Annotated in this window: 94 protein-coding genes and 4 pseudogenes (1 of these 98 running past the window's edge); 38 read left to right on the forward strand and 60 right to left on the reverse strand. The window is 71.2% G+C overall.

The genetic code is table 11. The annotated features are described in order from the left end of the window. Positions 1 to 121: formate dehydrogenase accessory sulfurtransferase FdhD (locus ACFYZ8_RS29080; protein ID WP_388538400.1), on the forward strand; the 121-nt coding region annotated here is incomplete at its 5' end. A gap of 92 nt (positions 122 to 213) precedes the next feature. Here the strand turns inward: ACFYZ8_RS29080 and ACFYZ8_RS29085 are convergent. Together ACFYZ8_RS29085 and ACFYZ8_RS29090 are read right to left on the reverse strand one after the other, a co-directional pair. Beyond that, a complete protein-coding gene (locus ACFYZ8_RS29085; RefSeq protein WP_388538387.1) occupies positions 214 to 741 on the reverse strand; it encodes an isochorismatase family protein in 528 nt (175 codons plus the stop codon). Between the two features lie 19 nt (positions 742 to 760). Then, positions 761 to 1,198: a MarR family winged helix-turn-helix transcriptional regulator gene (locus ACFYZ8_RS29090; RefSeq protein ID WP_388538385.1), complete on the reverse strand. Its 438-nt coding sequence runs from the start codon at positions 1,196 to 1,198 to the stop codon at positions 761 to 763. An 89-nt stretch (positions 1,199 to 1,287) separates the two neighbouring features. Here ACFYZ8_RS29090 and ACFYZ8_RS29095 point away from each other — a divergent pair, with 89 nt between their 5' ends. The 3 genes from ACFYZ8_RS29095 (at position 1,288) to ACFYZ8_RS29105 (ending at position 5,442) form a co-directional block, all read left to right on the forward strand. Beyond that, entirely contained in the window at positions 1,288 to 2,205 is a 918-nt protein-coding gene (locus ACFYZ8_RS29095) for a zinc-binding alcohol dehydrogenase family protein (RefSeq protein ID WP_388538383.1), read from the forward strand. A gap of 106 nt (positions 2,206 to 2,311) precedes the next feature. Then, on the forward strand, positions 2,312 to 4,204 hold the full coding sequence (locus tag ACFYZ8_RS29100; RefSeq protein ID WP_388538382.1) for an exo-alpha-sialidase: 1,893 nt from the start codon (positions 2,312 to 2,314) through the stop codon (positions 4,202 to 4,204). 11 nt (positions 4,205 to 4,215) lie between these two features. Then, the gene (locus tag ACFYZ8_RS29105) at positions 4,216 to 5,442 is read left to right on the forward strand and encodes a DUF4185 domain-containing protein (RefSeq protein ID WP_388538380.1); all 1,227 of its coding nucleotides are present in this window, start codon (positions 4,216 to 4,218) and stop codon (positions 5,440 to 5,442) included. Here the strand turns inward: ACFYZ8_RS29105 and ACFYZ8_RS29110 are convergent. After that, positions 5,378 to 6,412 (reverse strand): bile acid:sodium symporter family protein, encoded by a 1,035-nt coding sequence (locus tag ACFYZ8_RS29110; protein ID WP_388538398.1) that lies wholly within the window; start codon positions 6,410 to 6,412, stop codon positions 5,378 to 5,380. The genes ACFYZ8_RS29105 and ACFYZ8_RS29110 overlap by 65 nt on opposite strands. A gap of 183 nt (positions 6,413 to 6,595) precedes the next feature. Here ACFYZ8_RS29110 and ACFYZ8_RS29115 point away from each other — a divergent pair, with 183 nt between their 5' ends. Next, a complete protein-coding gene (locus ACFYZ8_RS29115; RefSeq protein WP_388538378.1) occupies positions 6,596 to 7,459 on the forward strand; it encodes a LysR substrate-binding domain-containing protein in 864 nt (287 codons plus the stop codon). A gap of 28 nt (positions 7,460 to 7,487) precedes the next feature. On the opposite strand, the gene ACFYZ8_RS29120 is transcribed toward ACFYZ8_RS29115, so the two are convergent. Next, entirely contained in the window at positions 7,488 to 8,471 is a 984-nt protein-coding gene (locus ACFYZ8_RS29120) for an Lrp/AsnC family transcriptional regulator (RefSeq protein WP_388538376.1), read from the reverse strand. A 110-nt stretch (positions 8,472 to 8,581) separates the two neighbouring features. Between ACFYZ8_RS29120 and ACFYZ8_RS29125 the strand changes: the two genes are divergently transcribed. Together ACFYZ8_RS29125 and ACFYZ8_RS29130 are read left to right on the forward strand one after the other, a co-directional pair. Next, the gene (locus ACFYZ8_RS29125; RefSeq protein ID WP_388538374.1) at positions 8,582 to 10,081 is read left to right on the forward strand and encodes an MFS transporter; all 1,500 of its coding nucleotides are present in this window, start codon (positions 8,582 to 8,584) and stop codon (positions 10,079 to 10,081) included. A 248-nt stretch (positions 10,082 to 10,329) separates the two neighbouring features. After that, positions 10,330 to 12,156: an AMP-binding protein gene (locus ACFYZ8_RS29130; RefSeq protein ID WP_359035993.1), complete on the forward strand. Its 1,827-nt coding sequence runs from the start codon at positions 10,330 to 10,332 to the stop codon at positions 12,154 to 12,156. Positions 12,157 to 12,192: 36 nt separating this feature from the next. Here the strand turns inward: ACFYZ8_RS29130 and ACFYZ8_RS29135 are convergent, their stop codons facing one another. The 5 genes from ACFYZ8_RS29135 to ACFYZ8_RS29155 are packed head-to-tail and all read right to left on the reverse strand — an operon-like array spanning position 12,193 to position 21,722. Next, a complete protein-coding gene (locus ACFYZ8_RS29135; RefSeq protein WP_388538372.1) occupies positions 12,193 to 14,223 on the reverse strand; it encodes a PQQ-dependent sugar dehydrogenase in 2,031 nt (676 codons plus the stop codon). 11 nt (positions 14,224 to 14,234) lie between these two features. After that, positions 14,235 to 16,484 carry an alpha-galactosidase gene (locus ACFYZ8_RS29140; protein ID WP_388538370.1) on the reverse strand — a complete coding sequence of 750 codons (2,250 nt, stop codon included), beginning with the start codon at positions 16,482 to 16,484 and terminating at the stop codon, positions 14,235 to 14,237. After that, on the reverse strand, positions 16,481 to 19,729 hold the full coding sequence (locus ACFYZ8_RS29145; RefSeq protein WP_388538368.1) for a glycosyl hydrolase family 28 protein: 3,249 nt from the start codon (positions 19,727 to 19,729) through the stop codon (positions 16,481 to 16,483). The genes ACFYZ8_RS29140 and ACFYZ8_RS29145 overlap by 4 nt, the downstream gene beginning before the upstream one ends. A gap of 12 nt (positions 19,730 to 19,741) precedes the next feature. Beyond that, complete coding sequence (locus ACFYZ8_RS29150) at positions 19,742 to 20,533, reverse strand: Tat pathway signal sequence domain protein (protein WP_388538366.1); 792 nt, start codon at positions 20,531 to 20,533, stop codon at positions 19,742 to 19,744. A gap of 4 nt (positions 20,534 to 20,537) precedes the next feature. Further along, positions 20,538 to 21,722, reverse strand: a complete 1,185-nt coding sequence (locus tag ACFYZ8_RS29155) for a glycoside hydrolase family 105 protein (RefSeq protein ID WP_388538364.1) — start codon at positions 21,720 to 21,722, stop codon at positions 20,538 to 20,540. A 298-nt stretch (positions 21,723 to 22,020) separates the two neighbouring features. Here ACFYZ8_RS29155 and ACFYZ8_RS29160 point away from each other — a divergent pair, with 298 nt between their 5' ends. Further along, positions 22,021 to 22,857: an aldo/keto reductase gene (locus tag ACFYZ8_RS29160; RefSeq protein WP_359036005.1), complete on the forward strand. Its 837-nt coding sequence runs from the start codon at positions 22,021 to 22,023 to the stop codon at positions 22,855 to 22,857. 71 nt (positions 22,858 to 22,928) lie between these two features. Here the strand turns inward: ACFYZ8_RS29160 and ACFYZ8_RS29165 are convergent, their stop codons facing one another. From ACFYZ8_RS29165 to ACFYZ8_RS29175, 3 genes and pseudogenes are all read right to left on the reverse strand, one after another. Further along, a complete protein-coding gene (locus tag ACFYZ8_RS29165; protein ID WP_359036007.1) occupies positions 22,929 to 23,630 on the reverse strand; it encodes an SDR family oxidoreductase in 702 nt (233 codons plus the stop codon). A 456-nt stretch (positions 23,631 to 24,086) separates the two neighbouring features. Continuing rightward, positions 24,087 to 24,986: pseudogene (locus ACFYZ8_RS29170) on the reverse strand (hypothetical protein); the annotation flags it as partial. Between the two features lie 386 nt (positions 24,987 to 25,372). Then, positions 25,373 to 26,278, reverse strand: coding sequence for a class I SAM-dependent methyltransferase (locus tag ACFYZ8_RS29175; RefSeq protein ID WP_388538362.1), 906 nt, complete (start codon positions 26,276 to 26,278; stop codon positions 25,373 to 25,375). Between the two features lie 112 nt (positions 26,279 to 26,390). Here ACFYZ8_RS29175 and ACFYZ8_RS29180 point away from each other — a divergent pair, with 112 nt between their 5' ends. Beyond that, positions 26,391 to 27,203 carry a phytanoyl-CoA dioxygenase family protein gene (locus tag ACFYZ8_RS29180; protein WP_388538360.1) on the forward strand — a complete coding sequence of 271 codons (813 nt, stop codon included), beginning with the start codon at positions 26,391 to 26,393 and terminating at the stop codon, positions 27,201 to 27,203. A gap of 120 nt (positions 27,204 to 27,323) precedes the next feature. Here the strand turns inward: ACFYZ8_RS29180 and ACFYZ8_RS29185 are convergent, their stop codons facing one another. Together ACFYZ8_RS29185 and ACFYZ8_RS29190 are read right to left on the reverse strand one after the other, a co-directional pair. Continuing rightward, the gene (locus ACFYZ8_RS29185; RefSeq protein WP_359036017.1) at positions 27,324 to 29,036 is read right to left on the reverse strand and encodes a glycoside hydrolase family 6 protein; all 1,713 of its coding nucleotides are present in this window, start codon (positions 29,034 to 29,036) and stop codon (positions 27,324 to 27,326) included. A gap of 84 nt (positions 29,037 to 29,120) precedes the next feature. Continuing rightward, on the reverse strand, positions 29,121 to 30,536 hold the full coding sequence (locus ACFYZ8_RS29190; RefSeq protein ID WP_388538358.1) for a cellulose binding domain-containing protein: 1,416 nt from the start codon (positions 30,534 to 30,536) through the stop codon (positions 29,121 to 29,123). A 405-nt stretch (positions 30,537 to 30,941) separates the two neighbouring features. Between ACFYZ8_RS29190 and ACFYZ8_RS29195 the strand changes: the two genes are divergently transcribed. The 3 genes from ACFYZ8_RS29195 to ACFYZ8_RS29205 all read left to right on the forward strand — a co-directional run bounded on the left by ACFYZ8_RS29195 (position 30,942) and on the right by ACFYZ8_RS29205 (position 37,804). After that, positions 30,942 to 33,857 (forward strand): glycoside hydrolase family 48 protein, encoded by a 2,916-nt coding sequence (locus tag ACFYZ8_RS29195; protein WP_388538356.1) that lies wholly within the window; start codon positions 30,942 to 30,944, stop codon positions 33,855 to 33,857. Between the two features lie 499 nt (positions 33,858 to 34,356). Further along, positions 34,357 to 37,023 carry a cellulose binding domain-containing protein gene (locus ACFYZ8_RS29200; RefSeq protein ID WP_388538354.1) on the forward strand — a complete coding sequence of 889 codons (2,667 nt, stop codon included), beginning with the start codon at positions 34,357 to 34,359 and terminating at the stop codon, positions 37,021 to 37,023. A 157-nt stretch (positions 37,024 to 37,180) separates the two neighbouring features. Beyond that, positions 37,181 to 37,804 carry a hypothetical protein gene (locus ACFYZ8_RS29205; RefSeq protein ID WP_388538352.1) on the forward strand — a complete coding sequence of 208 codons (624 nt, stop codon included), beginning with the start codon at positions 37,181 to 37,183 and terminating at the stop codon, positions 37,802 to 37,804. Positions 37,805 to 37,852: 48 nt separating this feature from the next. Here ACFYZ8_RS29205 and ACFYZ8_RS29210 read toward each other — a convergent pair whose 3' ends face one another. Then, a complete protein-coding gene (locus ACFYZ8_RS29210) occupies positions 37,853 to 39,736 on the reverse strand; it encodes a rhamnogalacturonan lyase (RefSeq protein WP_388538350.1) in 1,884 nt (627 codons plus the stop codon). A 325-nt stretch (positions 39,737 to 40,061) separates the two neighbouring features. Between ACFYZ8_RS29210 and ACFYZ8_RS29215 the strand changes: the two are divergent. Then, positions 40,062 to 41,693: pseudogene (locus ACFYZ8_RS29215) on the forward strand (IS200/IS605 family accessory protein TnpB-related protein). On the opposite strand, the gene ACFYZ8_RS29220 reads toward ACFYZ8_RS29215, so the two are convergent. The 3 genes from ACFYZ8_RS29220 to ACFYZ8_RS29230 are packed head-to-tail and all read right to left on the reverse strand — an operon-like array spanning position 41,673 to position 42,878. Next, positions 41,673 to 41,819 (reverse strand): hypothetical protein, encoded by a 147-nt coding sequence (locus tag ACFYZ8_RS29220; RefSeq protein WP_359036029.1) that lies wholly within the window; start codon positions 41,817 to 41,819, stop codon positions 41,673 to 41,675. The pseudogene ACFYZ8_RS29215 and the gene ACFYZ8_RS29220 overlap by 21 nt on opposite strands. A gap of 5 nt (positions 41,820 to 41,824) precedes the next feature. After that, positions 41,825 to 42,568 carry a class I SAM-dependent methyltransferase gene (locus tag ACFYZ8_RS29225; protein ID WP_359036031.1) on the reverse strand — a complete coding sequence of 248 codons (744 nt, stop codon included), beginning with the start codon at positions 42,566 to 42,568 and terminating at the stop codon, positions 41,825 to 41,827. Positions 42,569 to 42,572: 4 nt separating this feature from the next. Further along, positions 42,573 to 42,878: a 4a-hydroxytetrahydrobiopterin dehydratase gene (locus tag ACFYZ8_RS29230; RefSeq protein WP_359036033.1), complete on the reverse strand. Its 306-nt coding sequence runs from the start codon at positions 42,876 to 42,878 to the stop codon at positions 42,573 to 42,575. 291 nt (positions 42,879 to 43,169) lie between these two features. Between ACFYZ8_RS29230 and ACFYZ8_RS29235 the strand changes: the two genes are divergently transcribed. From ACFYZ8_RS29235 to narJ, 4 genes are all read left to right on the forward strand, one after another. Beyond that, entirely contained in the window at positions 43,170 to 44,003 is an 834-nt protein-coding gene (locus tag ACFYZ8_RS29235) for a helix-turn-helix domain-containing protein (RefSeq protein WP_388538348.1), read from the forward strand. A gap of 89 nt (positions 44,004 to 44,092) precedes the next feature. Continuing rightward, positions 44,093 to 44,956 (forward strand): helix-turn-helix transcriptional regulator, encoded by an 864-nt coding sequence (locus ACFYZ8_RS29240; protein ID WP_359036037.1) that lies wholly within the window; start codon positions 44,093 to 44,095, stop codon positions 44,954 to 44,956. Between the two features lie 42 nt (positions 44,957 to 44,998). Further along, the gene (locus ACFYZ8_RS29245) at positions 44,999 to 45,799 is read left to right on the forward strand and encodes an SAM-dependent methyltransferase (protein ID WP_388538346.1); all 801 of its coding nucleotides are present in this window, start codon (positions 44,999 to 45,001) and stop codon (positions 45,797 to 45,799) included. A 174-nt stretch (positions 45,800 to 45,973) separates the two neighbouring features. After that, complete coding sequence (gene narJ / locus ACFYZ8_RS29250) at positions 45,974 to 46,441, forward strand: nitrate reductase molybdenum cofactor assembly chaperone (protein ID WP_388538344.1); 468 nt, start codon at positions 45,974 to 45,976, stop codon at positions 46,439 to 46,441. Positions 46,442 to 46,465: 24 nt separating this feature from the next. Here the strand turns inward: narJ and dnaK are convergent, their stop codons facing one another. From dnaK to ACFYZ8_RS29285, 7 genes and pseudogenes are all read right to left on the reverse strand, one after another. Next, positions 46,466 to 48,322 carry a molecular chaperone DnaK gene (dnaK, locus tag ACFYZ8_RS29255; protein ID WP_388538342.1) on the reverse strand — a complete coding sequence of 619 codons (1,857 nt, stop codon included), beginning with the start codon at positions 48,320 to 48,322 and terminating at the stop codon, positions 46,466 to 46,468. Positions 48,323 to 48,382: 60 nt separating this feature from the next. Next, positions 48,383 to 49,141: a glycerophosphodiester phosphodiesterase family protein gene (locus ACFYZ8_RS29260; RefSeq protein WP_388538340.1), complete on the reverse strand. Its 759-nt coding sequence runs from the start codon at positions 49,139 to 49,141 to the stop codon at positions 48,383 to 48,385. A 7-nt stretch (positions 49,142 to 49,148) separates the two neighbouring features. Then, complete coding sequence (locus tag ACFYZ8_RS29265; protein ID WP_388538338.1) at positions 49,149 to 50,492, reverse strand: hypothetical protein; 1,344 nt, start codon at positions 50,490 to 50,492, stop codon at positions 49,149 to 49,151. A 93-nt stretch (positions 50,493 to 50,585) separates the two neighbouring features. Further along, positions 50,586 to 51,014, reverse strand: coding sequence for an OsmC family peroxiredoxin (locus tag ACFYZ8_RS29270; protein ID WP_359036048.1), 429 nt, complete (start codon positions 51,012 to 51,014; stop codon positions 50,586 to 50,588). Positions 51,015 to 51,076: 62 nt separating this feature from the next. After that, a pseudogene (locus tag ACFYZ8_RS29275) lies at positions 51,077 to 52,241 on the reverse strand (hypothetical protein); the annotation flags it as partial. Positions 52,242 to 52,353: 112 nt separating this feature from the next. Beyond that, positions 52,354 to 54,405, reverse strand: coding sequence for a phage holin family protein (locus ACFYZ8_RS29280; RefSeq protein WP_388538396.1), 2,052 nt, complete (start codon positions 54,403 to 54,405; stop codon positions 52,354 to 52,356). 97 nt (positions 54,406 to 54,502) lie between these two features. After that, positions 54,503 to 54,904 (reverse strand): hypothetical protein, encoded by a 402-nt coding sequence (locus tag ACFYZ8_RS29285; RefSeq protein ID WP_359036052.1) that lies wholly within the window; start codon positions 54,902 to 54,904, stop codon positions 54,503 to 54,505. A gap of 83 nt (positions 54,905 to 54,987) precedes the next feature. Here ACFYZ8_RS29285 and ACFYZ8_RS29290 point away from each other — a divergent pair, with 83 nt between their 5' ends. Further along, entirely contained in the window at positions 54,988 to 55,761 is a 774-nt protein-coding gene (locus ACFYZ8_RS29290; RefSeq protein WP_388538336.1) for an MBL fold metallo-hydrolase, read from the forward strand. Beyond that, the gene (locus ACFYZ8_RS29295) at positions 55,758 to 56,372 is read left to right on the forward strand and encodes a VTT domain-containing protein (protein WP_359036056.1); all 615 of its coding nucleotides are present in this window, start codon (positions 55,758 to 55,760) and stop codon (positions 56,370 to 56,372) included. The genes ACFYZ8_RS29290 and ACFYZ8_RS29295 overlap by 4 nt, the downstream gene beginning before the upstream one ends. Before the next feature lie 64 nt (positions 56,373 to 56,436). Here ACFYZ8_RS29295 and ACFYZ8_RS29300 read toward each other — a convergent pair whose 3' ends face one another. The 4 genes from ACFYZ8_RS29300 to ACFYZ8_RS29315 all read right to left on the reverse strand — a co-directional run bounded on the left by ACFYZ8_RS29300 (position 56,437) and on the right by ACFYZ8_RS29315 (position 60,582). After that, complete coding sequence (locus ACFYZ8_RS29300) at positions 56,437 to 57,492, reverse strand: MBL fold metallo-hydrolase (RefSeq protein ID WP_388538334.1); 1,056 nt, start codon at positions 57,490 to 57,492, stop codon at positions 56,437 to 56,439. Continuing rightward, on the reverse strand, positions 57,489 to 58,733 hold the full coding sequence (locus tag ACFYZ8_RS29305; RefSeq protein ID WP_388538332.1) for an aminotransferase class I/II-fold pyridoxal phosphate-dependent enzyme: 1,245 nt from the start codon (positions 58,731 to 58,733) through the stop codon (positions 57,489 to 57,491). Before ACFYZ8_RS29305 ends, ACFYZ8_RS29300 begins: the two co-directional genes overlap by 4 nt. 159 nt (positions 58,734 to 58,892) lie before the next feature. Next, positions 58,893 to 59,579, reverse strand: coding sequence for a hypothetical protein (locus ACFYZ8_RS29310; protein ID WP_359036062.1), 687 nt, complete (start codon positions 59,577 to 59,579; stop codon positions 58,893 to 58,895). Positions 59,580 to 59,787: 208 nt separating this feature from the next. After that, positions 59,788 to 60,582, reverse strand: coding sequence for an RNA polymerase sigma factor SigF (locus ACFYZ8_RS29315; protein ID WP_388538330.1), 795 nt, complete (start codon positions 60,580 to 60,582; stop codon positions 59,788 to 59,790). A 245-nt stretch (positions 60,583 to 60,827) separates the two neighbouring features. Between ACFYZ8_RS29315 and ACFYZ8_RS29320 the strand changes: the two genes are divergently transcribed. The 5 genes from ACFYZ8_RS29320 (at position 60,828) to ACFYZ8_RS29340 (ending at position 66,593) form a co-directional block, all read left to right on the forward strand. Next, complete coding sequence (locus ACFYZ8_RS29320) at positions 60,828 to 62,624, forward strand: thiamine pyrophosphate-requiring protein (RefSeq protein WP_388538328.1); 1,797 nt, start codon at positions 60,828 to 60,830, stop codon at positions 62,622 to 62,624. A gap of 256 nt (positions 62,625 to 62,880) precedes the next feature. Continuing rightward, positions 62,881 to 63,267 (forward strand): DUF2795 domain-containing protein, encoded by a 387-nt coding sequence (locus ACFYZ8_RS29325; protein WP_359036068.1) that lies wholly within the window; start codon positions 62,881 to 62,883, stop codon positions 63,265 to 63,267. Beyond that, positions 63,264 to 63,716 (forward strand): CBS domain-containing protein, encoded by a 453-nt coding sequence (locus tag ACFYZ8_RS29330; RefSeq protein WP_359036070.1) that lies wholly within the window; start codon positions 63,264 to 63,266, stop codon positions 63,714 to 63,716. Before ACFYZ8_RS29325 ends, ACFYZ8_RS29330 begins: the two co-directional genes overlap by 4 nt. A gap of 235 nt (positions 63,717 to 63,951) precedes the next feature. Then, positions 63,952 to 64,494, forward strand: a complete 543-nt coding sequence (locus ACFYZ8_RS29335) for a type 1 glutamine amidotransferase domain-containing protein (protein ID WP_388538325.1) — start codon at positions 63,952 to 63,954, stop codon at positions 64,492 to 64,494. Beyond that, entirely contained in the window at positions 64,494 to 66,593 is a 2,100-nt protein-coding gene (locus tag ACFYZ8_RS29340; protein WP_388538323.1) for a catalase, read from the forward strand. Before ACFYZ8_RS29335 ends, ACFYZ8_RS29340 begins: the two co-directional genes overlap by 1 nt. Before the next feature lie 122 nt (positions 66,594 to 66,715). Here the strand turns inward: ACFYZ8_RS29340 and ACFYZ8_RS29345 are convergent, their stop codons facing one another. Next, positions 66,716 to 66,997, reverse strand: a complete 282-nt coding sequence (locus tag ACFYZ8_RS29345; protein ID WP_359036076.1) for a DUF6158 family protein — start codon at positions 66,995 to 66,997, stop codon at positions 66,716 to 66,718. 66 nt (positions 66,998 to 67,063) lie between these two features. Between ACFYZ8_RS29345 and ACFYZ8_RS29350 the strand changes: the two genes are divergently transcribed. Next, complete coding sequence (locus ACFYZ8_RS29350) at positions 67,064 to 68,167, forward strand: Vms1/Ankzf1 family peptidyl-tRNA hydrolase (protein ID WP_388538321.1); 1,104 nt, start codon at positions 67,064 to 67,066, stop codon at positions 68,165 to 68,167. Positions 68,168 to 68,197: 30 nt separating this feature from the next. On the opposite strand, the gene ACFYZ8_RS29355 is transcribed toward ACFYZ8_RS29350, so the two are convergent. Continuing rightward, a complete protein-coding gene (locus ACFYZ8_RS29355; RefSeq protein ID WP_359036080.1) occupies positions 68,198 to 69,820 on the reverse strand; it encodes an ATP-binding cassette domain-containing protein in 1,623 nt (540 codons plus the stop codon). A gap of 176 nt (positions 69,821 to 69,996) precedes the next feature. Between ACFYZ8_RS29355 and ACFYZ8_RS29360 the strand changes: the two genes are divergently transcribed. Next, on the forward strand, positions 69,997 to 70,830 hold the full coding sequence (locus ACFYZ8_RS29360) for a class I SAM-dependent methyltransferase (RefSeq protein WP_388538318.1): 834 nt from the start codon (positions 69,997 to 69,999) through the stop codon (positions 70,828 to 70,830). 42 nt (positions 70,831 to 70,872) lie between these two features. Beyond that, on the forward strand, positions 70,873 to 71,043 hold the full coding sequence (locus tag ACFYZ8_RS29365; RefSeq protein ID WP_359036084.1) for a hydrophobic protein: 171 nt from the start codon (positions 70,873 to 70,875) through the stop codon (positions 71,041 to 71,043). Between the two features lie 23 nt (positions 71,044 to 71,066). Here the strand turns inward: ACFYZ8_RS29365 and ACFYZ8_RS29370 are convergent, their stop codons facing one another. The 13 genes from ACFYZ8_RS29370 to ACFYZ8_RS29430 are packed head-to-tail and all read right to left on the reverse strand — an operon-like array spanning position 71,067 to position 81,279. Further along, positions 71,067 to 71,351, reverse strand: a complete 285-nt coding sequence (locus ACFYZ8_RS29370; protein WP_359036086.1) for a gas vesicle protein K — start codon at positions 71,349 to 71,351, stop codon at positions 71,067 to 71,069. After that, on the reverse strand, positions 71,348 to 71,536 hold the full coding sequence (locus ACFYZ8_RS29375) for a gas vesicle protein (RefSeq protein WP_037706474.1): 189 nt from the start codon (positions 71,534 to 71,536) through the stop codon (positions 71,348 to 71,350). Before ACFYZ8_RS29375 ends, ACFYZ8_RS29370 begins: the two co-directional genes overlap by 4 nt. Next, positions 71,533 to 72,303 (reverse strand): GvpL/GvpF family gas vesicle protein, encoded by a 771-nt coding sequence (locus ACFYZ8_RS29380; RefSeq protein WP_388538316.1) that lies wholly within the window; start codon positions 72,301 to 72,303, stop codon positions 71,533 to 71,535. Before ACFYZ8_RS29380 ends, ACFYZ8_RS29375 begins: the two co-directional genes overlap by 4 nt. Then, positions 72,300 to 72,641 (reverse strand): gas vesicle protein, encoded by a 342-nt coding sequence (locus ACFYZ8_RS29385; protein ID WP_359036091.1) that lies wholly within the window; start codon positions 72,639 to 72,641, stop codon positions 72,300 to 72,302. Before ACFYZ8_RS29385 ends, ACFYZ8_RS29380 begins: the two co-directional genes overlap by 4 nt. Then, positions 72,638 to 73,735, reverse strand: a complete 1,098-nt coding sequence (locus ACFYZ8_RS29390; protein WP_388538314.1) for an SRPBCC family protein — start codon at positions 73,733 to 73,735, stop codon at positions 72,638 to 72,640. Before ACFYZ8_RS29390 ends, ACFYZ8_RS29385 begins: the two co-directional genes overlap by 4 nt. Further along, positions 73,735 to 74,493: a DNA primase gene (locus tag ACFYZ8_RS29395; protein ID WP_388538312.1), complete on the reverse strand. Its 759-nt coding sequence runs from the start codon at positions 74,491 to 74,493 to the stop codon at positions 73,735 to 73,737. The genes ACFYZ8_RS29390 and ACFYZ8_RS29395 overlap by 1 nt, the downstream gene beginning before the upstream one ends. Further along, a complete protein-coding gene (locus ACFYZ8_RS29400; protein WP_359036097.1) occupies positions 74,490 to 74,753 on the reverse strand; it encodes a gas vesicle protein GvpG in 264 nt (87 codons plus the stop codon). Before ACFYZ8_RS29400 ends, ACFYZ8_RS29395 begins: the two co-directional genes overlap by 4 nt. A 7-nt stretch (positions 74,754 to 74,760) precedes the next feature. Then, complete coding sequence (locus tag ACFYZ8_RS29405; protein ID WP_359036099.1) at positions 74,761 to 75,531, reverse strand: GvpL/GvpF family gas vesicle protein; 771 nt, start codon at positions 75,529 to 75,531, stop codon at positions 74,761 to 74,763. Further along, a complete protein-coding gene (locus ACFYZ8_RS29410; protein ID WP_359036101.1) occupies positions 75,528 to 75,956 on the reverse strand; it encodes a gas vesicle structural protein GvpA in 429 nt (142 codons plus the stop codon). The genes ACFYZ8_RS29405 and ACFYZ8_RS29410 overlap by 4 nt, the downstream gene beginning before the upstream one ends. 58 nt (positions 75,957 to 76,014) lie before the next feature. Continuing rightward, the gene (locus tag ACFYZ8_RS29415) at positions 76,015 to 76,383 is read right to left on the reverse strand and encodes a gas vesicle protein (RefSeq protein ID WP_359036103.1); all 369 of its coding nucleotides are present in this window, start codon (positions 76,381 to 76,383) and stop codon (positions 76,015 to 76,017) included. A 44-nt stretch (positions 76,384 to 76,427) separates the two neighbouring features. Continuing rightward, a complete protein-coding gene (ligD, locus tag ACFYZ8_RS29420) occupies positions 76,428 to 77,360 on the reverse strand; it encodes a non-homologous end-joining DNA ligase (RefSeq protein ID WP_388538310.1) in 933 nt (310 codons plus the stop codon). Further along, complete coding sequence (locus ACFYZ8_RS29425) at positions 77,357 to 79,204, reverse strand: transketolase (RefSeq protein WP_388538308.1); 1,848 nt, start codon at positions 79,202 to 79,204, stop codon at positions 77,357 to 77,359. The genes ligD and ACFYZ8_RS29425 overlap by 4 nt, the downstream gene beginning before the upstream one ends. Then, positions 79,201 to 81,279: an FAD-dependent oxidoreductase gene (locus tag ACFYZ8_RS29430; RefSeq protein ID WP_388538307.1), complete on the reverse strand. Its 2,079-nt coding sequence runs from the start codon at positions 81,277 to 81,279 to the stop codon at positions 79,201 to 79,203. The genes ACFYZ8_RS29425 and ACFYZ8_RS29430 overlap by 4 nt, the downstream gene beginning before the upstream one ends. Before the next feature lie 140 nt (positions 81,280 to 81,419). On the opposite strand from ACFYZ8_RS29430, the gene ACFYZ8_RS29435 reads away from it, so the two are divergent. Both ACFYZ8_RS29435 and ACFYZ8_RS29440 read left to right on the forward strand, forming a co-directional pair. After that, entirely contained in the window at positions 81,420 to 82,379 is a 960-nt protein-coding gene (locus tag ACFYZ8_RS29435) for an LLM class F420-dependent oxidoreductase (protein WP_359036112.1), read from the forward strand. A 3-nt stretch (positions 82,380 to 82,382) separates the two neighbouring features. Beyond that, positions 82,383 to 83,474 carry an enolase C-terminal domain-like protein gene (locus ACFYZ8_RS29440; protein WP_359036114.1) on the forward strand — a complete coding sequence of 364 codons (1,092 nt, stop codon included), beginning with the start codon at positions 82,383 to 82,385 and terminating at the stop codon, positions 83,472 to 83,474. Positions 83,475 to 83,503: 29 nt separating this feature from the next. Here the strand turns inward: ACFYZ8_RS29440 and ACFYZ8_RS29445 are convergent, their stop codons facing one another. Beyond that, positions 83,504 to 84,520, reverse strand: a complete 1,017-nt coding sequence (locus ACFYZ8_RS29445; protein WP_388538305.1) for an SDR family oxidoreductase — start codon at positions 84,518 to 84,520, stop codon at positions 83,504 to 83,506. A 33-nt stretch (positions 84,521 to 84,553) separates the two neighbouring features. Beyond that, positions 84,554 to 85,060: a phage holin family protein gene (locus ACFYZ8_RS29450; RefSeq protein ID WP_388538304.1), complete on the reverse strand. Its 507-nt coding sequence runs from the start codon at positions 85,058 to 85,060 to the stop codon at positions 84,554 to 84,556. A 125-nt stretch (positions 85,061 to 85,185) separates the two neighbouring features. On the opposite strand from ACFYZ8_RS29450, the gene ACFYZ8_RS29455 reads away from it, so the two are divergent. After that, positions 85,186 to 85,536, forward strand: coding sequence for a VOC family protein (locus tag ACFYZ8_RS29455; protein ID WP_359036120.1), 351 nt, complete (start codon positions 85,186 to 85,188; stop codon positions 85,534 to 85,536). A gap of 7 nt (positions 85,537 to 85,543) precedes the next feature. On the opposite strand, the gene ACFYZ8_RS29460 is transcribed toward ACFYZ8_RS29455, so the two are convergent. Both ACFYZ8_RS29460 and ACFYZ8_RS29465 read right to left on the reverse strand, forming a co-directional pair. Beyond that, positions 85,544 to 87,463 (reverse strand): DUF5107 domain-containing protein, encoded by a 1,920-nt coding sequence (locus tag ACFYZ8_RS29460; RefSeq protein WP_388538301.1) that lies wholly within the window; start codon positions 87,461 to 87,463, stop codon positions 85,544 to 85,546. A gap of 40 nt (positions 87,464 to 87,503) precedes the next feature. Further along, positions 87,504 to 88,403 (reverse strand): arginase family protein, encoded by a 900-nt coding sequence (locus tag ACFYZ8_RS29465; RefSeq protein ID WP_388538299.1) that lies wholly within the window; start codon positions 88,401 to 88,403, stop codon positions 87,504 to 87,506. Between the two features lie 59 nt (positions 88,404 to 88,462). Between ACFYZ8_RS29465 and ACFYZ8_RS29470 the strand changes: the two genes are divergently transcribed. Further along, positions 88,463 to 88,810, forward strand: a complete 348-nt coding sequence (locus ACFYZ8_RS29470) for a DUF6204 family protein (protein ID WP_359035060.1) — start codon at positions 88,463 to 88,465, stop codon at positions 88,808 to 88,810. On the opposite strand, the gene ACFYZ8_RS29475 is transcribed toward ACFYZ8_RS29470, so the two are convergent. The 7 genes and pseudogenes from ACFYZ8_RS29475 to ACFYZ8_RS29505 all read right to left on the reverse strand — a co-directional run bounded on the left by ACFYZ8_RS29475 (position 88,782) and on the right by ACFYZ8_RS29505 (position 95,600). Then, positions 88,782 to 89,369, reverse strand: coding sequence for a GNAT family N-acetyltransferase (locus tag ACFYZ8_RS29475; protein WP_388538297.1), 588 nt, complete (start codon positions 89,367 to 89,369; stop codon positions 88,782 to 88,784). The two genes, ACFYZ8_RS29470 and ACFYZ8_RS29475, sit on opposite strands and share 29 nt — an antisense overlap. A 50-nt stretch (positions 89,370 to 89,419) precedes the next feature. Further along, a pseudogene (locus ACFYZ8_RS29480) lies at positions 89,420 to 89,990 on the reverse strand (aminoglycoside phosphotransferase family protein). Positions 89,991 to 90,053: 63 nt separating this feature from the next. Further along, complete coding sequence (locus tag ACFYZ8_RS29485) at positions 90,054 to 90,464, reverse strand: DUF4345 domain-containing protein (protein WP_388538295.1); 411 nt, start codon at positions 90,462 to 90,464, stop codon at positions 90,054 to 90,056. 119 nt (positions 90,465 to 90,583) lie between these two features. Next, complete coding sequence (locus ACFYZ8_RS29490; RefSeq protein ID WP_359035064.1) at positions 90,584 to 91,507, reverse strand: LD-carboxypeptidase; 924 nt, start codon at positions 91,505 to 91,507, stop codon at positions 90,584 to 90,586. Then, positions 91,504 to 93,453 carry an LpqB family beta-propeller domain-containing protein gene (locus ACFYZ8_RS29495; RefSeq protein WP_388538293.1) on the reverse strand — a complete coding sequence of 650 codons (1,950 nt, stop codon included), beginning with the start codon at positions 93,451 to 93,453 and terminating at the stop codon, positions 91,504 to 91,506. Before ACFYZ8_RS29495 ends, ACFYZ8_RS29490 begins: the two co-directional genes overlap by 4 nt. A 16-nt stretch (positions 93,454 to 93,469) precedes the next feature. Continuing rightward, on the reverse strand, positions 93,470 to 94,774 hold the full coding sequence (locus tag ACFYZ8_RS29500; RefSeq protein WP_388538291.1) for a M20/M25/M40 family metallo-hydrolase: 1,305 nt from the start codon (positions 94,772 to 94,774) through the stop codon (positions 93,470 to 93,472). Beyond that, positions 94,767 to 95,600, reverse strand: a complete 834-nt coding sequence (locus tag ACFYZ8_RS29505; protein WP_388538290.1) for a M55 family metallopeptidase — start codon at positions 95,598 to 95,600, stop codon at positions 94,767 to 94,769. The genes ACFYZ8_RS29500 and ACFYZ8_RS29505 overlap by 8 nt, the downstream gene beginning before the upstream one ends. 146 nt (positions 95,601 to 95,746) lie before the next feature. On the opposite strand from ACFYZ8_RS29505, the gene ACFYZ8_RS29510 reads away from it, so the two are divergent. Then, on the forward strand, positions 95,747 to 96,868 hold the full coding sequence (locus tag ACFYZ8_RS29510) for an acyltransferase family protein (protein ID WP_388538288.1): 1,122 nt from the start codon (positions 95,747 to 95,749) through the stop codon (positions 96,866 to 96,868). A 34-nt stretch (positions 96,869 to 96,902) separates the two neighbouring features. Here ACFYZ8_RS29510 and ACFYZ8_RS29515 read toward each other — a convergent pair whose 3' ends face one another. From ACFYZ8_RS29515 to ACFYZ8_RS29530, 4 genes are all read right to left on the reverse strand, one after another. Continuing rightward, a complete protein-coding gene (locus ACFYZ8_RS29515; protein WP_388538286.1) occupies positions 96,903 to 97,628 on the reverse strand; it encodes a class I SAM-dependent methyltransferase in 726 nt (241 codons plus the stop codon). A gap of 137 nt (positions 97,629 to 97,765) precedes the next feature. After that, a complete protein-coding gene (locus tag ACFYZ8_RS29520) occupies positions 97,766 to 100,234 on the reverse strand; it encodes a SpoIIE family protein phosphatase (protein ID WP_388538284.1) in 2,469 nt (822 codons plus the stop codon). Between the two features lie 132 nt (positions 100,235 to 100,366). Continuing rightward, complete coding sequence (locus ACFYZ8_RS29525) at positions 100,367 to 102,721, reverse strand: MFS transporter (protein WP_388538283.1); 2,355 nt, start codon at positions 102,719 to 102,721, stop codon at positions 100,367 to 100,369. Positions 102,722 to 102,893: 172 nt separating this feature from the next. Beyond that, on the reverse strand, positions 102,894 to 103,337 hold the full coding sequence (locus ACFYZ8_RS29530; RefSeq protein WP_388538281.1) for an SRPBCC family protein: 444 nt from the start codon (positions 103,335 to 103,337) through the stop codon (positions 102,894 to 102,896). Positions 103,338 to 103,471: 134 nt separating this feature from the next. On the opposite strand from ACFYZ8_RS29530, the gene ACFYZ8_RS29535 reads away from it, so the two are divergent. Together ACFYZ8_RS29535 and ACFYZ8_RS29540 are read left to right on the forward strand one after the other, a co-directional pair. Beyond that, complete coding sequence (locus tag ACFYZ8_RS29535) at positions 103,472 to 104,509, forward strand: Rv2578c family radical SAM protein (RefSeq protein WP_388538280.1); 1,038 nt, start codon at positions 103,472 to 103,474, stop codon at positions 104,507 to 104,509. Positions 104,510 to 104,644: 135 nt separating this feature from the next. Next, on the forward strand, positions 104,645 to 106,222 hold the full coding sequence (locus ACFYZ8_RS29540) for an alpha/beta hydrolase (protein WP_388538278.1): 1,578 nt from the start codon (positions 104,645 to 104,647) through the stop codon (positions 106,220 to 106,222). 81 nt (positions 106,223 to 106,303) lie between these two features. On the opposite strand, the gene ACFYZ8_RS29545 is transcribed toward ACFYZ8_RS29540, so the two are convergent. Beyond that, a complete protein-coding gene (locus ACFYZ8_RS29545) occupies positions 106,304 to 106,879 on the reverse strand; it encodes an adenylosuccinate lyase (RefSeq protein ID WP_388538276.1) in 576 nt (191 codons plus the stop codon). A gap of 408 nt (positions 106,880 to 107,287) precedes the next feature. On the opposite strand from ACFYZ8_RS29545, the gene ACFYZ8_RS29550 reads away from it, so the two are divergent. From ACFYZ8_RS29550 to ACFYZ8_RS29565, 4 genes are all read left to right on the forward strand, one after another. Further along, positions 107,288 to 109,093 carry a 3-hydroxyacyl-CoA dehydrogenase family protein gene (locus ACFYZ8_RS29550; RefSeq protein WP_388538275.1) on the forward strand — a complete coding sequence of 602 codons (1,806 nt, stop codon included), beginning with the start codon at positions 107,288 to 107,290 and terminating at the stop codon, positions 109,091 to 109,093. A gap of 160 nt (positions 109,094 to 109,253) precedes the next feature. Further along, positions 109,254 to 110,066, forward strand: coding sequence for a TetR family transcriptional regulator (locus tag ACFYZ8_RS29555; RefSeq protein ID WP_359035087.1), 813 nt, complete (start codon positions 109,254 to 109,256; stop codon positions 110,064 to 110,066). Positions 110,067 to 110,462: 396 nt separating this feature from the next. Continuing rightward, on the forward strand, positions 110,463 to 111,800 hold the full coding sequence (ccrA, locus tag ACFYZ8_RS29560) for a crotonyl-CoA carboxylase/reductase (RefSeq protein WP_359035264.1): 1,338 nt from the start codon (positions 110,463 to 110,465) through the stop codon (positions 111,798 to 111,800). 17 nt (positions 111,801 to 111,817) lie between these two features. Continuing rightward, on the forward strand, positions 111,818 to 113,489 hold the 5' portion of the coding sequence (locus tag ACFYZ8_RS29565) for a protein meaA (protein ID WP_359035088.1). 377 nt of this gene lie beyond the right edge of the window; 1,672 of the gene's 2,049 nt are visible here — the first part of the coding sequence; it begins with the start codon at positions 111,818 to 111,820; its stop codon lies off the right edge, out of view.

Genomic DNA, 113,489 nt, shown 5'->3' on the forward strand with positions numbered 1-113,489 from the left:
CGCCGTCGACCTCGCCGCCGAAACCGGCCTCACCCTCGTCGGCTTCCTGCGCGGCCACTCCATGAACGTGTACGCGGGAGAACACCGGCTCACCCTGGAGGCGACGACCGCCCAGAGCTGACCGACTCCAGGGCCGGCACCCCCTATGGAGTCGCCGACGCATACCCCTGTCTGATGCGTCTGAGAGGTCGGCCCACCACGACCCGCAACGGTTCAGCCCGCCACGAACCGCACCTGATCCCCCGTCACCACCGTTCCCAGACGCGGGAAGTCGAGCCGTGCGGAGGCCTCGTGCTCGGCGGCGGTGAAGGCGGCCATGGCGTCCTCCACGAAGACGAGGTCGTAGCCGAGGTCGAGGGCGGCACGGGCGGTGGACTCGACGCCGAGGTTGGTGGCGATGCCGCCGAACACGAGCGTGGTGACGCCGTGTTCGCGGAGGCGGGCGTCCAGGTCCGTGCCCTGGAAGGCGCCGATGGTCCGCTTCACGATCTCGATGTCGCCGGGGTGGGCGAGGCCGGTCACGAATCCGCTGCCGGGCGGCTGGTCGGCCACGCCGGGCCGCTCGACGCGCACGAGGACGACAGGCGCGCCGGCATCGCGAAAGGCGGTCGCCAACTCCTCGGCGGCGGCGAGCACTTCGGTGCCTTTGCGGGGTTCCAGGGGCAGCGCGACGATCCGGTCCATCAGATCGACGAGTACGAGGGCGCTGCGTGCGGGATCGAGCACGAGGGGTCCGGTCATGACGGAACGTTATCCGTCATCAGCCCTGCGTACCGGAGATCCGGATCAACAGGTCCATGAACCGGTCGCGTTCGGCCGCCGAGAGCGGGGCGAGCAGTTCGTCGTTGGCGGCCCGGGCCAGCTTCTCGCAGCGATTGAGCAGCCGTGCTCCCTCGTCCGTGAGGGAGACAGCGTTCTTTCGGCGGTCCGCGGGGTCCGGTTCGCGCCGGACGAGGCCGGCGGACTGGAGGTCGTTCAGGACGCCGACGAGGTCCTTGGGGTCGAGTCGCACCCCGCGGCCGAGGTCGGCCTGGGCCACGGGGGCGAGGTCACGGACGGCGGAGAGCGCCACGTGGTGCCACATCTTCATGCCTTCGGTGGCCAGCGCCTCGGCCACCAGGGCCCGACCGCGGGCGGCGGCGCGGCCGAGGAGCCAGCTGGGGAGGGAGCGGATCGCGGGCAGGGGTGCTTCGGCCATGCGTCCAGCCTAGTCACTATTCATTGGACTTCCCCACGACCATCCACCTATCGTTGGGATCCCCAATGAATCCACGGGAGGCCGGATCGATGCGTCGCGTCCGTTACGAGTCCACGGGCGGCCCGCTGTTCCTGGAGGAGGCACCCCTCCCCGAGCCGGGCCCGGGCGAGCTCCTGGTGCGCTGCGAGGCGATCGGCGTCACCCTCCCGGTCGTCCGCAAGGTGACCGAGGCCGCGGAGCCGATTCCCCTCGGCGGCGAGGTCGCCGGTGAGGTGGTGTCCGTCGGCGCCGGCGTCACCCGCTTCCACCCCGGCGAACGCGTCACGGGACTGTGCTTCGGCCACGGGTACGCCGACTTCGCGCTGCTGCACGAGGCCATGGCCTCCCCCGTCCCCGACGACGCCTCGGCAATCGACGCCGTAGCCCTGGTCCGCAGCGGACTGGTGGCGCTCGGCGCACTGGAGACGGCGCGCCCGGAGCCGGGCGAGACGGCGCTGATCACGGCGGCGGCCGGCGGGGTCGGCCACCTCGCGGTGCAGCTCGCTCGGTCCCGGGGAGCGTCCCGGGTCGTGGGCGCGGTCTCCGATCCGGCGAAGGCGGACTTCGTGCGCTCGCTCGGTGCCGACGCCACCGTCCTGTACAGGGACGGCAGTTGGGGAGATCCCGTCGACTACGTCCTCGACGCGGTCGGCGGCGAGCTGCTCACCCCGGCGCTCGCCGCGCTGGCCCCGGGCGGGCGGCTGGTGGCGTACAGCTCGGGCGGCGGGACGATCGAGGCGTACGACCTCCTGGCGGGCGCCAAGTCCGTGACGGGCTTTCAGATGGCACGGATCGCTCGTGAGCGGCCGCAGTTGTACGAGCGGTGGCGACAGGAGCTGTGGCGGATGTTCATGGACGGAGCCCTTCGACCCGTCGTGCACGGGGAGTTCGCCCTGGAGGACGCGGCGAAGGCGCACGAGGTGATCGGGTCACGGAGCAACCTCGGAAAAGTCGTACTCCATCCGTGACAGGACACGCCCACGGTTCTTGAGGGGCACCGGGCGCGGAACTACCGTCCGTGCCCAAAAGGTCACATTTCCGGATGTACGGACAATTGAAAGGGCAGGTTCGCCCGTGCCGTCGAGTCGCGCACGTCTGAGATCCTTCCTGACCGCCGCGCCCACCACCGCTGCCGTGCCCACGACCGCCGCCCTGCTCGCCTTCACCGTCGCCCTGGCCCTGCCGAACCCGGCTCACGCACAACTCCGTCCTGCCACACCGGAGTTCGAGCAGCAGATTCTCTTCAAGGCCGACCGGGACCCCGGTTACGCCTGTTTCCGTATCCCGGCGATCGTCCGGACCACCGGCGGCACCCTGCTCGCCTTCGCCGAGGGCCGGGTCCTCGACTGCGGGGACGCCGGCGACATCGACATCGTCCTCAAGCGGTCCACCGACGGCGGCCGTACCTGGGGCCCGCTCCAGGTGGTCAACGAGGGCGCGGGCGACACCCACGGCAACCCGGCCCCGGTCGTGGACCGCGTGACGGGCCGTGTCCTGCTGGCCGAGACGTACAACACGGGCCGTACGGACAGCGGGAACTGCACGGTGCCCTGCGACCGCACCCCGCACCTCCAGTACAGCGACGACGACGGTCTCACCTGGTCCGCCCCGCGCGACCTGAGCGGCGAGATCCGGCCCCCGCGGTGGAACTCCTGGTACGCCACCGGCCCCGTGCACGGCATCCAGCTCAGCCGCGGCCCGCACGCCGGGCGGCTGGTCCTCGGTGTCAACGCGGAGACCGGCAGTCGGGTCACCGCCAACCACGCGGCGCTCGTCGTGAGCGACGACGGCGGAGAGCACTGGCGGGTCGGCGCCACCGACTCCTGGCCGGTCGCCGCCGACGGCACCTTCCGGCAGAAGCCCTCCGAGATCACCCTCGCCGAGCGCACCGACGGTTCGGTACTCGTCAGCGGACGCGAGCAGGACGGCACCGACCTCGGCCACCGCAGCCAGGCGGTCAGCCTCGACGGCGGCGACAGCTTCGCCTCCCCGTTCCAGGCCCTCCCGGACCTGTACGCGCCGCAGGTGCAGTGCGCCGTCCTCGATCTCGGCGAGCGCCTGCTGCTGTCCTGCCCGGCGGACCCGGACCGCCGGCGCACCATGACGATCCGCTCCTCCTACGACGGCGGCCGCAGCTGGGACACCCCCGACCGCGGCACGGTCGTCACCCGGGACTGGTCCGGCTACTCCGACATGGCACCGGTCGACCAGGACACGGTGGGCCTGCTCTACGAGGGCGGCACCGCGGACGCGCGCGACGAGATCCGCTTCGCCCGCTTCACCGAGGACTGGCTCACACCGCGCCGCGACCCCGACCCGACCACCCCCGACCTCGCTCCCCTCGCCCCGGGTGCGACCGTGCTCGGCGGCGCCCGCGAGACGACCGGGGTCATCGGCCGCGCCCTGGAGTTCGACGGCGCCGACGATGCCGTACGCCTGCCGTACCGGCCGGAACTCCCGCTCGGCAGCGGGGACTTCACGGCGTCCCTGTGGTTCCGGTACACGGCCACGGACGGGCAGCAGCCCCTGCTGTGGATGGGTGGCGTCGGCGGCACCCAGCCGCAGGTGTGGCTGCGCGGGGAGCCGGCGAGCGGCCGGGTGCGCGGGCTGATCACCGTGCGGGAGGGCGCCACGAGCGTGCGGTCGGCATGGGTGAGCACCGACGGCGCGTACAACGACGGGGCATGGCACCGGCTGGCCCTGCGCCGGGGCGGCGGACGGCTCACGCTCTTCGTCGACGGTACGGCGACCGGCGCACCGGACGTGCCGGGCTCCGTCAGCCGCGCCTCGCCCTTCGGTGTGCACGTCGGGCAGCGCGTGGACGGCCGGGCCTTCTTCACCGGCGCGATCGACGAGGTCCGGGTCTGGGACCGGGCCCTCACCGACGCGGAGATCACCGGCGCGAGCACCCCGTCGGCGGACACCGTCCTGTGGCTGCCCATGGACCAGGTGAACGACAGCCGCTAACGTCGCCAACCGTGCCCGAGGACCTACGAGCACGACAGCGAACGGGCACCGGCGTCGGTCTGCTGCTGGCGCTGGTGCTCGGAGCCGTGCTGATCACCGCCCTTCCCGACGGCGACGGGCGGGACTCCGGCGGCTGCACACCGCGTACCGTCGGCTCCTGGTCGGCGGACGACCGGCTCACCGGCGAGTTCGCCCGCTACGGCGACGACTCCGGCCGCAGCGACGACTGGACCGGCGGCGACGGCACCCACTCGGTGCGGCTGCCCGACGGGCGGCTGCTGTGGCTGTTCTCCGACACCTACCTCGGCCAGGTGTACGGCCCGCCCAACCCGTTCGGCGAGTCGCACGCCTGGCGCGACACCACCGCCCCCCTGGTGCGCAACTCCGCGGTGCTGATGCGCGACGGCCGCCTGGAGGCCACCCTCCCGGCGCCCCTGTTCCCGGACCCCGGCCCAGGCCAGTGGCGCTGGCCGGTCGCGGCCCGCGTCGAGCCCCGCTCCCCCGGCTCCGACGAGCAGGTCGTCCGGGTCCTGCTGTGGGTGCGTACGGCCGGCCAGTACCCGTGGATCTACGGCGTCCCGACCGCCACCGAGGTCGCCACGCTCTCGCTGCCCGGCCTGCGCGTCGAGTCGGTCACGAAGGTCCTCGACGAGCAGCGGGTCAAGGACCCGTCCCGACGGGTGCTGTTCGGCACCACGCTGGTCGAGGACGGCGAGTGGACGTACGTCTTCGGCGGCGACGACGGCCGGGCCGCGTCCCGCTCCGCCTCCTCGGCGTACGTGGCCCGGGTGCCCGAGGGCGCGCTCGCGGAGCCGGGTGCCTGGGAGTACTGGGACGGCTCGGCCTGGACGACCGGTGCCCGCCCGCGCCCGGTGCTCGGGGACGGGCGGCGCACCGGGGTGGGCAGCGCCTTCTCCGTCGTACGCCACGACGGGACGTACGTGCTGTTCACCATGGCCGCGGGGACGAAGGGGCTCGCGGCGGTGACCTCGTACTGGGCCTGTTCGCCCACCGGACCCTGGCACGGTCCGGAGAAGGACTTCACCCCGCCCCTGCCCTCCGGCCAGGTCGCCGCCTACAACCCGCAGGCGCACCCCGAACTCAGCGGCGCGGGGCGGCTGGTGCTCAGCTACGACGTCAACTGGCTGGAGACGGCGGCCGCTTCGGCGCAGCTCAACCGGAACGTGGGGCTGTACCGACCGCGGTTCGTGACGCTGCGGCTGACTCCGGCGAGCTGACCTGCCCGGTCTCCCCGGCCTCCGCCGGGACGGGGTCGTGCGAGCGGCGCTTGGCGATCACCGCGCAGACCATCAGCTGCATCTGGTGGAAGAGCATCAGGGGCAGCACGGCGAGCGAGGCGTGCGCGCCGAACAGAACGCTGGCCATGGGGAGTCCGGAGGCGAGGGACTTCTTGGAGCCCGCGAACTGGATGGCGATGCGGTCCCCCCGGTCGAAGCGGAGCGCCTTGGAGCCGTACCAGGTCAGGGCGAGCATCAGGGCGAGGAGCACGCCCTCGACGATCATCAGGCCGCCGAGCCTGAGCGGGCTCACCTGGTGCCAGATGCCCTGGACCATGCCCTCGCTGAACGCGGTGTAGACGACCAGCAGGATCGACCCGCGGTCGACGAGGCCGAGGACCTTCTTGTGGCGGGTGATGAAGCCGCCGATCCAGCGGCGCGTCAACTGGCCCGCCAGGAACGGCACGAGCAGCTGGAGCACGATCTCCAGGAGCGAGTCCGCGGAGAACCCTCCGCCGCTGCTGCCGAGCAGGGCGGCCGCGAGGAGCGGGGTGATGACGATGCCGACCAGGGAGGAGAAGGAGCCGGCGCAGATCGCGGCGGGCACGTTGCCCCGGGCGATCGAGGTGAAGGCGATGGAGGACTGGATGGTGGAGGGGACCAGGGTGAGGAAGAGCAGGCCCTGGTAGAGGGGGTCCGTCAGGAACACCGGGACGAGTCCGCGGGCGGCCAGGCCGAGCAGCGGGAAGATCACGAACGTGCAGGCGAGGACCGTGACGTGCAGGCGCCAGTGCTTGAGGCCGTCCAGGGCCTCACGGGTGGACAGACGGGCGCCGTACAGGAAGAAGAGGAAGGCGATCGCCGCCGTGGAGGCTCCCGAGGCCACGTCCGCGGAGGTCCCGCGCGCCGGGACGAGGGCCGCGAGACCCACCGTGCCGAGCAGCAACAGGATGTACGGGTCGACCGGCATCCAGGCCGGCCACTTCAGGCGCTTCACGGTGCTCCACTTGCTCGTGTTCGACGGTGGTACGGGGTCATGACGGGCACCTCCCCTCAGGACGGGGGGTCCCCCTCCATCGTCCTCCTTCACCCCTTGATCGGGAATCCCGCATACCACTCTGACTGTCATCACGTTCCGCGATAAGCTCGCGGGATGTACGACCCGTCGCAGTTGCGTACGTTCCTGGCGGTGGCGCAGACCCTGAGCTTCACGCAGGCCGCCCGGCGGCTGGGGCTGCGTCAGTCGACGGTGAGCCAGCACGTACGGCGCCTGGAGGACGCCACTGGACGGCAGCTCTTCACCCGGGACACCCACTCCGTGGAGCTGACGGAGGACGGCGAGGCGATGCTGGGGTTCGCACGGCGGATCCTGGAGGTGCACGACCGGGCGACGGCGTTCTTCACCGGCACGCGCCTGCGGGGGCGGCTGCGGTTCGGGGCGTCGGAGGACTTCGTACTGACCCGGCTGCCGGAGATCCTGGAGGGCTTCCGCTCCGACCATCCCGAGGTCGATCTGGAGCTGACGGTCGAGCTGTCGGGCACGTTGCACGAGCGACTGGCCGCCGGAAAGCTGGACCTCGTGCTCGCCAAGCGGCGGCCGGAGGACCCGCGGGGCGAACTGGTCTGGCACGACCGGCTGGTGTGGATCGGGGCGGAGCGGCTGCGGCTGGACGCGGACCGCCCGGTGCCGCTGATCGTGTATCCGCCGCCGGGGATCACCCGGGCGCTCGCGCTGGAGGCCCTGGAGCGGGAAGGGCGGGAGTGGCGGATCGTCTGCACCAGCGGAAGCCTCAACGGCCTGATCGCGGCCGCACGGGCCGGGCTGGGGGTGATGGCGCACTCCCGCGGTCTGGTGCCGCCGGGGCTGGTGCGGGTGCCTGACCGTTTCGGGCTCCCGGAGCTGGGGCGGGTGGACTTCGTGCTGGTCCACGGCCGCCGACGTACGGCCGCTCAGGAGGCGGCCGACGCACTCGCCGGCGCGATCCTGGCGGGCGGCGACCGGCTGCACCGACGGTGAGGCCCTTCCTCCGCGGCTCCGGCCCCGGTCACCTCGCCGCACGCTGATAGGTGAGCTGCTTCACCCGCCGCAGGAACGGTGTCGCCTCCACATGGCGGACGCCCTCCAGGCGGCCCAGCGGACCGCTCAGGTAGGCGTAGAGGGCCGCCGTGTCCCTCACCACGCCCGTCACCACGATGTTGGACACGCCGGCCGTGGCGCTCGCGAAGGCGATCTCGTCGTGCCCCGCCAGGGCCTGCCCGACGGACTCCAGCGCACCCGGTTCCGTGGTGATCCACAGGGCGGCCCCGCGTCGGTAGCCCAGGATCTCGGAGTGGTACTCGATGTCGACGTACACCGCCCCCGAGGCGAGCAGCGCCGCCAGCCGGCGCTTGACGGCGGACTCGGAGCGGCCGGTGGCGCGCTGGAGTTCGGGGTAGCCGGCCCGGCCGTCGCGCTCCAGGACGGCCAGCAGGGGTTCGTCCTCCGGGTCGATCCGGGCGGGGCCGCTCACCGGGCCGGGGTCGGGGCGCAGGGCGGCGACCTGTTCGTCCGTGAGGGCGCGGAACTTCTGGAGCCAGCCGTTCGGGCCGCCGTAGAAGCGGTGCAGCAGTTGGTGGGCGCGGATCTCCACGACGTTGGGGGTGCGCGGGAGTCTGCCGAGGAGCAGTTCGTCGTGTTCGGCGGGGTTGCGGGGGCGGGTCATGCAGACGATCTCGGTGCCGCCGGAGGCGAGTCCGATCCAGCCCGTGTCCGGGCGTTTGGCCAGGGCGTCGGAGATGGCCGTGGCGCTGTCGGGGGCGCAGCGCACCCGCAGCATCCACTGGTCCTGGCCGAGCCGCTCGGCGTCCCGGAGCAGGACGACCCGCAGCCCGCCCTCGGCGCACAGCCGGCGGTAGCGGCGGGCGACGGTCTGGTCGGAGACCCCGAGCACCGCGCCGATCCGGCTGAAGGAGGCCCGCCCGTTGATCTCCAGCGCGTAGAGCAACCGCAGGTCGAGCTCGTCGAAGGTGTCGGATTCCATCGTCAGCATGTCCGCTCCCGTCGGATTACGGCGATCCGGGCGCGGAGTCCGGTGCGATCGGCCGCCCGCTGGCCATCGTACGGAGACAACACGCATCCGACACAAGGGGAGTTGAGGACATGCGTACGTGGGGACCGCTGACGGCGGTGTGCCTGGGCACGTTCATGCTGTTGCTGGACGTCACGATCGTGGTGGTCGCGCTGCCGGACATGGCGGGATCGCTGCACGCCTCACTGGGCGATCTGCAGTGGGTGGTGGACGGATACGCGCTGGCGCTGGCCGCGCTGCTGCTGGGGGCCGGGGCCGCCGCGGACCTTCTCGGGCGGCGGCGGGTGCATGTGGCGGGCGTGGTGGTGTTCGCGGTGGCGTCGCTGCTGTGCGGGCTGGCGCCGGGGCCGGGGACGCTCGTTGCGGCGCGGGCGGTGCAGGGGGCCGGTGCGGCCGCGATGCTCGCGACGACGCTGCCGCTGCTCGGGTCCGTGTACCAGGGGCGGCAGCGGTCGGTGGCGCTCGGGGTGTGGGGCGCGGTCAGCGGTGGGGCCGCGGCGGTCGGGCCGGTGCTCGGCGGACTGCTCGCACAGGGGCCGGGCTGGCGGTGGATCTTCTTCGTGAACCTGCCGGTGAGCGTGGCCGCGGTGTGGCTGACCCTGCGGGCCGTGCCCGAGTCGAAGGGCCCGCGTGGAATGCGGGTGGACTGGCTCGGCACGCTCGCCTTCGCGGGGTTCGCGGGAGGGACGACGTACGGCGTGGTGCGTGCGGGTGAGGACGGCTGGGCCGCGACGGCCCCGCTGGTCTCCTTCGGTCTCGCGGCGCTCGCGCTGCTGTTCTTCGTCGTCGTCGAGCACCGGGTCACGCATCCGCTGCTCGATCCGTCGCTGATGCGCCGGCCCGCGTTCGTGGGGGTGATGGCGGGGGCGCTCGCCTTCAACGGCGTGGCGTTCGGGGTGCTGGCGTACACCTCGATCTGGATGCAGACGCTGCTCGGGATGACTCCGGTGCACGGCGGCCTCGCCCTGCTTCCGCTCACGGGGGCCGCGGTCGTGGTCGCGGTCCTCGGTGGAAAGCTGCTGCACGGTGTGCTGGCCCGGCTGACCATCGGGGGCGGGCTGCTGCTGGTCGGCGCCGGCTCGTTCGGTCAGGCCGTGCTCGGCGCGGGTTCGACCTGGACGGCGCTGGTTCCGGGGCTCGTGCTGGTGGGGGTGGGCACCGGGCTGGTGTCCCCGGCGCTCGCGGGGGCCGCGCTCGCGGCGGTGCCGGCCGAGCGCGCGGGCATGGCCGGCGGCGCGGTGAACACCTTCCGGCAGCTCGGGTACGCGCTCGGGGTCGCGGTCTGCGGCACCGTACTGACGTCCCGGCTCGGGGAGACGCTTCCGCACGAGGCGGCGCACACCCTGGCGGGCGGCGGGGCGGCGGCCCTGCGGGACACGTTCGGGGAGCAGGCGCTGCGCTCCGCGTTCGCCTCGGGGCTGAACACGGCGTACGCCGTGCTGGGCGCGACGGGGGTCGCGGCGGCGGTGCTGGTGTTCGTCCTGGTCCGGCCGGATCGCGCGGCCCGCACCGCGGTGACGAAATCCTCACCGGTGACGCTGATGGAAGAGGAGACGGCATCCCGGGGATGACCGTTTCTGCAAGGTTCCGGGCCGTAACCGGGTCGTACAGATTCGGTGGAGATTACGGTCCGGAAGCTTACTCAACCGTCGGTTTTGTGTCCGACCCTTCCCCATGTGAGCGCATTTTCCGGTACTGACCTGGCCATACGTGAGCACCGCTCGGCTTCGGCCCCTCTCCCGCCGGATGCCCGGGTGGGGTAGCTTTCACGGCGCTGTGCGGAGCGTCACTGAGCGCCAGGGAGAGCGGGGAGCGGGGTTTGCGCGAGTTCACCAACCCTCCGTTGGCGTTGGCACCCCCCGTGGGCGGACTGGCCGACGTCGTCTTCGAGCATGCCCAGAACGACCCCGCGCACATCGCCCTCGGCCGCAAGGACGAGCACGGACGGTGGCGGGACGTGACGTCCGCGGAGTTCCGTGACGAGGTCATGGCCCTCGCCAAGGGACTGCTCGCCCAGGGCATCCGCTTCGGTGACCGGGTCGCGATCATGTCCCGCACCCGCTACGAGTGGACCCTGTTCGACTTCGCGCTGTGGACCATCGGCGCGCAGGTGGTGCCGGTCTACCCGACCTCCTCCGCCGAGCAGTGCTTCTGGGCGCTGTACGACGCCGAGTGCACGGCCGCGATCGTGGAGCACGAGGACCACGCGATGACGATCGCCACCGTCATCGACCGGCTGCCGCAGCTGCACCGGCTGTGGCAGCTGGACTCCGGCGCGGTGCAGGAGCTGTACGACGCGGGCACCGCCATCGAGGACGAGGTGGTGCACCGCCACCGGCAGGCGGTGACCCCGGACTCGGTCGCGACGATCATCTACACCTCCGGCACCACCGGCCGCCCCAAGGGCTGTGTGATCACCCACGGCAACTTCATGTACGAGGCGGACACCGTCATCGAGCGCTGGGAGCCGGTGTTCCACTCCAAGAAGGGCGACGAGGCGGCGACCCTGCTGTTCCTGCCGCTGGCGCACGTCTTCGGGCGAATGGTGCAGGTCGCGGCGATTCGCGGCGGCGTCCGCTTCGGCCACCAGCCGCAGATGAACGCGGCCGCTCTGCTGCCGGACCTCGCCGCGTTCAAGCCGACGTTCTTCCTCGGGGTGCCGTACATCTTCGAGAAGGTCTTCAACGCCTCCCGCCGCAAGGCCGAGAAGGAGGGCAAGGCCGGGCCGTTCGAGAAGGCCGTCGACGTGGCGGTGAAGTACGCGGACGCCATGGAGGCCAAGGCCTGGGGTCTGGGTCCCGGGCCGTCGGCGGGACTGCGGATGCAGCACCAGCTCTTCGACAAGCTCGTCTACGGCAAGCTGCGGGCGGCGATGGGCGGCCGGATCCGGCACGCGATGACCGGCGGCTCGGCCATGGACCGCAAGCTGGGGCTGTTCTTCGCCGGCGCGGGCGTGCACATCTACGAGGGGTACGGCCTCACCGAGACCACGGCGGCGGCCACCGCCAACCCTCCCGAGCGCACCCGCTACGGCACCGTCGGCCAGCCCATCCCCGGCATGACCGTGCACATCGCGGACGACGGCGAGATCTGGCTGCACGGAGCCAACGTCTTCCAGGGCTATCTCAACAACGAGAAGGCCACCGACGAGACACTGCACGACGGCTGGCTCGCCACCGGTGACCTCGGTTCCCTCGACGAGGACGGCTACCTCACCATCACCGGCCGCAAGAAGGAGATCCTCGTCACCTCCGGCGGCAAGAGCGTCTCGCCCGGTGTGCTGGAGGAGCGGGTCCGCGACCATCCGCTGGTCTCGCAGTGCATCGTCGTGGGCAACGACCGCCCCTACATCGCCGCCCTGGTCACCCTCGACCAGGAGGCCGTCGAGCACTGGCTGGGGATGCACGACAAGCCGCGGATGTCCGCGGCGCAGCTGGTGCGGGACCCGGACCTGGAGACCGAGGTGCGGCGGGCGGTGGTGGCCGCCAACACCCTGGTCTCGCAGGCCGAGTCGATCCGCACCTTCCGCATCCTGGCGCAGCCCTTCACCGAGGAGCACGGGCTGCTGACCCCGTCGCTGAAGCTCAAGCGCAAGGCGATCGAGACGGTGTATGCGGACGAGGTCGAGGCGCTGTACCGGGCCTGACGGTCCGTCAGTCCCCGGCTTGGCTCTGACGGCCTGTCAGCTTATTGTCACGCGAAAGATCTTGTCCGATCCGTCCGCCGCTCCTCCGTTGTTGTCGCAGTTGGTGGTGGACAGCCACAGCTGGTCGGCGCCCGGCACCTTGGTGACCGTGCGCAGCCGGCCGTAGGTGCCCACGTAGTACGCGGACGGCGTGCCGACGCTCTCGCTGTCGCCGTTGATCGGGATCCGCCACAGCCGCTCGCCGCGCAGGGAGGCCATGTAGACGACGTTGCGCACGATGGCGATGCCGCTCGGCGAGGCCTCCGCGACGTTCCAGGTGGCCTTCGGGTTGGTCATCCCCGCGGTGGAGCAGGTGCCCTCGCAGACCGGCCAGCCGTAGTTGGCGCCGGGTTTGATCAGGTTCAGTTCGTCCTTGGAGCTGTTGCCGAACTCCGCTTCCCACAGGCGGCCGCCCCGGTCGAAGGCGAGGCCCTGCGGGTTGCGGTGGCCGAGGCTGTAGACGTAGGTGCCGAACGGGTTGCCCGGGGCCGGTTTCCCGTCCGTGGTCATGCGCAGGATCTTGCCGTTGAGGGAGTTCTTGTCCTGCGCCAGGTCGGGCGTCTGGGCCTCGCCGGTGGAGACGTAGAGGTAGCCGTCGGGGCCGAAGGCGAGGCGGCCGCCGTTGTGGTAGCGGTTCTTCTTGATGCCCTGGAGGAGGACCTTGTAGTCGCTCAGAGCGGTCCCGTCGTACGTCATGCGGACCACGCGGTTGCCCTCGGACGCGGTGTGCATGAAGTAGACGCGGTGGTTCGTCTCCCACTTCGGGTCGACGGCGACGCCGAGCAGTCCGCCCTCGCCGTTGGTGGTGACGGCGTTCGGGACGGTGCCGACCTGCGTCCTCGTGCCGTCCTTGGTGACCTTCCAGACCCGGAAGTCGTCCCGCTCGGTGACCAGTGCCGTCTTTCCGTCGGGCATCCAGAAGATGCCCCAGGGGATGGTCCAGCCGGAGGAGAGGGTGGAGACGGAGGACGGGACGCCGCCGTCGGTGGCGCAGGCCTTGGTGGTGAAGGTGACCGTGTTGCTCGGCTGGGAGACATTGCCGGCCGCGTCACGGGCGACCACGTTCAGGCTGTACGGGCTGTCGCAGGCCAGTCCGGTCAGCGTGGTCGAGGTGCCGGAGGTGACGGACTTGTAGACGGTGGTGTCGCTGCGCACGTCGTAGCCGGCGACCGCCCGGTCGTCGGTGGCGGCACCCCAGCTCAGTGCGGCGCTGTTCGCCGTGACGTCCGCCGCGGACAGGGTGCCGGGCCTGGTCGGCGGGGTAGTGTCGGAGCTGGGTTTGGTGGTGCAGTCGACGACGGGGCTCGCCGGGGACGTGTTGCCGGCCGCGTCGCGGGCGATGACGGTGAGGTTGTAGGTGGTGCCGGGGGTCAGGCCGGTGAGCGCTTTGCTGGTCGAACCGCCGGGCGCCTCACCGATCTTGTTGCCGTGCTCGTAGAGGTCGTACGCCGTCACGCCCACGTTGTCGGTGGCGGCGCCCCAGGCCAGCGTGAGGCCGTCCTCGCCGATGTCGGAGCAACTGGGCTGCCCGGGACGGCTGGGGGCCTGGGAGTCGGTGGCCGCTGCGACGCCGATGCGGTCGAGGTTGGGACCGCCGCCGGCGGTGGTGGCGGTCGCGCGGATCTTGACGGAGCCCGCCGTGAGCGGGACGTCGACGGTCCTGGTGGCCCAGGTGTTCCAGTCGGCGGTGGCCGGGAAGGAGACGGCCGGCGACACGACCGTGCCGTTCACGGAGATGTCCATCGGACGGTCGGTCGCGGTCCCGTTGGCGTAGCGGAAGGTGACGGACGTGGTGCCCGCGGAGGGGGCGCTCACCGTGAACTCCACGTACGAGCCTTGGACGTTGGTGTAGTCGACGAAGCCGGTGCCCGTGTAACCGGTGTGGTTGGTGGCCACCGTGCCCTGCACGACGGTCGCGTCCTCGGCCTGGTAGTCGGTGGCCGCGAGCGCGCTCCCCTGGCTCAGGCCGGCGAGCGGCAGGGCGAGGGCGGCGGCGAGGCCGTAGGGCAGAAGCCTGCTGATTTTCACGGTTGTTCCCTTCAGCCCGTGTACTGGGTGAAGACCTTGAGGTAGTCGTACGGCTGCTGCGTCACACCGCTGCAGGAGTCGCCGTCGGTGCCCGAGCCGCAGGGGCGGTCACGGTTGACGGACCAGTAGGTGAGGCGCCCGATGTGGTGCTGCTGGGCGTAGGCGAGCATGGTCTTGAAGTCGGCGACGCGGACACGCTCACCGGAGTCGTCGGTCTTTCCGTTCATCGACGACAGGCCGATGTGGGCGTAGGCGGCGGTGTCGCCGTAGCCGTAGGCCGACTTGACGCGGGCCTTGAGGCCCTCCATGGCCTGGGTGGTCAGGGTGCCCATGTTCGTGGTGCCGCCGCCGAAGTCGAACGGCATGACGCACCAGACGTCGTTCGCCAGGCCCGAGTTGGCGGCGCGCTTGATCATGTCGACGCCGGTGGAGTCGGGGCCGCTCGTGGTGGTGCCGAAGGTGATGACGGTCTTCAGGCCCGGGTTGTTCGCCTTGACCGTCTTCAGCGCGTCGACGACCCGCTGCCGTACGGTCGCGTTGGACCACTCGGTGTTCTCGATGTCGACGTCGAGGGCCTTCAGCTGGTAGGCGTTGATCACCTTCTGATAGGCGCCGGCGAGCGCCGAGGCGCTGGAGCACTTCTCGCCGAGCTTGTTCCCGCTCCAGCCGCCGACGGAGACCATCACGTCCCCGCCGGCTCCTCTGATCGCGTTGATCTTCGCCTGGTCGTCGCCGCCGGTGAGCGGGCGGGAACCGTCCCACTTCGGATTGCAGGTGCCGTCGGAGAGAATGAAGGCGAGCGTGAACCACTTGACGCCGGTCGCCGACATCACAGCAGTGGGGTTCTGGGGGCTGCCCCAGCCGAGGTACTCGTAGGGGGCGACGGCCATGCCCGGTGAAGCCACCGCCGCCTTGAGAGAGTTGACGGGCTTCACGCGGATCAGCCGGGTCTCGCCCGGGCGCAGGGTCGCGCTGTAGGAGTCCGCGATCACGCCCTTGTGCGCGCCGGACCACAGGTCGGTGACGTCACCGGAACCGGTGAAGCCGGCCTGCGACCAGTTCACGCTCACGGTCGCGTTGCCCGAGCTGCCGGTGTTGAACAGGGCCACGACGTACTGGCCGTCGCTCTCCTTCTTGCTCCAGACCTGCCGCACACCACTGTTGACGATCCGCTTCGCCGCGACGCCGTCCTGGTCGACGCCGATCAGCCGGTCGTTGGTCAGCATCGCCTTGTCGACGGTGTCGAGGTGGGTGAGGTCGGTGCCGAGCAGCAGCGGGGAGGCCGCCATCGCCCACAGGGTGAAGTGGGAGCGCCGCTGGTCGGCGGTCAGGCCCACCTGGTCGCCGTTGCCGATCTCCAGCGAGTCCAGGTCGTTCCAGCCGCCCGGTCCGGCGTACGGCTGCCAGGAGGCGGCCGTGTCGAAGCGCTTGGAGACGTGGGACCAGTCGGTGAGCGGATAGCCGCTGCCGTTGGCGCCGGGTCCGCAGTAGCACTCGACGTCACCCTGGGTGCGCCAACTGTTCGCCAGTTTGCGCCAGGTGGCGGCGTCGGCGATCGGGAGGTTGTTGGAGAGCGCGTAGTTGATGGGCCGTCCGCTCGCCCTGAGTGCCTTGTCCCAGGCCTGGACGTCGGGGATGTCGGCATTGCCCACCCCGTCGATCTTCAGGTAGTCGACACCCCAGGACGCGAACTGCTTGGCCCAGGAGTTGACGAACTCCTGGGCGCCCGGCTTGGAGTAGTCGATGTAGTACATGTTCTTGCAGTTGTAGTTCTTCTCGGTCTTCGAGGTGTCCGCGATGTCCTTGGCGTGGTACGGGGTGCCCTCGATCGGCGTGTTCTTCGTGACGGCGTTCTTCGCGATGCCGGGCGTGACGTAGAAGCCGAACTTCAGGCCCTTGGAGTGGATGTAGTCGGCCAGGGCCTTGATCCCGCCGGGGAACTTGGCCGTGTCGACGGCCCAGCGGCCGTGGTCGTCGACGACGAAGCCGTTGGAGTCGCACTTCTGCCAGAAGTCGTCAAGGTTGACGTGGACGAAGCCGTGGTCCTTGAGGCCACTGGCGACCAGCGCGTCGGCCTGCGCCTTGATCTTCGCCTCGGTCGGCGTGCGGCGCACGAAGCTCCAGCTGGACCACCCCATGGCGGGCCGGACGGACTGGCCGTTGTCGGAGGCGGCCGCCGGACGGGCGGTGCCCACGAGCGGCACCAGCGCGGCGAGGAGCAGGCCCGCCACCGTGGCCGTGAGCGATCTGATACGGATCATGACTGTCCCCCGTTCGCGGGTGTGGCGTACGACGTGCCGATCCACGCCTCGTCGATGCGCAGTCGCTTGTAGCGGGTGGTGTCGGTGGAGGCGGCCCAGGTGGAGTCGACCTCCAGGCGGACGTAGCGGGCATCGGCGGCGGCGGTGAGGTCAATGCCCTGGATTCCGCGGCGACTTGGCAGCTGACCGGTCTTGACCGCGCTCCCCCAGGTCGAGCCGTCGGCGCTCAGGTACACCTTGTAGTCCTTGATCCGTGCGGACTGCTCGGTGTCCGAGCGGGCGTAGGCGACGGAGTCCTCGCGCTGGTTGAGGCCGAGGTACTGCACCTTCTTCGCCGAGCCGAGGTCGAAGGTGAGGTTCACCGGCAGCGTCTTGTTGCTGTCCCAGTAGGTGAGGTAGTCGCCGTCGCCGGCCGCCGACGCGGCGTGTCCGCTCGCCGAGGCGCTCGCGCTCACCTTGACGCCGGTGAGGATGCCCTGACGGCCGGCGGTGGTGACCTTGAAGACGGTGTCGTACGGGTCCCAGTCGCCCAGGCCGGTCAGGGTGAGCACGCCTCCGGACTGGGACCAGGAAAGCGCCTTTCCCGTACGGAGGTTGGTGACCGAGGCGATGCGGTATCCGTTGTCCCGGACGCGCAGGGTGCTGGTGCTCGGCGGGGTCAGGACGTGCACGTACTGCCGGTTGGCGTCGGCCTTCGCGATGGTCGTGACGCCGTAGGCACCGTCGTTCCAGGCGCCCGGTTTGAGGCCGCCGTACATGTAGCCGCCGCCCTCGGTGCCGTGCAGGGACTCCCAGATGGGGTCGAGGTAGGAGTCGGCGAAGGTGTTGAAGGCGGCCTGGTTGGCCGGGAACGTGCCGTTGACCTGGGCGGTCTCCGCCATCAGCGCCTTGACCGACGAGCCCGCGTTGGTGATCAGACGGCCGAGGGTGAGCGCGCGGTCGACGGAGGGGTTCGAGCCGTCGTACCACCAGGCGCCGGACGAGGGCAGTTTGAAGTCGGCCTCGGTCAGGCGGGGTTGGGCGGTGTAGACGGCCTGCGGGTAGTCGTAGGCCGGGGTCATGCCCGTCTTCTGCTCATTGCTGATCATGTCCATGATCGGCGTGTCCTCGTTGTTGTTGCTGAGCGTGTAGTTCGGGCGCTTGTCGTAGATCTGCCGGTAGAGGTCGTGGCTCTCCCAGTAGGCGTTGTCGTTGTCGATCCAGAAGCCGCCGAGGTCGGGGTAGCGGTCCATGACCTCGAAGAAGTTGTCGTAACTGAACTGCCCGAAGCCGTCGTTGGTGGTCAGGTCGACGTTCTTGCCCTTGTAGGAGGAGTACGCGGCGGAGTCGAGCCACTCGTGGCCGCCCTCGTCGTGCCACTGGGGGTCGTTGGTCATGTAGAGGATGACCTTCATGCCCTTGGCCTTGGCGGCCGTGATCAGCTCGCCGAGGAAGTCCCGCTTGGTGGAGCAGGAGCCGGGGATCTTGGAAGGCCAGGGGCGGGCGTAGCCGAGGCGGCTGTGGAAGGTGGCGAGGACGAGGTACTGGGTGTGGAGCTTCTGGGCCTCCTTGACCCAGTAGTCGGGCTTCCAGCTCCCGTTCGTGACGTCGTTCTCCCAGGCGGTGCAGCTGGTGTGGGCGGGTGCGGTGCGCAGGCCCCAGTGCAGGAACAGCCCGCCGACGGAGTTGCGCAGGAAGTCCTGGCGGGGGTTCTCCAGGTCGAGCGGCTTCACCGCCGTACTGCCGCAGTCCTGGGTTCCCGAGACCCGCAGGGCGCCCCCGGAGGTGTTGTGACTGTCCGTCAGGCAGACGCCGGAGGCCTCCTGGAGGCCCACGTCGTACGGGGAGCCAGAGCCCTTCTGCGCGGTGAAGCGGGTGAGCCGGATGCCGTCGGCCGCGTTGGCGATGAACGCGGGCCGTCCGTCGTCCGCGGCGAACTTCACCGAGCTGTCGGTGAAACGGATGTCGTCGGCGTTGTGGAGGTACCAGCCGTAGGCCGGCCGGGTGCCGATGGCCTTGGGGTTGTAGTCGTTCGGGTCGTTTGCCGGCACGCCCGTGGACATGGTGCCGTTGCCGCCCGGGACCGTGATGTCGACGTGGTTGAAGCTCACGCCCTTGATACGGTGGCCGGTCTCGCCCCACAGGGTCGGGCTGAAGGACGGGCTGCTGCCGGTGGCGGTGATGTCGTCGTAGGTGATGTCGCTGATCGATCCGACTCCGGGACTGTTGCCGCACCGTTTTCGCGTGCCGATCTTCTGCATGATCGGCGAGTGGACGTTCGTCATCGTGATGTCGCGGTAGTGGACGTCGGAGATCTTCGCGCCGTCCATCGACACCATGCCGAGGCCGGACTTGTCGGCGCCGTCGATGCGGATGTTCTCGAACCGGTAGTCCGAGAAGTCGCCGCAGGTCTCCGAGCCGAACATGAGGGCGTTGCAGCAACGGGCGGACAGGAAGCTGTCGTTGACGCGGACGTGGCCGTTGGGGAGCTTGGCGCCGAGGGCGTAGTCGCTCTTGAAGACCAGGGCGTCGTCGTTGGCCCGGATGGTCGCGTTGGTCACCGTGACGTCCGTCGTGGAGATGATGTTCCAGCCGTCGCGGTCGCTTGCGGTGTCGATGGTCAGGTGGTGCGAGGTCACGTTCTTGCAGCCGTTGACGAGCGCCGCGAAGTGGCCGCCGCGGCGGAGTGTGAGGCCGTCGCCGATCGTGAGTCCGTCGCACCGGGTCAGCGAGATGATCTTGTCGGCCTCGCCGGACTTCGGGTTGCCGGTGATCAGGTTGCCCATGCCGTCGATGACGCCCTCGCCGACGAAGCCGATGTCGGTCAGCCGGTCGCCGTGGATCATCGCGTCGTGGAAGTGGCTGTGCCCGTAGTCCTGGTAGCCGTCGTACGGATTGGACTCGGCCTTGTCGTAGGTGTCGGCGCTGGAGCCCTGGAGGGTGGCGCCCTTGTCGAGGCTGAGCGTCACATGGCTCTTCATGTGGATGGTGTTCTTCGACTTGTAGTCACCGGGCGGGAAGCGGACGGCTCCGCCGCCCGCCGCCGAACTCGCCGCGGTGATCGCCTTGTTGACGGCGGGGGTGTCGTTGGCGGAGCCGTCGCCCTTGGCGCCGTAGTCGCGTACGTCGAAGACGGCGGCGGCCCGGGACGGGGCCTGCCGGGCGGCCGGGACCGCCGGGTGGCCCAGTCCGAGGACGAGGGCGACGACGAAGAGGACGGTCGCCGCCGCTCGGGAGCGGGAGCGTGGACCTGTGGGGGGTTTCAAGGTGACGGCTCCTCAGACGAGTTGGTAGCCGCGCAGGTTGGTCAGCAGCAGATAGGTGTTCTGGAGGGAGCCGGAGGTGTCGCCGAGGGAGCGGTAGATGCCCCACTTCGGGCGGACACGGTCGGCCAGGAAGGTGTCGACGCCGGTCTTGGACGCGTCGATGACGGTCGAGCCGCCGGACTTCAGGATCCAGCGGACCGAACCGGCCGCGCCGTCGCCGACCTTGATCTGGAAGTCGACGTCGGTCCATTTGTCGTGCAGCGGGTCCAGGTCGGTGCGGCCGACGAGGATGTCGTCGATGGCGAGCTTCAGCTCGATGGTCTGTTTGCCGTTCACCCGGCGCAGGGACTGCACGACGATCGGCGAGGTGCCGCTGCCGGGCTGCTTCATCTGCATGATGTGGGTGAAGGTGGTGGTCGCCTTCAGGGAGCTCGGGATGTACATCGAGTACGTGAGCCGCCAGGTCTGGCCCTTCGTCCACTTCAGGTAGTTGCCGCCGCTGCCGTTGCGCAGCCCGGTGACCTCCTGGCGCTGGCGGTCGGTGGAGGTGTCGCGGTCGACGGTGTGCATGTCGAAGCGCCAGTTGTTGCCGGTGGTGTAGATGTGCGGCGATCCGGCGGGGTGCGAGTCGGCGCGGTCGTCCTCGATCGTCTCGAAGGCGCCCAGGCCGTCTCCGCTCGCGGACGGGGCCCACTTCTGCTGCCAGGAGGCGGCATGGGCGGTGGTCGCCTGCGGCAAGCCGACCGCGGCCGCCGTGGCGCCGCCCAGCGCGGCGCCGAGCAACGCCCTTCGTGATGTGCTCATGACACTAATCACCTCGCAGTTGTTCGTTCATGATCAGGAAGGCGCCCAGGCCGTGGAAGTCGTTGACGGCCCGGGTGCGGGCGACGTAGTACGCGTAGTCGCCGACGTTCGTGCCGACCGAGATGTCGGCGAGTTCGGTACGGCCGTCCGAGCCGACCGACAGTTTCGCCAGGACGCCCTGGTAGCCGCGCCGGGCCACGGCGGCGTAGCGCGGGACCAGGTAGCCGCGCTCGGCGCCGCGCGAGAGGGCGTAGGTGAACATGCTGGAGCAGGACGTCTCGGTCCAGTTGTCGCTCCGGCCACCCTTGTCGATCACCTGGAACCAGCGGCCGGTCGCCGGGTCCTGGTACTTCTCGAGGCCGGCCGCCAGCTTGCGCAGGATCACGAGGAGTTGGGCACGATGGGGCTGGTCCGCCGGGACGGCGTCGAGGACGTCGACGATCGCCATGGAGTACCAGCCGACCGCACGGCACCAGTGCTCGGGGGCGAGCCCGGTCTCCGGATCGGCCCAGCTCACGCTCTTCGACTCGTCGTAGGCGTGTCTCAGCAGCCCGTTGGCGGCCTGGAGGTGGCCGCCGTAGACCGCGAGCTGCCGTACCGCCTCGGCGTCCGTGCTCCCGCTCTCGCCGAACTCCGCGCCGTACTCGACGAGGAACGGGTTCACCATGTAGACGCCGTCCGCCCAGAGTTGGTGGGCGCGGCTCGCGGTGTCGGCGTGCCAGAAGCCGCCGTCCTCCGTGCGCGGGTAGGTGGTGAGGCGGTCGAGGATCTTGCGCGCGGCCGTCCGGTAGCGGGCCTCGCCCGTCTCGTGGTGGAGGATCACCAGCAGCCGGCCCGCCTGCATGCTGTCCAGGCTGTTGAACGACTGGCCGATGGAGCCGTCGGCACCGACGAACCGGTCGACATAGCTCTTGATGTACGCGAGGTAGCGGGCGTCGTGCGTGCGCCGGTAGGTGAGGTACTGACCGTAGAGATACAGGCCGACCGGGTAGGACCAGCCTCCGATGGTGCTCGGCGTGTAGCGGGCCGTGGTGGAGTCGACCATGGCGACGGACCAGTCCCGGTCCGGGCCCGGGCCCGGGCCGGCCGAGGGACCGGTGGGCGGGGGTGCGGCCGCCGGCACGGTGACCAGGGTCACGGCGGCGAGTGCGAGGGTCGTCAGTGCCGAACGCAGACGACGGCGTTTCATGTTCCTCCCTCTCCGTGAGTCAGGAGACACGGGAAACATCGGATGAAAGCCAACGCGGATTCACGTACATGAACTGAGTTCAGGATTCCGCCCGTTGGCGCGATCCAGAGTCGCGGCAGGACCGCCAGTGGTCAATGGTCCGTACCGAAGACGTCGGATGCATTTCCGGCCAATTTCGGCCATCGCCTGCTGACCGGCGGGTCAGTCCGGACGGATTCCGCGGTCAGGAATGCATCACGGCCCGTGATCGTTGACGATAGGAGTTCCACCTGACGACAACCGTAAGGATCAAGAGCTCGTGAGCAGCAAGGTCCCCCCGATCATCCTCAACAACGGCGTCGAGATGCCCCAGCTGGGTTTCGGCGTCTGGCAGGTGCCGGACGACGAGGCCGAGCGCGCCGTCGCCACGGCGCTCGAGGCCGGGTACCGCAGCATCGACACAGCGGCGATCTACGGCAACGAAAAGGGCACCGGCAAGGCGATCGCCGCCTCCGGAGTGGCCCGTGAGGACATCTTCGTCACCACCAAGCTCTGGAACAGCGACCAGGGTCACGACGCGACCCTGCGCGCCTTCGACACCTCGCTGGACAAGCTCGGCCTGGACTACGTGGACCTGTACCTGATCCACTGGCCGACGCCCTCCCGCGACCTGTACGTCGACACCTACAAGGCGTTCGAGAAGCTGCACGCCGACGGCCGGATCAAGGCCATCGGTGTCTCCAACTTCGAGCCCGACCACCTGGAGCGGCTGATCGCCGAGACGTCCGTCGTCCCGGCCGTCGACCAGATCGAGCTCCACCCGCACCTTCAGCAGCACGCGGCCCGCGAGTACCACGCGGAGCAGGGCATCGCCACCGAGGCGTGGTCGCCGCTCGGCTCCGGCAAGGGCCTCCTGGAGGTCCCGGCGATCGTGGCCATCGCCCGCAAGCACGACCGCACCCCCGCCCAGGTCGTGCTGCGCTGGCACCTCCAGCTCGGCAATGTCGTGATCCCCAAGTCCGTGACCCCGTCCCGGATCAAGGAGAACATCGAGGTCTTCGACTTCAGCCTGGACACCGAGGACCTGGCGGCGATCAGCGCGCTCAACGAGGACCGGCGCCTCGGCCCGGACCCGTCGACGTTCAACGCCGCCTGACGGCACAGCCGTACGGCCGACGGCGGACCCCTGTCGCAGGGGTCCGCCGTCGGTGTGTGCGGCGCCCGCCGTCAGACGGGCTGCCCGATCGGCCGTACGACGACGGTGTTGATGTCGACGCCCTCGGGCTGCCGTACGGCCCACACGACCGAGTCGGCGATCTGCTCGGCGGTGAGCAGGTGACCGGGCGGGAGGCTGCCGTAGGCGTCCCAGAACGGTGTCTCCACGCGGCCGGGGGCGACCAGGGTGACGCCGACGCCGAACTCGGTGACCTCACGGCGGGCGTTCTCGGCGAGCCCGGTCACCGCCCACTTCGTCGCCCCGTAGATGTTGCCGGGGCCGTGGACGAACCCGGCGACGCTGCCGATCAGGACGATCCGGCCGCGGGTCTCCTTGAGCGCGTCGATGGAGGCGCGGATGAGGAGGGCCGGGCCGAGCACGTTGGTCAGCACCATCTCGGTCCAGCCGGCCGGATCTCCCCCGGCGACGGTGTCATGGGTGGCGAAGCCCGCGTTGGCCACGACCGTGTCCAGCCGGCCGAACTCCTTGAGCGTGCCGTCCACGGCGGCCTGGATGTCGCCGTATTCGGCCGCGTTGCCGACGAAGGTCAACAGCCCCTCGGGGTTGCCCAGTTCCTCGGCGAAGGCGCGCAGACGTGGCTCGCCCCGCCCGGTGACGGCCACCCGGTGGCCCGCGTCGAGCAGTTGCCGTGCGACCGCGGCGCCGATACCACTGCCACCGCCGGTGATGAGCGCGACCGGTGCGTCGGACATTGCTTCCCCCTGGGTTCGTACGTCATCTCGTAACGGCAGGGAGTACATCAGTTGGAGCGTTCTCGAAGTCAAGGGCCGCAGGTACGGCGGTAGTCGGCCGAGGGGAACCAGCGCCGCCACTGCGTCCGGACGAGCCCCGTGTGCGTCCGGGCGCACACCGTGCGCGGCCCGGCCGGGGCCCAACGGGAGTGCTCTGTCGGCCAGATGGGGTGTGGCGAGGTGCAACTCCGCGCGGTCCGGGGTGAATCCGAGGGCCAGTACCGGGGCGTCCCCCACGGGCGGGATCGCGGGCGGGAGGACGGGGGCGCCGGTCTCCCAGACGTGCACGGATCCGTCCGGATCACTGGCGGCCACCAGGGAGGCGTCGGCGGAGAAGCCGAGAGCGGGTGCGTGCCGGTTGGAGCCGCCGGACTTCAGGGCAGCGAGTCCGCGCCAGGTGCGCGCGTCCCACAGGGTCACGCGGCCCTGGACGTCGGCGGCGGCGAGGTACCGGCCGTCGGGGCTGAACGCGGCCTCGGTGAGGTAGTCCTCGCCCCGCACACCGGCGAGTCCCTTCGGCCGTCTGCCCGTCGCGAGGTCCACGAGCGAGCCCTCGGAGGTCAGCGCGGTGCGGCCGGCCGGGTCGACGGTCACGGTCTCCTCACCGTTCACCGTCACCGGCTTCCTCACCGGGACCGGCCTGCCCCGTTCCTCACCGGGACCGGCCTGCCCCGGAGGCCGAAGGCAGCGGACTGCGCCGCCGGCCGTCCGCAGGGCCCGACGGGTCTCGGGCAGGTCGGCCACCCGCCAGGCGGCCGGCGCCAGCTGCGCCGCGGTGCGCGGATCGCTCTGCCGGAGGGTGTCCACCAGCTCGGCCGCGCCGCGGGCCTCGGCCTCGTCCCGCCGGCGCGCGCTGACCCCGCTCTGCTGCCAGGCGGTGACACCCGCGACCACAGCCAGGCACAGCAGCACGGCGAGCGCCGCGGTCAGGGCGCGCAGGCGGCGCGCGACCCGGGCGGCGGCACGGCGGCCGCGTTCGTACGTCTCGGCGCTCGCCGTCAGGAAGTCCCGTTCGAGCTGGTTCAGTTCGCCTTCCCTGCCGTCTCCCGCACACGCCTCGTCGTCGCCGAAGGTCTCGCGGGCCCGGATCAGCCGCGTGCCCCGGTACAGCGCGCCCGCGTCCCGCCCCAAACCGTCCCAGACGAGGGCGGCTTCGGTGAGGGCGCGGCTCGGTGCAGCCCTCGACCGCCTGGGCCGGACCCGGGCCCTCGCCCTGGCCACGGCCGGGCTCGCGCTGCTGCCGGTCACCCTCCAGTTGCGCACCCCGGAGAGCCGCACCGACGACGCCGCGGCGGTCACCCGAGCCCTGAGCACCATCCGGGCGGACGGGGTCCTCTACCTGCCCTCCCGCCGCCGCGTGTGGTCACTGGCCGACCCGGACTCGGTACGGCGCCTGTCCGACCTGGCCCTGGACCGCGGCCCGGCGGCTTCGGGAACGCTGTACGGCACGGAGGTGCGGGCCCCGGTGATCCGCGCCCGCATGCTGGCGGCGGGCCGGATCGTCGCCGTAGGAGACCCGGTGGGCCGGCCACGGGACCGGACTGCGGAAGAGACCGTCGAACGACGGGTACTGGCCGAGTACTTCACCCCCACCCGTGTCAGGAACGTCCGCGGCGCTCTGGTCAGCGAGTACACCCGCGCGCCTTCAGGGGCGCGGGGAACGGCGCGACCGGCCACCGACGACCCGTGGCGAACGCGCGCCCTCAGCCGGTCCGCACAGCGGTGTGCACCGTGTGTACCGCCAGCACGAACACATCCGGCCGCCGATGCACACTCGCCGTGTCCTCGGGATCCAGCAGACGATCGAGAGTGTCCCGGTCGTCGGATTCCAGGTACTCCCCGAACACGTCCCGCAGCCGCCCGAGCGACGCGGCGATGTACGCACGGGCCCGGTCGGTCGTCGGCGCCGGGAGGTCCAGCATGAAACTCCGCGTGCCGGTGTGCCGCAGCCCGGCGGAGGCCATCAGCGCGGGCCAGTCCTCGACCTCGGAGACGGCGTCGGCCAGCCCCGCCCGCATCTGCGCGAACCACTCCTCCTCCAGCGCGTCGAGCCGCGCCTGGAGGCCCGGCCGCCCGATCCCGATGTCCCGCGGCAGGAAGCGCGGGGGCAGCCCGCCCTCCATCAAGGCCAGCGTGCCGCCCCGCGCCAGCCGCGAGGCGAACGCGGCGATCCCGGCCCGCTGGTCCCCGAGGTGGTGCAGGCTGCGGCTGGCCCAGAGCAGATCGACCGGGTAGTCCAACTCATCCAGGATCCCGGGCAGTTCACCCGTCAGAGTGCCGAAACGGTCGGCGACACCGAGCCGTCCGGCCCGGGCCTGCGCCCGCTCCAGCAACGGCCCGGCCCCGTCCACGGCGACCACCCGGGCCCCCGGAAACGCCTCGGCGAGCAGACAGGACAGCACCCCGGGCCCACTGCCCGCGTCGACGATCAGCCCTGGCTCGGTCTGCTTGTGCCCGAGCCAGGCCAGGGCCCGCTCGTACAGGGGCGTGAACAGCTCCGCCTGGGTCTCCAGGTGGTGAGCCAGCGCGGACCAGTCGATGTCGGTGTGGTCGTGGTGGTGGTGACCGTGATTGCCATGATTGCCGTGGTTGCCGTGATCGTGCGCCATGGTGTCAGCCTCTCCTCGGGATGCTGTCAGCGTGCGCCGACGCACCGCGAAGACGCCAGTGAAGTTGCCGCGACAGCAAAAAACGCGGCAAAGCAGACGCAAAGAAAAGGGGATGCGCCCGCCCCGGCCGATCCCGCACGATGGCCCCATGGACGACGAACTGGTGGAGCGCTTCCTCGAAGACGGATTCGTGAGGATCGAGGGCGCCTTCACGCCCCGCGTCGCCCAGCACTGCGCGTCGCTGCTGTGGCGGGAGACGGGCTACGACCCCGAGGACCCGGCCTCCTGGAAGGACCCCGTGGTCTGGGTGGCCGACATGGCGCAGGGCCCGTTCGCGGCGGCCGTGAACTCACCGGTGCTGCATGAGGCCTTCGACCTGCTGGTGGGCGTGAACCGCTGGCACTCCCGCTACTCGCTGGGCAGTTTCCCCTTGCGGTTTCCGCACACCGAGGAACCCGACGACGCGGGCTGGCACATCGAAGGCAGCTACCTCCCCGAGGACGCGCCGGCCGGCATGTACCACACCAACCTGCGCTCCAGGGACCGCGCCCTGCTGATGCTGTTCCTGTTCAGCGAGGTCACCGGGACCGACGCCCCGACCCGCATCAGGGTGGGCTCCCATCTCGACGTGCCCTCGATCCTCGAGCCGTACGGCGAACAGGGCGCGTCCTTCCTGGAGTTGGCCCCGAAGGTGGACAAGGCATCAGCCCATCGCCCGCTCGCCCACGCCACCGGCAGCCCGGGGGACGTCTACCTCTGCCACCCGTTCCTGGTCCACGCGGCCCAGCCGCACCACGGCACGAAGCCCCGCTTCATGGCCCAGCCGCCGCTGCTCCTGGCAGAGCCGAACGAGTTGGACCGCCCGGACGGTGACTACTCGGCGGTCGAGTTCGCCATCCGCCGGGGCCTGGCAAAAGAGCACTGACCAGGCCCCGAGCGGCATGACTCCCCAGGGGCGCGGGGCGGTATCGATGTGCGGCTCCGCCGCGCGGGCGCGACCGGCAACAACGGACCGGCACCCGCAGCCCCACCGCACCCGGCCCAGCTAGAGCGCGGGGTACGCGTTCTTCATGAGCTCCTGGAACTGCGCCGAGAACCAGTGCCCCGACAGCGGAGCGTTCGGCAGCGCACCGGACATGTTGTTGTTGTTCCTCGGGTTGCCGGTGTACGTCGGGTCGCACATCCGGTCGAAGCCCTTGCCCTCGTCGTTCGCGATCGCCGAGCTGGACCCGTCGGACTCACCCGGAGGCTTGATCCACACGTAGGCGTCGATCCCGGCAGCGGGGCTGGCCTTCGGGCGCTCACCGAGACCGGCACCCGACTGGTTGCACCAGTTGCCGACATGGATGCGCCGGTCGATCCGGCCGCCGTTGACGTAGGTGTCCACGTCCGTCGTGGCACCGGGACCGGTCGGCCGGGCGGTACCGCCCCAGCCGTTGCGGGAGGTGTCGATCAGCATGCCGACGCCCGAGGGGAAGCCCTGGTTCACCGCTTCCTGACGGAAGGCCTGGGCGTAGGAGAGCTCGTCGGTGTACCGGTTCCAGTCCACCCACTTCGACTCGCGCACCGACTTGCCGGCCACGGAGTCGTTGATGGTGAAGTACTGCTCCTTCAGGGCACTGTAGTTGGCGGTGTTGGTGATGAAGCCCTGCACGTTGTTGACCGTCGAACCCTCGGCGGTGGCCGCCTGCTTCATGATCTGGACGCTCGCCGAGAAGTTGTCGTCCCAGCCGAGCCAGCCGTGGTGACCCGCGTCCACGTAGTTGTAGACGTTGGAGATGGCGCCGAGCTTGTTCAGCGCGTAGCCCACGCCCTTGACGTAGTTGCCGTTGGCCTTCATCGTGTCGCAGTTCGCGGTGGCGGTGGCTCGCGGCGAGACGTTGGTGACGAGGTTGGGCAGCGAGTCGATCTCGATCGTGTTGACGATCCGCAGCGAGGCGTACTTGGGGTCGGCGAGGATCGCCGCGATCGGGTCGATGTACTGCGTCTTGTACTTGTCGATCTCCGTCGGGCCGAGTTCGCCGTTGGAGGCGAGCGCCGCGCAGTCACGGCCGGGCAGGTTGTAGATGACCAGCTGGACGACGAGTTCGCCGCTGCCCTTCTGCTCCAGGGCCTTGTCGAGGTGGGCGCGCAGGCCCATCCCGCCGTTGACGCCGTTGATCGCGGCGATCCGGTCCAGCCACACCCCGGTGGGCTGGTTGGAGATCCGGCTGCCGCCGGGTTCCGCGGCGGCCTTCGCGGACCACTCGGGGTTCACGTACACCTTGGCGCCGGCGTACGGGTTGTCGACCTTGGTGCCGCCCCCGGGGTCCGGTGGGTTTGTGGGCCCGCTGCCGCCGTCGTCGACGTTGCAGGTCACACCGTCGAGGGTGAAGGTGGCCGGGACGGCATTGGTGCCGCTGTAGGTGCCCTGGAAGCCGAAGCTGACCGAACCACCGGTGGCGAGCGTGCCGTTGTAGCTCTCGTTGGTGGCGGTGACGGCCGTGCCGCTCTGGCTGATCTTGGAGTTCCAGAAGTTGGTGACCTTCTGGTTTCCGGCGTACGACCACTTCAGGGACCAACTCGACTTGGCCGCGCTGTTGTTGGTGATCGTGACGGCGGTGGTGAAGCCGGTGTCCCACTGGTTCTGCACCTTGTAGTCCACGGTGCAGGGGACGGCGGCGATGCCTGCCTCCGCCGGGGCCACGGCGAGCGCGGTCCCGGAGGCGCCGGCGACGAGCGCCAGGGCAGCGAGGAGCGCTGTTCTCGTACGACTCATGAGTGCGGGTTTCCTTCTCGGTCGCGGGTGTTGTCCGTTGAGCGGGTGTTGTCCGTCGATCGGGTGCTGTGCGTCGATCGGGTGCTATCCGTTCAGGGCGCGCAGATGGTCACGCAGCCCGGTGCCGAACGCTGTGGGTGTGCCGTCGTAGCCGCTGATCAGGGACGGTCCGGAGGAGCAGTCCCAGGTGTTCCAGGTCCAGCCGAGGTACGACAGACCGCGGTCGTCGAACCACTTCATGACCTGGTCGATCAACCCGTGCGAGCAGGTGTTCTCGCCGATCTCCCCCGCCACGAGGGGGACCTGGGCGGCCACCGGGGCCAGCGTGGAGTTCCAGCAGCTCGCGGTGGAGCAGGTGTTGAAGTTGTACACGTGCCAGGCGGCGGCGAGATTCCCCGCCGGGTCACTCGGCTTGTACGTCAGCCACTGGCTGAGGTCGTTGGAGTAGGCGATCCCTCCGGCCAGGATCAGGTTCGTGGCGCCGGTGCCCCGGACACTGTCGACGAGATCCTGCATACCGGCGACCTCGTACCCGATGCCCGGGCAGCTGCCGCCGTCCCGCCAGCACTGCCACGCCTGGGTGGTCGTGGAGGTGGCGCGGTCCGGGTAGGGCTCGTTGAACAGGTCGAAGACGACGGCCCGGTCGCCCTTGAAGGTGTTCGCCACCGAGGCCCAGAAGGAGGGCGTGTACTGCATGTCGGGCATCGGCTTCTGGCAGCCGGCGTGTACGTCGGAGCAGCCGGCGGAGTTGCCGGTGTACTGCCCGTAGGTCCAGTGGAGTTCGACCACGGGTGTCATGCCGTGGGCCTTGACCTTGGCGACCAGGTCCTTGACGGCGTTGATGTAGTTCGTACCGGCGTAGGCCGGGTTGATGTTGGACAGGCCGAGCCAGCACTCCTCGTTGAGGGGAATGCGGACCGCGTTCGCCTTCCAGTCGGCGATCGCCTTCACGGAGGCGTCGTCGACCGGGCCGTCGAAGATGCCGCGGCCCTGGACGCACATGAACTCGCCGCCGGACCGGTTCACTCCGAGCAGACGGCGGGTGGCGCCGCCGGCGTCCACGAGCTTGTTGCCGGACACCCGCAGAGCGGGGGGCGTGCCGTCACCGGGGCCCGGTGAGGGGTCCGTGGGCCCCGGTGTGGGTTCGGTGGCCGTGTTGCAGACCGTGCCGTTGAGCTTGAACGAGGTCGGTACGGCGTTGCTCCCGGACCGGGACGCGATGAATCCGGCGCTGACGCTCGCCCCGGTGGCCAACGAGCCGTTGTAGCTCTCGTTGGCAGCGGTGACCGTCGTGCCGGACTGGGACCATTTCGCGTTCCAGCCCTGGGTGAGCTCCTGGCCGCCGGTGAAGTCGAAGGAGAGGCTCCAACTGCTCATGGCAGCCGTGTTGTTGGTGATCCTCACGGAGCCCTGGAAGCCACTGTCCCACTGGCTGGTGACGGAGTACTCCACCGAGCAGGCAGGGGTGGCGCCGGACGCCGTGACCACCGGCACCGTCACGGCCCCGATGAGGGAGACCGCGCCGGCAACAGCTACTGCGCTTACCCGGGGGATTGCCCCCGGACCCCCAGCAGAACGGGCCGGCCGACGTGACCGATGCGTCCGCTGCGAGGTCCTCTTGAGTAAACGTACTGAACGCGGGGGGTGTCGCATGAGCGACTCCTTGCAGATCAGCGCGCCGTTACGGACGCGTCGACTGATGGAATCGCTCCCACTGGTGCCAAGGAAGGTAGCGCCAAGTGACGGCAAAGAACAGAGGGGTCACTTGACTTTTCCGAAGCCCCATTCGTCGAATCTTTTCGACTCTTCAAGCACCTTGACCCCTTGAATGCCCGTCCCCACTATGGGAGCGCTCCCACTGGTTCAAGCCTTGACTTCTCCGAGCCGCACAAGGAGGAACCAGCAATGCCCCCCACCAGGAGACGCCGGGCCGTCCGGCGATTGTGGACCGCTGTCGTGGCGGCCATGGCACTGCCGTTCGCGATGCTGAGTGCGGCTTCAACTCCCGCACAAGCAGCGGCAGTTCAGTGCAGTGTCGACTACAAGACCAACGACTGGGGCTCCGGTTTCACCGCGGATCTGACGATCACCAACCGCGGCACGGACGCCATCAACGGCTGGACCCTGACCTACGGCTACTCGGGCAACCAGAAGCTGAGCAACGGCTGGAACGGCACCTGGTCGCAGTCCGGGCAGACGGTCACGGTCAACAGCGCCTCGTACAACGCGAACATCGCCGCGGGCGCCGCCGTCACCACCGGCGCGCAGTTCACCTACAGCGGCACCAACACGGCCCCGACCAACTTCGCGGTCAACGGCACCTCGTGCACCGGCGCCCACCAGCCGCCGATCACCGTGCTGACCAGCCCGGCCGCGGGCGCGGTCTACACCCAGGGCACCGCGGTCCCGCTCGCCGCGACGGCCGCCGCCGTGGACAACGCGACCATCAGCAAGGTGGAGTTCTACGACAACACCACGCTGCTCGGCACCGACACGACCTCGCCGTACTCGCTCTCGGCCTCAAGCTTGACCGTGGGCAGTCATTCGCTGCTCGCGAAGGCGTACGACAGCCTGGGCGCGTCCGCCGAGTCGACGCCGGTCGGCATCACGGTCGCCTCGGGTCCCGCGGTCGTCGCCTCGGCCACCCAACTCGCCGTCCAGCAGGGCAAGACGGGCACGTACACCGTGAAGCTGTCGACGCAGCCCTCGGCCAACGTGACCGTCACGACCGCCCGTACGGGCGGCAACGCGGGTCTCTCGGTGACCGGTGGGGCCTCGCTGACCTTCACGCCGTCGAACTGGAACACCGCCCAGACGGTCACCATCACCGCCGACGCCTCCGGCACGGGAGCGGCGACCTTCGAGTCGACGGCCACCGGCCACGCCAAGGCCTCGGTGAATGTCACCCAGATCGCGGCGACGGGCACCTACAACGCCCGCTTCCTGGATCTGTACGGCAAGATCACCAACCCGGCGAACGGCTACTTCTCCCCCGAGGGCATCCCCTACCACTCGGTCGAGACGCTGATCGTCGAGGCGCCGGACCACGGCCACGAGACCACCTCGGAGGCGTACAGCTACCTCCTGTGGCTCCAGGCGATGTACGGCAAGGTCACGGGCGACTGGTCCAAGTTCAACGGTGCCTGGGACATCATGGAGAAGTACATGATCCCCACGCACGCCGACCAGCCGACCAACTCCTTCTACAACGCCTCCAAGCCGGCGACCTACGCGCCCGAGCTGGACACCCCGAACGAGTACCCGGCGAAGCTGGACACCTCGGTCTCGGTGGGTTCGGACCCGATCGCGGGTGAGCTGAAGAGCGCGTACGGCACGGACGACATCTACGGCATGCACTGGCTCCAGGACGTCGACAACGTCTACGGCTACGGCAACTCGCCCGGCAAGTGCGAGGCGGGACCGACGGACACCGGGCCGTCGTACATCAACACCTTCCAGCGCGGCGCGCAGGAGTCGGTGTGGGAGACGGTGCCGCAGCCGACGTGTGACGCCTTCAAGTACGGCGGGAAGAACGGCTACCTGGACCTGTTCACCGGTGACGCCTCCTATGCCAAGCAGTGGAAGTTCACCAACGCCCCGGACGCCGACGCGCGCGCGGTGCAGGCCGCGTACTGGGCCGACGTCTGGGCGAAGCAGCAGGGCAAGGGCTCGGACGTCTCGGCGACCGTGGGCAAGGCCGCGAAGATGGGCGACTACCTGCGGTACGCGATGTACGACAAGTACTTCAAGAAGATCGGCAACTGTGTCGGCCCGGCCGCCTGCCCGGCCGGCAGCGGCAAGAACTCCTCGATGTACCTGCTGTCCTGGTACTACGCCTGGGGCGGTGCCACCGACACCTCGGCGGGCTGGGCCTGGCGCATCGGATCCAGCCACGCGCACGGCGGCTACCAGAACCCCATGGCCGCGTACGCGCTGAGCTCGTATGCCGACCTGAAGCCCAAGTCGGCCACCGGCGCGGCGGACTGGAACACCTCGCTGGGCCGGCAGCTGGAGTTCTACCGCTGGCTGCAGTCCGACGAGGGTGCCATCGCGGGCGGTGCGACCAACAGCTGGGCGGGCCGCTACGCGACTCCCCCGGCCGGCAAGTCGACGTTCTACGGCATGTACTACGACGAGCAGCCCGTCTACCACGACCCGCCGTCCAACCAGTGGTTCGGCTTCCAGGCGTGGTCGATGGAACGGGTCGCCGAGTACTACCAGCAGACGGGGAACGCGCAGGCCAAGGCGGTCCTCGACAAGTGGGTCAAGTGGGCGCTGTCCAAGACCACGGTCAACCCCGACGGCACCTACCGGATCCCCTCCACCCTTCAGTGGTCGGGCCAGCCCGACACCTGGAACGCCTCAAGTCCCGGCGCCAACAGCCAACTTCACGTCACCGTCGCCGACTACACCAACGACGTCGGCGTGGCCGCCGCGTACGCCAAGACCCTGAGCTACTACGCCGCCAAGTCGGGCGACACGGCAGCGAAGACGATGGCGAAAGCGCTGCTGGACGGCATGTGGACCAACTACCAGGACAGCCTCGGCATCGCGGTGCCGGAGAACCGGGCGGACTACAACCGGTTCGACGACCCGGTGTACATCCCGAGCGGCTGGACCGGGACCATGCCCAACGGCGACGCCATCAATTCGTCGTCGACCTTCGCCTCGCTGCGGTCGTTCTACAAGAGCGACCCGGCCTGGTCGAAGATCGAGGCGTACCTCGCCGGCGGCGCGGTGCCCTCGTTCACGTACCACCGGTTCTGGGCCCAGGCGGACATCGCCCTGGCCATGGGTTCGTACGCGGAGCTTCTCGAATAACCAGCCCCCGCCGGGCGCTCCGCGGGTTGCGCCGTGTTCTGACTGCGGGTCCGTCGTGGCTGGTCGCGCAGTTCCCCGCGCCCCTGGAGGGGCGCCACAGTGCACAGCGTTTCCTCGGAACCGCCTGAAAGGCTCCGCGTATGAGGTCCCGCCACCTGACGGCGGGGCCGACCGGCCGGGCGGCCCCCTCCCGCACTGGGGGCCGCCCGGCACCTCTCGCACCGTACGGAAAGCGCTTTCCCCCCCCACACTCCCCCCTTTCCGGAGCCGCCGGCTCGCCGTCACGTCCATCCCGCAGACGACCTCGCCGACCTTGTCCTGCAGCAGCGGTCAAGTCGCGTCTCCCCATTGGCGGTCGAGTCGACGCGGGGCTCCGGGCGGCCAAGTCCTTCGAGCCGTCGAGCGGTCTCTCCCGTGACAGCCGTACCCAGAACCCCTGGGCCCTCCGATCTCACGAATGACCAGATCAGACCCCCGACTTGAAAGGCAGGACCCTCCCGTGCGAAGAACCCGCATCCTCACGGCCGTGCTCGCGCTCGCGGCCGGGCTGCTCGCCGGCACCCCGCCCGCACTGGCGGCCGACAGCGCCGCGAAGGTCCCGCTCGCCGCCGACACGTACACCTGGAAGAACGCCCGGATCGACGGCGGCGGTTTCGTCCCCGGCATCGTCTTCAACCGCAAGGAGAAGAACCTCGCCTACGCCCGCACGGACATCGGCGGGGCCTACCGCTGGCAGGAGTCCTCGAAGACCTGGACCCCGCTGCTCGACTCGGTCGGCTGGGACGACTGGGGGCACACCGGCGTGGTCAGCCTGGCCTCCGACTCCGTGGACCCGAACAAGGTGTACGCGGCGGTCGGGACGTACACCAACGGCTGGGACCCGAAGAACGGCGCGGTCATGCGCTCCTCGGACCGGGGTGCGAGCTGGCAGAAGACCGTGCTGCCCTTCAAGCTCGGCGGCAACATGCCGGGGCGGGGCATGGGCGAGCGGCTGGCGGTCGACCCGAACAAGAACAGCGTGCTGTACCTCGGGGCGCCGAGCGGCAAGGGGCTGTGGCGGTCCACGGACTCGGGCGTGAGCTGGTCGCAGGTGGCGAACTTCCCCAACGTCGGCAACTACCAGCAGGATCCGGGCGACACCAGCGGGTACGCCAGCGACAACCAGGGCATCGTGTGGGTCACCTTCGACGAGAGGACGGGCACGTCCGGCAGCGCGACCGGGACGATCTACGTCGGGGTGGCCGACCTGCAGAACTCGGTGTACCGGTCGACGGACGGCGGTGCGACCTGGAGCCGGCTCGCCGGGCAGCCGACGGGCTACCTGGCCCACAAGGGTGTCCTGGATTCGGTGAACGGATACCTGTATCTCTCCTACAGCGACAAGGGCGGGCCGTACGACGGGGGCAAGGGGCAGGTGTGGCGGTACGCGACGGCGACCGGCACCTGGACGAACATCAGCCCGGTCGCGGAGGCGGACACCTACTACGGCTTCAGCGGGCTGACGGTGGACCGGCAGAAGCCGGGCACGGTCATGGCGACCGCCTACAGCTCCTGGTGGCCGGACACCCAGATCTTCCGCTCCACGGACAGCGGGGCGACCTGGACGAAGGCGTGGGACTACTCGTCGTACCCCAACCGCGCGAACCGCTACACCATGGACGTGTCGTCGTCGCCGTGGCTGACGTGGGGCGCGAATCCGTCGCCGCCGGAGCAGGCCCCCAAACTCGGGTGGATGACCGAGTCGTTGGAGATCGACCCCTTCAACTCCAACCGCATGATGTACGGGACGGGCGCCACGCTCTACGGCACGGAGAACCTCACGAACTGGGACTCCGGCAGCCAGTTCACCATCAAGCCGATGGTGCAGGGCCTGGAGGAGACGGCGGTCCTCGACCTCGCGTCGCCGCCCTCGGGCGCCCCGCTGCTCAGTGCCCTCGGCGACATCGGCGGCTTCCGGCACACGGACCTGACCAAGGTCCCGTCGATGATGTTCACTTCACCGAACTTCACCACGACCACGAGTCTGGACTTCGCCGAGACGAACCCGAACACGGTCGTGCGCGTCGGCAACCTGGACTCGGGCCCGCACATCGCGTTCTCGACCGACAACGGCGCCAACTGGTTCGCGGGGACGGACCCTTCGGGCGTGAGCGCCGGCGGGACGGTGGCCGCCGCCTCGGACGGCAACCGGTTCGTGTGGAGCCCGGACGGCACGGGTGTGCAGTACACGACGGGCTTCGGTTCGTCCTGGACGGCGTCGAGCGGGATCCCGGCGGGCGCGATCGTCGAGTCGGACCGGGTCGACCCTCGGACCTTCTACGGCTTCAAGTCGGGGAAGTTCTACGTGAGTACGGACGGTGGGGCGACGTTCACGGCGTCCTCGGCGACCGGGCTCCCGGCCGGGGACAGTGTGCGCTTCAAGGCGGTGCCCGGGGCCAAGGGTGACGTCTGGCTCGCGGGCGGGTCCACCGACGGGGCGTACGGGCTGTGGCACTCGACGAACGGCGGCACGAGCTGGACCAAGCTGTCGAACGTCGACCAGGCCGACGCGATCGGCTTCGGGAAGGCGGCCGCGGGGGCGTCGTACCAAACCCTGTTCACCAGCGCGAAGATCGGTGGCGTCCGGGGCATCTTCCGCTCCACGGACAAGGGCACCAGCTGGACCCGCGTCAACGACGACGCCCACCAGTGGGGTTGGACCGGCGCGGCCATCACGGGCGACCCGCGGGTGTACGGCCGGGTGTACGTCTCGACGAACGGCCGGGGGGTGATCTACGGCGACAGCTCCGACCCGAGCGGCGGAGGCGGCACCGATCCCACGGACCCGCCCGACCCGGCGCCGACGGGCGCCTGCGCGGTGACGTACAAGATCACCAGCCAGTGGGCGGGCGGCTTCCAGGCGGACGTCCAGCTCAGCAACACGGGTTCAAGTGCCTGGACGGGATGGTCACTTGGCTGGACCTTCCCCAACGGCCAGACGATCTCCCAGTCCTGGAACGCCGACTCGACCCAGTCGGGCTCGACGGTCACGGCGAAGAACGTCGGCTGGAACGCCAACGTGGCCTCCGGCTCGTCCGTGAGCTTCGGCTTCACGGGCAGCTGGTCGGGGACCAACGGGAAGCCGTCGGCTTTCAGGATGGGCGACCAGAACTGCACGACCGCCTGAGCGGACCACGGAGGGCGCGTACCGCACCGGGTACGCGCCCTCTCCCCTGCACGACGAATGTCCAGGTCACAACTGAATCACCCTGCTCGCGCGACTCTCACTCTTTCTTCACACCTCCCGTTACGCTCATCACCCACGAAAGACCTCAGGGGGGACCATGTCGTACACCCAGCCGCCACCGCCGCCGCTCTCGCCGCCGCCCGGTTTCGGGCCGCCGCCCATGCCGCCGGCGCCGCGGCCCGGATGGGCGCGCAAGCGGGTGCTCATCCCCGTGGCCGCGGGCATCCTGCTCCTCGGCGTGGGCATCGGAGCCGCCGGCGACGGTGGTGGTGGCGGCGGGAAGAAGGCCGCCGCCGAGCCCGCCCCCACCGTGACGGTCACCGCCACCGCGCGGGTCGACGCCGCGGCGAAGCCCGCGCCGACGGTGACCGTCACCAGGACGGCCACGGCGAAGGCAGCGGCAAAGGCAGAGGCAGACACGGCCGACAACGCCCCCAGCGGCAAGGCGGTGTTCAAGGTGTGGGGCTCCGCGCCCGCGGGGGTCGACATCACCTACGGCAGCGACGGCACCAATCTCCAGGGCAAGGGACTGCCGATGGAGAAGACCCTGACCGTCGACGGGGACGCCCTCTATTACCAGGTGAGCGCCCAGCTCATGGGCGGCGGTGACGTCCAGTGCTCGGTCACCATCGACGGTGAGACGAAGAAGGGCCGGGCCCAGGGCGGCTACAACATCTGCTCGGCGCAGCTCAACAGCGATTTCAGCGGCGGCTTCAGCTAGGCGGCCGGGTGGGTGCGTGCCCCCAACGGCGCACGCACCCACCGGACTTCACGGCGTGTACACCGTCGGCCGAGGTGCCGTCGCCATCCCGTTGCCGATGAAGAAACTCGGGTGCGGAGGCTGGTTGTACGCGGTGTTCTGCCAGGCCAGGCCCGTGCGGTACATCGTGTCGTGGAGCAGGGTCGTGATCTTCGTCGTCGTCTCGTACGGCGTGGAGTAGACGCGCAGCGCCTTGTTGTCCGACGTCGGCCAGACGACCTCCTCGCGCCAGTCGCCGAGGATGTCGCCGGACAGCGACGGGGTCGCCTTGGTGCTGTTGTTGGAGTGGACCGACTCCCCGGTCAGCAGGCGGGTGTCCGACGAGGTGCCGTACTTGTCGATGTGGGTGCCGTCGAGGAGTTCGCGGACGGTGTCACCGTCCCACCAGGACAAGAAGTTGACGGAGGACGGCTCGCGGCCCTTCGTGGCACCGGCCTCGTCGCGGATCGAGGTGTCGGAGGCCGACCAGACCTCGGCACCGTCGTTGCCCGCCCAGATGTCCCCGGCGACTCCGCGGCCGTTGTCGCAGCACGCGGCCAGTTTCCAGTTCACCGTGCCGTTGGCCGGGTTGATGTACAGCTCCGCCGGCTGGGAGGTGGACTCCGAGACCTTGAAGTACTCGAGACCCGCGTGGGAGGGGTCGAGGTCGCCGAGGTGCTGGGCGTCGCCGTGGCCGGTCTTGGTGGTCCACAGCCCATTGCCGTTGTCGTCGACCGCCATCGCCCCGTAGACGATCTCGTCCTTGCCGTCGTTGTCGACGTCCCCGACGGACAGACTGTGCGAGCCCTGACCGTCGTAGCCCTTGCCGCTGTTGGTCGAGGAGCTGGTGTCGAAGGTCCAGCGGCGGGTGAAGGCGCCGCCCCGCCAGTCCCAGGCCGCGATCACCGTACGGGTGTAGTAGCCGCGCGCCATGATCAGCGACGGCCTGGCGCCGTCCAGGTACGCCGTTCCCGCGAGGAAGCGGTCCACGCGGTTGCCGTACGAGTCGCCCCACGACGACACCGTGCCGCGTGCCGGGACGTAGTCGACGCTCTGCATCGCCTTGCCCGTCTGGCCGTTGAACATGGTCAGGTACTCGGGACCGGCCAGCACGTATCCGCTGGAGTTGCGGTGGTCGGCCGACGCGCTGCCGATCACCGCGCCCGTCCCGTCGACCGTGCCGTCCGCCGTCTTCATGGCGACCTCGGCCTTGCCGTCGCCGTCGTAGTCGTACGCCTGGAACTGCGTGTAGTGCGCGCCGGAGCGGATGTTGCGGCCCAGGTCGATGCGCCAGAGGCGGGTGCCGTCGAGCTTGACGCCGTCGAGGATCGTGTTGCCGGTGTAGCCGGACTGGGAGTTGTCCTTGGCGTTGGTCGGCTGCCACTTGAGGACGAAGTCCAGGGCCCCGTCGCCGTCGAGGTCGGCCACGGAGGCGTCGTTGGCCTCGTAGGTGTAGGCGACACCGTCGGGGGTGGTGCCGCCGGCCGGCGGGCTGATCGGCACGTCCTTGTAGCCGCTGCGGAGTTGGACCGCGTGGACCGAGTCGGCCTGCTCGACGCCGCCGACGATCGCGCGGACCGTGTAGTCGGCCTCGGCGGGCGCGCCGGAGTGGAAGTAGTTCGTGGAGCCGGTGACCGGGGTCGGGTTGACCTTCGTGCCGGCGCGGTAGACGTTGAAGGACACGTCGTTCGGATCGGTGCCGAGCCAGCGCCAGCTGACCAGGTTGCCGCTGCTGGTGTGCACGCTGACGACACCCCGGTCGAGCTTCTCGACCTGGCGGGCGGTGGCGGCTTCGGCCGTGCCGGGCGACAGGGCGGTCAGACCGGCGGCCAGGAGGGCCGCGGCGGCGGTCGTCGCCGCGAGGAGGACTCGGCGTCTGCGGTGCGGATGCGGGTGCGGGTGCGGGTGCTGCACGGGTGAACCTCCGTAGCAGTGGGGGGCGGACGGGTTCTGCCCCCTCAGTCGCCGCACGGGGAAGCCGGGTTGCCGTATCTTTCGGCCAGTTCGGCGGCGGTTCGCGCCATCCGGGCGCGCAGCTCGGGGGGTTGGGAACTGCTGAGGTTTGACTGAGTACGAGTGTGTTCTGGCGTGTGTGGGTGAGCACGGAGGGTGTCGGCGGAGGTCTGGGGCGTTGCCCCGGGAGGGGAATCAGGGTTCGCCCATCGAATGTGTGACCTTTGCGGGTGGGGCTCGTTGGGTGTGATGAGCGGGTTGTCGAGGGGCCGTATGGGGGTGCGGGGTGGGCGGGTTGCGGGAGGTTGTGGCGTCGTTCGTCGTTCCCGGTCCCTCGGGGGTGGCGGTCCGTACCCGGCTCAAGGAGCTGACGCCCGCCGATGAGAAGGTCCTCGCGCTGGTCGGTGCGCACCTCGGGTCCCTCGCCTCCCGGGATCTGAAGGTGCGGTGCGTGCAGGGGCTGGAGCATTCCGCGGAGAAGTGGGCGGCGCGTAAGCGGGATCTGACGGCGGTGTCGTCGTCCCGGTGGGCGGGGTCGCTCACCAAGGCCACGCACGATCAGTGGGCGCTGGCCCGGCGTGGCCAGCTCGCGCACCTCCAGTCTCTGGAGGCGGGGATCCGTACGATCGCGCACCGGCTGTCGCTGCCACTCGGCGTCAAGGGCTCGAAGAACACGCCGGGCGGTTACCGCAGCAGGCGGGAGTGGCATGCCAAGTCCCGCCGTCTGCGAGTCCTGGAGGACCGGCTGGAGCGTGCGCGGGCCGACTGGGAGGCCGGGATCGTGCACGTCGTGCGGGGCGGGAAACGGCTGGCCCGCATCCGCCATCACCTGTCTGACGCGCGGCTGACCGAGGACCAGTGGCGTCGGCTCTGGGAGGCGGAGCGCTGGTTTGTGCAGGCGGATGGCGAGTCCGGCAAGCGGTACGGCAACGAGACGATCCGTATCAGCCCGGAGGGTGAGGTCAGCATCAAGCTCCCGGCCCCGCTGCGGGAGTTGGCGAATGCCCCGCACGGCCGGTACGTGCTCGCTGCGCGGGTCGGTTTCCCGCACCGCAGGCAGGAGTGGGCGGACCGGGTGGCGGCCAACCGGGCGGTCGCCTACCGCATCCACCTCGATGTGGAACGCGGCCGCTGGTATGTGACCGCCGCCTGGCAGATCCCGGTCTCCCCGGCGGTACCACTGCAGGCCGCGCTCGCGGACGGTGTGATCGGCGTCGACATGAACGCCGATCACCTCGCCGCGTGGCGCCTCGATGCCCACGGCAACCCGACCGGCAGCCCCCGCCGATTCGCTTTCGATCTCACCGGCACCGCCGAGCACCGTGACGCCCAGGTCCGCCACGCCCTCACCCGGCTGCTGCACTGGGCCCAAACCTGCGGCGTGAAGGCCATCGCGGTCGAAGACCTGGACTTCACCGCGGACAAAACGCGCGAGAAACACGGCCGCAAGCGCCGCTTCCGGCAGCTGATCTCCGGCATGCCCACCGGCAGGCTCCGCGCCCGGCTGACCTCGATGGCCGACCAGACCGGCATCACGATCATCGCCGTGGACCCCGCATACACCAGCCGGTGGGGCGCACAGCACTGGCAAAAGCCCCTCACCGGCACCACACGCAAGACGACCCGCCACGAGGCTGCCGCCGTGGCGATCGGACGGCGCGCCCAGGGACACCCGATCCGGCGACGGACGGCACCGCCCCCTCACGACCGGAGTGATCGTGCGGGGCATCGGACCGTCCAGGCCGAGCGGCGTGCCCCTGGGCGTGAGGGACCCCGCCCTCCCGTTCCCGGACCACGCACCAAATGCGTGCCGCCGGACCGCGGAGCGAACGCGGGCGACCAGAACGCCCAACACCGTTCGGGACGTTCGGCTGAGCATGAATCCTGGCAACAGGACTCACTCCCGCTCAGTCTCTAGGAACGGTTCCAGCACCTCGATCCCGGTGCCCAGGCGCAGGAACTCGCCATGGGCGTGCTCGACGGACTCGATGGGGACCCTGGCGAGGGTCCAAGGCGGGGCGAGCCGGGTGACCAACCGGACCATGGACTTCAGCCGGCCTTCCGGAACGCACGGACGCTGAACACCGGGTCCGGGCGCGGGAGTTCCTGGTCGGGCAGGGCCTCCAGACGGGCGGCGAAGCGTTCCGTGAGCGGGGCTCCGGGCGGCAGCAGGGTGAACCAGCCGCGCCGCAGGTCGGCGGCCGTGCGCCGGGGACTGCGGCCCTGCCCCCGGCCCGGGAAGCGGGCCTGCCCGGCCGGATGCAGGAGGTGGGCGGCGGCGTACGACTCGACGAGCGGTGCCGCGTCCGGAGCGGGGCGGCGCGGGCGCGGGACGAGCACGGCGTCGATGTCGCTGCCCACGTCGTGGGCGGCCGCCTTGTCGACGGTCGTGACGTACACCCCGCCCGGTCGCAGGACCCTGGCGCACTCGGCGACCACGGCCCGGACGTCCTCGGGCCGGTCGAGGAGGTGCAGCAGCCACACGCTGGTGACGGCGTCGAACACGCCGTCGGGGAACGGCAGCGCGCGGCTGTCCGCGAGTACCACCGCGCCGGGCAGCCGTACGGCGGCCACGCGGGCCATGCCGTACGTCAGGTCGGCGCCCGTCACCCGGGTCGCGGGCCGGGCGGCGGCGAGCCTGCGGGTGACGATGCCGGTGCCGCACGCCACGTCGAGGAGGCGCCTGGCGTCCGCGGGGATCAGACCGAGTACGGCGTCGGCGGCCGCGGCGGCCCTGGGCTCACCGCCGCGGGTGGCGTCGTAGGCGTCGGCCTCCTTGTCGTAGTCGAGCACGGGCTCACTGGGCCCCGTGACCGGCGGCGAGCGCCTCCACCCGCCGTGCGAGCTCGAAGTCCTTCTCGGTGAGGGCGCCGCCCGCGCTGTGCGTGTGCACGGACAGCGCGACCGTGTTGTAGCCGAGGGTGAGGTCGGAGTGGTGGTCGAGCTCCTCCTGGACCTGGGCGATGTGCACGACCATCGCGGTCGCGGCGAAGTGGGTGCCGAGGCGGTACGAGCGGGTGAGGCGGCCGTCGTCGACGGACCAGCCCGGCAGTTCCGCGAGCCGGTCCTCGATCTCCTTCTGCGACAGGGGTTCGACGGGCATGACCTGGCTCCTTCCTGGGGTCGCATTCTTGTCCAGGCTGCCACAGGACAGCCGCTGTGGCCCTGGTCGGAGGGCTCCCTCCGGGTCACAGGCGAAATGCCGCGGGGGCTGCCCTCGGCATGGGCGGCATGGTCGGGGCGGTCCGGGGAGAAGAGCTCGACCGGGGAACCGAGGGCGTCACCCGGCGCGCCTCCCTCCAGCCGACAGCCCCGCACCCTGGCGCGGTACACGGCCGCGCTCTGCGTCGTCCACGGCCCGTTCACGCGCCGCTCCTCGGCTACGGTCGTACGCATGACCACTGTCCACTCCGCCCCTGCCACCCCGCCCAGCCAGGGCGTCGGCCCGCTCCTGCGTGCCTGGCGGGAGCAACGGCGGGTCAGTCAGCTGGAGTTGGCGCTGCGGGCGGACTCCAGTGCCCGGCACATCAGCTTCGTCGAGACGGGTCGCTCCCGCCCGAGCGAGGAGATGGTGCTGCGGCTCGCCGAGCATCTGGAGGTGCCGGTGCGCGAGCGCAACGCACTGCTGCTCGCGGCCGGTTACGCCCCGCGCTTCCCGGAGACCCCGCTGGACGATCCCGCGCTGGACGCCGTACGTGAGGGGATCGAGCGGCTGATCCAGGGCTACGAGCCCTACCCCGCCCTGGTGTTCGACGCCTCGTACCACGTCGTGGCCGCGAACCGGGGGATCATGATGCTCCTCGACGGCATCCCGGAGTCCCTGCTCCGGCCCCCGCTCAACACGATGCGGCTCACCCTGCACCCCGAGGGCCTTGCCCCGCGCATCCGCAATCTGCGGGAGTGGCGCGGTCATCTGCTGGAACAGATGCGGCGGCAGATCGCCCTGCGCCGGTCGGAGCGGCTGCGGGAGCTGTACGAGGAGGTCGCGGCCTATCCGGTGCCGGGCCCGGAAGAGTCCGACGCGTCCGACGACGGCCGGCCGGCCGGGCCCGTGCCCTACTTCGCACTGCCGATGCGGATCGAGCACGAGGGGCGGACCCTGTCATTCGTCTCGTCCACGTCCACCTTCAACACCCCCATGGACGTGACCGTCGCCGAGCTGGCCATCGAGACGTTCCTCCCGGCCGACCCGGCGACGGTCAAGTACCTTCACTCACTGCTGCCCTGACGGGAGGAGGGAACCGGTCGCGACCGGTGAGGCCGGCGCGGGAACATGGCACACTGCACGCAAGCTTCGACGCGTAGGGGAGGCGTGGCGTGAGTGAGCGGCGACCTGCGCCGACCGTGGGCCAGGTGGTGCTCGGCAGACGGCTTCAGGAACTGCGGGAGGCGGCCGGCCTCAAGCGCGAGGAGGCCGCACAGGTACTGCGGGTGGCCCCCGCGACCGTACGGCGGATGGAGATGGCCGAGGTCGCCCTGAAGATCCCGTATGTCCAGGTGCTCCTGGAGACGTACGGAGTCCCCGACGACCACGCCGAGGCCTTCGTGCAGCTGGCCGAGGAGGCGAACAAGCCGGGCTGGTGGCAGCGGTTCCACGATGTGCTGCCCGAGTGGTTCAGCCTGTACGTGAGCCTGGAGGGCGCGGCCGGGATCATCCGCTCCTACGAGCCGCACTTCGTGCCCGGTCTGCTGCAGACCGAGGACTACGCGCGTGCCGTCATGGAGGCCGGCACGATCGGCCAGGCGGGTTCCGAGTCGCTGGAGCGGCACGTGTCGCTGCGCATGGCCCGGCAGAAGCTTCTCGAGCGCCCGAACCCGCCCCACCTGTGGGCGATCATGGACGAGACGGTGCTGCGCCGCCCGGTCAGCATCCGCCCCGAGGTGATGCGCGAACAGCTGGACAAGCTGCTGGAGTTCGCCGAGCGCGACCGGATCACGCTCCAGGTGTGCGAGTTCGCGCAGGGCCCGCACCCGGGGACGTACGCGCCCTTCTCGCTGTTCCGTTTCACCGAGCCGGAGCTGCCCGACCTGGTCTTCACCGAGTACCTGACCGGTGCGCTGTACCTCGACTCCCGCCAGGAGGTCGCCACGCACCTGGAGGTCCTGGACCACATGTCGGCGCGGGCCGCGTCGGCCGAGCGCACGAAGAAACTGCTGCGGGAGCGCCGTGAGGACTTCTGAGCGGCCTCACGCCATCCGACGCGACAAGGGAGAAGACTCCGCATGACCGGATCCGACGCCGCGGCCCCCGCCGTCGACACCAGCCGGCCGCACCCGGCCCGGGTGTACGACTGGTGGCTGGGCGGCAAGGACAACTACCCGGTGGACGAGGAACTGGCACGCCGGATCCTCGCCGTGGACGGCACGGTGGTGCGCGGGGCGCGTGCCAACCGGCGCTTCATGCACCGCGCGGTGCGGACGGCGGCGGAGGCCGGCATCCGCCAGTTCCTCGACATCGGCACCGGCATCCCCACCGAGCCCAACCTGCACCAGGTGGCGCAGGGGGTCGCCCCGGAGTCGAAGGTCGTGTACGCGGACAACGACCCGATCGTCCTCAGGCACGCGCAGGCCCTCCTGCGCAGCACGCCCGAGGGCGCCACGAACTACGTCCACGCCGACGTCCGCGACCCGGACACCATCCTGCGGCAGGCCGCCGAGACCCTGGACTTCGCGCAGCCGATCGCGCTGTCCCTGGTGGCGCTCACCCACTACCTCAGCGACGAGGCGTACGGCCTGCTCAAGCGGTACGTCGACGAGCTCGCCCCCGGCAGCTTCGTGATCCTCTCGCAGGTCACGCCCGATCTGAGCCCCGAGGCCATCGAGAAGGCCGCGGAGCAGTTCCGCCGCAGCGGCACCCCCTTCCATCCGCGTTCGCTCGCCGAGTTCTCCCGCTTCTTCGAGGGCCTGGAGCTGCTCGGCCCCGGGGTGATCCCGGTGTCGGGCTGGCGTCCGGGCCCGGAGGACGTGGCGGCGCAGGCGGAGGGCATCGTGCCGGTGTACTCGGGGGTCGCGCGCAAGGTCTGACCCGTACGGGTGCCGTGAACGGGTGCGCTCCCCGGCCCCGCCCTAGGTTCGAACCGAGCCGCGGGTCGGCGGAGGGAGCGCACATGACCGGCACCCGAACAGCGCGGAGGAGGCCGGCGCGGCCCTTCCCCGTGCTGGGCGGCGGCAGACCACTCACGACGCGCAGGAGGTGTGATGCCCTCGGACGCAGTGCTGTACCAGGCGGCGGCGCTCTGCCTGACGTATCCCGACGAAGACTTCCGGGCCCGGCTGCCGCTGCTGCGGGAGGCGGCCCCGCAGCTGCGGGAATTCGTCGACCACGCGGCGGTGACGCCCGCGCAGCAGCTGGCGGCGCACTACCTGCGGGTCTTCGACGTCACGAACCGGCACAGTCTGCATCTGAGCCGGTGGCAGGACGGGGACACCCGGCAGCGCGGGATGTCCCTGGTCCGCTTCCAGGAGGTCTACCGGGCCGCCGGTCTGGAGCTCACCGGCGAGGAGCCGCCCGACTTCCTCCCTGCCGTGTTGGAGCTCGCGGCCCGTACCGGGGACCTCGGCCTGCTCACCGGGCACCGCGACGGTCTGGAGCACCTGCGCTCCCGGCTCACCGACCTCGGCACGCCGTACGCGACGGTCCTGGACGCCGTGTGCGCCACGCTGTGAGAGGGAGGCCGGGCTGACGAGGCGTCAGGCGGCCCCGCCCTTCTGGTCCTTCTCGTCGTCCACGATCTCCGCGTCCACCACGCCCTCCTCCTGCGACGGTGCGGCGGGTTCGTCCTGCGAGGGCTGCTGCTGGGCCTGGGCGTACATCGCCTGGCCCATCTTCTGGCTGACGGAGGCGAGTTGCTCGACGCCGCCCCGAAGGGTGTTCGTGTCGGCGTCCTCCTCCAGGAGCCGCTTCAGGTCCGCGACCGCCGACTCGACCTCCGTCTTCGTCTCGGCGGGTACCTTGTCGTCGTTCTCGCGCACGAACTTCTCGGTCTGGTAGACGAGTTGCTCGGCCTGGTTGCGGGTCTCGGCGGCCTCGCGGCGGTTGCGGTCCTCCTCCGCGTACTGCTCGGCCTCGCGCATCATGCGGTCGATGTCGTCCTTGGGCAGCGCAGAGCCGCCGGTCACGGTCATCTTCTGTTCGCGCCCGGTCGCGAGGTCCTTCGCCGACACGTGCATGATCCCGTTGGCGTCGATGTCGAACGCGACCTCGATCTGGGGGACGCCCCGGGGCGCCGGTGGGAGCCCGGTGAGGTCGAAGACGCCGAGTTTCTTGTTGTACGCGGCGATCTCCCGCTCCCCCTGGTAGACCTGGATGCCCACCGAGGGCTGGTTGTCGGTGGCCGTCGTGAAGATCTCCGAACGGCGGGTGGGGATCGTGGTGTTGCGTTCGATGAGCTTGGTCATGATGCCGCCCTTGGTCTCGATCCCCAGGGACAGCGGCGTCACGTCGAGCAGCAGGACGTCCTTCACGTCGCCGCGGATGACACCCGCCTGGAGCGCCGCGCCGACCGCCACGACCTCGTCGGGGTTGACCCCCTTGTGCGGGTCCTTGCCCGTGAGCTCCTTGACCAGGTCGGTCACCGCGGGCATCCGTGTCGAGCCGCCGACGAGGATCACGTGGTCGACCGCGGAAAGCTTGACGTTGGCGTCCTTGACCGCCTGGTGGAAGGGCGTCTTGCAGCGGTCGAGCAGATCGGCGGTGAGCTCCTGGAACTGCGCGCGGGTCAGCTTCTCGTCCAGGTGCAGGGGCCCCTCGGCGGAGGCGGTGATGTAGGGCAGGTTGATCGTGGTCTCGGAGGACGACGACAGCTCGATCTTCGCCTTCTCGGCCCCTTCCCGCAGCCGCTGCAGCGCCATCTTGTCGTTGCCGAGGTCGACGCCGTACTGCCCCTTGAAGCGTTTGACCAGGTGCTCCACGATCCGGTGGTCCCAGTCGTCGCCGCCCAGATGCGTGTCGCCGTTGGTCGCCTTGACCTCGATGACCCCGTCGCCGATCTCCAGCAGGGACACGTCGAAGGTGCCGCCGCCGAGGTCGAAGACCAGGACCGTCTGCTCCTCGCCCCGGTCCAGGCCGTACGCCAGCGCCGCCGCGGTGGGCTCGTTGATGATCCTCAGCACCTTGAGGCCGGCGATCTCCCCGGCCTCCTTGGTGGCCTGCCGCTGGGTGTCGTCGAAGTAGGCGGGCACCGTGATCACGGCGTCGGTGACGTCCTCGCCGAGGTAGGACTCGGCGTCCCGCTTCAGCTTCTGCAGGACCCGCGCCGACAGCTCCTGCGCCCGGTAGCGGGTGCCGTCGATGTCGCCCTGGTCCGGGAAGCGCCAGCTCCCGTCACCCATGTGCCGTTTCACGGAGCGCGCGGTGCGCTCGACGTTGGTCACGGCCTGCCGCTTGGCGACCTCGCCCACCAGGACCTCGCCGTTCTTGGCGAAGGCCACGACCGACGGTGTGGTCCTGGCCCCCTCCGCGTTGGCGACAACCGTGGGTTCACCGCCCTCCAGTACGGCCACCACCGAGTTCGTGGTACCGAGATCGATCCCGACCGCACGTCCCATCGCTGTTCCCTTCCGCCAGGGAGCGTCCCGACTCCAGCACAAAACTTGAGTGCTTTCTTGTCAATGGGACGGGTACCCCGAGGAACGCTCTTCGCTCGGCTCCGCCCGCAGCGCCACGGCCCGCCGCGGCCGGTCGGTGATCAGGACGTCGACCCGGGGGTGGCCGAGAAAGGTCCGCATCAGGGTGTCGTCGTTGACCGTCCAGACCATGGTGAACAGGTCGTGCCGGACCGCCTCGCGCAGCACGTTGGCCCGGGCCAGCCGCTGGTGCACGGCCACCCCGCTCGCGCCGCAGGCGCGCACCCGGCGCATCGGCAGGAGCTCGCTCAGCCGGACGCCGGCCAGCCGGGAGCGGGCGATCTCCTTGCCGTCCCGCCCCAGCGACAGGGCCGTGCGCACCCGCGGGAAGGCCCGCGCGATGGCGGCGACGGAACGGTCCTCCAAGGTGGTGGCGACGAAGCCGTCCGCGCCGAGCAGGGCGACCGCCCGGTCGATGAGCTCGCGCTCGTAGCCGCTCTCCTTGAGGTCCAGGTGCCCGACCAGCTTGCCCGAGATCAGGGCCATGACCTCGTCGACCACGGGCACGGCGTACCCGGCCCGCTCGCTGAGCTCGGCGTGGGTGATCTCTCCCAGAAGGGGACCGGTACGTCCCGCCCGGGGGTCGTGGTGGACGACGAAGACCCCGTCGGCGGTACGCCGGATGTCGAACTCGACGTACTCCGCGCCGGACCGGATGGCGTCCTCGTAGGCCTCCCAGGTCGCGGCGCCGGCACGCTCGGACCCGCCCCGGTGGGCGGAGACGGCGGGACGTCGTGGCATACGGCTCTCAGCTCCCGGACGGCGGGCGCTGGGCGGGGACCGGGACGGGCGTGGTCAGCAGGGGGCCGGAGCGTCTGCCGGTGCGGATGATCCGGACGTATCCGATCGCGGCGAGCACCAGGAAGGGAACCCAGGCCAGGAGGTACGCCGGGAGGTAGTGCGCGTCGAAGACGGAGCGGTGGGGATTGACGGTGGTGGCGTTGACGCCGAAGAACGCGAGGAGCAGCGTCGGCGGCAGGGCGATCAGGGTGGCGATCGCGACCAGCACGGACACCGTACGGTCCCGGCGGTCGTCGCGCTCCGAGAGCTCGGCGTCCAGGGCGGCCGAGCGGGCACTGATCACCGAGGTCAGCCGCTCCACCATGCGGGCCGAGTTGTCCAGGCTGTCGCGGATGCCGAACGCGTCGCGCAGGGAGGACTGGAAGGCCTCCATGACCATCTCCGGGATCAGCAGGCTGTCGACGTACGCCTCCACCCCGAAGGCCAGGTCCAGCTGGAGCTCGTTGACCCCCGCGGACAGCTGTGAGATCAGCGAGCGGATCTCGTACGGCGAGCTCGCCGAGGCCTGCTCGTTCGCCCGCATCGTCGCGAACGCGGCCAGCCGGGTGCGCTGGAGGACGGCGAGCGCGGAGACCATGCCGATGGCGACCAGGGCAAGGCCGTTCTCCACCTGTTCGGCCCAGCCGACGTGCACGGACACACCGCGGCCGTGCGCGGAGAGCGCGGTGCCGTGGCTTTTCAGGTTGGGCGCCTCCGACGTGGCCGTCCGGCCGCGGTAGACGATCTCGTTCAGCACGACCGACTGCCGGGCCGTGTCGACACCGAGCAGCTCCTCGCGCAACTCCCCGCCGGGGAAGACGAGTTGGTGGACGTTCTGACCGAAGGCGAGGGGCTCCACAAGAGCGAGCCGCTGTCCCAGCGCGTCGAGCAGCGGGCGGCCGCCGAGCGTGATCAGGTCGCGGTCGAAGCAGGTGTCGGCGAGCCACGCGGCCAGCGCGCCCGGGGCTGTCCGCCCGGCGAACTCGCAGTCCAGGACCAGAGTGATGTCGCCGCGCGGAGTGGCGAGGACGGCGAACTCGGCCGAGGCCAGGGCGAGTCCGCGGTCGCCGTGGGGCAGACGCAGCACCCCGGGCGCCACGTCCTCCACGAGCACCGGCACGGGAAGCACCGCCTCGCTGGACTTCAGGTGCAGGGCGAAGCGGCCGAAGTCGAAGCGGTCGACGAGGCTGCCGAGCGAGGGCTCTCGCGGGGCCAGGCTGCCGCTGAGGCTGAACAGCACCAGGGCGCGGGTGCGTTGACGGGTGCCGGAGTCGAGTTCCGCCGTACCGCTGGACGTTGTTCCCGAGATCATCGCGTCCCTTCCGCCGCCCCGGACTTTCTCCACGAGCCCGGCTGCGCGCAGACCGCCCCGGACAAGCGGCCTGCGCGCCCCGGTGCCCCGGGTTCAGGCGAGCTTCGCGTCCAGCGTGATCGGGACGGACTTCAGGGCCTGGCTGACGGGGCAGTTGGCCTTGGCGTCGTCCGCGGCGGCGGCGAAGCCCTCCTCGTCGAGGCCCGGCACGGTGCCCTCGACGGTGAGGTGGATGCCCGTGATGCCCTCGCCCGGCTGGAAGGTGACGTCGGCCGAGGTGGTGAGCTTGGTGGGCGGGGTGCCCGCGCCGTTCAGGGCGTGCGAGAGCGCCATGGAGAAGCAGCTGGAGTGCGCGGCGGCGATCAGCTCCTCGGGGCTGGTCTTGCCGTTGGCGTCCTGGGAGCGCGAGGCCCACGTGACCGGCTGTGCCGCGATGGCACCGGAGGAGTCGAAGTTGACGACACCGCTCCCCTCGAGGAGGCTGCCTTCCCAGACGGTGTGTGCGGAGCGCGTGGTAGCCACGATCAGTCCTTTCGTATGGTCCCGCTTACGGGGGTGCGGGATCCATTCGATCACTCTACGACTCAGCTCACGCGGAAGACGGGCCCTCGTGCGGTGAACGGCAGTCCGGCGCCCTGGGGGGATCAGATAGGCGTGCTCGCGCGGCACCCACAGCACATCGCACCAGCCGTCGGTGATGACCAGCACGGGCGCGCTCGCGGGGAAGTCGTCGGCGCGGTGCAGGAGATCGATGCCGGGCTGCAGGACGGTGCCGCCGCGGCCGTGCATCCGGACCCGCTCGGCGATCTCGGTCACGGGGAGATAGCCCGCGTCGTGCGGGGCGGCGTCGCAGAACACGACCCGGGCGGCCGGTACGTCCCGGGCCCCGGTGTAGGAGGCGATCGCGCCGAGGGCCTTGCCGAGCAGGGTGCGGCTCATCGAGCCGGAGGTGTCCAGGACCACGCCGAAGGTGCACCGGGCGGTCTCCTCGGGCGGGAAGCAGCGGCCGGCGCGCGGGATGCCGGGGGTGGAGGACTGGCGGCGCGAGGGACGGGCGTAGGACCTGACGGGCTGCGGGCTGGGCACGAACTCGTCGAACCAGCGGGCCAGTCGCGCGTCCCAGGGCAGCGGTGGGTGGCTGAGCGCGCGGATCTCCTCGACCAGGCCGCCGGGCAGGAACCCGCGCTCCTGCCGCTGGTGCAGGTCCAGGCCCTGGGCGAGGCCCCGGCGGTAGAACTCGTCGAGGTCGACGTGGTCGCGGGGCGAGCCGAGCGGGCCGCCCAGGATGTCGCCGGCGCCCTTGCCGCGGAGGGTGGCCAGACGGCGCATGCGGCGCAGGTCGCCCGCGATGCGGTCGTAGACCTCCTCGGAGGACAGGCCGGTGAGCTCGGGGTCGTGGAGCAGGCCCTCGGGCATGGTGCCGACCTGCATCTCGTTCAGCCAGCCGTTGATGACGTAGTCGCAGGCGATGCTGAAGAGGTAGGGGTCGCGGGTGCCGCAGCGGCCGCCGTGGCGCAGGGCGGCGCGCAGCATCTCGTGGGCGAGGATGAACCGCCATTCCTCGTCGTCGAAGCGGCGCAGCGGGTCGACGTAGATCTCGGCGGCCTCGGTGTCGACGGCGGCGATCGCGATGCCGTGGGCGCGGGCGAGTTCGGCGTCGGCGACCAGGGTGATGCCGGCCGCGATGCCGCCGAGCAGCGGGAAGGAGGAGACGAACCAGCTCAGGGCCCGCTGCCAGGGCTGCTGCCGGGGCAGCTCGAATTTCTCAGGGGGCCTGGACCCACCAGGGGCGCGGGGCTGTATCGATATGCGGCTCCGCCGCGTGGGCCCGACAAGCCCCCACCGGCCCGCGGACAAACAACTACGCGGCCTTCTCCTCGGCCTTCTCCAACGGCACTTGAGGACCCCCCGCCTCATCGAGCCACCCCCGCAGCACATCGTGAACCCGCTCCGCCCCCACCAGCCCTTCCGGCGGCGCGGACAACGCCAGCGGCGACAACAGGAACGGCTTCCCCTGCGCGCCCCCCAGCCCCCCGTGCGACCCGATCTGCTCCTCGAACGCCAGCACCTCCCCCTCCGCGGGGTCGTACCACGAGTTGACCATGATGTCGGCGGCGTGCGGAAAGGAGTGCGTACGCCGTACCGCCTCCACCGCGCCGGGCCCGAAGTCGGCCAACGGCCCCGGATTCTCGTCCAGTTGCTCCAGCGGGATCTCCGTGCCGAACGGCCCGAGGACCACCCCGCCGTGCTCCTCGCTGCGCACCAGGAGGAACCCGATCCCGGGATGGTTGGCGAGCGTGGTCAGCAGCGCCGGATGCCGCGCGTCGATCTCCTCCTTGCTCATCCGGTGGTCCACATCGGGGAAGGACACCAGTCCGAGATTCCCCGAGGCCAGCACGATCGGTTCGGAGTCACGCGCGGGCCGGTACTGCTCGCGCGCCTCCTTGCCCGGCCGGCGCAGCGCCGCGCGGACGGCGGCGCGGGCCTCGGCCCCGCTGTGGGTGCGCTCGGCCTTGCGCGGCACGGGCAGCCCGCAGCCGGCCCGGACCAGGTCGCCGAGGGTGAGCCCGTAGCGGGTGCGGAAGGTCTCGCCCGGGCTCTGGCCGTGGTCGGAGAGGACGACGATCCGGTAGGGGCGCGGGGCGTGCTCGGCGACGTTCCCGATCAGCGCGAGGGAGCGGTCCAGGCGCTCCAGGACCTTCGCGGCGTCGCGGCTCGTCGGCCCGGAGTGGTGGGCGACCTCGTCGTAGGCCACGAGGTCGGCGTAGACGGCCGTACGGCCGGCGAGCATGTCGCCCATGACGGCGGCGACCACGACGTCCCGCTCGACGACGGTCGCGAAGGCGCGGACGAGGGGGTACAGGCCGCCGCGGCCCACCCGTGGGCGCTCCTTGCGGGCCCGGGCGCGGATCGACTGGCCGATCTCGCGGCCGACCTCGGCGGCGAACGAGAGGGCGGTGCGCACGGCGTTGGCGGGGTCGGAGAAGTAGGCGAAGTAGCCCGCCCGGGAGCGGTTCTCGCGGCTGCGGCGGCGGGTGGCGATGGACAGGACGAGCGCCTGCTCCTCGGCGCCGCCGGAGAACAGGTTGCCGCGGCTCGCGCCGTCGACGGCGAGGAGTCCGCCGTGCCCCGCCTGTTCCACGGCCCTGCGCTGGAGTTCGACGGCGCTGGTCGGGCGGTTGCAGACCATCACCTCGCCGCGGTCCTTCTCGTACCAGCGGAAGGCGGGGACGTCGTGGTTGCTGCCGTGCAGGATGCCGAGCTGGCTGGCGCCGGTCTGGCTGGACCAGTCGGTGCGCCAGTGGGTGAGCCGGTGGGTGGGGCGGACGCCGCGGCCGGGGGTCTCGCTGTGACCGATCCAGCGGGCGATCGTGGGCATCAGGCCCTTGCCGACCGCGGCCAGCAAGATGTCGTGGCCGACGCCGTCGAGCTGGAGGAAGACGGTGCCGGGGGTGGCGGGGCCGACGGGGCCGCGTCTGCGGCGGCGGTCGGCGAGACGGTACAGGCGGCGCCGGTAGGCGTCGTCGTCGCGGACCGCGAGGGCACCGCCGGTGGCGGAGGCGACCGCGGACATGACGGCGGCGACCACGACCGCGGTCTCGGGGGCGGCGTCGCCGCGCTCGGCGGGGTTGAGGCGCAGGGCGAGCAGCAGCAGCGCCCCGTTGAGGAAGAAGACGAGGAGGCCGAGCACCAGTGTCGGCACGAGCAGGAACAGCCGGACGAGCAACGGCCACACGACGGCCGACAGCACACCGAAGGCGCCGGCGCCGAACGCGGCCGTGACCGCGATCCGGGTCGCGCTGTCACCGGTCGGGGACTGGAGCCGGAAGTCCGGCAGGATGCCGGCGAGCACCAGCATGGTCAGGGTCGAGACGACCCATACCGTGACGCTCCGCCCGACCTGACTGGCCACCCGCCGCCAACGCGCCGCACCCACGCCCCGTACACCTCACGTCCCGGCCCGTCGTCGGTGCGGGCGCTGGGACCAGCGTGTCATACGGGTCGGACAGTCAGCGTCCGTCGTATCCCGCGGTCGGCATCGAGAGCCTGCGGTGCACGCTGGCCTTCATCTGGGCGTCGTAGAGGGGCTCCGCGAAGCCGACCGTCTCGACGCGTACCCCGCGGCGGGCGCATTCGGCGGTGAACTCCTCCACGGAGGACAGGGCGCTCTCCAGGACCCGGCGGCTGGGGGCGACGAACAGGTCCCGGCCCGCCCGCACCCCGTCCCACAGCACGCAGTGGTCGGCGCGCAGGCCTCGCACCAGCAGTTCGCGCCGCACGGTGTACCCCCGCTCCGCGGCCCAGCGCGCGCACATCGCGTGCTGGCTGCGGGAGTCCACCAGAAAGGGATCGGCGTCCAGTTCCTCGAGCGGCGTCAGACTCGCGATCGCCGTGACACGGACCGCTCCCATGGTGTCCCCCTCACCTCCGGGTTTCGCCGCCGACCATACTCCAGCCCGTAGGCTTCGGGGAGTCGCGCGAAGGAGGCAAAGAGGTGCCGGTGGAGATCACCTGGTGGGGTCACGCCACCTGTACGGTCACGGATTCGGACGTACGTGTGCTCACCGACCCTCTGTTCACCCGCCGGCTCGCGCATCTGCGCCGGCGCCGCGGGGCGGTGCCCCCGCCCGAGGCCTGGCGGGCGGACGTGGTCCTGGTCTCCCATCTGCACGCCGATCACCTGCATGTTCCCTCGTTGGCGCGGCTGGAGCCGGGCACGCGCCTGCTCGTGCCCCGGGGCGCACCACGCCAGGTGCCGGGGCTGCGCCGGCTCACCCATCTGCGGGTGGAGGAGGTGGCGCCCGGTGACGAGCGGCGCGTCGGCGACCTGCTGATACGCGTGGTGCCCGCATGGCACGACGGGCGGCGGCTGCCGCTCGGGCCGCACCGCTCCCCCGCGCTCGGTTACGTCGTCGAGGGCTCGGCCCGGACGTACTTCGCCGGGGACACCGGGCTGTTCGACGACATGGCCAAGGAGGTCGGGCCTGTCGACGTGGCGCTGCTGCCGGTCGGCGGCTGGGGGCCGTATCTCGGGGAGGGGCACCTCGACGCGGGGCGGGCGGCCGAGGCGCTGGCCCGGCTGGGGCCGCGCAGTGCGGTTCCGGTGCACTACGGGACGTACTGGCCGATCGGGATGGACGCGGTGCGGCCGCACGAATTCCACGCTCCGGGCGCGGAGTTCGTGCGGCTGGCGGCCCAGTTCGCGCCCGGCGTGGACGTGCACCGGCTGGAGCACGGGGAGAGTGTGCGGCTGGAGGTCGCGCGGTGACATGGCTCGCGGCCGCCACCACGGGGGCGACACCCGGTGCCGCCGGGCAGGCGATCGGGTATCCGACGCTGTTCCTGCTGGTGTTCCTGGGGGCGTTGGTGCCCGTGATACCCACGGGGGCGCTGGTGAGTTCGGCGGCCGTGGTGGCCTTTCACCAGACCGCGCCCCTCTCCCTGCTGTACGTGTTCGTCACGGCCTCCCTCGCCGCGTTCCTCGGGGACATCGCCCTGTACTGGCTGGGGCGGCGCGGGATGAAGTCGAAGAACGGGTCGCGGTGGCTGGAGGCGCTGCGGTCCAGGGCGCCGGAGGAGCGGCTCTCCCAGGCGCAGGGGAAGCTGGCCGACCACGGGGTGGCCGTCCTCGTGCTGTCCCGGCTGGTGCCGGCGGGGCGGATCCCGGTGATGCTGGCCTGCCTCATGGCCGAGTGGCCGCTGCGGCGGTTCGTGCGGGGGAACCTGCCGGCCTGTCTGGCGTGGGCCGTGACGTACCAGCTGATCGGGATCCTGGGCGGGTCGCTGTTCAAGGAGCCCTGGGAGGGTGTGCTGGCGGCGGTCGCGCTGACCCTGGCGATCAGCGCGGCGCCGACGGTCTGGAAGCGGGTCCGCTCCTGAACGGCATGCGCTCCTGAGCGGTATGCGCTCCTGAGCGGTATGCGCTCCTGAGCGGTATGCGCTCCTAGGGGCTCTCCAGCACCCGTGACCCCCCGACCGGCAGGTCCCACAGGTCCTCGCGTGCCAGGCCCGCCTGCTCCCACGCCTGCCTGACCCTCGTCAACGGCTCCAGGACCGGTTCGGCCGACAGCACGAAGGTCGCCCAGTGCATCGGCGCCATCCGCCTCGCGCCCAGGTCCTGGGCCGCCCGCACCGCCTCCTCCGGGTCGCAGTGGACGTCGCTGAGCCACCAGCGGGGGTCGTAGGCGCCGATGGGCAGGAGGGCGAGGTCGATGCCGGGGTAGCGCCGGCCGATACGGGAGAACCAGTGGCCGTAGCCCGTGTCGCCCGCGAAGTAGACGCGCTGCCCGTCCTGCGCGGTGAGGACCCAGCCGCCCCACAGGGTGCGGCAGGTGTCCGTGAGGGAGCGCTTGGACCAGTGGTGGGCGGGGACGAAGTCGAAGCGGACGCCGTCCAGTTCGGCTGCCTCCCACCAGTCGAGTTCGGTCACCGCGGTGAAGCGGCGGCGGTGGAACCAGCGGGCCAGGCCGGCCGGGACGAAGACCGGGGTGTCGCGCGGCAGGCGGCGCAGGGTCGGGGCGTCCAGGTGGTCGTAGTGGTTGTGGCTGATGACGACCGCGTCGACGCGCGGCAGGGCGTCCCAGTCGATGCCGACCGGGGTGATGCGGGCCGGGGTGCCGAGGATGCGGCGGGACCAGACGGGGTCGGTGAGGACCGTCAGGCCGCCGATCCGGACCACCCAACTGGCGTGTCCCGCCCAGGAGACGGCGACCGTGCGGGCGTCGACGGCGGGGAGCGGGGCGGGCGCGTAGGGCAGCTTCGGGATGTCGGCGAGGCCCTCGGGTCCCGGCCGTACGGCGCCCTCGCGGGCGAACCGGGCCATGGACTTCAGGCCGGGCAGCGGGGCGGTGAGGCGGTCGTGGAAGGACTTCGGCCACACTCTGCGCTCCCCGAGCGGGCGGGGTTCGGCGAGCGGCGGGGACGGCGGCGCGAAGGAGGAGGGGGCCAAGGGCTCGTCGGCCACTCGCATGCTCGTGGTCGACTCGGACTGCTGCGTCATCGAGGAGGCTCCCATCGCTGAGCGTCGTCGCGGAGGTCGTCGAAGACCGACTCCAGGGTGTTCAACGCGCGTTGCACCTGTGGCAGTTCCAACGGCGCGGGTGAGGTGAGGCATTCCGCACGCTCCTCGTCCGAGCCGCCGAGCAGGGGCCCGGTGGACAGCCGTACGCGCAGCGCGCCGAGGTCGTCGCCGAAGCGGTGGCCGCCGGGGGCGGGCATGCCGAGCCGGGCGGTGAGGAAGTCCTCCAGGTCCTGCGCGTCGCCGACGCCCCGCGCGGTGAGCGCGGGGCGCAGCGGGCCGAGGTCGACGTAGAGGTGGCGTCCGGCCCGTGGGGGCCGGCTGAGGGCGCCCGCCCCGACGACGGCGGAGTGCGCGGCGCCGGCCACGCGCGCGTGGAGGCGTCCTGCGGCGGTGCGGCGGGCGGTGACGGGTTCGGGCTCGGTGAGGGCGTGCGCGGCGGCCGCGGCGACGGGGGCGGCGACGCGGGCGCCCAGGGCGGTCAGGATGTCCAGCACACGGGCGCGCAGCCCGTCGCCGCCGCCGTTCGCCGGGAAGCGGGCGAAGGCGGCCGGCCAGCCGGCCGGGAGCAGGCTGCCGGCCAGGTCGGTGACGACGGTGACCCGGTCGGGCAGCATCTCGGCGGGGCTGAGCCAGACGGTCTCGTGCGGGGCGTGCACGGTGTCGCGCCAGGTCTCGTCGCTGACCAGCTGCAGGCCCTCGGCCGCGGCGGCCTCGACGGTCTCGTGCAGCACCTCGGGCGGGGCGACAGTGGCGGTGGGGTCGTCGGCGACGGACAGCACCAGCAGCCGCGGGTCGCCGCCCTCGGCGCGCACCCGGCGCACGGTCTCCAGGAGGGCGTACGGGTCCGGGACGCCGCCGCACTCGGCCGGTGTCGCCACGTGGAAGACGGGTCTGCCCAGCAGGCGCGCGTACGGCGCCCACCAGGCGGCGCACGGGCGGGGCACGAGGACGTCGCCGCCGAGCGCGGCGGTCAGTGCGAGCAGCAGGGCGGGTGCGCCGGGGGCGGCGGCCACGTGGTCGGGTTCGGCGGGCAGTCCGCGCCGGGCCGCGTAGCCGCAGGCGGCCTCCAGGAGCGGGGTGCCGCCGCCGACCGGTTCGGCGCGGGGCCGGGCGGCCGCGGCGGCGAGGACGGCGGTGAGGTCGGGCAGGACGGGCAGCCCGTCGTCGGGCAGTGGCGGGCCGTAGCGGACGGGGCCGTGGCCCTCCGGGTCGGTCCGCATGCTCACCTCCGCAATCCGCTCTCCGGTGGGCTCGTCCGGTCCGCCGTCTCGTTCGTTCGCGCCTGGCGCGCGCTCCTCGCGCTCCGAGTACCCACGGGACGGTCTGCCCATGGGCGCCCGCGCGGGTTGCGCCTGTCACACGGACGTGAGGTTTCGTTCTCAGACGTCGGTGGCGTCGGAGGCGGGAGCCTTGCGGCGCAGCCGGTACACGGCGCCCGCGGCGGCGCCCGCGATCAGCAGACCGCCGGTGACCAGGGCGGGCACGGAGTCGGTGAAGGAGCCGCCCTGACCGGCGCGGACGGGGTTCTGGACGGCCGCGGTGCCGCAGCTCTCGGTGCGTGGCTCGGTCCCCGGCGCGATGCCGGGCTCGGTGTGCGACGCGGTGCACGGGCGGTGGCCGGCGTCGGTGGCGGTGCCGCGGGTGACGGTGAAGGTGGCGCTCCAGGCGCTGCCGGGTGCGCGGTCGGAGGTCGGGCAGGTGCCGTCGACGGTCCACGCGGAGTCCGGTCCGACACCGCCGGCCCCGTCCTGGAGCTCCTGGTCGGCGGCGATGCGGGCGGTGCCGCTGTAGGCGGGGCCCGTGACCTGGTCGTCGTTGCCGGGGACCAGTTGCAGGTGGACGGTCTCCGACTCGAAGGCCTCCGAGGTGGCGTCGAGGGTGGCGGGCGGTGTGCCGGTGCCCGGGTCGCAGGAGACGGACACGGTGACGCTGCCGCCCGGCTGGACGCTGCTGGGGCTGACCTCCGCGGCCGGTTCCGCGAAGGCGCTCGGCGCGGCCACGCCCAGGGTGATCCCGAGTGCGGGCAGGACGACGGACAGGGCCCGGAGACGGGCGGTGCGGCGCATGGGGTGGACTCCTTCGGCCGACGGCTGCGGGGCCCGTCGTCGGGGTAGGGGTCACGACGGCCGGGCCGGGGGCACGACGGTCGCACCCACGGCCATCACAGCCCGGCCCTCCCCGTCCCGCGCGCGGCCGGAGGCCATTGGCGGGACGGGGAGGGCCGAGTGGGTGACGCCCGGGCGCCGAAGGGAGCGCTGATCCGAAGCGGTCCGGTCACGCGGCGTCGCGCATGATCTGCTCGCGCAGCCGTCCGCAGCAGCGGTTGATCAGCCGGGACACGTGCATCTGGGAGATGCCCAGCTGCTCGGCGATCCGGCTCTGCGTCATGTCGCCGAAGAAGCGCATGTAGAGGATGGCGCGCTCCCGTTCGGGCAGGGCGGCCAGCCGGGGCCTGACGGACTCGCGGTCGACGACCGTGTCCAGTGCGGGGTCGGCCGAGCCGAGGGCGTCGGCTAGCGAGTAGCCGTCCTCGCTGCCGGGCAGTTCGGCGTCGAGGGAGAGGGCGGTGAAGCTCTCCAGGGCCTCCAGGCCGACCCGGACGTCCTCCTCGCTCATGTCCGCGTGCCGGGCGATCTCGGCGACGGTGGGCCTGCGTCCCGGGATGGTCTGGGCGAGGTCCTGGGAGGCGAAACGGACCCGGTTGCGCAGGTCCTGGACGCGGCGCGGCACGTGCAGGGTCCACATGTGGTCGCGGAAGTGCCGCTTGATCTCGCCGGTGATGGTGGGGACGGCGTAGCTCTCGAAGGCGTTGCCGCGTTCGAGGTCGTAGCGGTCGACGGCCTTGACCAGGCCGAGGGCGGCGACCTGGCGCAGGTCGTCGAGGTTCTCGCCGCGGCTGCGGAAGCGTCCGGCGAGGCGGTCGGCCATGGGCAGCCAGGCCTCGACGACCTGTCCGCGCAGGGTGTCGCGCTCGGGGCCCGGGGGCAGTGCGGCGAGCCTGCGGAAGGCTTCGGCGGTGTCGGGGGCGTCGTCGTGCGGGTGGTGCTTCGCGCTCACTGGAGTGGGCATGTGCGTCGCAGCTCCCTAGATCGTGCTCTGGGTCGGACGATCGGCGGGGGGAAGCGCGTCCACGTGCGGACGGGCGGGGCCGTGGCGGCCGATCGCCGCTCCCACGGACGTGCCTCCGGTCCGAAGCACTGTGGGTGCGCCTGCCCCCGGCCCTCCGCGCCAAACACCGGGGCAGGTTTTCCGTCGGCCCGCAGGGTGACTCGTAAGGCTGCTGCCTGTGCCAACCATGTCCGGGAGGTCAGCCCATGAGCACCAAGGTGTCCGATCACATCCTCGAGCGGCTGCGCGAATGGGGTGTGGACCATGTCTTCGGCTATCCGGGAGACGGCATCAACGGCCTGCTGGCGGCCTGGGGCCGGGCCGACAACCAGCCGCGGTTCGTGCAGTCCCGGCACGAGGAGATGTCCGCGTTCGAGGCGGTCGGTTACGCCAAGTTCAGCGGCCGTATCGGGGTGTGCGCGGCGACCTCGGGACCCGGCGCGATCCACCTGCTCAACGGGCTGTACGACGCCAAGCTGGACCATGTGCCGGTGCTGGCGATCGTCGGCCAGACGCACCGCACCGCGATGGGCGGGTCGTACCAGCAGGAGGTGGACCTGCACACCCTGTTCAAGGACGTCGCCTCGGAGTTCGTGGAGACGGTGACGGTCCCCGAGCAGCTGCCGAACGTCCTGGACCGGGCGATCCGCACCGCGTACGCCCGCCGCTGCCCGACCGCGATCATCATCCCGGGCGACGTCCAGGAGCTCGACTACGCGGCGCCCACGCACGAGTTCAAGATGGTGCCGTCCAGCCTGGACCGCAGCGCCTGGACCGCGGTGCCGTCACAGGAGTCGCTGGAGCGGGCCGCGGAGATCCTCAACTCCGGTGCGAAGCCCGCGATCCTGATCGGCCAGGGCGCGGCAGGCGCCCGCCCCGAGGTGGAGCGGATCGCCGAGCTGCTCGGCGCGGGCGTCGCCAAGGCACTGCTCGGCAAGGACGCGCTGAGCGACGAACTCCCGTACGTCACCGGCTCGATCGGCCTGCTGGGCACGCGCCCGTCGTACGAACTCATGCGGGACTGCGACACCCTGCTGACCATCGGCTCGTCGTTCCCGTACACGCAGTTCCTGCCGGAGTTCGGCAAGGCGCGGGGCGTGCAGATCGACATCGACCCGCACATGGTCGGGATGCGCTATCCCTACGAGGTGAATCTCGTCGGCGACGCGAAGGCGACGCTCCAGCGGCTGATCCCGATGCTGGACGTGGAGCGTGACGGGCGCGAGTGGTTCGACACGGTGTGCGGCAACGTCACGCGCTGGCGCGAGGTGATGGAGCGGCGGGCGCAGCAGTCCGCCGATCCGATCAACCCGGAGTACGTGGCCCACGTCCTGGACCCGCTGCTGCCGGACAACGCGATCGTCACCTCGGACTCCGGGTCCACCGCCAACTGGTACGCCCGGCACCTGACCATGCGGCCCGGCATGCGCTCGTCGCTGTCCGGGACGCTGGCGACGATGGGCCCCGGCGTGCCGTACGCCATCGGCGCGAAGTTCGCGCATCCGGACCGGCCGGCGATCGCGCTGGTCGGGGACGGGGCGATGCAGATGAACGGCCTGGCCGAGCTGATCACCGTGGCCAAGTACCGGGAGCTGTGGGAGGATCCGCGGCTGATCGTCGCCATCTGGAACAACCACGACCTCAACCAGGTCACCTGGGAGATGCGGGCCATGGAGGGCGCTCCGTCGTTCCTGCCCTCGCAGCAGCTTCCGGACGTGCAGTACGCCGCGTTCGCCCGCTCCCTCGGTCTGACCGGGATCCGGGTGGAGAAGCCGGAGGACGTGGAGGCCGCGTGGCGGGCCGCTCTTCAGGCGGACGGGCCCACCGTCCTGGAGTTCCTCACCGACCCCGCCGTACCGCCGATCCCGCCGCACGCCACCTGGGAGCAGATGGAGGCCACGGCCGCCTCGGTCCTCAAGGGAGACCCCGACGCGGCGTCCATGGTGAAGCAGGGCTTCAAGGCGAAGGTGCAGGAGTTCCTGCCGGGGCGGGAGAAGAAGTGACCGCGGGGAGGGCGGCCGGTTCGCGCCGGTCGCCCTTGGGCTCCGGCAGCATCAGTTCCTCGTACCGGCCCAGCGCGAGGACGACGCCGAGCATGAGGATCGGTATGAGCGCGGCGAGGACGACCATCGCCTTGTCCTTCCCAAGGGAGGTGCGCGGGGGGTTCGGACCGGGTCTCCCCGCTTCCGTCCGGCAAACCCTGTGTCGGCCTCCGGTGCACGGGTACGCGGTGCGGACCCCGAAGATCTGGAGGGAAGCATGCAGCGAGGCAGCGACCGGCTGAGCCGCCACCGCGACGACGAGATGAAGCACGAACTCCAGGGTCTGCTCCGCTCCGGGCATCCCACCCGGAGCGAGGAGTGGAACGACCCGGAGCCGACCGCCGACGACGATCCGCAGGTCTGGGGCGGGCCCGTGACGCCGGGCAGCGCCGGGGCGTCACTGGAGACCGTCCGGCTGGAGCTGGCCCGCGTCCTGGGCCGCAGCTCGTTCCCCGCCACTCCCGTCGAGCTGGTGCGGGCGCTGCGCCGTGAGAACGCCCCCGACGCCCTGGCCGAGGCCGTGGAGGAACTGCCGGGCGAGGAGAGCTACGCCAACGTCCAGGAGCTCGCGCTGGCGCTGACCGGGACGGAGGACGCCCCATGAGGGCGGAGCTGGTGAGGGACGTGATGACACCCGGTGTGGTGGCCGTCCGCCCGGACGCCTCGCTGGTGGAGGCGGCGCGGCTGATGCGCGCGCAGGACATCGGCGATGTCGTGGTCGCCGACGGTCAGCGCGTGGTGGGGCTGCTCACCGACCGGGACATCACGATCCGGGCCGTCGCCGACGGGGCCGATCCGCTGACGGTGAGCGCGCAGTCGGTGTGCACGCCGGATCCGCTGACGGTCGCCCCCGGCGACCCGGTGACGCAGGCGGTCGCGCTGATGAGGGCCCACGCCGTACGGCGGCTGCCGGTCGTCGAGGACGGCCTGCCCGTCGGCATGGTGAGCCTCGGAGACATCGCCGAGGGCCGGGACCCGGGTTCGGCGCTCGCCGACATCAGCCGCGCGGACCCCGACCCGGAGCCCGCAACCGACGGACGGGACCTCATATGAGCCGGGTCGGCGCCCGGGCCGCCGAGACCGCCGCCGCGGGGACCACCGTGGACGTGGACGTCTGCCGCGTCGCCCGTGGGGGACGTGCGGACGCCACGCCCGGGGACCGCGAGGTCGAGCCGGCCGAGCCGGCCGCCGCGCCGCGCGCGCGGCGATCCGGACGGGTGGCGGCTCGTGCCGCGCCGGCACGTCCCGTGCAAGGAAAGACCCTTCCAGGAAAGGACGTTGATTCATCATGCGCATCGCGTTTCTGACCGCACCCGAGGGCGTCGAGCAGATCGAGCTCACCGATCCGTGGCAGGCGGCGGTGAACGCGGGACACGAGCCCGTGCTCGTGTCGACGAAGCCCGGCACGATCCAGGCGTTCGACCATCTCGACAAGGCGGACACCTTCCCCGTGCAGGAGGTCGTGGGCGAGACGTCCGCGGACTCCTTCGGCGCTCTGGTGCTGCCCGGTGGGGTGGCCAACCCGGACTTCCTGCGGATGGACGAGAAGGCGGTGGCGTTCGTCGCGGACTTCTTCACCCGGGGCAAGCCCGTGGCGGCGATCTGCCACGCCCCCTGGACGCTCGTCGAGGCGGACGTCGTACGGGGCCGGGTGCTGACCTCCTGGCCGAGTCTGCGGACGGACATCCGCAACGCGGGCGGCACCTGGGTGGACGAGCAGGTGAAGGTCTGCGACCACGGCGACAACAAGCTGGTCACCAGCCGCAAGCCGGACGACCTGAAGGCGTTCTGCGAGACGTTCCTGGACGTGTTCGCCAAGGAGGCCGTCTAGTGGACTCCCCCGACCGCAAACAGCGTCAGCGCGAGGACTTCCACGCCGACGACCCGGCCGCCGGGCCGCTCACCACCGACCAGGGCGTCCAGGTGGACCACACCGACGACTCGCTCACGGCCGGTGAGCGCGGTCCGACGCTGATGGAGGACTTCCACTTCCGGGAGAAGCTCACCCGTTTCGACCACGAGCGGATCCCGGAGCGGGTGGTGCACGCGCGGGGCGCGGGCGCGTACGGCTACTTCGAACCGTACGAGTCCTGCGCCGAGTTCACCCGGGCCGCCTTCCTCCAGGACCCGGCGGTCCGCACGCCCGTCTTCGTGCGGTTCTCGACCGTGCAGGGCCCGAAGGGCTCCGCGGACACCGTGCGGGACGTGCGCGGCTTCGCCACCAAGTTCTACACGTCCGAGGGGAACTACGACCTGGTCGGGAACAACTTCCCGGTCTTCTTCATCCAGGACGGCATCAAGTTCCCGGACTTCGTGCACGCGGTGAAGCCGGAGCCGCACAACGACATCCCCACGGGCGCCTCCGCGCACGACACCCTGTGGGACTTCGTGTCGCTGCAGCCGGAGACCCTGCACGCGATCATGTGGCTGATGTCGGACCGGGCGATCCCGCGCAGTTACCGCATGATGCAGGGCTTCGGTGTGCACACCTTCCGGTTCGTGAACGCCGAGGGGCGCGGCACCTTCGTGAAGTTCCACTGGAAGCCGCGGCTGGGCGCGCACTCGCTGGTGTGGGACGAGGCGCAGGAGTGCCAGGGCCGCGACCCGGACTTCAACCGGCGCGACCTGTGGGACGCCATCGAGGCCGGCGAGTACCCGGAGTGGGAACTCGGCGTCCAACTGGTGCCGGAGGAGGACGAGTTCGCCTTCGACTTCGATCTGCTCGACGCCACGAAGCTGATCCCGGAGGAGCAGGTGCCGGTGCGGCCGATCGGCCGGATGGTGCTGGACCGCAACCCGGAGAACTTCTTCGCCGAGACCGAGCAGGTCGCCTTCCACACCGCCAACCTCGTGCCGGGCATCGACTTCACCAACGACCCGCTGCTCCAGGCCCGCAACTTCTCCTATCTGGACACCCAGTTGATCCGTCTGGGCGGGCCGAACTTCTCGCAGCTGCCGGTGAACCGGCCGGTGGCGCCGGTGCGCAACAACCAGCGCGACGGCTACCACCAGAGCACGATCCACCGGGGCACGAACTACTCCCCGAACTCCCTCGGCGGCGGCTGCCCGGCCCACGCCGGCGTCGACGGGGACGCGTTCAGTCACTACACGGAACGCGTGGACGGGCACAAGATCCGGCGGCGCAGCCCGAGCTTCCAGGACCACTACAGCCAGCCCGCGCTGTTCTGGAACAGCATGGCCGACTGGGAGAAGCAGCACATCGTCGAGGCGTTCCGCTTCGAACTGGGGAAGGTGGACGCCCGGGCGGTGCGGGCCCGCACGGTCGAGCACCTGGCGAAGGTGGACGGCGAGCTGGCGACCCGGGTGGCGGGCGGCATCGGCGTACCGGAACCGTCCGGAGGTCAGACGGCGTACAAGCTCTCCTCCCCCGCGCTCAGCCTGGAGGCACTGCGCGGTGACGGCTCCATCCGCACCCGGCGGATCGCGGTCCTCGTCACCGACGGGATCGACGCCGAGCAGGTGACCTCGGTGCGGGAACGGCTGGCCGCCGAGGGCGCGATCGTGGAGGCACTGGCGCCGGCGGACGGAGAGGTGCGCGGTGCCGACGGCGAGCTGTACACGGTCGACCGCGCGCTGCCGACCGTCGCCTCGGTGCTGTACGACGCCGTCCTGCTGCCCGGCGGCCCCGTGGGCACCCCGCCGGCGGCCGCCGACCCGGACGCGACGCGTTTCGTGCGGGACGCCTACCGGCACGGCAAGCCCATCGGCGCGCTCGGCTCGGGCGTCGGCATCCTGTCGTCGCTGGAGCCGGAGGGGCTGCGCCTGTCCAAGGAGTTCCACCGCGTGGAGTCCGACCACGGTGTCGTGACGGAGACGTCTCCGGGTCCGGCGGGCGAGGAGTTCCTGGACGCGTTCGTGGCCGCGATCGCCGCGCACCGGCACTGGGACCGGCTGCCGACGCGCCGCTGACGCGCCCCTTCGGGCACATCACCGGTGGCCTGCTGATCGCGTGATCGGCAGGTCACCGTCCGCTGTCCGGGGGATCTCCCTGTCCGGGCCGGGGGACCTCCCTGTCCGGGGGATTCTCCCGGTCAGTCCAGCGCCGGTGTGGCCGACTCCCCCGACCCGCGCTCCCGCGCGCCCTCACGGGTGCGGCCCGCGGCCACCGTCCGGCGCGGGTGGCGGCGCAGGTACTCGCCCTCGAGCCGGGCCATGCGCTCGTTGTGGGCACTGAGCGCGTCGTTCGAGCCGTGGAGCAGTGTTTCGTGCCGGGTGCGGTGGATCGTCTCCAGCTCTTTCATCAGCTGCTGGTCGTCCAGCCGGCCGGGGTCGACTCCGGTCATGGTGGTGTCCCGCTCGTCGTGTTCGTTCATGCGCTTCGGGTACCCGCCCCGCGAGCAATACCGCACTGCCCCCGAGCGGCATCCGGGAGGGAACCAATGGATCTCGCTTTCCTGCATCCACTCTACGAACATCCGGGCCCCTGGGCCTCCGTGTACGTCGACGCCCCACGCCCCACCGAGGACACGTCCCACGAGCGGCATCTGGCAGCCGTGGCGGTCGCCCGCGAGCTCTCCACCCAGGGGGCCGACGAGGAGACCTGCGTGGCCGTGCGAGAGGCGCTGGAGGAACTGCGGCACTCGTCGCAGCCGCACGGCAGGGCCGTCTTCGCCCGGGCCGGCGAGGTCGTCCTGGACCCGCCGCTGACCAGGTCCCCGGGCGGCAGCCTGGTCCGCTGGGCCCCGCTGCCGCACACCGCGCCCCTGGTCGAGCTGGCCGGCGAGGACCCGCTGTGCGTGGTGGCGTACGTCGACCGCAAGGGCGCCGACTTCGAGGTGCGCGGGGCGCTCGGCCGGCGCGACGCGGGTTCGGTCACCGGCAAGCAGTGGCCCGTCCACCGGACGAGCAGCGCGGACTGGTCGGAACGGCACTTCCAGCTGCGCGTGGAGAACACCTGGGAGCACAACGCGGCCGAGATCGCCGACGCGCTCGCCGTGTGCCAGGAGGAGACCGGCGCCGACCTGCTGATCCTGGTCGGCGACGAGCGGGAGAAGCGGTCGGTGCGCGAGCGGCTGCCCAAGCGGCTGCACGGGCGGGTCGTGGAGGCCGAGCACGGCGCCGGGAGCCGGCTGCTGGACGAGGACGTGGAGCGGGCCCGCGCCGAACACGTACGGCAGCGCGCGGAGCGCGAGCTGGAACGGTTCCTCGCCGCCCGTACGCCGGGCGACGACGGACGTCCTGGGGCCGTGGAGGGCGTGCCCGCGCTGGTCGAGGCGGCGCGTGAGCACCGTATCGACGAGCTGCTCATCCGCCCGGACGGGCCCGACGCACACCAGGAGGTCTGGGTCGGGGAGGACCCGGACCAGCTGGCGGTCCGCCGTACGGAGCTGAAGATCCTCGGCGAGCAGAACTCCTGGTCGGCCCGGGCCGACGACGCGCTGATCAGGTCGGTGGTGGCGACGGGCGCTCCGGCGCTGTCGGTGACCCCGGTGGCCGAGGAGGTCCCGGTGGGCGGCCTGGGCGCACTGCTGCGCTGGGCCTGAGACGCCCCGGAGGGGCCCGGTGACCTGGGGTCACCGGGCCCTTTCCACGCGTCGTTCGTCCCACACCGGCTCCGGTGTCTCGCGCACCTTCCCGTCCGAGCCGAAGACCAGGAACCGGTCGAAGGACCGCGCGAACCAGCGGTCGTGGGTGACCGCGAGGACCGTGCCGTCGAAGGCCTCCAGGCCCTCCTGGAGGGCCTCCGCGGACTCCAGGTCCAGGTTGTCCGTGGGCTCGTCCAGGAGGAGCGCGGTGACGCCCTGGAGCTCCAGGAGGAGGATCTGGAAGCGGGCCTGCTGGCCGCCGGAGAGCCGGTCGAAGCTCTGCTCGGCCTGGCCGGTCAGCTCGTAGCGGCGCAGCCGGGACATCGCGGCGCCCCGGTCCTGGGCGTGCTCCTTCCAGAGGATGTCGAGGAGGGTGCGGCCGAAGAGCTCGGGGTGGGCGTGCGTCTGCGCGAAGTGCCCGGGCACGACCCGCGCGCCCAGCTTCCACTCGCCCGTGTGCGCCACCGTGCCGTCCCCCGCCAGCAGCCGCAGGAAGTGCGACTTGCCGGAGCCGTTGGAGCCGAGCACGGCGACGCGTTCGCCGTAGAAGACCTCCAGGTCGAACGGCTTCATCAGACCGGTCAGCTCAAGTCCCTTGCAGGTGACGGCCCTTACGCCGGTCCGCCCGCCCTTGAGCCGCATGGTGATGTCCTGTTCGCGCGGCGGCTCGGGCGGCGGTCCGGCCTCCTCGAACTTGCGCAGGCGGGTCTGGGCCGCCTGGTAGCGGGAGGACAACTCATGGCTGATGCTGGCCGCCTGACGGAGGTTCAGCACCAGCTTCTTGAGCTGTGCGTGCTTCTCGTCCCAGCGCCGGCGCAACTCCTCGAAGCGGGCGAAGCGTTCGCGCCGCGCCTCGTGATAGGTGGCGAACCCGCCGCCGTGCACCCAGGCGTCCGCCCCGGCGGGCGAGGGTTCCACGGAGACGATCCGCTCGGCGGCCCGCGAGAGCAGCTCCCGGTCGTGGGAGACGAAGAGCACCGTCTTGCGGGTCTCCTTCAGCCGCTCCTCCAGCCAGCGCTTGCCGGGCACGTCGAGGTAGTTGTCCGGCTCGTCGAGCAGCAGCACCTCGTCCGTGCCGCGCAGCAGCGCCTCCAGCACGAGCCGCTTCTGCTCACCGCCGGACAGCGTCCGCACCTGCCGGAACTGCGCCTTGTCGTACGGCACCCCGAGCGCGGCCATGGTGCACATGTCCCACAGCGTCTCCGACTCGTACCCCTGCACCTCGGCCCAGTCGGACAGGGCCTGCGCGTACTTCAGCTGGGCGGCCTCGTCGTCCACGGTCATGATCAGGTGCTCGGCCTTGTCCACGGCCTGCGCGGCCTGACGGATCCGGGGCGGCGCGACCGACACGAGCAGGTCCCGTACGGTCGTCTCGTCCCGTACGGACCCCACGAACTGGCGCATCACACCCAGGCCGCCACTGACGGTGACCGTCCCGCCGTGCGGCTTCAGCTCACCGGAGATCAGCCGCAGCAGGGTCGTCTTCCCGGCCCCGTTGGGCCCGACGAGGGCCACCACGGCCCCCTCCCCCACCCGGAACGACACATCGCCGAGCAGCGCCCTCCCGTCGGGGAGGTAGTACTCGAGGTGTGCGGCTTCCAGATGTCCCATGAGGCCGCATTCTGCGCGCGCCGACGGGAGCAGGGCAAACGCATATCGCCGGGAGGACCCGCCACTCTCCTTCTGATGGCCCGTCAGTCCACATCGCAATACGGGGGTCTCACCATTCGACATGCGGGCGTACGGTTCTGCGTACCGACGGACATGTCGAAAAGGGGAGTTCAGTCATGCCGACACCGCAGGAGAAGCCGCGGGAGACCGCCGTCTACACGCACGGCCACCACGAGTCCGTACTGCGCTCGCACACCTGGCGCACCGCCGCCAACTCGGCGGCCTACCTGCTCGGTTCGCTGAAGCCGCACATGAAGATCCTGGACATCGGCTGCGGGCCGGGCACGATCACCGCGGACCTCGCGGCACTGGTCCCGGACGGGCACGTCACCGGCGTCGACCACGCGCCCGGCATCCTGGACCAGGCGCGCGCCACGGCGGCCGGACGAGGTCTGACGAACGTCGACTTCGCGGTCGCCGACGTGCACGCGCTGGACTTCCCGGACGACACGTTCTGCGTGGTCCACGCCCACCAGGTGCTCCAGCACGTCGGGGACCCGGTGCGGGCGCTGCGCGAGATGCTGCGGGTCACCAAGCCGGGCGGGTACATCGCGGTGCGCGACTCGGACTACGCCGCCATGACCTGGTACCCGGCGTCCGCGGGGCTGGACGACTGGCTGGACCTGTACCGCCGGGTGGCCCGGGCCAACGGCGGTGAGCCGGACGCCGGGCGGCGGCTGAAGTCCTGGGCGCTGCGCGCGGGCCTGACCGACATCACCGCGAGCGCCGGCACCTGGACCTACTCCACCGCCGAGGAGCGGGAGTGGTGGAGCGGGCTGTGGGCGGACCGCACGGTGGCCTCCGCGTACGCGGAGCGGGCCACCGAGGGCGGGCACGCCGACGCCGAGCAGCTGCGGGCCGTCGCCGAGGCGTGGCGGGAGTGGGGCAAGCAGGACGACGGCTGGTTCTGTGTACTGCACGGAGAAATTCTGTGCCGAAAGCGCGCCTGAATCTCCATTTCCGGGATACCCGGAGAACAGGAGGTTCACATCATGGTTGCCATTCTGCTGGTACTGCTTCTGGCGTTGATTCTGTTCGGCGCCGGATTCGCGGTGAAGATTCTCTGGTGGATCGCACTGGCCGTGCTGGTGCTATGGCTCCTGGGATTCCTGGTGCGCGGAACGACGTCGAGCGGCGGCAGGGGGCGCTGGTACAGGTGGTGACGTTCCCCGGACACCACTGACCATCACTGACGGGGAAGCAGCGGTCCCAGCGGCCCGAGGTCCAGGTTCAGGTCCTCGGGCCGCAGTCCGTACCGCTCGCGGAGTTCGGTCATGCGGTCGTCGAGGAGCATCAGCGTGAGCCCGATCCGCTCCTCCTGCTCCTCGCTCAGGTCGCCCTCGTCGAACCGGCGCAGCGCCTGGCGCTCCATGAGCTGCCGCAGCAGCTCCACGACGGTCAGCACGAGCTTGACCAGGTCACGCTCGACCGTGTCGGGCTCCAGGTCCAGCCGGTTGCGTCGGGCCGTCACAACAACTCCTCGAAAGGTGAGGGGACTTGCGCGTTGACCGAGCTGATCAGCGCGTTCAGGTCGATGCGGACGAGGTCGACGTCGGCGATGCGCAGGGTGATGTCCCCCGTGATGACGACCCCGCCGGCCAGCAGCCGGTCGAGGAGGTCGACGAGGGCCACCTCGCGGCGTTCGATGACGGTCACGGCTGTTGTTCCTCCCCCGCGAAGGAATAGGCAGCCCAGGGTCCTGTGAGTTCCACCCGCATTCCCGGGACTTCCCCCTTCGTCCGGTCCACCATTTCCACGAATTCCTCGGATTCGCCGCGCGGCACGAGATAGGCGGCATTCAGCACGTTCTGCCCCGAGGCCCCGGAAAGCGTGGGGTTCTGCGGGGCGTGCAGGCGGGCGTCCTCGGCGTATCCGGAAAGCGTTTCGTGCAGCCGGGTCGCGAATGCCTCCGCCTGCTGCCACATCTCCTCGTGCGACCGCACCCGCTGGCGGCGCCGGCGCAGGTAGTCCCGCCCCGAGACCGGCTTCTCCGACGCCCGGGCGGGCTCCGGGTCGGCCGGGGCCGCCGTCTCGGCGTACACCTTGACGCCCCACTCCACCCGGTCCTGGAGCCGGTCGAGGGTGCGCCGGAAGCTCTCCTCGCGTTCCTCGATCATCACCCGGACCCCGCTGTCGTCGCGGAAGACGGTGCCGAGCCGCAGCGGCAGCGGGGTGGTGACCACGGTGAGCGCGTCGATCACGCTCTGGTGCGCGCGCACGGTCCCGGTCAGCCACTCCAGGTCCTCCAGATGCCTGCGGAGCGGTTCTTCGGCGAAGTCCCGCTCCGGCACATGGCTCACCACGGCCACCAGGCCGTGGTGGTGCAGCAGTCTGGGCGGATCACCGGCCACCCCGGCCAGTTGGGCCTGGAGCGGGGTGCCGAAGGGGCGGCAGACGGCGTACACGTACCGCAGTCCGGTCATGAACTCTCCTCCTCGGCACGGCGGCGGCTGGGCTCCAGCTCCTCCAGGCGCGCGAGCCGTTCACGCAACTCGTTGTTCTCCCGGGTGAGTTCGTCACGGCGGGCGCGGGAGGACAACGCCGGGTCGTCCTCCCACCAGTCGATCCCCATCTCCTTGGCCTTGTCGACCGAGGCGACGATGAGCCGCAGTTTGATGGTCAGCAGCTCGATGTCGAGCAGGTTGATGCGGATGTCTCCCGCGATGACGATGCCTTTGTCCAGCACTCGCTCCAGGATGTCGGCCAGGTTGGCTCCGCTCCCCTGGCCGTAGGGGTCCGGGAGCCGGCTGGGCATGCTCATCGTCGGCTCCCGCCCTCGGCGTACTCGTAGTCCTCTTCCTCTTCTTCCTCGGGCACCTCGTCCTCAGGCAGGTCCTCCTCGGGCTCCTCCTCCTCGTCGTACTCCTCGTACTCGTCCTCCGGCTCGCCCTCTTCCTCGGGCTCGTCCTCGGGCTCGTACTCGGCGTCGGGGCCCTCCTGCTCTTCCTCGTCCTCTTCCTCGGCGCCCTCGGCCTCTTCTTCCTCCGCCACCGCGTCCTCGTGGCTCTTGACGACCTCGCCGTCCTGGATCTCGCCGCGCCAGCCGTCCTCCGCCTCACCCTTGAGGGTGATGAAGCGGGCGAAGTGCTTGAGGTCGAGCCGGGCCCGGCGGCCCTGGGCGCGCCAGATGTTGCCGGTCTTCTCGAAGAGACCCGTGGGGTAGTACTCGATCACCAGCAGGACGCGGGTGAGGTTGTCGGCGAGCTTGTGGAAGGTGACGACACCCTTGGTCGTGCCCTTGGCGCCCTCCGAGGTCCACTGGATCCGCTCGTCGGGAACCTGTTCGGTGGTGGTCGCCTTCCAGCTGCGGCTGGACCAGAAGATCTTCGCCTGCCAGTCGGTGTGGGTGTCGTCGGCGCGGTTCGCGCTCTTGACGCCCTTCGCGAAGGTGGAGAAGTCCTGGTACTGCGTCCACTGGTCGTAGGCGGTGCGCAGGTCCACGCCCACGTCGATGAACTCGATGATCACCGTGGGCTTCTGGCCCGCGCCGCCCTTTTTCTTGCCCTTGCCGCCGCCGAGGTTCTTGAAGGCACCGACCACGCTGTCCTTGGCACGGCCCGCCCCGACCTCCAGCGCGCTGCGCAGCGGTCCCTTGCCCTCGGCGAGCTTGCGGCCACCGTCGAGGGCGAGCTTGGCGAAACCGGGGCTGTTGCCCTCGGCGATGTCGTTGAGCTTGCCGGTGGTCTCGCCCAGCTTGCGGCCGACGCCGACCAGCATGCGCTGGGCCTGCGCGGATACGTACTCCTGCAGCTCGGCCTTGAGCCGGTCGGCGGCCTCGCTGTGGGCCACGTCGGTGAGCGGGTTGTTCTTCGCCTTGTCGGTGGCGTCACGGGCTGATCCGACGGTGTCGGTCATCACTCACCGCCTCCCTTCGGCAGCCGGGACCGGGTGCCTCGGCCGGCTCCCCTGGCCGCGGTCGCCTTCTTGGCGGCCGTCTTCTTCGCGGTGGTCTTCTTGGCCGCGGTCCTCTTGCCGGCCGTGCGGCCCTGGCTCTGCGCCGTCTTCTTGGCGGCCGGCTTGCGGCCGGGCGCCTTCTTGGCGGCCGTCTTCTTGGCGGGGGCCTTCCTGGCGGTCTTCTTCGCCGCGGCCGGAGCCTCGTCCTGCTCGTCCTCGTCCTCGGCTTCGTCGTCCTCGGCTTCGTCGTCCTCGGCCGCCTCGTCCTCGTCGTCCTCGGTCTCGTCCGAGGGCTCCTCGTCGGCCTCGGCCTCCGGGGTCCCAGTCTCCTCCTCCTCGGCCGCCTCGTCCTCCTCGGACTCCTCGTCCTCGTCGTCGGAGAGGCCCGGGACCTCGGGCGCGATGCCCGAGAGCTGGTCGCGGACCTGGGCGGTACGGCCGTGCAGCCGGTCGGCGATGGCGTCGATCTGCCGCTCCACCATGGCACCGGAGGCCGCCTTGCCGACGCCTCGCAGGTCCTCGCGGAGCGTGTCGCCTATCTCCTTGAACTGCGGGTTCTTCAGCAGCTGCTGGGAGACCAGCTCGGCCATCGCCTTCGGCGTCAGATTCAACCGCTTGCCGGCCACGACCGACCCGACGGCGAACGCCAGCTTCAGTTTCTTCGTACGTCCGAGGACGTATCCGGCCCCTATCGCGAGGCCCAGTCCCATTCGGTTCATCGTGTCGTCCCGTCGCCAGTCCCCGCGCCGCCGCGCAGGCCGATCTCCAGTCGTTCGAGGAGTTCGTCCTCCTGTCGGTCGAATTCCTCCTCGTCGATCTCGCCCGCCTCGAGCCGCTCCTCGAGGCGGGCCAGCTCGGCCCGGACCGCCGCCGGGTCGTAGTAGAGGCGCTCTGCTTCGTGCAGCACCTGTTTGATCGCCCAGGCGCTGCCGCGTACCGGGGCGAACGGCAGCAGCAGCACCTCTCCTATGAGACCCACGGCCGCCTCACTCCTCCGCGTGGTCGATGCCGACCGTGGTGCCGGCGGGTTCCGCCGGGCCCGGTTCGACGAAGCTGTACGGCGGCAGCGGGCCGTTGACCCGCAGGTCGAGGTGCGGATGCGCCTTGCGGAGCTCGTCCACCGCCTCCAGGAAGGAAGCGGCCGCGTCGCGCTCCACGAGGAAGGACACGTTGGCGAGCCAGCCCGAGGACTCGGGGCCGACGCTGATCGCCTCGGCGACCGGTTCCAGGGCGCGCTGCACCTCGCCGGCGTCCTCGGCCTCGCGGGCCTTGACCGCCGCCACGACCATCTCGCCGAGCCGGAGGCGGTCGTCGTAACTGCCGCCGCCCGCCTTTCGGTTGGCCTCGGTCATGGCGCGGAGGTCCGGGTTGTCGGACATCACGCGGTGCAGGACGGCCTCTTCGTCGTGCGTGGCCTTGACGTTGTACTCGACCTTGCCGTCGAGGGTGCGCAGGCGCTCCTTGTAGTGCTCCTGGCGTTCCGCGAGCACCCCGGTGACGGTGTCGTCGTCGGGGGCCACGCTGCCGAACCGCATGGGCAGGATGCAGCCGTCCGCGCCCGCCTCGCTCAGCACGTTCTGGTGGGCGAGGAGGTCACGGCGCTTGGGCCGCAGCCCTTCGGGGGCGTCGCTGACGATGGCCGCCAGCTCGCCCGCCTTCAGTACCCGCACCGGCATCGCGGGGTCACCGACGCCGACCAGGTCCTCGGGAACCGTGGGGTGGGAGGCGGCGGTGATGCCGTACACGTACGTGCTCACTCCTGTTCCTCCTTCCTGCGCGATGCCGTGGACTTGCGGGCCCGCGGCCTGGACTCGGTCTGGCCCTCGCCGTCACGCGCCTGCTTGAAGGCGTCGGAGATGGTCTCCGCGGCGCCGGACAGCGCGCCCTTGGACTTGCCGCGGGCGCCGGACTCGGTCATCTCGCCGACCAGGTCGGGCAGGCCGGGGTCCTTGCGCGGGCCGGCCTCCAGGTCCAGCCGGTTGCACGCTTCGGCGAAGCGCAGATATGTGTCGACGCTGGCCACCACGACCCGTACGTCGATCTTCAGGATTTCGATGCCGACCAGGGAGACCCGTACGAACGCGTCGATGACGAGACCCCTGTCGAGGACCAGTTCCAGAACGTCGTAGAGGCCGCTGGAGCCGCCTCCGCCACCGCCCTGTTGTGCCGGGACAACGGTCATGCCGACCGCGCCTCCTTTTCTGTGTGCTGGTGAACGGATGTCTGTACGGCGGGGCGGTCTAACGGCCGCCCTGCCTTTGTGCGTCCGAGCGCCCGCGTTCGTAACGGCGAACGCGCCGATAGCCGGTGAGCTGTCCTTCCGGGTCGAGTTCGACCTGGTAGCTCGCCATCAGGCTCATGGTGTCGGGGACCCGGGACAGCTCGAGAACCTCGATCTCGAGCGCCCAGCCGTCCTCCGTCTGTTCGAAGGACGACACGTTCTCGGCGGTCATACCGGTGAGCTCGGCCAGCTGGGCGCGCGCGTTGCGCAGCACCTCCATGGGCTTGGGCCGCCGGTTATCCGCCACGTTCTCGTCCGTGTCCTCTTCTGTCCCTTTGCGGGATTTCCGTGAATCCTGTGATTCGGATGAGTTTTTTGTGTTCGTCATGGCACCTCTCACCTCGGGTGGCCGCTCGTTCCTTCGCCAAACCTTCAAGAGCGCATCAAGGCGTTCAACCTGCGCCGGGCGGGCCCGAGGGCGCGCCTTTTGGCCATGACCCCGGCCCACGGGTTGGTGCGGGCCTGTTCGACCGCGTCGGCGATGGTCCAGCGGCGGGCGTCCAGGCCCGGGTCGTCCAGCTGGGTCCAGGCCATGGGGGTGGCCACGGGAGCGCCGGGTTTCGCACGTACGGTGAAGGGCGCGACGGCGGTCTGCGCGTAGCCGTTGCGCTGTACGTCCAGGTAGAGGCGGTCGCCGCGGTCCTTCTTGCGGGCGGCGGTGGTGAACCGGCTGGGGTGGCCGGCGACCAGGGTGTCGGCGACGTCCTTGGCGAACCGCCGGACCTCGTCGAAGTCGTGCCGGCCGTCGAGGGGCACGATCACATGCAGGCCGCGCGAGCCGGTCGTCATGAGCGCCGAGGGCAGTTTCAGCTCGTCGAGCAGTTCCCCGAGCAGCCAGGCCGCCTCGTGCACCGCGCCGAACTCGTCGTCCCCGGCCGGGTCGAGGTCGAAGACCATCCGGTCGGGCCGCTCGACGCTCCCGACCCGGGACAGCCAGCGGTGCACAGTCAGGGATGCCTGGTCGGCGAGGTACAGGAGGGTGGCGGTGTCGTCACAGACGGTGTGGCAGACGGTGCCGCCCTCCTTGGGCACCTCGACGCGGCCGATCCACTCCGGGTAGGAGTCCGGGGTGTTCTTCTGCATGAACCGGGGGCCCGCGAGACCGTCCGGATGCCGTTCCAGCATCAGCGGACGGCCCCGCAGGTGCGGCAGCATGAAGGGCGCGACGGACCGGTAGTAGTCGACGAGATCGCCCTTGGTGTACTCCTTTGCGCCGTCGCCGCCGGGGAAGAGCACCTTGTCCGGCCGGTGCACCTCGACGGTGTGCTTGCCCGCCCGCACGGTCCGTACGCCGTCCCCGGTCACGGCACGATCGCCTGCTCCACCAGCAGTCGTGCGGCGGCCGAGATCGACTCGGCGTCGATGCCCGCGGCGTGCAGCTGCTCCTCGGGCGAGGCCGAGCCGGGCATCGTCCGCACGGCGAGGCGCACCAGGCGGGGTACGGGCCGGCCGTCGGTGAAGGCGTCGAGGACGGCGTCGCCGATGCCGCCCTCCTCGTGGTGGTCCTCCACGGTCAGCAGGCAGCCGGTGTCCTCGGCGGCCTGGCGCAGGGTGTCCCGGTCGACGGGCTTGACGGAGTACAGGTCGACGACCCTGACGCGGATGCCCTCCTGGTCCAGCGCCTCGGCGGCCTTGAGCGCCTCGTGCACGGTGACGCCGGCGGCGACGATCGTCAGCCGGTCGCTCTGGGAGAAGCGCAGCACCTTGCTGCCGCCGACCGGGAACTCCTCGTCGGGGCCGTAGATCACCGGGCTCTCACCGCGGCCCGTGCGCAGGTAGCGGATGCCGTCCAGGGCGGCCATCTCGGCGACCAGGCGGGCGGTCTGGTTGGCGTCGCACGGGTACAGCACGGTCGAGCCGTGCACCGACCGCATCATCGCCAGGTCCTCCAGGCCCATCTGGCTGGGCCCGTCCTGCCCGATGGCGACGCCCGCGTGGGAGCCGACGAGGTTGATCCCGGCCCCGCTGATGGAGGCCATGCGCACGAAGTCGTAGGCCCGGGTGAGGAAAGCCGCGAAGGTTCCGGCGTACGGCACCCAGCCGCGCGCGGCGAGCCCGACGGCGGCCGCGACCATCTGCTGCTCGGCGATGTAGCACTCGAAGTAGCGGTCCGGGTGTTCCTTGGCGAAGAGCTCGGTACGGGTCGAGTCACCGACCTCACCGTCGAGGGCGACGACGTCGCCGCGTCCGGTGCCGAGGGCGGTGAGGGCCTGGCCGTAGGCGTCGCGGGTCGCCACGTCCTCACCGGTGTCCCAGCGGGGCAGTTCGAGGTGCCCGGCGCGGACGGCGTGCAGGACGCGGGCGGCCGGCGGCTCCTGCACCTGGACCCGCAGGTCGCGTACGCCGCCGAGCTCCTCGATGGCGTCGTCGGCGTTCTTCAGGGGCTTTCCGTGCAGTCCCTCGCGGTCCTCGATGTCGGCGACGCCCTTGCCCTTGAGGGTGCGGGCGAGGATCGCGGTGGGCTGGCCCTTGGTGGACGCGGCCTCGCCGTAGGCGCGGTCGATGGCGTCCACGTCGTGCCCGTCGATCTCGACGGTGTGCCAGCCGAAGGCCTGGAAGCGGCGGGCGTAGGCGTCCAGGTCGTGGCCGTGCCGGGTGGGTCCGCGCTGGCCGAGCCGGTTGACGTCCACGATCGCGGTGAGGTTGTCGAGGTGCTCGTGGCCCGCCTGCTCGGCCGCCTCCCAGATGGAGCCCTCGGCGAGCTCGCTGTCGCCGCACAGCACCCACACGCGGTAGTCGGCGCGGTCCAGCCGCTTCCCGGACAGCGCGATGCCTACGCCCACCGGCAGTCCCTGACCCAGCGATCCGGTGGCGGTCTCGACCCAGTCGAGCTTGCGCGGGGTGGGGTGTCCTTCGAGGCGGCTGCCCTCCTTGCGGAAGGTCAGCAGCTCCTCGTCGTCGATGACACCGGCCGCCTTGTACGCGGAGTACAGCAGGGGGGAGGCGTGGCCCTTGGACAGCACGAAACGGTCGTTGCCGGGGTGTGCGGGGCGGTCGAAGTCGTAGCGGAAGTGGTTGGCGAGGAGTACGGCCATCAGGTCGGCGGCGGACATCGAGGAGGTCGGGTGCCCGGAGCCGGCCGCCCCTGCGGCGCGCACACTGTCCACGCGCAACTGCTGGCCGAGTTCGACGAGTTCACCGGTGTTCATGAGTCTCCTTCCGCGGGGTCCGCGTCGGTTCGCTTGACGGGGCCGGGGGTTCGGCCCGGCTCACCGCCCGGTTGGTTCCTGGCGGGTTCACCGCCGGGTTGGTTCTTGGCGGGCTCGGGGGTGGGCTGGTTCTTCGCCGGTTCGCCGCGGGGCTGGCTCTTGGCGGACTCGGGGGTGGGCTGGTTCTTCGCCGGTTCGCCGCCGGGCTGATTCTTGGCGGGCTCGGGGGTGGGCTGGTTCTTCGCCGGTTCGCCGCCGGGCCGGTTGCTCGCCTGCTCGGGCGTCTGCCCCTCGGGCGTCGACCGCTCGGGCGTCGACCGCTCGGGCGTCTGCCCCTCGGGCAACTCCTGCTCGGCCGTCTGCCGTTCACGCGTCTGCCGCTCGGACAGCCCCTGGTCGGGCGCCCGGCGTTCAGGCGTCCGCGACCCGGCCGACTGCCGCTCGGGCGGTTCCTGCTCGGGTGAGGCCACCTCGCGCGCCTTCGCCTCCGCGATCACCGCCTCACCCGCGCTCGCCACGACGGCCGGCTCCCCCGCACCGGCCTCACCGGCCACGGGCTCCTCCGGCCGGGCCCTGCCGCCCACGGCCCCGCCCCGCACGGCCTGCTCAGGCGACCCGGGCTCGGCCACCTCGCGCAGCGCACCCGCACGCGCCTCGCCCGCCGGCTCCTCCCGCTCGGGCGACTCCCCCGGCCCACCCCCCGGCAACGTCTCCTCCTCGGTCGCCGCCCCGGGGCCGGAGCGCGCGTCGGCCTCCTGCCGGGGCCGCGGTCGGCCCGGGACCCGGGCCAGCTCCGGCGAGGCCGTGTCCAGCGGTACCGACCAGGACCGTACGAGGCCCAACTGCACTGCTTGGCGCGGGAGTACGGCGTCCAGGAGCCAGTCGGCGGCGACCCGGACGCGGTTGCCCGGCATCGCGGCGAGGTGGTAGCCGCGGGTGACGGCACCGGCCGCGAGGCCGGACAGCGGGACGCCCAGCGGGTTGGCGGCGGCCTTGGCGCCGCCGAGGTCGACGACGAAGCCGAGGTCCCGGTGTTCGTAGGGGCGGCGCACACCGGCCCCCAGCGAGGCGGCGACGTTGAGGGCCGCGGTACGGCCCTGCCGCCAGGCGTGCTGCGCCGTCATCGGCGTGTACTGCCCCGGGTTCTCCAGATCGGGCACCGCGGCCGCGTCACCGCACGCGAACACCTCGGGCCTGCCCGGCACTTGAAGGTTCGGGTCGACGAGCAGCCGGCCGCGCTCCATGGGCAGTCCGAGCGACTCGGCGAGCGGATCGGGCCGTACGCCCACGCACCACACCAGCGACCGCGTCGCGACGAACTCGCCGTCGGTCAGCAGCACTCCGTCGGGCGTGGCCTCCTTCACGGACGTACCCATCCGTACCTCCACGCCGCGTTCCCTGAGGGTGCGGTCGGCGGTGCGGGACAGATGCGGGTCGAGCTCGGGCAGGACCCGTTCGGCCACGTCGAGGAGGATCCAGCGCGGCCTCATCCCCTGCCGCAGCGGGTGCCTGCGCACCTGCGCGTCGGTGAACAGCTGCCCGTGCGCGGCGACCTCGGTGCCCGTGTAGCCCGCGCCGACCACGACGAAGGTGCACCGGGCGGCGCAGGTCTCCGGGTCGTCGGCGGCCGCGGCGAGCTCCACCTGCCGGGTCACGTGGTCGCGCAGGTACAGCGCCTCGGGAAGGCCCCGGAAGCCGTGCGCGTGCTCGGCGACGCCGGGGATGGGCAGCAGTTTGTTGACGCTCCCGGCGGCCAGCACCAGCCGGTCGTAGCCGAGGGTGCCGCGGCCGCCCTCGGGGCCGGTGTACTGGACGGTGCGTGCGTCCAGGTCGATGCCGTCGGCCTCGCCGAGCACCAGCCGCACCCGCGGCAGCGTGTCGGAGAGGGAGACGGTCACCCGCCGGGGCTCCAGGACACCGGCGGCGACCTGGGGCAGCAGGGGCAGGTACAGGAAGTAGTCGGTCGGGTTGAGCAGGGTGATGTCGGCCTTGCCGCGGGCCTTTCGGGACAGTTCCTTGGCCGTCCGGTACCCGGCGAAGCCGGCACCGACGATCACTATGCGGGGTCGACTCACGGTTCGCCTCCGGGGCTGTCGCGTACCTCGGGAGCCTTCCGCGTCCCCCTGGCCGGAGCACCCAAACGCCGGTTTCCGTACGGGCCGCCGGGTACTCGGAGGAGGCCCCTCTCATCACGGAACCGCCGGAGGTACCCCCCATGCCCGAATACGGCTACTTCCTGTCGTGCGAGGAGTTCGCTCCCGCGGACCTCGTCGAACAGGCGCGGATGGCCGAGCAGGCGGGCTTCAGCTCGCTGTGGATCTCCGACCACTACCACCCGTGGAACGACGCCCAGGGCCAGAGCCCCTTCGTGTGGTCGGTGATCGGCGCGCTCTCGGAGGCGGTGTCCCTGCCGATCGAGACGGCCGTGACCTGCCCGACCGTGCGGATCCACCCGGCGGTGGTGGCGCAGGCCGCGGCGACCTCGGCCGTGATGACGAACGGCCGCTTCCGCCTCGGCGTCGGCTCCGGCGAGGCCCTCAACGAGCACGTGCTCGGCCATGTCTGGCCGCCCGCGCACATCCGCCTGGAGATGCTGGAGGAGTCGATCCAGGTGATGCGCCGCCTCTTCACGGGCGAGGAGGTCAACCACCACGGCACGCACTACACCGTCGAGAACGCCCGCCTGTACACGGTCCCCGACGAGCCCGTCCCGATCGACATCTCCGGCTTCGGCCCCGCGGCCACGGCGCTCGCGTCCCGGGTCGGCGACGGCTTCATCACGATGACGCCGGACGAGTCGATGGTGGAGCAGTTCCGCAAGGGCGGCGGGGCCGGAAAACCGGTCATCGGCGGCACGAAGGTCTGCTATGGCACCGACCGCGACGAGTGCGTCCGTACGGTCCGCAAGCTGTGGTTCAACCAGTTCCTGCCCGGCGAGATGGCCCAGATCCTGCCCTCGCCGCGCCATTTCGAGCAGCTGGGACCGCTGGTCACCGACGAGATGGTGAGCGAGAAGGCGGTGTGCGGGGACGACGTCGACGAGCACGTCTCCGCGCTGAGCGCCTTCGCCGACGCGGGCTTCGACCGGGTCTACGTGAACCAGATCGGCCCCGACCAGCGCGCCTTCTTCGACTTCTACCGTACGAAGGTGCTGCCCCAGCTCCAGCAGGGGTGAGCGATGAAACTGCACCGCCCGGTCGTCTCGGTGTACACGGTGCCGACCGACGCCCCGGAGGCCGACGGCACGCTCGCCTGGGACACCACCACCATGGTGATCGCCGAGGTGACGACGGGCGAGGAGACCGGCACCGGCTGGACCTACGGCCCGGCCGCGGTCGGTGACTTCCTCACCGAGCAGCTCGGGCCGCTGGTCGAGGGCCGCGGCCCGATGGACATCCCGGCGCTGCACGACGCGATGTGCCGGTCGGTCCGCAACGCGGGCCGGCCGGGCATCGCGGCCTGCGCGATCTCGGCCCTGGACATCGCCCTGTGGGACCTGAAGGCCCGCCTCCTGGAACTCCCGCTGGCACGCCTGCTCGGCGTCGCCCGCGAACACGTTCCCGTCTACGGCAGCGGCGGCTTCACGACGTACCACGACACGCATCTGGCCGCGCAGCTCAACGGCTGGGTGCACGGGCAGGGCATCCCCCGCGTCAAGGTGAAGATCGGCGAGAGCTGGGGCCGCGCGGTTGCCCGCGACCTGTCCCGGGTCCGCACGGCGCGTGAAGTCATCGGCCCGGACGCGGAGTTGTACGTCGACGCGAACGGGGCGTACACCCGCAAGCAGGCGGTGCGGGTGGGCAACGCCCTGGCGGAACTCGGCGTCGGCTGGTTCGAGGAGCCGGTGTCCTCGGACGACCTGACCGGTCTGCGCCTGGTCCGTGACGCGCTGGTCTGTGATGTCACGGCCGGCGAGTACGGCTACGACCTGCCGTACTTCGCCCGCATGATCGCGGCCGGCGCGGTGGACTGTCTCCAGGTGGACGCGACCCGCTGCGGCGGGGTGACGGAGTTCCTGCGCGCGGCGGCGCTGGCCCAGGCCCACGGCCTGGAGGTCTCCACCCACTGCGCCCCGCACGCCCATGCTGCCGCGGCGGCCGCGATTCCCAACCTCCGCCACATCGAGTGGTTCCACGACCACGTCCGGATCGAGGACATGTTCTTCGCCGGGGCCCTGGACCCCACGGGAGGCACGGTCCGCCCGGTGGCGGGGGTGGGCCACGGTCTGACGCTGCGGACGGAGGAGGTGGAGGAGTACCGGGTGGCCTGAAGTCCGGCGCCCCGGTGCTCCCCCGCCGCTCAGCCCCGGCGCCGCAGACCGGAGGTCACCGCGATGCCCAGCCCGCCGGCCGCGGCGGCCACGAGCCCCTTGCCCACGCGGGCGCGGTTGCGGGAGACCCAGTCCTGCGGGCTCTTGGACACGGCCTCCTCGTCGAACCGCCCGTGCGCCCCGAAGTCCCGCCCGTGCGGCCCGTCCATGGGAGCCCACAGGTTCCCGGGACCGCCGTGCTCGCCCTCTTCCTGCTGTGCCTCGAAGTTGGTGCGGGCGAGGTAGCGGTCCAGCACCCCCGGCGCGATCGCGTTGGCGATGAGCGTGGCCGCCGTGGATCCGCCGACCCAGTACTCCCGCCGCCGCGCGTGGAAGGCCGCGTGGACGACCGCGCGGGCGGCGACCTCCGGCTGGTAGACCGGCGCGACCGGACGGGCCTTCCCGGGCATCCGGTTCAACACCCAGTCGAACTGGGGTGTGTTGAGGCCCGGCATCTGCACCATCGTGGTACGGACTCCGGTGCCCGAGTGGAGCAGCTCGCACCGCAGGGACTCGTTGAAGCCCTGGATGGCGTGCTTGGCCCCGCAGTACGCCGACTGCAAGGGGATGCCCCGGTAGGCCAGCGCGGACCCCACCTGCACGATCGTGCCGCGGTCCCGCGGCAGCATGTGGTGGAGGGCGGCCCGGGTGCCGAACACATAGCCCAGGTACGTCACTTCGGTCACCCGCCGGAACTCGTCCGGGGTGATCTCCGTGAACGGGGCGAAGACCCCGGTGAAGGCGTTGTTGACCCAGACGTCGATGTGTCCGAAGGCGTCGACGACCTGCTGGGCCGCGTCGTCGACGGCCTTGGCGTCGGACATGTCGACGCTCACGACGAGCGCCTCACCGCCCGCCCGCTGCACCTCGTCGGCGGCGGCCGCGAGGCCTTCGCGGCCCCGGGCCAGCAGGGCGACCCGGGCCCCGCGTTCGGCGAAGGCACGGGCCGTGGCCCGTCCCACGCCGCCGCTGGCCCCGGTCACCACGACGACCTTGCCGTGCTTCACGCGCGCTTCCTTCCCTGCCTCGCGCACCACGCGTCAGGCCCGGTGGTGCGGCTGCTCGGTGTCGGTGTCGCCCGGCCGCGGCGCCGTGCCGGACTCCGGGGTGCCGGGTGTCCCGGGGGCGACCGGCGGCATGGGCGGATACGGCGTCCCGAGCCCGCTCGGCGGCGCGGCCACCGGTGTCACCCCGCCGGCGGCCTCGCCCTGTGCGGCCGCCGTCCGCGCCTCGTGCCCGGCCGTGGGCCGGGACGCGCCGGGCCTGGCGGCACCGCGCAGCACATAGGCCACGGCTCCCAGGATCGCGGCGGTGATCAGCGCGGCGGCCCAGTCGGGCAGCCCGAGGGCGAGGGCGAGGCCCACGGCGAGTGCCAGGGCCGCTCCCGCGTACAGCGCGACGGCTCCGGACGCGGCGTAGAGCATGGCCGTACGGCGCTGCTTGCGCGTCTGCTCGCGCAGCTCCTCCCGTACGGTCTCGCGCGCCACCTGCGCCAGCTCGTCGACCAGATGCTTGTCCAGATGCTCCAGGTGATCCAAGCGCTCCATGGCCGCCGGGTACCCGTACGGGAGTGCGCGTAACGCCACGCCATCTGTGCGGTGCGGGCGGCCGGGCCGGGAGGATCGCGTGAAACGATCTCCGCGGCTCGGCCGCCGCAATTAGGCTCGTCCGCATGGACATTCTGGGAACCACGCTGCGTGTCTGTGTCGACGATCTGGAGGCCGCGGTCGTCTTCTACGAACGGCTGGCGGGCGCGACGGCTCTCCGTTTCGAGCGCGGCGGCGTCCAGGTGGCAGCGGTGGGCTGCTTCCTGCTGATGAGCGGCCCCGAGGCCGAGCTGGAGGTGCTGCGCAAGGTCGCGGCGACCATCGCGGTGAAGGACGTCGACGAGGCCAACCAGCTGCTCACCGACCTGGGCGCCCGGGTCATCGCGGGCCCGGTGCCCACGCCGGTGGGCCGCAACCTGATCGCGATGCACCCGGACGGCGTGGTGTACGAGTACGTGGACCGCAACGTCACCTAGGGCCTGCTCACGTCCGCGGCCGCATCCGGAAGTCGTGGCGCGGTGGAAGCGGTTCGTCGCTGAGGCGGCTCCACAGGTCGCCGATCGCCTCGGCGCCCTCCCGCAGGTCGGCGACCTCGAAGCCCTCGTCGAAGACGGCCCGGGCCGCCTCGGGCCGTCCCTCGGCGAGCAGCAGCCGGGCCTCGATCAGCCGGAACCGGCCGCGCGCCCGGATCGCCGGGTACAGCCGCTCCCACACGGAACGCGCCTCGGCCGTACGCCCTGCCGCGAGCAGCGCCTCCAGCGTCTCGCGGGCGAGCGCGGCGGTGGCCGCCGTCCACGACTCCCCGTCGTCACGCCGCTCCTGGCACAGGTCGTCGAAGGCCTCGGCGTACCGCTCGGCGGCCCGCTCGCGGTTGCCGGTCTCCTGGTCGGCGACGGCGAGACAGCGCAGCAACGGCCAGCGGGACGGCGCCAGTTCGAGCCCCCGCTCCCAGCTGCGCACCGCCTGCGCGCGGTCACCGGAGTGCCACTGGGCCACTCCCAGGTGGTACTCGGTGAGCGGGGTGGCGGGCGCGGTCTCCAGCATGTCCCGCCAGTGCGGGGCGACCAGCGTCTCGCCGGGCGGCCGAACCCGGCGCGGTTCGGGGAAGGACCCGGCTCGCAGCAGCTCCAGCCAGGGCGCCTGCGCCTCCCCCAGGGTGCTCTCGTCGAACGGGGTGCCGGGCAACTTCCAGTCGGCGCGCAGCACTTCGAGGGCGCCCCAGCCCGACCCGACGGCCAGCGTCTCGCCGGGTTCGGTGTCGGCGTACGGCTTCCAGGCGGCGTGGGCCGCGTCGACGGCGGCACGCGGCAGTACGGCCTCCAGGCGCGTCTCCGCCTCCGTCGGCACCGGCGTGGCCTCCAAGGCCCCGTACGCCTCCAGCCACGTCACCTCGCTCTCCGGTTCCAGCCGGACGTGCTCCAGCTGGGTGCGGGCGAGGCCGGCCTGGATCTCGCAGTAGCCGCCGATGCCGGGTTCGGTGAGCCACTCCTGCCAGCGCCGGCCGCCGCTGCCGGTGCCCCACACGAACAGCTTGCGGCCCCGCAGGACGTCGGTGGAGGTCTGCACCAGGCCGTGGCTGTCGGGGTCGAGGGCGGCGATCCAGCGGCGCCGGGTGTCGGGCAGGTCGTAGAAGTAGTCGGCGGCGTAGGGGGTGTCGAGGGGGTCCGGCGGGACGGGCACCGGGCGCAGGTGACGCTCGTGGCCGAACTGCCAGGCCTCCTCGGCGGGGGCGAGCACCCTTCGCCCCTCGGGCACGGCGGTGTTCGACCACCAGTAGCCCGGTACCGGCCGCTCGTGCGGATTGCGGATCCGCACCCCGACGTAGAGGAAGTCCGACCGCTCCGGCAGCCACAGGTCCACCTGGAAGGGCAGGTCGCGCAGTCGCTCCCACTCCCACAGGCGGAGCATCTCCCCGCCGTCCGGAGCGGGTACGCGAGCCGCGTGCAGGGGCGCGCAGGACAGAGTGGTGTGGCCGGTGGCGCCGATGTTCCACTCGATGCCGCCGGAGAACCAGGCGCCGTTCAGCGCGAAGTTCGCGGGCTGGAACACCGGGTTGCGGTACAGGAGTTCACGCCAGGTCGGCTTGTGGAAGAGGGAGGCGACCCGGCCGCCGAGACCGGGGAGGACGGTGACGGTGAGCCGGTCGTTCTCGATCACGATGGTCTCGAACCGGCGGGGTGCGCGCTCTCTGCCGTAGCCGTCCCGGACACGGACCGGCAGCAGGCTGTGCAGCGGCCCGTAGCCCGCCTGCCGGGCCATGTCCCGGGGCAGGTCGTCCCGGTCCCGTACGTCGACGCGGTGGACCTCGTGCGGGAGCCGCAGCGGGGGCAGCGGGTTGTCGGGGCCCAGCTGTGCGGCGGGCAGGGTGAGTACGTCTCGCCGGATCGTCGTCACGATCACCATGGAAACCGCTCGGCGGGGAGTCGGCCAGGGGAGCCGCCGGTCAGGATTGTGCAAAGGCGTCCACGACGATGTCGGTGAGCAGCGCGCCCGCCGTTCCCTCGGGGTCGAGATCGGGGTCGTAGATGGTGATGTTGAGTCCGACGCAGGAGGGGGAGGCGAGCAACGGCCGTAGCAGCGCGAGGAGTTCGGCGGGCAGGAGGCCCTCCGGGTCCGGGCTGTCGACGGCGGGCATGACGGACGGGTCGAGGACGTCGGCGTCCAGGTGCACCCAGAAGCCGTCGATCTCCGGGGTCTCGAAGGCCTGGGCGGTGGCGCGGGCGAGGGCGTCGGCGCCCCACTCCCGGAGGTCGCCGACGGTCACGACCGGGATCTTCAGGGCGGCGAGTTCGGCCCGGTCCTCCTCGAACGCGTCACGGATCCCGAAGAACCGCACGTCCTCGTCGCGCAGGTAGGGCTTCAGCCCCTCCAGGTCCGTGAGATCCTCCTGCCCCCGCCCGGTGCCGAGCGCGACCTCCTCGCCGCCCGCCGCGCCGATCCGGTCGGAGTTGCCGGGGTGCCGGAAGTCCGGCGAGGCGTCGATCGCGGCCAGCCCGTAGCGCCCGACGCGGCGCAGGGCGAGGGAGGCGCCGAGCTGGATGGAGCAGTCGCCGCCGAGGACGACGGGGAAGTCCCCGGCGCGCACATGGCGCTCGATCCGGTCGGCGAGCTTGACGGTGTACGCGGCGATCGCGGCGGCGTTGAAGACGCCGTCGCCCTCCTGCCAGTCCCCGCGGTCGTAGCGCGGCGGCACCACCACCCCGCCCTCCAGGGCGCGCAGCCTCTGCACGATCCGCTGCTCGCGCAGGGCGCCGGCGAGCTTGTAGCAGCCGGGCACGGTGCCGGGGGCGGGCGGACGCAGGCCGAGGTTGGAGGGGGCGTCCAGCACGACGAAATTCCGCATGCGGATCATCCTCGCCGACGTACAGTCGACCGTCCACGGAGATGCGCGAGGGAGCGACAGTGAGTGAGCAGCACACCTACCGGGTGATCGTGCGCGGCACATGGGAGGGGCTCACCGAGGAGGCCCGCGCCCGGCTGCTCGCCGAGGCGGCGGACCACTCCCTGGCGAGCATGCGGTTCTCCGAGGAGGGCTCGCTGTCGTACGAGCCGGCTCCGCTGAAGCACTTCTCGATGCGGTACGTGGTGGTGTCGGACGCGGCGGACGGCGAGGAGATGGCGGGCGCGATCGCCGAGGACCGCGCGGAGACGGCGCTCCGGGAGCTCGGCTACGGCTTCAGGGACCTGAAGTCGACGGTCACGGACCTCGACACCATGAAGATCAACCGGAAGCCCGCATCTCGGCGGTGATCGCCCAGCGCTCGTGGTCCCGCCACTCCCCGTCGATGTAGAGCATCTTCGGGGAGAACCCTTCGAGGCGGAAGCCGCAGCTGCGGGCGAGGGCGAGGGAGGCGGTGTTGCGGGGCTGCGCGTTGATCTCCAGGCGGTGCAGCCGCATCGGCCCGAAGGCATGATCGATGACGAGGTTCAGCCCCTCGCGCATGAGCCCGCGCCCGGCGGCGTGCGCGAAGGCGCCGTAGCCGAGGGCCCCGCACCGGAATCCGCCCTCGACGATGTTGTTGATGTTGATGAACCCGGCGATGCCCCCGCCGCCCCGCTCCTCCTCCTTCTGCCCGCTCTTCTCCCCGTTCTTCTCGCACACCAGGAATCCGGCCTTGGTCCGGTCCTCGATCAGCCGGCCGGCATACGCGAGATACGCGCTCTCGCTGTCCGGCGGGAACAGCCACGGCTGGTGCAGTTCCTTGCTCTCCCTGGCCCGCGCGGTGAACTCGGCAGCGTCCTCGTAGGTGAAGTGACGAATACCGACGCGGGGGCCTTCGGCGAGATAGCGGGACGCGGTGTGCGGCATCCCGCCAGCCTACGACGCCCCTGGCTGCGGCGTTCGGCCAGGCAGCAGCCTCAGCCGGCGAGCAGGGCCCGCATCCACTGGTCTTCGCGTTGCTCGATGTACTCGGCGTCGTTTCGCCAGGCGTCGCCGTGGCTGCCTGGTCGCGCAGGAAGTCGTGCATGGAACGGGTACGGCGCCCCAGGAGAGGGACCAGCCGACGGCGTTCGGACTCGGCCAGACCGTAGGCGTCGGCGAAGACGCGCAGTCGGTCCGCCGCCTCCGGGCTCTGCCGGTCCGGATGCGCGGACAGCGGGATGAACCCGTGAATGGCGTAGGCGACATCCCACAGGCGCGAGCCGGGACCCGCGCCGTCCCAGTCGATGAAGGCCCACCGCGCCTCGTCTGCGACCACGAGGTTCCCTCAGCGGGAATCAGCGGCTGCCACCGCGCATCGGAGGGCGGCGTGAAGTCCTGCACGGCGTCGTGGAAGTCCCGGATCAGCCGTGCCCCGCACGCCAGTTGGCGAACGGGTTCCATCAGCGAGAACCGGTCGGGCCAGACCACGTCTCCCGGCATGAAGGTCAGGACCTCACGACCCTGATCGTCAATGCCGAGCGGACGAGGCGCCGCGCCGGAGTCCAGCTCGTCATGATCACCCCATTTTTCGCGGCAGCGGAACGTGGGCTGAACAATCGAAACGAGCGATCAGACGGCGCGGTCGGCATCGCGCGGCACTACGTGGTCCTCCGCCCGCAACACATAGGCCGCAACACCGGCGTAGGAAGCCTCGATCACCAGAACGGCGGTCAGCAGCGCATGGGGCCACCCATCCGCCACGATGCTGACCAGGCGCCCCACAGCGAGGCCGCTCATGAAGGTGAACAGCGTGACGAGCGAAGTCCTGGTGTAACGCGTGTTGACGGCTCCCAGGCAGAACAAGATCGCCATGGCTACGAACAACGACCCGGAACCGCTCCTGAAAAGGTTCGCCTCCGAGGGTGACTGGATGTCGACCCCGTAGACGTCGAGCAAGAGGTGGGGAACGAAGAGATAGACCAACCCGATCACGGCGATCCCGAGGCCCGCGGAACCGAGAACCACCTTTTTCAGACTCATTCTTTCTGATACCTCCGGTTCGGGAGCCCCTCGCCGTTCGCGACCGCTGTCACCGTCGGCCCCCTGGCGATTTAAATTACGCCCATACTACAATAGAGGGGCTCCAGGCAAGCAAAAGCTCAGCGCAACGCAGCTTCGTCGAGCGTCAAAGTGCCCGCGTCGGCGTCGAGTTCGGCGGTCACGCCGAACGGCATGGTCAGCGCCCCCTCGCAGTGCCCGAATCCGAACTCCTCGACGACGGGCACGCCGAGGCCGCCGAGGCGGTCGACGAGAGCGGCCCGCAGCGGGTCGTACGGGCCGCATCCGGCCCAGGACCCGAGGGCGATCCCCTTGACGCCGTCCAGCCAGCCCGTGCGCAGGAGCTGGGTCAGCATGCGGTCGACGCGGTACGCCTGCTCCCCCACGTCCTCGATCAGCAGCAGTCCGTCCCGGGCCCCGGTGCGGGCGTGCGGGGTGCCGAGGTCGGAGGCGAGCAGGCTGAGGCAGCCGCCCAGAGTGACTCCGCGGGCCCTCCCGGGGGTCAGGGGGGCGCCCCGGGAGGTGAGGACGCGGACCGTCTCCGGGGCGAACAACGTGGCCTTCAGGTGCTCCTGCGCGACGGCGTTCTTGACGAAGTCGACCCCGGCGGCGGCCGGACCGTACAGCGTGACCAGCCCCAGGCGGGTGGCGAACGCCTGGTGCAGGGTCGTGACGTCGCTGAAGCCCACGAACACCTTGGGGCCGGCCGCCCGCATCGCCTCCCAGTCCAGCAGGTCGATCATCCGCTGGGCCCCGTAGCCGCCCCGGGCGCACAGCACCGCGTCCACGGACGGGTCGCACCAGGCCTGCTGGAGGTCGGCGGCGCGGTCGGCGTCGGAACCCGCCAGGTAGCTCAGCTCGGGGTGCGTGGCGAGGGCATGCGGGGCGACCACCGGGTCGAGGTCCCAGGCTCGCAGGAGGTCGAGGCCGGCCTGCAGCCGCTCCTCCACGACCGGGCCGCTCGGCGCGACCACGGCCACGCGGGCACCGGGCGCGAGCCTGGACGGCCGTACGAGTGCTGTCACGTGGTGAGCTCCAAAGTCGGGACGCCGGGCGGGTTCAGCCCGAACACCTGGGCGTACAGGGAGAGTTCGGACTCCAGTGCGCGGATCATCGTGTCGGCACGGCGGAACCCGTGCCCCTCCCCCTCGAAGGCGAGGTAGGCGTGCGGCACCCGCCGGCCGGCGATCCTGGCGAGGAACCGCTCGCACTGCGCGGGCGGGCAGATCACGTCGTCCAGGCCCTGGAGCAGCAGGAAGGGCACGGTGACCCGGTCGGCGTGCTCGACGGGCGAGCGCTCCGCATACCGTCCGGGGACCTCGGCGAGCGGTCCCACCAGACTCTCCAGGTACTGGGACTCGAAGTCGTGGGTCTCCCCGGTGCCCCACCCCGCCAGGTCGAGGATCGGGTAGACGATGGTGCCGCAGGCGTAGACGTCGGTCGCGGTGAGCGAGGCGGCCGCCGTCCAGCCGCCCGCGCTGCCGCCGCGGATGGCGAGCCGGTCACGGTCGGCGGTGCCCTCGTCGGCCAGGGCGAGCGCGACGGCCGCGCAGTCCTCGACGTCGACCACGCCCCACTGCTCCCGCAGCCGGTTGCGGTACTCGCGCCCGTATCCGGTCGAGCCGCCGTAGTTGACCTCGGCGACGCCGATGCCGCGCGAGGTGAAGTAGGCGATCGAGAGGTCGAGGACGAGGGGCGCGTGCCCGGTGGGTCCGCCGTGCGCCCAGACGACGTACGGCGGCGACTCGCCACCGGGCGCGGTGTGTTCGGGGTGGTGGGGCGGATAGATGTGGGCGTGGATGTCCCGGCCGTCCGGTCCGGTGAACGTGCGGATCTGGGGCTCGGGGTAGTACACGGGGTCGACCGGGTCGTCGTGCGGGGCCCCGGTCACGCGGGCCCGGCCCGTGCGGGTGTCCACCTCCACCACCTCGTAGGCGGAGCGCGGGCTGGCGCCCACGGCCACGACCCGCTCTCCGTGCACCGCGAGGGCGGGGGCGAACTCGGTCCAGGGGCCCGCCGCGTCGACGAGTTCGCCGGTCTCGGGGTCCAGGATCCCGAGGGCGGTCGAGCCGGCGCCGTGCACGACGGCGATCAGCCCGCTGTCCAGCGGGGCGAACCAGCGGTGGCCGAGTTTCCACAGGGCGCCGCCGAACTCCTCCTCGCGCGGGCAGAGTTGTTCCCCGTCGCGGTACAGGTTCCACCAGCCGGTGCGGTCGCTCGCGTACAGGAGACGGCCGTCGGGCGACCAGTCGGCCTGGGCGACGGACTCCTCCGGGCCGCCCGCCACGGTGCGGGGCTCCCGGAGCGTGCCCTCGTGGACCTCGGCGACGATCAACTCCGTGCCGTCCCAGGGCATCCGCGGGTGGTCCCAGGCGAGCCAGGCCGCGCGCGAGCCGTCGGGCGAGACGCGGGGCCCGGTGACGAACCGGTGCCTGTCGTCGGTGAGTTCACGCACCCTGTCCCGGTCCTGCACCGCCGAACCGTCCAGCGGCACGGCCGCGAGCACCCGGCGGACGTCGGTGGGCCCGTCGCCGGTGAACTCCTCCAGCACGCACCAGACTTCGCCCAGGTCGAGCCTCAACTGCGGCTCCGCCCAGCGCAGTCCGCCGCCCACCGGGGAGACGGGCGTGAGGGGGCGCGGCTCGCCCCCGGGCTCGTACCGGTACAGCCGCTGATCGGCGAAGTGCACGAACACCACGAGCGGTTCGCCGGCCACCGTCGCGCCGGCCCAGGGGTGACCGCCGTACTCGATGACCCTGCTGCGCACGTTCCACGGCGCGGGCAGTGCCGACTCCTCGGTCCCGTCGTCGCGTCTGCGCACCAGGGTGCGGCGGCCGCCCTCGGCGGGCCGGGGTTCGGTCCACCACACGTCGTCCCCGACGAAGCCCAGCCATTCGGGGTGCCCGTCGTGCGCGGCCGCGAGCGCCGCGTCGATGGGTGAGGGCCAGGAACCGTATGGCGACGTCTGCACGTTCTCCCCCACTCGCTCAGGCCGTTCGCAGGAAGCGGTCGAGTACCCGCACCCCGAAGTGCAGCGCCTCGACGGGGACACGCTCGTCGACCCCGTGGAACAGGGCCTGGTAGTCGAAGCCCTCCGGGAGCTTCAGGGGCGCGAACCCGTACCCGGTGATGCCGAGCCGGGAGAACTGCTTGGCGTCCGTGCCGCCGGACATGCAGTACGGCACCACGTACCCCTCGGGCGCGAACTCCTCCACCGCGGCACGCATGTTGGCGTACGTCGTCGAGTCGACCGGCGCCTGGAGGGCCACCTCGCGGTGGCTGAACTCCCAGTCCACATCGGGTCCGGTGAGCTGGTCGAGGGTCGCGCGGAACTCGTCCTCGCCGCCGGGCAGACAGCGGCCGTCGACGTAGGCCACGGCCTCCCCCGGGATCACGTTGAGCTTGTAACCGGCTTCCAGCATGGTCGGGTTGGCGCTGTTGCGCACGGTCGCCTCGACCAGCTGGGCCGCCGGGCCCAGCTTCTCCAGCAGCGCGTCCACGTCGTGGAGGTCGGTCTCGATGCCGTAGAGCGCGGCGAGTTCGGTGAGCGCCGCGCGGACGGTCGGGGTGAGCCGCAGCGGCCACTCGTGCTCGCCGATGCGGGTCACCGCGGCGGCGAGCCGGGTGACCGCGTTCTCCTTGTTGACCTTGGAGCCGTGTCCGGCCCGGCCGCGCGCGGTGAGCTTCAGCCAGCCGGTGCCTCGCTCCCCCGCCGCGATCGGATAGATCTGCCGGCCGGCACCGTCGTGGAAGGTGAACGCCCCCGACTCGCTGACCCCCTCCGTGCAGCCCTCGAAGAGCTCCGGGTGCTCGTCGGCGAGGAACCCGGAGCCGTCCACGGCGCTGGCCTCCTCGTCGGCGGTGAACGCGATCACGAGGTCGCGCCGGGGCCGTACGCCCTGTCGGGCCCAGCCCCGCACGACGGCCAGGATCATCGCGTCCATGTTCTTCATGTCGACCGCGCCACGCCCCCAGACGACCCCGTCGCGGATCTCCCCGGAGAAGGGGTGCACGCTCCAGTCGGCGGCCTCGGCGGGGACGACGTCCAGATGACCGTGGACGAGCAGCGCGTCCGCCGACGGGTCGGTGCCCTCGATCCGGGCGACGACGTTCGTACGGCCCCTGGTGCGCTCCAGCATCAGGGGCGCGAGGCCCGCCCCGGCCAGCTGCTCGGCCGCGTACTCGGCGGCGGGGCGCTCCCGGCAGTCGCCGCCGCCCCGGTTGGTGGTGTCGATACGGATGAGGTCGGAGGTGAACCGGACGACCTCGTCCAGTGCCTGCTGGTCAGCCATACTGCTCCTCCACGGCGGCCGAGACGATGGTGGTGACCGCCTTGAAGGTACGGATTCCGGCGTACATGGTCTCGTTCGTGTACGCCACCTTCCGCACCCCGATCCGCTCCACACCCGGCACCACGGTGGCGGCCATCGCGAGATGCTCGGCGTCGAACTCGACCGCGATCGTGAACGGCCCCGCCTGCACGGGTTCCTGACGGACCGCCAGCTGGGCCGCCGCCTTGGCCGCGGCCCGGATGTCGGCGGCGGTACGGGCCGGTGTGCGGCACACCGCGGCATACCGCGAGACATGGTCCTTGACGGCGACCTTCAGCGCCTCGGGGGCGTACCCGAGGGCGTCCTCGCAGGCCACGTCGTCCCCGGTGACCAGGACGACGGGCACGCCGTACTCCGCCACCACGTGCGCGTTGAGGTAGCCCTCGCTGGCGGGGACGTCGTTCAGCCATACCCCGGTGATGGAGTTGGCGAGGTAGGTGTGGGCGAGGACGCCCTCCTGACCGGCGCCCGCGTGGTAGCCGAGGAAGGCGATGCCGTCGACGTCACTGTGCTGCACGCCCTCGACCATGGACAGCGACTTGTGCCGCCCGGTGAGCATCTGCGCCCGCTCGTCGAGCCGCTCCAGGAGCAGGTTGCGCATGGTCCAGTGGGCCTCGTTGACGAGCACCTCGTCGGCGCCGCCGTCGAAGAAGCCCAGCACGGCGGCGTTCACGTCCGAGGTGAACATCGACCGGCACCGCTCCCACTGCGGGGTGCCGGGCAGCACGTCGGCCGGCCAGGTCACACCGGTGGCGCCCTCCATGTCGGCGCTGATCAGGATCTTCATGGTGCGCCACGTTACGCGGCGCGGAGGTTTGCGTCGCCCGCAAGCGGTGAGGCGAGCCGCATGCCGCTCACCCCTGCCGCACAGGCGACTCACGGAAGACGCGTATCCTCCCTCGCGGGTTCCACAGGAGACGGCCAAGGAGAAGAGTGAGCGACACCGCACAGCCCGTCCGGTCGGCGGCCCCCCGGACGACGGCGACCACCGCGCCGGGGAACCCGCCCGGACGCCCGAAGCAGCGCGACGCGTTCTTCGACAACGCCAAGTACCTGGCGATCGTCCTCGTCGCCATGGGACACGCCTGGGAGCCGCTGCGCTCCGGCAGTCGCGCCGTGACCGCGCTGTACACGATCGTCTACGCCTTCCACATGCCGGCGTTCATCATCATCTCCGGCTACTTCTCGCGCACCTTCGACGCGAGCCCGGCGAAGATCAAGCGGCTGGTCACCGGGGTCGTCGTCCCTTACGTCGTGTTCGAGACGGCGTACACCTACTTCACCCGGTGGTCGGACGGGGTTCCGGACCGGGCGATCACTCTCCTGGACCCGCTGTATCTGACCTGGTTCCTGGCCGCCCTGTTCATCTGGCGGCTGACCACGCCGATCTGGCGCAGCGTGCGGTGGCCGCTGCCGATCGCCCTCGCGGTTGCCGCGCTCGCCACGCTCAGCCCGTCCATCGGCGACGACCTCGACCTCCAGCGCACCCTGCAGTTCCTGCCGTACTTCGTGCTCGGCCTGCGCCTGCGGCCCGAGCACTTCTCGCTGGTACGGCAGTGGCGGGTCCGTCTCCTGGCGGTACCGGTGTTCGCGGCCGCGGTCGTGTTCTCGTACTGGGCGGTGCCGCGCATGGACTACGCCTGGTTCTTCCACCGCGACGCCGCCGAGCACTTCGGTGTGCCCGACTGGTACGGGCCCCTGATGACCCTGGCCCTCTTCGCCTGCTCGCTGGTCCTGGTCGCCTGCTTCCTGTCCTGGGTGCCGGGGCGCCGGATGTGGTTCACCACCCTGGGCGCGGGCACGCTCTACGGCTATCTGCTGCACGGTTTCGTCGTCCAGGCGGGCAACCACGTCGACTGGGCCGGCCACCGCTGGCCGCACACGCCGCTCGGCGAGATCGCCGTCACGCTCGTGGCCGGTGCGGTGGTGACCGCGCTGTGCACCGCACCCGTGCGGCGGGTCTTCCGGTGCGTGATGGAACCGAGGATGGAGTGGGCGTTCCGGAAGACCGCGCCCGCCGACACCGCCGGGGTGCCCGCGCAGGCGCGCCGCTAGGGCCTGCCTCCGGGGAGGCGGGCCCCACCGCCCGTCAGCCGGCGCGTCCCACCACCCACCACTTCGAGGGCAGCTCGATCCGGGTGCCGTCGGACCGGTACTCGGTGGTGATGAGCGGCAGCTCACCGCTCCTCACGATCGTCAGCCCGGCCGCCCCGAGGTACACCGGCACCGCTTCGTCGGCGACCTCACCGGGCGCTATGCCGTGCCGGAAGACGGGTGCCAGCTTGGCGGGCGGTCCGTCGGGGCTCTGGGCGAGGCCGACCAGAATCGACTTGGCGGCCTCGGACAGCTCGACGAGGAAGGCCCGGCCGCGCTCCCCGACGAGCGTGGCGATCCCGTCGACCAGCTGCTGCCGGTCCTCGGGCGCGGCCTGGTGCAGCACGCCCCGCATGTAGACGTTGGCGTCCCCGAGTTCGGCGTGCAGGTTCTCCGGCTCGCTCTTGTCGGAGGCGTCCAGCAGCCGGTAGGTCACCTGCTCGTCGGGGTCGGCGTCGCGCGCGCGGTCGAGGGCGGCCGCGGACAGGTCGACGCCGACGACCTGGGTGAAGTGGGCGGCGAGGAACCGGCTCTGGGTGCCGTTCCCACACCCCAGGTCCACGAGCGGCAGCCCCGGATCGACCAGGAGCGGCTCGAAGTGGGCGAGGTGGACTCCGGCGGTCAACACCGGTTCCGCGTCCCAGAACACGGCCCCCTGCCGTCCCGGGGCCTCCCGCCAGAAGCCCTCCCAGGACTCCCGGTACCGACCAGTCACGCTCATGCCCAACTCCCCAGGATGCGACACAATCCCGCCACACTTGACGGGCCAGTACGGTGTATCGCGCCAGGGTCACACGGACAAGCGCATGGCGCATTCCTTCACCGCCAGTTCGACGACGGACCCGTGGCGCCCCGCTCTCAGCGACGAGGCAAGGTCAGTTCGAACCAGACGGTCTTCCCCGCCTTGGTACGGCTGGCACCCCACTCACGCGCGAGCGTGCTCACCACCCGCAGCCCCCGCCCCTGCTCGTCGGTGTGCCCCGCGCTCAGCAGGTTCGGCAGCTCGTGGTCGTCGTCGTCCACCTCGCACAGCAGGGTGTCCCCGCGCACCAGCCGCAGCTCCACGGGCCGCCGGTGCGAGTGCCGTACCGCGTTGGTCACCAGCTCGCTCACCATCAGCTCGGCGCCGTCGGCCAGCTTCGCCAGCCCCCAGTCGTGCAGCTGCTCCCGCACCGCCGCCCGGGCCCGGCCGACCTCGGCCGGATCGAGGGAGATCCGCCACTCGGCGACGTCGTCCGGCTCGATGCCGTTGAGCCGGGCCATGAGCAGCGCCACGTCGTCCTTGCGGCCACCGCGCGGGTTCAGCGCGCGGATGATCGCGTCGCAGGCGTCGTCCATGGACGCGGCCGGGTGCGCGGCGGACTCGGTGAGCGTGGCGAGACCCACCCCTATGTCCTCGCCGCGCACCTCCACCAGCCCGTCGGTGCACATCAGCAGCCGGTCACCGGGCTCCACGCGCACGCGTACCGCCTCGAACGGCACCCCGCCGACGCCGATGGGCGCCCCGGTGGGCAGGTCGAGCAGCTCACTGCGCCCGTCGCCGGCCCGGACGATCACCGGCGGGATGTGGCCCGCGTTGGCGATGTGGAGTTCGCTCGCGATCGGGTCGTAGACGGCGTAGAGACAGGTCGCGAGGTAGGTGTCGCCGAGCCGCTGGGCGAGGTCGTCGAGGTTGCGCAGCAGCTGGGCCGGCGGCAGGTCGAGGGCTGCCATGGTCTGTACGGCCGTACGCAACTGGCCCATCATGGCCGCCGAGTTGAGACCGTGCCCCATGACGTCACCGACGACCAGGGCCGTCCGCGCGCCGGGCAGCTTCACCGAGTCGAACCAGTCGCCGCCGACGCGCCCCAGGAGCGTGCCCGGCAGATAGCGGGTGGCGATGTCGCAGCCCGCCATGCGCGCCGGGATGTGCGGCAGCATGCTGTCCTGGAGGGTCTCGGCGACGGACTCCTGGAAGGTGTACATGCGCGCGTTGTCGAGCACGAGGCCCGCGCGGGCGGCGAGTTCGGCGCCGGTGACCCGGTCCATGTCGTTGAACTCGACGCGCTCGGGGTGCCGTAGCAGGATCATGAACCCGAGGACCACATTGCGGGCCTTCAGCGGTACGACCAGCATGGAGCGGCCGGTGATCAGCGGCCTGATGTCCCGCTTCTCGAACTGCGAGGCGATCGCGTGCCCCATCTGCTCGCTGATGCGGGGCACGAGGACGGGCTCACCGCTGGTCATGCACTGGAAGAACGGGGTGTGCGCGGGGAACGGCATGGCCTCGCCGACCGGCACCACGTCGTCCCAGCGGCCGGGTTCGTCGGTGTGCTCCAGGGCCACCCGGTGCCACATGGTGGTGGTGTCCGGGACGCCGTCGGGGAACCCCTCGCCGGCGACGACCTGTTCGCGCAGATAGGTGCCGGCGACGTCGGTGAAGCGGGGCACGACCGCCCTGCTGACCTCGACGATGGTCTGCGACAGGTCGAGGGAGGTGCCGATCTTCCCGCTGACCTCGTTCAGGAACTCAAGACGCTCGCGTACGGCGACGTACTCCAGGTCCTCGCCCTCGTCCGGGTCGTCCTGCGGCGACGGCAGGCCCTGCGCGGCCGCCCGGGCCGCCCGCTCACGGCGGGCCCTGCGCTCGGCGCGCCGGGGCACACCCCAGTCCGGGGTCACGGGCACCCGGTCGTTCTGGCTGAACTCCAGGACGGGGTAGCCCAGTTCGAGGACCTGCGCGACGATGCGGGCGCTCTCGCCGACGCTCATGCTGGGCAGGATCTCGGGCAGTCTGCGGGCGAGTTCGTCGGCGCCGGGGAAGTCGGTGTGCAGGGCGAAGGCGGGTGCGATCCGCTCGACGGCCGCGGTGCCCTCGTCCAGGTCGAGGTCCCGGCGGAGTCCGCCCGCGTCGGCGGCCAGCACCAGCAGACGCTCCCGGCCGGGGCCCACCAGCGGGTAGGCCCACCACAGCACGTCGACGCGGTCCGCGCCGGGCACGGTGAGACGGGCGCGGCCCGCGGCCGGGTAGGAGAGACCGCCGTCGAGGGAGGACTCCAGATCGGGACCCAGTCCGTCGTAGGCCGCGTACCCGCCGTACGACGTCGTGTCCTCCGCTTCGGGGAGTGCTCCGGAGACGGGCAGCAGGTCGGCGGCGGCGCGGCCGATGGCCTCCTCCTTGGCGGCGCCGAACAGGCGGCTCGCGCCCCGGCTCCAGTGGGAGACCAGGCCGTCGCGGTCCACCACGACCACGGCCAGCGGGACACGGCCGGCCGCGGCGGGTCCGTCCGCCGCGCCGTTCCCAGCTCCGCGGCTGGGAGGTGCGCCCCTCTCGGTGCCACGGTCCATGGCCCAGGTCCTCTCTCCGCAAGATCTGTGCCGCCTACTCCACCGTACGGCGCCGGGCGGTCACGGTGTGCGGCAATGCGGGAATTGGCCCGGACCGGAGCGCCCCGGCGCGCGCCCCGCGCTGACGCACCGTCAGTCCTCGTGTCCCAGCTGCAGATCGCGCTCCGTGCGCCCTCCTGTGGCCACCTGGAGGACGGTGGCGACCGGCGGGTAGCCGGCGGCGATGACGGTGTACTCGCCGCCGGACAGGTCGACGAAGCGGAAGGTGCCGTCGGGGCCGGTCGTGAGGGTGTTGACGACGTTGCCGGCCATGTCGAGGAGTGTCACGCGCGCGTCCTCCACGGCCCGTCCGCCACCGGCCCGCACGGTGCCGCGCAGCACCGCGCCGCCCGCGAGTTCGACGTCCTGGTGGGTCTCCCGGGAGGCCCGGACGGTGACGGACAGCGCGGCGGGGCGGAAGGCGGGCGCGCCGGCGGCGAGGGTGTACTCCCCCGCGACGAGTTCGGTGACGGCGTAGGCGCCCTCATGTGAGCTGCGGGTGGTGGCCACGACCTCGCCCTGGGCATCGGTGAGGGTGACGGTGGCGTGGGGGACGGGTGTGCCGTCGGCGGTCCGCACCCGGCCCGTGAGCCGTCCGGCGCCGCCGAGGACGATGTCCAGTTCGACGGGCCGCTCGCCGATCGTCACGGAGACGGCCTGCGGCTGGTGGCCGCCCGCGGCGGCGATGAGGACGTACGCCCCCGGTCCGGGCGTCGGCAGCGTGTACCGCCCGTCCTCGCCGCCGGCACCGCGCCCGAGCTGCGCCCCGGTCAGGTCGATGAGGGTGAGCGCGGCCCGGGGCACGGCGGTCCCGTCGGTGCGCCGCACCGTGCCGCACACGGGGGCCCCGGCGCTGCGGGGTGAGCGGGCCTGCGGGATCGGGGCGGTCTCCGGGTCGGCGGTCTGGTGGGACACCAGCGGTTTCTCCTTGAGGAAGAAGGCGATGAGCAGGCCGAGGACGAGCACCGGCACGAGGTAGAGGAAGATCCTCGGCATGGCGTCGGCGTAGGCCCGGATGTAGCCGTCGCGCAGCGCCGGGGGCAGACCGTGGACGAGCTGCGGGGTGAGGGACTCGGGGTCGGGCAGCCCTTCCGCGCTGGGGAGCCGCCGTTCCAGCGAGTCCGCGAGCCGGTCGGCGAAGAGCGTGCCGAAGACCGCCGCTCCGACACTGCCGCCGATCTGCCGGAAGTAGTTGTTGGCGCTGGTGGCGGTGCCGAGGTCGGCCGGAGGTACGGAGTTCTGCACGGCGAGGATCAGCACCGGCATCACCATGCCGATCCCGGCGCCGAGGACTGCCATCCAGAGGCTGTAGTGCAGCCGGGGTGTGTCGACCTCCAGGCGGGACAGCAGCCACATACCGACGACCGAGAGGGCGCTGCCGAGGATCGGCCAGATCCGGTAGTGGCCGGTGTGGCTGATGAGTTGTCCGGAGACGACGGAGGCGCCGACGATGCCCGCCATCATGGGCAGCATCAGCAGTCCGGACTCGGTGGCGCTGGCGCCGTCGACCATCTGGAGGAAGGTCGGCAGATAGCTCGCCGCCCCGAAGAGCGCGACGCCGATCACCAGGCCCACCAGGCCGGTGACGTTGAAGACGGAGTCCCTGAACAGCCTGAGGGGGATGAGGGGTTCGGCGGCGACGTGCTCGGCGACCAGGAAGAGGACGGCGGAGGCCACCGCTCCGGCCCCGAGGCCGAGGATCACCCGTGAGTCCCAGGCGTACTCGGTGCCGCCCCAACTGGTCAGCAGCACCAGGCAGGTGGAGGCCGCAGCGAGCAGCAGCGCGCCGAGCACGTCGAGCGGGCGCCGCACACGCGGCTTCGGCAGCTTCAGTACGGCGGTGACGACGGCCAGGGTCAGCAGTCCGAAGGGCACGTTGACGTAGAAGCACCAGCGCCAGGAGAGGTGGTCCGTGAAGTAGCCGCCGAGCAGCGGGCCCGCGACGGAGGCGAGTCCGAAGGCGGCGCCGATCAGGCCCATGAAGCGGCCGCGCCGCCGGGGCGGCACGATGTCGGCGATGATCGCCTGCACACCGATCATGAGGCCGCCCGCGCCGACGCCCTGGACCGCGCGGAAGGCGATCAGCTGGTCCATGGTCGCGGCCCGTCCGGCGAGCGCGGAGCCGGCGACGAAGACGAGGATCGCGAACTGGAAGACGCCCTTGCGGCCGAGCAGGTCGCCGAGCTTGCCGTAGACCGGCAGTCCGATGGTGGCGGTGAGCAGATAGGCGGTGATCGCCCAGGACATCCGGTCCAGGCCGTGCAGCTCACCGACGATCTTCGGGAGCGCGGTGGCGACGATCATCTGCTCCAGCGCGGCCAGGAGCAGCGCGAGCATCAGCCCGAAGAAGACCAACCGGACCCGGCGCGGGCCGAGTTCGACGGCCGGGGCGGGGGCCTCCGGTGGCGTTTCGACCCGTTCCTCGTGCGTCGCAGTCGTCACGCCCACGTCCCGCTCCCCTCGTCACGCCTGCCACGCATTTCCCGCATAAGGCGACAACTACGAGCAAGCGCGACGAGTTACGGCATTCCGGCGGGCCGTCCGGAGATCCACTCGATCCGGTGACCGAGATCAACATCCGCCGCGGGACGAGGACTTGCCTGCCCCGAGGGGCGGGGACCTACTTCTCGACCTCGGCGGCGAGCCGGTCGAGGAGGGAGTCGTAGATCCGGCCGAGGCCCTTGGGGGCGAAGGTCTTCTCGAAGAAGCCGCCGATGCCGCCGGCGCCCTGCCAGGTGGTGGTCACGACCACGCGGGACCTGCCCTCGCCGGCCGGGGTGACCCGCCAGGTGGTGACCATGGAGGAGTTGCGGTCCTTCTCGACGAGCTCGCCGTCGGTGGGCTCGGTGACCTCCAGGAGGCAGTCGCGGATCCGCTTGCTGGTGGCCTGGAGCTTCCAGTGGACGAGGGTGCCCTCGCCGTCGCCGCCCTCGCGCACCTCGTACTCGCTGAACTGCTCCGGCAGCACCTTGCCGCGCGTACCGCTGTAGTCGGCGACGGCGTCGAACACCTTCTCCGCGTCCGCCGCGACGATCCGCTCCGTAGTGGCCTCGACCTGCGCCATCGACTTCCTCCAGGACTTCAAGTTCTCGGGCTTGGAGCAAGCCAACCACCCCCGCCCACGGCCGCCCAAATCGGGGTTGCGCAGAAAATCGAACAAGTGTTTCACTCGTGGGGCAGTGCTACCGAGGAGGCCTCATGCGCTGGGAGAACCTCACCGAGTCCGCCGAACACGGACGGGCCGACGCCGCCCTCTTCGGCGCCGACGCGGTGGTCAGCCGTACGTTCGACACGCCCGAGTTCGCCGGGATCACGTTCCACGAGATCCGGGCCCGTTCGATCATCAACCGGGTGCCGGGCGCCTCCCGCATGCCCTTCGAGTGGACCGTCAACCCCTACCGGGGCTGCACGCACGCGTGTGTGTACTGCTTCGCCCGCAAGACCCACAGCTATCTCGACCTGGACACCGGTCTCGGCTTCGACTCGCAGATCGTGGTCAAGGTGAACGCCCCCGAGCTGCTGCGCCGCCAGCTGGGCTCGCGCCGCTGGACCGGCGACCACATCGCGATGGGCACCAACGTCGACTGCTACCAGCGCGCGGAGGGCCGCTACCGGCTGATGCCGGGCATCATCGCCGCCCTGCGCGACCACGCGAACCCCTTCTCGATCCTGACCAAGGGCACGCTGATCCTGCGCGACCTCGACCTGCTGCGGCAGGCCGCCGCGGTGACGGACGTCGGCATCTCGGTCTCGGTGGGCTTCACCGAGACCGAACTGTGGCGCACCGTGGAGCCGGGCACGCCCGCCCCGGAGCGGCGCCTGGACGTCGTACGGACCCTGGGCGAGCACGGCATCGGATGCGGGGTGCTGATGGCGCCGGTGATCCCGTTCCTGAGCGACCGGCCCGCGCAGCTGCGGGCCACCGTGCGCGCGATCGCCGCCGCGGGGGCCACGTCGGTGACCCCGCTGGTGCTGCATCTGCGGCCGGGCGCCCGTGAGTGGTTCATGGCCTGGCTGAACCGGGAGCACCCGTATCTGGTACGCCGTTACGAGCGGCTGTACGCGGACGGCGCCTACGCCCCGAAGTGGTACCAGCGCCGGATCACCCGTCAGGTACATGAACTGGCCCAGGAGTACGGCATCGGGCCGGCGGGCGCCGGAATGCCGCGGCGGATCCGGGAGCCGGAGCCCGAGGTCGAGCCGGTGTCCGAACCGACCCAACTCACGTTGATCTGAGAGCGTTCGAGCGCATCGGACTGACCAATCGGGTCAAGTATTGCCAGAACACGTTCTTCCGGGCGGACTTTCCGGGACGATGCGGCATGGACCGTGACCCTCGCGGTCCATCACCCTCCGTCCTGGGAGGACCTCATGAGAAAACGCGCAGCCGTGCTGTGCGGTGCCGCGGTCGTCGTGGCCGGGACCTTCACCGCCGTCCCCGCCGACGCGAGCACCCCGCAGGCCACGCGATCCGCTCAAACCGCCAAGCTCACCTGGAAGAAGTGCGGCACCTCCGACTACCCGACGCTTCAGTGCGCGTCCCTCAAGGTGCCGCTCGACCACGCGAACCCGCGCGGGCGGCAGATCACCCTCGCGCTGTCCCGGGTCCCGCACACCGCGAAGAAGTACCAGGGCCCGCTGCTGGTCAACCCCGGCGGTCCCGGCGGCAGCGGTGTCACCTTCGCCGGGTTCGTCGCCTCCGGCCTGCCCAAGGCCGTCGCGGCCCAGTACGACGTCATCGGCTTCGACCCGCGCGGGGTCGGCGCGAGCAAGCCCGCCCTGAACTGCAAGCCGGGCCACTTCAAGCCGGTGCGCCCGAACTCCCTGCCGACCACGCCGGCGATCGAGAGGGCCAACCTCAAGCGCGCCAAGTCCTTCGCCGCCGCCTGCGGCCAGAAGTACGCGAGCGTGCTGCCGTACATCGACACCATCAGCGCGGTGCGGGACATGGACGCCATCCGCCAGGCCCTCGGCGCCCGGCGGATCAACTACTTCGGCTACTCGTACGGCACCTATCTCGGCGCCGTCTACGCGAAGCTCTTCCCGCACCGGGTGCGCCGCCTGGTCCTGGACTCGATCGTGGACCCGACCGGCGTCTGGTACGACGACAACCTCGCCCAGGACTACGCCTTCAACGACCGGCACCGGGCGCTGATGGCGTGGATCGCCAAGTACGACGCGACGTACAAGCTCGGCACCGATCCGGAGAAGATCGAGGCCAAGTGGTACGCGATGCGGGCGGCCCTCGCCAAGAAGCCCGCGGGCGGCAAGGTCGGCGCCTCCGAGCTGGAGGACACCTTCATCCCCGGCGGCTACTACAACGGCTACTGGCCCTACCTCGCCGAGGCGTTCGCGGCGTACGTGAACGGCAAGGACGCCGACCCGCTGGTGGAGGCGTACGAGAACTTCGGCGCCGTGGACGCGTCCGGGGACAACGGCTACAGCATCTACACCTCGGTGCAGTGCCGTGACGCCTCCTGGCCGCGCGACTGGCGCCAGTGGCAGAAGGACAACTGGGCCGTGTACGAGCAGGCCCCGTTCATGACCTGGAACAACGCATGGTACAACGCGCCGTGCGCGTTCTGGCCCACCGGGTCGCTGAAGCCGGTGAACGTCGCCAACGGCAAGCTGCCGCCGACGCTGCTCTTCCAGGCGACCAACGACGCGGCCACCCCGTACGAGGGCGGCGCCACGGTCCACCGGCTGCTGGCGGACTCCAGCCTGGTCGTCGAGGAGGGCGGCGGGAACCACGGCATCACGCTGAGCGGCAACAAGTGCCTGGACAAGTACCTGGCCGCGTATCTGACGGACGGAAAGGTGCCGCGTGGCGGCGGCGAGGCCGACGCGGTGTGCAAGGCGCTGCCCGACCCGAAGCCGCTGACCTCCAAGGCGGCGTCGACGTCCTCCCGCGGCGCGGCACTGCACGGCCTGCTCGGCACCCGCGGCTGAGCGCCCGACGCCCCCCGACGGGGTTGCCCCCGCGGCCCAGTACTCCCACGTGGTGCTGGGCCGCGGCCGTTTCGTGGCGCCTCACCTCTGCCGGGGAATCCGCGCAAGCGCCCGCACCGCCGCCTCCGCCAGCGCGGGATGCGCCAGGGCCTCGTTCAGTACGGGTCTGGCGCGGGCGTCCTCCAGGGTGCCGAGGGCCTCCACGCAAGCGAGCGCGACGCGGCGGTAGGGGTCGTGCGGGCGCAGCCGGCGTTCCAGTGTGGTGATGAGGGCGGGGACGGACTCGGGGGCGCGGAGTTCCGCCAGGAGCTGGACCGGGTGCAGGGCGTAGGCGACCCGCAGTTCGTTGGTGGCGAGGGCGGCGGCCGCGCGGGCCGTGCGCGGGTCGTCGAGCCGGGCCAGGGCGTACGCGGCGGCGGCGCAGCGCGGGGGATCCCGGTGGTTCAGCAGCAGGACGAGCGACTCGAAGGCCCGGCGGTCCCCCGCGAGACCGAGCCGGAACGCGGCCAGCTCACGGGCCCACAGCGGCTGTCCGGGCTCGGTGAGCACCGCGGCCAGCTCGTCCAGGTCCTCGGTCGCCACCAGACGGTCGACGGCGGCAGGCGCTCCCGACTCCTGCCGTAAACGCTCCGTGAGCGATCGCAACTCTTCGTCCATGAACCCGAGGTTAGGCGGCCCGCCCGCAGCGCGGGACGTACATCACAAATCCGGGGGCTGGCGCGCTCGTTACCCACCGGTTAAGCTCAGACGAGCGAGTTACCCACTCGTGGAACTCCTTGCGGTGGCCTGGTGACGCAGCCGCCGCGTGGGGGCACCTCCCACGCCTTCAAGGCAGTGGGGGAAGTCGGTTCGGTGCCTCGAGTACCACCAGTACGACCCGGCCTGGGACAGGGCCGGTCGGATTCCACCGTTCTCCGGGCCTGTGCAAGGCCCGCGACCACGGACCGGGCGTGTGCGCTCGCAGCCCGGCAACACCCGCATCCAGCAGTTCCCCACGCACCCGGTGCGCCCCTCGGCGTACCGGGTCGCGCTCCCAGTCGTCACCCTCATTCCTGGAGTCCCGCGATGGCCACTCCCCTGTCCGACCCCTCCCTGTCCCCGCTCAACACGGTCGCCGTCGTCGGCCTCGGCACCATGGGCACCGGCATCGCCGAGGTCCTCGCCAAGGCCGGCCGCGAGGTCGTCGGCATCGACATCAGCGAGGCGCAGGCCGCCAAGGCCGTCGCCGCCCTGGAGACCGCGACCGCCCGCGCCGTGGAGCGCGGCCGGCTCACCGAGCAGGAGCGCGCCGACCTCCTCTCCCGTGTCCACATCTCCACCGACCTGCGTGCGGCGGCCGACGCCGACCTCGTCATCGAGGTGGCTCCGGAGTCGTACGAGATCAAGCACCAGATCTTCCGGGAGCTCGACGGGATCGTGCGCCCGGAGACGATCCTCGCGACCGGCACCAACGCCCTGTCGGTGACCCGCCTGGCCGCCGACTCGGCCCGCCCGGAGCGGGTGCTGGGCCTGCACTTCTTCAACCCGGCGCCCGCGATGAAGCTGGTCGAGGTCGTCTCCTCGGTGCTCACCGCGCCGGCCGCCGTCACCGCGGTCACCAACCTCGCCCTCGACCTCGGCAAGGAGCCCGTCGCGGTCGGCGACCGGCCCGGCTTCGTCGCCGACGGGCTGCTGTTCGGCTACCTCAACCAGGCGGCCGCGATGTACGAGGCGAAGTACGCCTCCCGCGAGGACATCGACGCGGCGATGCGGCTCGGCTGCGGTCTGCCCATGGGCCCGCTCGCCCTGCTCGACCTGATCGGCGTCGACACCGCGCGCACCGTCCTGGAGGCCATGTACGCCGAGTCCCACGACCGGCTGCACGCCCCCGCCCCCATCCTCAAGCAGCTCAGCGAGGCGGGCCTGACCGGCCGTAAGTCGGGACGCGGCTTCTACACCTACGAGGCTCCGGGCAGCGCGACGGTCGTGCGGGACGCGCTGACGCCGCTGGAGAACTCCACGCGGGCCCCGGGCCGCGAGGTCCGCTCCGTCGGCGTCGCCGGCTCCGGCACCATGGCCTCCGGTATCGCCGAGGTCTTCGCCAAGGCCGGCTACGAGGTCGTGCTCGCCGCCCGCAGCGAGGAGAAGGCGCAGACCGCGAAGGCCCGTATCGGCAAGTCGCTTTCCCGCTCTGTCGACAAGGGCCGGATGACCGCCGAGGCGGCCGCGCAGACCCTGGACCGGATCACCACCGCGGGCTCGTACGAGGCGTTCGCGGACGTCGACCTGGCCGTCGAGGCCGTCGCCGAGGACCTGGAGATCAAGCAGCAGCTCTTCCAGGCGCTCGACAAGGTCTGCAAGCCGGGTGCCGTCCTGGCCACCACGACCTCCTCGCTGCCCGTCGTCGCCTGCGCCCGTGCCACCTCGCGCCCGCAGGACGTGATCGGCATGCACTTCTTCAACCCGGCGCCCGCGATGAAGCTGGTCGAGGTCGTCCGTACGGTGTTGACCGGCGAGGACGTCCACTCAACAGTGCACGAGGTGTGTGGGCGGATCAAGAAGCACGCGGTCGACTGTGGGGACCGTGCGGGGTTCATCGTGAACGCCCTGCTCTTCCCCTACCTCAACAACGCGATCAAGATGGTGCAGGAGCACTATGCGTCTCTTGACGACATCGACGCGGCGATGAAGCTGGGCGGCGGCTACCCGATGGGTCCCTTCGAGCTCCTGGACGTGGTCGGCCTGGACGTCTCGCTTGCGATCGAGAAGGTCCTGCACCGCGAGTTCCGCGACCCGGGCCTGGCTCCGGCCCCGCTCCTGGAGCACCTGGTGGCCGCGGGCTGCCTCGGCCGCAAGACCGGCCGTGGCTTCCGCGAATATGCCCGCCGCTGAGCACGTCGGCGACTGGTTCACGGGCGGCGAGGACTGGGGCGGACTGCTCGATCCGGGCAGTCTCACCCCGCCCGCGGGACCCGGCGGCCCCCGGCCGGGTCCGGGTGGGACAAACCCCGGACACGCGCACCAACCTGCGCACATGCAGTACGTTCGGGTCATGTCCCAGCCCGCCAAGTCGTCTCGTACACCAGCCACGCCCGACGCGCCGGAAAGTGCCGCAGGCAGCCGCGCGGCCGCCCAGCGGCTCAAGATGCGCCGAGAACTGGCGGCCGCCGCGATGGAGTTGTTCTCCACCAAGGGGTACGAGGCGACCACCGTCGACGAGATCGCGGCCGCGGCCGGGGTCGCCCGCCGCACCTTCTTCCGCCACTTCCGCTCCAAGGAAGAGGCGATCTTCCCCGACCACGACGACACGCTGGTCCGGGCGGAGGCGGTACTGAACGCGGCCCCCGCGCACGAGCACCCGCTCGACACGGTGTGCCGCGGCATCAAGGAAGTCATGAAGATGTACGCGGCCCGGCCGGAGATCTCGGTCGCCCGCTACAAGCTGACGCGCGAGGTGCCGACGCTGCGGGAGGCGGAGATCGCGTCGGTGGCCCGCTACGAGCGGCTCTTCACGCGCTATCTGCTCGGCCACTTCGACGAGCACGCCCACGACGACGACGCGAACGACGATCCGCTGCTGGCGGAGGTCGCCGCGTCGGCCGTGGTCACGGCGCACAACCACGTACTGCGGCGGTGGCTCCGGGCCGGGGGGCAGGGAGACGTGGAGGCGCAGCTCGATCACGCCTTCGCGATCGTGCAGAAGACGTTCGGCACGGGGATCGGGGCGGGCCGGGACACCTCCGTGCCGCGGTCGGCGCCGGCGTCCGTGGCCTCCCAGGGCGAGGTGCTGGTCACGGTCGCGCGGACGGACGCGCCGCTGGACGAGGTGATGCGGGCCATCGAGCAGGCGCTCAAGGAGCGTTGAGCGGCTCTTCGACGCTGTGATGACGGCCACCCCTCGGGGTGGCCGTTTTGGCATGTCAGAGACCCTTTTCAGGCGGCTTCCGGACCCCGTTCGATCGATCATCGCTCATGTGTTACGTAAAGATTTCATCTGAGAGCAATCTATGGCACTCAGTGCCTTGCACGGTGGCACGCGGTGTCTTACGTTGAGTGTGTCCGGGCGGCCGGCGTGCAGAGACCTTTCGTACGCCGGCTGTCCCAGCAAGTCATCGACCTGCCCGTCCGGACGCCTGCGTCACAGGCAACCTCTCGCGCCACAAAGCGCTGCCGAACAAGCACGACCGCCGAACCGACGGCACCGACGTAACCCTCAGCGTCTCCCCTCAAGACGCCATTCGCCGGAGGCAACACCGTGACCGTGAAGGACATCCTGGACGCGATCCAGTCGCCGGACTCGACGCCGGCCGACTTCGCCGCCATGCCGCTCCCCGAGTCGTACCGCGCGATCACCGTGCACAAGGACGAGACGGAGATGTTCGCGGGCCTGGAGACCCGCGACAAGGACCCCCGCAAGTCGATCCACCTCGACGACGTGCCGCTGCCCGAGCTCGGCCCGGGCGAGGCCTTGGTCGCCGTCATGGCATCGAGTGTCAACTACAACTCGGTGTGGACCTCGATCTTCGAGCCGCTGTCGACCTTCGGGTTCCTGGAGCGCTACGGCCGCACCAACGAGCTGGCCAAGCGCCACGACCTGCCGTACCACATCATCGGCTCCGACCTCGCGGGCGTCGTCCTGCGCACCGGCCCCGGCGTCAACGCCTGGAAGCCCGGCGACGAGGTCGTCGCGCACTGTCTGTCCGTCGAGATGGAGTCCTCCGACGGCCACAACGACACCATGCTCGACCCCGAGCAGCGGATCTGGGGCTTCGAGACCAACTTCGGCGGCCTCGCCGAGATCGCGCTGGTCAAGTCCAACCAGCTGATGCCCAAGCCCGACCACCTGTCGTGGGAGGAGGCCGCCGCCCCCGGGCTCGTCAACTCCACCGCCTACCGCCAGCTGGTCTCGCGCAACGGCGCCGGCATGAAGCAGGGCGACAACGTCCTGATCTGGGGCGCGAGCGGCGGACTCGGGTCGTACGCCACGCAGTTCGCGCTGGCCGGCGGCGCCAACCCGATCTGTGTCGTGAGCAGCCCCCAGAAGGCGGAGATCTGCCGTTCGATGGGCGCCGAGGCGATCATCGACCGCAACGCCGAGGGCTACAAGTTCTGGAAGGACGAGCAGACCCAGGACCCCAAGGAGTGGAAGCGCTTCGGCAAGCGCATCCGCGAACTCACCGGCGGCGAGGACATCGACATCGTCTTCGAGCACCCCGGCCGCGAGACCTTCGGCGCCTCCGTCTTCGTCACCCGCAAGGGCGGCACCATCACCACCTGCGCCTCGACCTCGGGCTACATGCACGAGTACGACAACCGCTACCTGTGGATGTCGCTGAAGCGGATCATCGGTTCGCACTTCGCCAACTACCGCGAGGCCTGGGAGGCCAACCGGCTCATCGCGAAGGGCAAGATCCACCCGACCCTCTCCAAGGTGTACTCCCTGGAGGAGACCGGCCAGGCGGCCTACGACGTGCACCGCAACCTCCACCAGGGCAAGGTCGGCGTGCTGTGCCTGTCCCCCGAGGAGGGCCTGGGCGTGCGCGACGAGGAGAAGCGCGCCCAGCACATCGACGCCATCAACCGCTTCCGCAACATCTGAGACACCCGGGGTCATAGATGACTGAGCGTCAGCCCGCCGAAGGCAAGCGGGAGAAGGACCGGCCGTGGCTCATGCGCACGTACGCCGGTCACTCCACGGCCGAGGCGTCCAACGAGCTGTACCGGCGCAACCTCGCCAAGGGCCAGACCGGTCTGTCGGTGGCGTTCGACCTGCCGACGCAGACCGGCTACGACTCCGACCACATCCTCGCCCGCGGCGAGGTCGGCCGGGTCGGCGTGCCGATCGCGCACCTCGGTGACATGCGCCGGCTGTTCCAGGACATCCCCCTGGAGCAGATGAACACCTCGATGACGATCAACGCCACCGCCATGTGGCTGCTGGCGCTCTACCAGGTCGTGGCCGAGGAGCAGGGCGCGGACATCACCCAGCTCCAGGGCACGACCCAGAACGACATCGTCAAGGAGTACCTGTCCCGCGGGACGCACGTCTTCCCGCCGGGGCCGAGCCTCCGCCTGACGACCGACATGATCGCGTACACGGTCTCCCACATCCCCAAGTGGAACCCGATCAACATCTGCAGCTACCACCTGCAGGAGGCGGGCGCCACGCCGGTCCAGGAGATCGCGTACGCGATGTCGACGGCGATCGCGGTCCTGGACGCCGTCCGGGACTCCGGCCAGGTGCCGCAGGAACGCATGGGCGACGTCGTCGGCCGGATCTCCTTCTTCGTGAACGCGGGCGTCCGGTTCGTCGAGGAGATGTGCAAGATGCGCGCCTTCGGCCGCATCTGGGACCAGGTCACGCGAGAGCGCTACGGCATCGAGAACCCCAAGCACCGCCGTTTCCGGTACGGCGTCCAGGTCAACTCCCTCGGGCTGACCGAGGCGCAGCCGGAGAACAACATCCAGCGGATCGTGCTCGAGATGCTGGCCGTGACCCTCTCCAAGGACGCACGCGCGCGTGCCGTGCAGCTGCCGGCCTGGAACGAGGCCCTGGGCCTGCCCCGGCCCTGGGACCAGCAGTGGTCGCTGCGGATGCAGCAGGTGCTGGCCTACGAGAGCGACCTGCTGGAGTACGAGGACATCTTCGAGGGCTCGCACGTCGTCGAGGCGAAGGTCGCGAAGCTGGTCGAGGATTCCCTCGCGGAGATCGAGCGGATCCAGGAGATGGGCGGCGCGATGGCCGCCGTCGAGTCGGGCTACCTGAAGTCGCAGCTCGTCGCCTCGCACGCCGAGCGGCGCGCTCGTATCGAGTCCGGTCAGGAGAAGATCGTCGGCGTCAACATCTTCAACACGACCGAGCCCAATCCATTGACCGCGGATCTCGACACGGCCATCCAGACGGTTGATCCGGCTGTCGAGGCCCGCGTCATCGCCTCGCTCCAGCACTGGCGCGACACCCGCTACCAGCCGCCCTTCAACCATCCGCGCCCCTGCAAGGCGCTGGAGAAGCTCAAGGAGGCCGCCAAGGGCACCGCCAACCTCATGGAGGCCACCCTGGAGTGCGCCCGCGCGGGTGTCACGACCGGTGAGTGGGCCGGGGCCCTGCGGGAGGTGTTCGGTGAGTTCCGGGCGCCCACGGGCGTCTCGTCCGCGCCGGTCGCGGTGCCCGCGGAGGAGGGCTCGGCCATGGCCGAGGTCCGCCGGAAGGTCGAGGTGACCGCCAAGGACCTCGGCGTCGGCAAGCTCCGCTTCCTGGTCGGCAAGCCCGGCCTGGACGGGCACTCCA

The organism is Streptomyces sp. NPDC001668, assembly GCF_042893155.1.
Taxonomy (GTDB): Bacteria; Actinomycetota; Actinomycetes; order Streptomycetales; family Streptomycetaceae; genus Streptomyces.

What these genes read in the sequence shown, in the direction of transcription:
- ACFYZ8_RS29415 (WP_359036103.1), bottom strand. Translation starts at nt 76,383, where the DNA reads ATGACGAACACAAAAAACTCATCCGAATCACAGGATTCACGGAAATCC.
- ACFYZ8_RS29545 (WP_388538276.1), bottom strand. Translation starts at nt 106,879, where the DNA reads ATGGACGAAGAGTTGCGATCGCTCACGGAGCGTTTACGGCAGGAGTCG.
- ACFYZ8_RS29175 (WP_388538362.1), bottom strand. Translation starts at nt 26,278, where the DNA reads ATGGCGCACGATCACGGCAACCACGGCAATCATGGCAATCACGGTCAC.
- ACFYZ8_RS29465 (WP_388538299.1), bottom strand. Translation starts at nt 88,403, where the DNA reads ATGCGGAATTTCGTCGTGCTGGACGCCCCCTCCAACCTCGGCCTGCGT.
- ACFYZ8_RS29150 (WP_388538366.1), bottom strand. Translation starts at nt 20,533, where the DNA reads ATGAGCACATCACGAAGGGCGTTGCTCGGCGCCGCGCTGGGCGGCGCC.
- narJ (WP_388538344.1), top strand. Translation starts at nt 45,974, where the DNA reads ATGCCCTCGGACGCAGTGCTGTACCAGGCGGCGGCGCTCTGCCTGACG.
- ACFYZ8_RS29095 (WP_388538383.1), top strand. Translation starts at nt 1,288, where the DNA reads ATGCGTCGCGTCCGTTACGAGTCCACGGGCGGCCCGCTGTTCCTGGAG.
- ACFYZ8_RS29285 (WP_359036052.1), bottom strand. Translation starts at nt 54,904, where the DNA reads ATGGGAGCGGTCCGTGTCACGGCGATCGCGAGTCTGACGCCGCTCGAG.
- ACFYZ8_RS29320 (WP_388538328.1), top strand. Translation starts at nt 60,828, where the DNA reads ATGAGCACCAAGGTGTCCGATCACATCCTCGAGCGGCTGCGCGAATGG.
- ACFYZ8_RS29260 (WP_388538340.1), bottom strand. Translation starts at nt 49,141, where the DNA reads ATGCCACGACGTCCCGCCGTCTCCGCCCACCGGGGCGGGTCCGAGCGT.
- dnaK (WP_388538342.1), bottom strand. Translation starts at nt 48,322, where the DNA reads ATGGGACGTGCGGTCGGGATCGATCTCGGTACCACGAACTCGGTGGTG.
- ACFYZ8_RS29350 (WP_388538321.1), top strand. Translation starts at nt 67,064, where the DNA reads ATGGATCTCGCTTTCCTGCATCCACTCTACGAACATCCGGGCCCCTGG.
- ACFYZ8_RS29475 (WP_388538297.1), bottom strand. Translation starts at nt 89,369, where the DNA reads ATGCCGCACACCGCGTCCCGCTATCTCGCCGAAGGCCCCCGCGTCGGT.
- ACFYZ8_RS29325 (WP_359036068.1), top strand. Translation starts at nt 62,881, where the DNA reads ATGCAGCGAGGCAGCGACCGGCTGAGCCGCCACCGCGACGACGAGATG.
- ACFYZ8_RS29185 (WP_359036017.1), bottom strand. Translation starts at nt 29,036, where the DNA reads ATGAGTCGTACGAGAACAGCGCTCCTCGCTGCCCTGGCGCTCGTCGCC.
- ACFYZ8_RS29385 (WP_359036091.1), bottom strand. Translation starts at nt 72,641, where the DNA reads ATGAGCATGCCCAGCCGGCTCCCGGACCCCTACGGCCAGGGGAGCGGA.
- ACFYZ8_RS29390 (WP_388538314.1), bottom strand. Translation starts at nt 73,735, where the DNA reads ATGACCGACACCGTCGGATCAGCCCGTGACGCCACCGACAAGGCGAAG.
- ACFYZ8_RS29435 (WP_359036112.1), top strand. Translation starts at nt 81,420, where the DNA reads ATGCCCGAATACGGCTACTTCCTGTCGTGCGAGGAGTTCGCTCCCGCG.
- ACFYZ8_RS29505 (WP_388538290.1), bottom strand. Translation starts at nt 95,600, where the DNA reads ATGAAGATCCTGATCAGCGCCGACATGGAGGGCGCCACCGGTGTGACC.
- ACFYZ8_RS29230 (WP_359036033.1), bottom strand. Translation starts at nt 42,878, where the DNA reads ATGCCCGTCGAACCCCTGTCGCAGAAGGAGATCGAGGACCGGCTCGCG.
- ACFYZ8_RS29165 (WP_359036007.1), bottom strand. Translation starts at nt 23,630, where the DNA reads ATGTCCGACGCACCGGTCGCGCTCATCACCGGCGGTGGCAGTGGTATC.
- ACFYZ8_RS29315 (WP_388538330.1), bottom strand. Translation starts at nt 60,582, where the DNA reads ATGCCCACTCCAGTGAGCGCGAAGCACCACCCGCACGACGACGCCCCC.
- ACFYZ8_RS29140 (WP_388538370.1), bottom strand. Translation starts at nt 16,484, where the DNA reads ATGATCCGTATCAGATCGCTCACGGCCACGGTGGCGGGCCTGCTCCTC.
- ACFYZ8_RS29335 (WP_388538325.1), top strand. Translation starts at nt 63,952, where the DNA reads ATGCGCATCGCGTTTCTGACCGCACCCGAGGGCGTCGAGCAGATCGAG.
- ACFYZ8_RS29395 (WP_388538312.1), bottom strand. Translation starts at nt 74,493, where the DNA reads ATGAACCGAATGGGACTGGGCCTCGCGATAGGGGCCGGATACGTCCTC.
- ACFYZ8_RS29460 (WP_388538301.1), bottom strand. Translation starts at nt 87,463, where the DNA reads ATGGTGATCGTGACGACGATCCGGCGAGACGTACTCACCCTGCCCGCC.
- ACFYZ8_RS29520 (WP_388538284.1), bottom strand. Translation starts at nt 100,234, where the DNA reads ATGGACCGTGGCACCGAGAGGGGCGCACCTCCCAGCCGCGGAGCTGGG.
- ACFYZ8_RS29410 (WP_359036101.1), bottom strand. Translation starts at nt 75,956, where the DNA reads ATGACCGTTGTCCCGGCACAACAGGGCGGTGGCGGAGGCGGCTCCAGC.
- ACFYZ8_RS29115 (WP_388538378.1), top strand. Translation starts at nt 6,596, where the DNA reads ATGTACGACCCGTCGCAGTTGCGTACGTTCCTGGCGGTGGCGCAGACC.
- ACFYZ8_RS29485 (WP_388538295.1), bottom strand. Translation starts at nt 90,464, where the DNA reads ATGAGTCTGAAAAAGGTGGTTCTCGGTTCCGCGGGCCTCGGGATCGCC.
- ACFYZ8_RS29265 (WP_388538338.1), bottom strand. Translation starts at nt 50,492, where the DNA reads ATGATCTCGGGAACAACGTCCAGCGGTACGGCGGAACTCGACTCCGGC.
- ACFYZ8_RS29155 (WP_388538364.1), bottom strand. Translation starts at nt 21,722, where the DNA reads ATGAAACGCCGTCGTCTGCGTTCGGCACTGACGACCCTCGCACTCGCC.
- ACFYZ8_RS29550 (WP_388538275.1), top strand. Translation starts at nt 107,288, where the DNA reads ATGGCCACTCCCCTGTCCGACCCCTCCCTGTCCCCGCTCAACACGGTC.
- ACFYZ8_RS29355 (WP_359036080.1), bottom strand. Translation starts at nt 69,820, where the DNA reads ATGGGACATCTGGAAGCCGCACACCTCGAGTACTACCTCCCCGACGGG.
- ACFYZ8_RS29195 (WP_388538356.1), top strand. Translation starts at nt 30,942, where the DNA reads ATGCCCCCCACCAGGAGACGCCGGGCCGTCCGGCGATTGTGGACCGCT.
- ACFYZ8_RS29440 (WP_359036114.1), top strand. Translation starts at nt 82,383, where the DNA reads ATGAAACTGCACCGCCCGGTCGTCTCGGTGTACACGGTGCCGACCGAC.
- ACFYZ8_RS29515 (WP_388538286.1), bottom strand. Translation starts at nt 97,628, where the DNA reads ATGAGCGTGACTGGTCGGTACCGGGAGTCCTGGGAGGGCTTCTGGCGG.
- ACFYZ8_RS29310 (WP_359036062.1), bottom strand. Translation starts at nt 59,579, where the DNA reads ATGCGCCGCACCGCCCGTCTCCGGGCCCTGTCCGTCGTCCTGCCCGCA.
- ACFYZ8_RS29535 (WP_388538280.1), top strand. Translation starts at nt 103,472, where the DNA reads ATGCGCTGGGAGAACCTCACCGAGTCCGCCGAACACGGACGGGCCGAC.
- ACFYZ8_RS29110 (WP_388538398.1), bottom strand. Translation starts at nt 6,412, where the DNA reads ATGCCGGTCGACCCGTACATCCTGTTGCTGCTCGGCACGGTGGGTCTC.
- ACFYZ8_RS29205 (WP_388538352.1), top strand. Translation starts at nt 37,181, where the DNA reads ATGTCGTACACCCAGCCGCCACCGCCGCCGCTCTCGCCGCCGCCCGGT.
- ACFYZ8_RS29245 (WP_388538346.1), top strand. Translation starts at nt 44,999, where the DNA reads ATGACCGGATCCGACGCCGCGGCCCCCGCCGTCGACACCAGCCGGCCG.
- ACFYZ8_RS29220 (WP_359036029.1), bottom strand. Translation starts at nt 41,819, where the DNA reads ATGGTCCGGTTGGTCACCCGGCTCGCCCCGCCTTGGACCCTCGCCAGG.
- ACFYZ8_RS29120 (WP_388538376.1), bottom strand. Translation starts at nt 8,471, where the DNA reads ATGCTGACGATGGAATCCGACACCTTCGACGAGCTCGACCTGCGGTTG.
- ACFYZ8_RS29555 (WP_359035087.1), top strand. Translation starts at nt 109,254, where the DNA reads ATGTCCCAGCCCGCCAAGTCGTCTCGTACACCAGCCACGCCCGACGCG.
- ACFYZ8_RS29500 (WP_388538291.1), bottom strand. Translation starts at nt 94,774, where the DNA reads ATGGCTGACCAGCAGGCACTGGACGAGGTCGTCCGGTTCACCTCCGAC.
- ACFYZ8_RS29450 (WP_388538304.1), bottom strand. Translation starts at nt 85,060, where the DNA reads ATGGAGCGCTTGGATCACCTGGAGCATCTGGACAAGCATCTGGTCGAC.
- ACFYZ8_RS29235 (WP_388538348.1), top strand. Translation starts at nt 43,170, where the DNA reads ATGACCACTGTCCACTCCGCCCCTGCCACCCCGCCCAGCCAGGGCGTC.
- ACFYZ8_RS29180 (WP_388538360.1), top strand. Translation starts at nt 26,391, where the DNA reads ATGCGCCCGCCCCGGCCGATCCCGCACGATGGCCCCATGGACGACGAA.
- ACFYZ8_RS29365 (WP_359036084.1), top strand. Translation starts at nt 70,873, where the DNA reads ATGGTTGCCATTCTGCTGGTACTGCTTCTGGCGTTGATTCTGTTCGGC.
- ACFYZ8_RS29085 (WP_388538387.1), bottom strand. Translation starts at nt 741, where the DNA reads ATGACCGGACCCCTCGTGCTCGATCCCGCACGCAGCGCCCTCGTACTC.
- ACFYZ8_RS29305 (WP_388538332.1), bottom strand. Translation starts at nt 58,733, where the DNA reads ATGCGGACCGACCCGGAGGGCCACGGCCCCGTCCGCTACGGCCCGCCA.
- ACFYZ8_RS29345 (WP_359036076.1), bottom strand. Translation starts at nt 66,997, where the DNA reads ATGAACGAACACGACGAGCGGGACACCACCATGACCGGAGTCGACCCC.
- ACFYZ8_RS29530 (WP_388538281.1), bottom strand. Translation starts at nt 103,337, where the DNA reads ATGGCGCAGGTCGAGGCCACTACGGAGCGGATCGTCGCGGCGGACGCG.
- ACFYZ8_RS29300 (WP_388538334.1), bottom strand. Translation starts at nt 57,492, where the DNA reads ATGACGCAGCAGTCCGAGTCGACCACGAGCATGCGAGTGGCCGACGAG.
- ACFYZ8_RS29380 (WP_388538316.1), bottom strand. Translation starts at nt 72,303, where the DNA reads ATGACCGGACTGCGGTACGTGTACGCCGTCTGCCGCCCCTTCGGCACC.
- ACFYZ8_RS29330 (WP_359036070.1), top strand. Translation starts at nt 63,264, where the DNA reads ATGAGGGCGGAGCTGGTGAGGGACGTGATGACACCCGGTGTGGTGGCC.
- ACFYZ8_RS29540 (WP_388538278.1), top strand. Translation starts at nt 104,645, where the DNA reads ATGAGAAAACGCGCAGCCGTGCTGTGCGGTGCCGCGGTCGTCGTGGCC.
- ACFYZ8_RS29455 (WP_359036120.1), top strand. Translation starts at nt 85,186, where the DNA reads ATGGACATTCTGGGAACCACGCTGCGTGTCTGTGTCGACGATCTGGAG.
- ACFYZ8_RS29090 (WP_388538385.1), bottom strand. Translation starts at nt 1,198, where the DNA reads ATGGCCGAAGCACCCCTGCCCGCGATCCGCTCCCTCCCCAGCTGGCTC.
- ACFYZ8_RS29360 (WP_388538318.1), top strand. Translation starts at nt 69,997, where the DNA reads ATGCCGACACCGCAGGAGAAGCCGCGGGAGACCGCCGTCTACACGCAC.
- ACFYZ8_RS29425 (WP_388538308.1), bottom strand. Translation starts at nt 79,204, where the DNA reads ATGAACACCGGTGAACTCGTCGAACTCGGCCAGCAGTTGCGCGTGGAC.
- ACFYZ8_RS29125 (WP_388538374.1), top strand. Translation starts at nt 8,582, where the DNA reads ATGCGTACGTGGGGACCGCTGACGGCGGTGTGCCTGGGCACGTTCATG.